Consider the following 115,343-nt stretch of genomic DNA (forward strand, 5'->3'; position numbering starts at 1 on the left):
TAATCCGAAAAGTTAGTGTTTATTTATACGCTACGTTTCATATACTAGACCGTTGGCAATAATTATGAATCATATCAAATACTTCATTTTTTTAGTTCTTATTTCAATTTCTTTTGAAGTGAGCTCTCAAGACACGTTGGACATGAAGGAAGTGTATATCGATAATGATTTGGTCTATAAAATGGATGGACAAAGATTTACTGGACTTGCTCAAGACAAACGGAAAAACGGAAAATTGAATTATGAAGAGCAATATAAGGACGGAGTTATTTTATGGAGCAACCTTTACTTCAACACCAAGGAAAAACTAGTATCAGATAAAACACTTTACCACAAATATAAATTAGGAGTAATTGAAAAAGTGATTAGGTTGAGGCTTTCTCAAGATACTTTAGAAGTTAAAACCTATGATGAAAAAGGAAAAAAAGTACTACTTGAACAGTACGAAGATGGTAAGGTTACTTATAGCTGTGAATATAATGGACGAAAAAAACACGGAAAAGAATTCTGTTATGACGATGATGGAAACGAATTGATTTTCGAATATAATAATGGCAAGAAAATAAAGGAATCGGACAAGTAGTACGCAAAATAACTATTGCCAACAATGGTAACCGTTGCACAAGCCTATGATCGGTCAAATTATATATGAATATTAGCCTCTCTACGGGGCTTTTTTCGCAACAACTCAGAAGTTGTAAGCTAATTTTAGCTGCTTTGTAGAAGCACCGAAGAGGTATTGAAAGGCACGTTTTATAAATGCGGCCAAAGCAAGTTTCCCCGCCCCACTTTTTACCGGTTTCTGTTCGAATTTCAGGTACTTCTTCAGGTTATAGGCGATTGCGGACAGGTGCATCACCTTGTTGGCCTGTGCCAGCCCTATCGTGTTTATCTTCCTCAGGCCCATGAACTGGGTCAGGGTGCCGAACACGGGTTCCACCGTGCTCTGCCGCTTGCCCTTCATGTAACGCCCATGTGGACTCTCCACCCTTGCGATGTTGCGTTCGTACTCTTCGCGATAGTACGTTACGCTGAACTTCTTCTCCTGTGCACTTTTGCCAAGACAGGCACTGCGTAAAGGACAATCGATACAGACATGCTTTCTTGCACGGTACTCCTTCTTCTTGGTACCCGTTCGGTAATCGTTGAAGATCTTGGTGAACGGGATCACCTTTCCTTGTGGACAAACGTAATGGTCCGCCGTTTCAATATACTCGAAGCCTGTTGGCCCGCCCTTGTAGGTACCATGGGGCGGTATGAAACTTTTAAGGTTCCGTTCTTCCAGAAAGGCATAGTTCTCACCGCTACTATAACCTGTATCGGCCACACAGTTTTCAAACACCAAACCCTGTTGCCATAATCTTCTTTGTAAGCGTTGTACGATATCCCGTAATTGCTGGTTGTCCTTGCCATCGGCATGGTACGACCTGATGTCGGTTATCACATGGTTCGCCGTGTCCACACTAAGCTGGCTCAGGTAGTTCAGTTTTCTCGCCTTACCGGGCTTTACACTTATCCTGGCATCAGGGTCGGTAGGGCTGTAATGGGTCTTGTTACTGGTATACTTTGCCCCTTTGTTACCTGCGCCCGGTCGCTGATCTTGGTCTTTTGCCCATTTCTTGTTACGGCCCTTTATCGCGTCAAGTTCCCTCTTGCTCGCAGTAATACCGCGTTGACCTTCATCTGATTTATCGTTCTTGGATTTACGGTGGGGTTCTTCTCTGTCCATTGAACTAATGGCTCGTATTCTTCGCAAATGTTCCGCTAGGTCTTCCTCGGGCACTTTCAGTTCCAAGGTATCCATACTTGCATTTGCCTTTACTGGCGCTGAATCTATCGCTTGGGTATGACCACTGACCATTCCCTTTTCAATACACAAACTCAAAACATTAGTAAATACTTCTTCAAATATAGATTCTGGAAACAGTTGACGTGTTCTACTTATAGTGCTATGCCAAGGAAGCTCTTCATCAATATCATAACCTAGGAAATATAGAATATCCAGTCGCATAGAACAATGAGCGATAAGTTGACGGTCACTAATAAGGTTCTCTAGATAACCCACTAAACACAACTTAAAGAATACAACAGGGTCAATACTCTTTTGACCACTTTCCCCATAATAAGACTTGGTCAAATTATAGAGAAAGTCCAAATCTAATACTCCTTTTAAACGCCTATAAAAATTGTTCTTGGGGATACGCTCACTTAACTGAAAATGTGCAAATAGCTTTTCTTGATAATCCTTTTTTCCCTGCATAACTAAAGTTAAGCAAAAACAGTATTTTTAACAAGGACTTGTGCAACAGGCACAATGCCTAAACGTAATGCGGACTTCAGGGCTAAATCGAAAGGTCTGTGTATATTTATGAAGTCGCTAAATCTTTGGGATTTAGCTTTGGACAAAAAAAGAAAAAGCAAAACCAAAAGCTTTAGCTTCGTGCACAGATGGAAACGAAAAGTTTCCATACTTCCGCACTACGCTTAGCCGAACCGTTAGCTGTCATTTATAAAAATGCTGAAAATAAATAAATCGAACTACGAATTCTACAAGCATATTTCCAAAGTGATTTGGGAATTTCAAGCTAAATGTGCCAATATTGACCCTAATCTTGAATATTCTCCGATAAACGTTTTAACAAAATGGGAGAAAGAAAGTGAATCCCTAGCGAGAAGAGGATTACGGGAAGGACTTCTGGATACGCTAACTGGAATTAAGGACTTACCTCCAATATACATGGATGAGTTAAATGAAAAGTTGATATCTAAAAATCTACCAACAATTGGAATTTTGACTTCTCAAATACGAAATTTACCTAAAAAGGTTATTGAAAAAGGTAAAATCAAAAATCTAAATGAATATTATGTAATTAAAGAGGTTCTGGACGATATGGAATACCAAATAAATGAATCGGAACGGATTGAATTAACTAAAATATTCGGAGATTTTGAGAAAAATTATAACGGGAAAAACGACAGCTAACAAAGAACTGAGCTAAAAAACAAATAAAATTTAGCTCAATCTACCCACAAAATTTCTATCATAATCCAAACCTGATTTTGATATTCCATAGGCCTGTTTTATAAGTTTATTACAGACAGCAATTAGCGCAAGTTTTTTGCTTTTACCCTTTCCAACAATCCGGTCATATAATGCCTTACATTGTGGGTTATGCACGCAGGCCGTAAAGCTGCATAGAAAAAGATGATTGCGTAGCAATGGATCTCCAATCTTACTGATTCTGGTTCTGCCTTTCACGCTGCTGCCCGAGCTCCTTTCATTGGGAGCCAATCCAAAAAAGGAAGTTACCTGGGATGCACTCTCGAAGTCACGAAAGCCATTGGTCGAAACTATCAAGATCATTGCCGTCTTCCTTCCTATTCCCGGTATGGTGTTCAACCTTGAATACAAGCCTTGTTCGTTCAATTTTATTAACTGCTCCATTTCAATTTCGAGCAGACCGATTTCCTTGTCCAAGTTTTTTATCTGTCTCTTTATAGATCTTACAAGTTTATCCTTTGCCCGACCACCTGTCAATAACGAATGTAACATGTTCTTAAGAGCCGTTCGCTGTTTGAAGTATAGTCTAATCGCGCTTTGATATCTTTTACATTCTACGACATAACCGGCCTCAGGAACCCATAAAGACAAGGGTTGTTCCGACGCATATCTGAATATCATCCTGGCATCGCTCTTATCCGTCTTTACATGGTTCAACTTCATCTGTATAAAACGTTTTATGACCAATGGGTTCAGGACACTTAAACGTATTCCATGTTCGAATAGGTAAATAGCCAATCGCTGATGGTAACAGCCCGTAGCTTCCATGGCACACCAATGGTCGGCAGAAAGTCTTTCCTTTAACAAGGAAAAGCCCTTTGGGGCATTTTCAAATTGAAAATGACCAGTATCAGAATCATAGACATCTATAGTGTCCTTAGAGATATCTATCCCTACAAAAATTGTAATTTTATCCATATCTTGAGTGTATTAAGAACAATACCATATGCATACAGCATCCTAAAAACAGGTTCAAAAGACCTAGAGAACTGAACGTATTGTATTGGTAAAAGAGCAGGGATTTTCATTGTTGACGGAATCGGAAGTTCCTACGGCTATAGTAACCTTACTCTGCTCTTTTGTTCTTTGGTTTTAACTAATATAAATTAATCAAAGACAAACTTAGGATGCCTATAATTAATACGGACTTATAACTTATTCGTAAGGTCTGTGTATATTTATAATGTCGCTAAATCTGTTGGATTTAGCTTTGGATAAAACAAAAAACAAATCAAAACCAAAAGCTTTAGCTTAGCGCGTAGCTGGAAATCCGTCGGATTTCTGCGCCGCACTAATCATAGCCCAGGCGTTAGGGCAAATTTAAAAATCAAAATTTCGAATGGGAGAAATCATTGCAGAACTTCTTTTACTCTGGGAGGACCTAAAATTCTGGAAAAAGAAAAAAGCAAGGCGGAAATTTGAAAAAGAGAATAATCTGCCAAAAAAGTTTCTAATTCGTCCATCTCTACTTGTTTTGCTAATTGCGGTCGGATTTATCATAGTTGCTCGAATTGCAATCGGAATTTTTTACGTTTCCGATAATGGAATGACAGAAACGACGGAACAATTAAATAAGATAGAATCGATACTGGAGCAAGAAAAAAGTGAATTGGGAATTTATCCGCAAGAGCTCAAAAATATAATTCGTAATAACCCATTGAGGCAAAATATAACGTCGGACTTATGGAACAATGAGTTTCATTATGAACAGTTGGAAAATGGACAAAGTTACGTACTTAAATCCAAAGGTCGGGACGGAATTTTAGGGACTGAAGACGATATTGACGGGAGAAAAAACTTGCCCTAACAGAGCCTATAATTAATGCGGACTTATTCTAATCCATAAGGTCTGTGTATATTTATAATGTCGCTAAATCTGTTGGATTTAGCTTTGGATAAAACAAAAAACAAATCAAAACCAAAAGCTTTAGCTTAGCGCGTAGCTGGAAATCCGTCGGATTTCTTCGCCGCACTAATCATAGCCCAGGCGTTGGCAGCAAGCAGAAAAATGAACATAATGGACTATTCGGCTGAAATAAAATCTATCCTAAAACAAAAAAATCAGAATGGCGGACTATTTTGGTCAAGAGAGGATGGTGATATCCATGCACCTCATGGGGCAAGCACAATGGATACTATTGAAGTACTTGGTGAACTTGGCGCAAACATTAAGGAATTTCCGATTCTATCGCAAGCAATTGAATTTCTATTTAAATACCAAACTTCTGACGGTTCTTTTAAGTATTCGAACACCAGCTCAAAGCTTCCATGCATGACTGCTAGAATTCTTGCTGCTTTGGGAAGAGTTGGAGGATTTCAGGATAGTAGAACGGAAAAGAGTTATCAGCAACTTTTGGAAACGCAAAGTCCAGATGGAGGTTGGCGATGTAACACGGTTAAACTAGGAAAGTCCCCTGAAACAGATGCTAGCAATCCAGGAACTACTTTGTACATACTAGATGCATTTCGATTTAGGGAAAATAGCAAAGAAGATATTGAAAAATTTGACAAAGGAATTGAATTTCTACTTAAGCATTGGATAACGAAAAAACCCTTGGGTCCTTGTACTTTTGGGATAGGAAATCGATTTTTGAAAGTTGAGTATCCTTTCTTGAGATATAATCTTTTCTATTACGTTTATACTCTCTCGTTTTATTCAAAAGCAAGACTTGACGATAGATTTCAAGATGCCCATCAGTCACTGCTAAAAAAAACCAAAAACGGAAAAATGATACTCGAAAATCCTCATCGTCATTGGCGAGAGTATGAATTTGCTAGAAAAGGAAGAATTAGTGAACTTGCGACATTAAGATGGGAAGAAATAGAGCGAAATTTAATTGGAAAATAAAAAATGCCAGCTGCCAACACCGTATAAAATTAATTGCTAGTGCTAGCTCACTTACGAAAATCCTCGCGGATTTTCTATTCGGTTTATATTTGCTGAATTACGTGCTTAAACCACGCAACTAATCTTATACAACAACGTTGGCAACAATTATAAAACAAGGAATTAGACAGTAATGTCGTAAAGTTGTCGGAAACGCACCGTTATCAATATGTATGTCTCTAAAATAACTTTGACCAAATAATTTAAACTACAAGAAATGGAGAATATTGGTCAAAAAATTGTTGAACTAAGAAAGTCAAAAGGCTATACCCAAGAAGACTTAGCAGAAAAAGCAAAAGTTAACCTAAGAACAATTCAAAGGATAGAAAATGATGAAAACAAACCGAGTGGAAACACTCTAAAACTTATCAGCGAAGCGTTAGATAGTTTGCCTGAGAAAATTATTGATTATGGAAAAAAAGAGGATTTGAAACTTTTAGTTTTAATGCATTTATCTGTAGTTACGTATTTAGTAATTCCTATTGGAAATATCTTAATTCCGTTAATTTTTTGGATTTCAAAAAAAGATAAAATCATCAAGTTAGATGAAAAAGGAACTAGCCTACTTAATTTTCAAATAATCTGGACCATTTTAACAACGATTACATTATCTGCCGCTTTATTAACTGCTACTCTAGAATTGACTAATCCAGAGAACGGGTATATTTCTTATGTTTTATTGTTTCTATTTGTGATTTTAAATATAATTAATGTGGCAATGGCTGTAATCATTGCCTACAGGATTAAACGAAAATCTAAATACGCATCATACCCGAATCTAATACGAATAATAAAATAACTGTTGCCAACACAACCTATAAACAATACGGGCTTCGGGCTTACCTGCCGGCAGGCAGGATCGCAAGGTTTGCGTATTTTTATAAAGTCCGCGAAATCTTTGGGATTTTGCTTTGGACAGGAAAAGAAAAAACAAAACCAAAAGATTTTGCTATGTGCATGGCGGAAAGCAAACGCTAGTATGCCCCCGTACTGTTCATAGCTCAAACCGTTGTAAACAATTATACAAATATTGAAACCAGAAATTCAAAATATATATACTCTTTTCTTAGATACAATTTCTTATAGTAGTAAAACTCGTTTACTCACAGTAAATGTGATTGAAGGATTTGTTTCATCTGAAACTGAATCAATAGAAATCTCTGAAGGAAACGTGATGGATAATGTTCGTTCAATTGATATTTTGGACAAAAGCAGAAAGTTTAAAGTGGAATTTGATTCTCCAATTGCATGGCAAAATGTTGATGAATCTTTTACGGCATTTGACAAAGCTGAAATTATAAATAACAAAGGAGTAATTCAGGAAATTAAAAACTCTGAATACTTAAAATATGTGCGTGAAAATCATGGATGGTTTGAGCCTCATCAGGGTACAGCAATTCAATACAGAATTTGGACGGAAAATGATGTTGTGGATATAGTTACAACTGAGGAACCACAAATAGTACAGGTAAAATAACTGTTTACAACATAACCTATAATCAATACGGGCTTTGGGCTTAATCGCAGGGTTTGCGTACTTTTATGAGGTCGCGAAATCTTTGGGATTTCGCTTTGACATAAAAAAGAAAAAACAAAACCAAAAGATTTCGCTATGTGTATGGCGGAAAGCAAACGCTAGTTTGTTCCCGTACTGTTCATAGGTACTGTGTCAAAAAACAAGTTTTTTCTTTAATAATTTAGGAAACAAGTTGAGCAATCAAGTTGTTATCCTGCGCAGTAAGGGCTTCATGCTTTTGCTGCTTTTTTATTTTAAATTCCGCATCGTAAACATTTTCATTTTTTTGCTGTTTAGGGTAGAAAGAGTTCGTTACTTTCTCCAAGGTTTATTTAAATCAATTAATTCCCCAAATCTTACCATAACATACCTGCGCATGGATCCTGTGGAATTTTTGTAGTGTTCCGGCAGATAAGCGTCAAGCAAAAATTCCATAGGGCGCATACTACTTTTGATTTAGAACACTATCCTTTTTCTGTATCCATTTCTGGTACGATTCGTAATGCTGCGGATATTGGTCAAAATATCCTTTTAAACTGGAGATTACTTCTTGCTCTCCCTCGGTAAATGCCTTTTCCTGTACTTCCCCGATTCGGGAGAACTGTAGCGATAGGTATCCTATAATGACCAAGGAAATAAACCAAATCGCGTAATGAATCCGTAATTGTATCCTTGGAACCAGTCTTGCTTTTGAAATCTGACTCCTGATATCCTGAACCGACTCCTGAAGCCTTTCGGTATTCACCTTCTCGAAATTCCGATACTCTTGGAGCAATCGTTCGATTTCTGAAGTATCGGGCATTACTTTGATGTTGTCCGTATTTTGGGTCAACTTTTCAAATCTATCGATGGACTTGTTGAACCCATCCAACTCGTCGGTGAGCAGTTCCATCACCTCGTCCAGTTTTTTATATCCCATAGCTTTTTGTTTTTAAAATCCAATTCCGGTATCGATGGCCCTTTTGATCGTTTTTTTGATGATGTTCTTGGCAATGCTTGTGGCTAAATTGGTACTCATTTCCAAGGTTTTCCCTAGTAGCTGGACTGACTTGTCCACCTTTATCGGTTTTGCTATACCTTTATTCTGTGAAAGTTGTGCCATGATCTTTCCTCCGGATATGGAGCGGTGTACCTCACTGGCTTTAAAGTTAAGACCGTGATATTGGAATCGGAAGCCCTGTAAATTATTGGCCCGGTTTATTGTCGGGATGACTTCCACATTCCTTTCTTTCATGGCCTTGATGTAGGAGTCTAATGTTTTTGGACTTTCGGTTTCCATTACCCTTTGATGTATGTTCTTTATTTCGAGACGTACCTGTATCGAATTCAGTTCCTTTTCCAATTGTACTTCCTTCACCGTGGTCAGTCCCATTTCCTTGGCAACATATTCGGCGGCCAATTGGCTTCGTTTTCCAATAAAACTGTCATTGTAGGCCTTGCCATCAAAACCGATACGGTTCACGTACAGATGCACATGGGTATGTGCCTTGTCCCTATGGACAAAGGCAATGGCCTGGCGTTCCTTCAATTGCATTTCCTTGATGAACTTTTGTGTCAATTCCCCTAACTGTTGCTTGGAAAGGTTACTACCATCCTCTTGGGTCGGACTGAGTATAAAGCTTAAGGTGTTCTTTTGGCAACGGGTATTCTCTTCTTGTATCAGTTTGAACTCCTCGGTGATCTCATGGGGATTGTTTCCCGCCAGATGTTGGCTAAAGACGATTTCCGCATCCTTCTCCTGGTTCCAGCCGTAATCGATACTTGTTCCGGTATGTGATATGGATGTTCCCTTGCCAATCATTATTTTGTTTTTTTGAAATTATAAAGATGTGTTCGTATTTCTTCCGCCAGTTGCTCCACCTCGCTGGCCAGTTTAGGGTTATGTTTCCTGAACATATTACTTCTTCGGGTAAAGTTCCCCTTGTACTTCACAAGCATTTTATAATGGGCCAATTGTTCCTCGGTCAACCGTTCGATGACGGTATTGCCAAAAGCGGAGCTGCGGCAATATTCGGAGAGGGAAATACCTGCACGTTCCGCCCTTTTCCTGAGCAGTTTTTTCTCGTAAATCGAGCACCGGAATTTGATACACGTCCTTTTCATTTTTTAGTTTCTTTGGGACCATCGGGAGTAAAGCGAGTTTGCCTTTGTGGCAACAAAGACACATCTCGCGCTTCCTGACCAAGTCCCTTTTTAGCACTTTTTACCAGCCATTCGTTCATATCCTTGAATCCTTCGTAAAGCATAGATTTGTCCAGACAGATATTGGAACGGGCCATCAACTTTTGCGTCGCTCCTTTTCCATTTTGGTCATTGTCCAAATACAGGTCGATTTGGCTATAACTATCGATAATCTTAATACCTTTCTTTAGAAAGGCAGTAGAGTTCAAGACCAGAAAATCATATTCCAAATTTGATTCTTCGATACCCTCTAAAATCGATAACAGGTCGAACATCCCTTCGGTAACGATGAGTTTTCCGTTTCCATTTTTGATATGGGTAATATCCTTGGGCGAACTACAGTTTTTATAATATTTGTTCCGTAGCTCCCATCCGCCCGAACCGTTCTTCAATCCTATGGCGAAGTAGCGTCTTCCCTTGTTCAGGTAATGAACTTCCATACAAATGGCCGCTGCTGTCGAAATGGAAATCCTTCGTTCAAATAGATATTGTAACAGACCATAGTGCCGGATAGGCCGTGCATGAAAAATTTGTATTCCATTATGGTTATCGTTGCTTAAAACTGGCCGCTGTTGAAAAGAGAAAGAGGCTCGGTCCTGTTCCAAAAACCTTAAAGTTTCCTTTACCGAGGATTTGGTGATTTTACACACCAGATCGATAACATTACCTCCCATTCCTTCCCCATGGTCGTACCATCTATTGAGTTTCTTGGACACCTTGAAAGAGGCATGCGTTTCTGAGCGAAGAGGGCTTAGGAACCAAGCTTCTTTATCGTTTGTCCTGGTCGGAAAGTGCCCGAGTTTTGCCAGCGCCCTTTCGATGGGAAAAGCTCGGGCTCTTTCACATGATAATCCTGTAGTTCTTTTTTCTTTCATAAGCCAAATGGTTTTACCTATTTTTTTGATGATATGATGACAACACCTCCCAAGGCCCCTATAGTATTAGGTTTCCCCTGTCATCGTTTTGTCATCACGTCATCGTTCTTCTTTTTTTACAAGCATTTCCGTCATCATTATTTTTTTTGATGACAAAATGATGACAGTTTGATGACGGCTTCGGCCCCTATAAACATTGACCCCGTCCTATTCCGTCATCGTATCATCGAAATTTATGTTCAAAAAGTCTTTTTCCACCGTAAAGTACCTTCCTTTGGCATCGATCATGTGGATATCCCCATCGCTCCAAATGGTCACTTTTTGGTATTTGTTGGAGTTGTCCTGGTTGACGAGTTTCCAATCGTTCTTCAGCAATTTCCGCAACTGGGTCAAGTCGGTCTTGACACGGGTTTTGTTCAGCAGGTGCAGCGCATCGATGGGACAGAGATGTATTTCCTCCAGTTCGAACTTTTCCATGACACTGAACAGGATACTGGCCAGTTCCTTCTCCACCCGGTTCCTATTGTTCTGTACCAACCTTTTTAACGCGGCTGTTCTAATCTGTTTTGGGGTGAACCACATTCTGGTGGTGTGCTCACTCGATAACTGTCGCTTTTGCATGTAATGCAGAAATGCGGGTATCTCAGATTTCAGTTGATTCAGGAAATCGGTCTCCTCTTTTTTGAGCACGGGTATTTTCAAGACCCAAAAACGGGTCTCGTTCCCGTCAATTTTTATGAAGTTGTCCTCGTTGTTGCTGCATAGGACGAACTTACCGAAGAACTCCACTTCCCTTTTATCCTTTCCCTTGGCCTCCAACTTGTTGATATTGGTGGTGCTCAGGTATTTGATACGTTCCGTCAATTCTTCTTTGTTGAACAGTACTTCGTCAATGCAGATGAGCAGCTTGTTCGCCCAATCCGAATTGAACTGGCTACTGAAACTATCATTGGTCAAGTAGGTCATGTTATTGTCGAAGATGGCCTTCAGCCATTTCAAAAAAGTACTCTTGCCTGTGGAACGTTCCATGGAAACTAAACAAAGAATAGGCAGTACCTGTACCGGTTTTGTATACAGTAATTGTAGGTAATCCAATCCTAGTTCATAGTGTTTCCCGAAAATATGTTTCACAAAATTCAATGAATGTTGGCATTCCCCTTCTTTTGGGATTGCCGGCAACGGGGAATAAGTATTGTAGAACCCTTTATATTCCTGTTTAAAATGGATATGATTGGGGATACAGGTAAAGCCATCGTATTTTGGAACCTTGCTCAGGTAATCCTTGCCATGGTCCTGGCGGATGGTCTCGATGTTCCAATGCACCAGGATCTCGTTGAAATGTCCAGCGATGGTAGGTGCCTGCACCAATTTATAGTACGATGTGCCCACCCGTAAGTAAGGTACTGTTTTCATAAAAAATGTTTTGAACTCCCAGGGGATTCCCAAGATGTACTGATGAATTTTGAAAAGTTTAGAGATGCAAATTCCTAACGAACGGGCTTAGCTATCGTTTCGATTTCATTTATGGGTCTTCGTTCGTTCTGGAGCAACCAATCCTCTATTTTCTTCCGTTCGAAAAAAATAAGTTTTCCGTTGGGTTTGGAGTGCGGAACGGTTCCCGCAGCGGTAAGTTTGTACAGGTAGCTTCTGGATATCCCAGTATAGTCACAGGTTTCCTCAAAGGTCAATACCTTTTTATTCGCTATCAAAAGTTTTTCTAAACGATCCAGCCGTTCAAGAATCAAAAAATTGTCCATTGTTTTCCTTTTTTAGGGTTACGAAATGAACAAAAGCGCTTTTGTTTTCTTTCAATATTATTGTTGAATAAAAGTATGAAAATAGGCGAATAAAGAAATAGACCGTTACAAATAGTTATTCACAAATAACTGATATACAACAAATTAAAACAAATTAAACCAAATCAGATAGTGCTAAAGGACTATTAATTTTATTTGGTTCCGTTTGATGCAAAACGATACCAATCTAAATAAGGGTCTAATCCGTAATTTGGCATAAAAATGTGGGTTATCAACAATTGAAATACCTCTACTAAAAAGTTTTAAGTCCATCAAGGGTCTTTTTTTAAGAATGAATTCTATAAAGTTCTCTATTTCTACTCCCATTTAGGTTTCAATCTAAAATTGATATTTTAATTTTATTGAACATTTGACCTAGTGAATTCTCTTTGTATTTTTACTTTTATATGATGCTCTATTTATTTCCAGTTTCTCACGAAGTATTTCCATATCGTCACATACTTTTTGCTCAATTACTTTAGCATAAATTTGGGTTGTGGTTAGCTTTCTGTGCCCTAACATTTTAGAAATAGTTTCTATGGGCACTCCGTTAGTCATCGTAACGGTTGTCGCAAAAGTATGTCTGGCCATATGAAAGGTGAGGTTTTTTTGAATGCCAGCTGCTATTGCAATTTCCTTTAAATAGGCATTCACTTTTTGATTTGATATTTTAGGAAACAAAGTCCCATAAACCTGACATCGTTTATCTTCTCTGAAATTCTTAATGATTTCAAAAGCTTTAGATAATAAGGGAATTTTCACAGGATTCCTGGTTTTTTGCCTTTTTGTTGCTATCCACCACCTTTCGTCCAGACCCGTAATTAAACTCTTTTCCGTGAGGAGCATCATATCTATATAGCTAATCCCTGTATAACAGCTGAATACAAATAAGTCTTTTACCGTTCTTAATCTCAAAGAGTTCAATGTCACCACCTCTAAAAGCTCCAACTCCTTGCCTGTTAAATGACCTCGGTGTGTGGGAATTAGTTTTTGTTTGAATTTACGGAAGGGGTCTTGACCAATCCATTCAATATCATAAGCTAACGTGACCATTCTCCTCAAACGCTGAATATGTTTCATTACTGCATTGTTCCCAATCTGCTTTTGATAATGCCTTGGTTTATGGCCACGGAGAAAATTTTCAAAACCGAGTATAAATTTATAGTCAAGAAGAGATAATTCTATGTCATCAAGTTTGTATTCCTTTTTTAAATAAAGTAGGATGTATTTTTGACTAATTAAATAGAGCCTTGAAGTATTTCTATGCAGTTTGTGAAACATTTTATCATTATGGTATGCAATTATATCTGTAATGGTAAATTCCTTTGGCTTATCGTCCCCTAGGAATTTGGATTTTATCGTTTGTGGAGTAATTCGCTTATCATCTGCCCTTAATTCCTGATAGCACTGAAACAACTTTGCATGTACTTCATTCAGGTATTGATTAATACTTTTGGCGTTTGCACTCAAACCCTTGACTCGCTGCTTTTCAGGACTCCATAGTTGCGTGTCAATTCTTCTTTTAAGGCTAATGTTGAGCTTTTTGCCGTCTATGGTTATCCTGGCATAAAGAGGAGCTTGATTGTTCTTAATTCTTTTAGCGTATAGCCAAAATAAGATTGAAAATGTGGAAGTAGTGCGCATAACAAACGTCTTTAAATTAAACTTAATTAAGGACGAAAGTCAAATCACCTACAAATTGTTTATTTAACAGATTTAAAATAAACAATTACAAAATACGAAAACATTTGAAAAAAATGTTGACGATTTGTGAACTCAAATAGATGGTTCTAAATGATATCATTTGAAACCAAAAAATATCAAAACATTGATAATCAATATATTACATACTATATTGAATTCGTTTGTAAGTCAAAAAGTGACCTCGGCAAGAATCGAACTTGCATCTAAAGTTTAGGAAACTTCTATTCTATCCATTGAACTACGAGGCCAAATTTTTTCAGAAAGCAAAAGTAGAATTATTAATTAATGTACGCTACAAAATTTATGATTAGACTATTCTTTATATGATAGTCTTTTGCATCACATTTCATATCTAGGTTTTTCTTTCTGATTTAGAACACTAGCTATAATTCATCTTCAACACCTTCTTCAGGTGTAATTGTTTTTTTAAGTGCATTCACAACTTCTTGCAAATCACGCTTAAACTGTTTTTTGAACTTATGCTCTTCTTCCTTTGCCTTTTCATTATATTCTAGCAAAGTTTCTTTAAAACTATGCTCTTTTTGAGCTAATTTGTCTTTGAGCTCTTTATTTTTTTTCTGTAATGAATCTAGTTCTTTCGTAAGTTTTTCTTGTTCTTTTTGATCGCCTTTGGCGATTACAGCTCTTATTTTTTTTATTTGTGCATCTGATTTTTCAATTATAGATTCTGATTCACTTTTGAATTTCTCCCAATTTTTTTTAACTGTAGCTTGAAGTTCTTCCTTCGATTGTTTTTCTGCTTGTTTCAAATCCTTACTAGTCTCATTAATGTTTTCTTTTCTTGAGGTCTCACCACAACTTGATAAAGAAATTGCGACCATAAGGATAATCATGGTAGTTGATAAAAATTTTATTTTCATGATTGAAGAATTTAATTTGTTTTCAATAAACGTATCAAATGGTTACCTCTCTTTAATTTTATGCGTTTATAGAATAGTATTTTTCTTTTGAAACCTTCAAATATTTCTGCACTAATATATTCCCATTTATGGCTTTTTAATGGAGGTGTGCTCATAATCAGGTTCAATTAATCACCAAATATAAATGAGAGGAAAACAACTTAAAATGATTTAAGTCATACCTGCTAGTTTGCATTAAAAAAAAGATGAATGAGAATTTTTTCACTTCATCACCTGAGAAATAAACTCTTAAAAAATCTGTTCAAACAGCATCTTTTACCTTATGAATTAAAAAATAGGATTTAGTTTTCCGCAATCTAATAGCTAATTCTCAAGTGTGATTTTATAAAAGGTAGTGTCTTTACTGATTTCAATAGTTTCTTTTACTCCAAATCTCATACATAGGTTCTCCTTTGCTGTTCTTGCCCGTATGATGCCAATCGTCGCCCTGTAATTCATAGTTGAATTCTAATTGAGCACCCACTCTTGAATTATCCTTAGAGAAAAACAATATTTCTTCTTTGTAGATTCCATCATTAGTACTGTAATTACCACCTCCTGTGCCAGAAAAACGAAAAGATTCCGTGTCGTAGGCAATCCATTGAAAAGTGCCATCTCTCAGAAATTTTAAGGTTTTTCTTGAGCTTTCTTCACCTCGTCTATCTTGACCTGTATCAGGACCTCTAGTTGCAAAAAGCCATTCGCCATCTAAATCTTGAGAATGACTCTTTGTGGGTTTAGGTGTAAGTTCTTGAAACCAGCTCATATGAAGTTTTTCTCCAATCATTTTTACAGGTATACTGAGTTTACTAATAGAATCTTTTTCGTAATCAGAATTAAATTCTAACAAAACGACCATGAGGTCAATTGAATCGGTTTTTTCTATTTGCGTAAAACCACCAAGTGTTTTTATGAAATTGGCAGGCTCAGTTTCATAAACTGTGTAAATGAAATAATTATCATTTATTTTGACTTGATGTACTCTTTTGGAGCCATTATTTATCAATGTATCAGCATATACACCTGATGAAATTTGTCCATTTGCCATTAAATGAAAAAAAAAGGACAATAAAATTATAATCGAATGTCTTGTCAAGCTATATTTTTTAATTTTTATCATGGCTTTATTATTTTTTAATATATTAATAATAAGTAAGTTATGAAATTAAATGACGTTTTAAGGTCAGTATAAAATTACAATAAAGTAGGTTATCGTAAAAAAAATGAAAACGCTTGTTTTTTCATTTTTTTTGATTTCATTTGTTATGTCCTAATACCCTATTATGGGTGCTAGAGATTTCAAGCTTTTAGCTGAACATTATGTATAATTTTTTTATGTTCGGATTTAAGGGAAGTTGTAAATATTTTCAACAGATAGCCTATAAAATTGGTTTTCGGTTAATAAGGTTAACTTCCCATCCTTTTTCAACGATCATGCAAAGTCAGCATGATTACTTCTTCATTCCTACTACGCAAGAACAAATTTTAGTGTGATTTTCTGTTGAGATGGTTACGTTTTCTTAACTTTCAAACTGTAGGCTAGTTATTATATTTATAGAATATCAAATTTCATTATAATTCAATTTCATGAATACCAAATACATTGATCTTATTGATCAAACTTATTATTTTCCCCAAGAAGAATTTAATTTAGACGGCGAACACTTACAATTTCATGGCATTCCGTTGCATGATTTAGTACAAGAATATGGTAGCCCTTTAAAATTTACTTATCTCCCCAAAATTTCTGAAAACATTTTAAGGGCCAAAAATTGGTTTGCAAATGCTATAGAAAAAAATGATTACAAAGGTAAATACCACTATTGTTATTGTACCAAAAGCTCTCATTTTCAACATGTAATGCATGAGGCTTTAAAGAACGATATTCATATGGAGACTTCTTCTGCCTTTGATATTAATATTGTTGAAAAACTCAAGGCAGACGGTAAATTAACTGATAAGAATTATATAATCTGTAATGGGTTTAAGCGTGAAAAATATATAGAGAACATTGCTAGATTAATTAATGGAGGGCACCAGAATTGTATACCGATTATTGATAATTATGAAGAAATAGATTTATTGGCCGACGCCATTAATGATACTTTTAAAATCGGTATTCGAATAGCTTCTGAAGAAGAGCCTAAATTTGAATTTTATACCTCTAGATTGGGTATAGGGTATAAAAACATTGTTCCGTTTTACGAAAATCAAATAAAAGACAATGATAAGGTTGAACTAAAAATGCTTCACTTTTTCATTAATACGGGTATACGCGACAATGCCTATTACTGGAATGAGCTCGTAAAGTGTTTAAAAGTATATGTTCGTTTAAAAAAGATATGTCCGTCATTAGATAGTTTGAATATTGGTGGAGGTTTCCCAATCAAGAATTCTTTGCAATTCCAATATGACTATCAATACATGATAGATGAAATCTTAAATCAGATTAGCATAACATGCTCAGAGGCAGATGTTCCAGTTCCTCATATTTTTACTGAATTTGGTAGTTTTACAGTAGGTGAGAGTGGTGGAGCTATTTATGAAATTTTGTATCAGAAGCAACAGAACGATCGTGAAAAATGGAACATGATAGATTCTTCTTTTATAACCACATTGCCAGATACTTGGGCTATTAATAAAAGATTTATCATGTTGCCTATTAATCGTTGGAATGATGAATACGAACGTGTACTTTTAGGTGGTCTAACTTGTGATAGTGATGATTATTATAATAGTGAGCAGAACATGAACGCTATTTATCTGCCAAAATATAAAAGAGAGAAACCATTGTATATAGGGTTTTTTAATACTGGAGCTTACCAAGAATCAATAGGTGGGTATGGAGGCTTACAACATTGCCTTATTCCTCAACCAAAACATATTTTGATAGATAAGGATGAAAACGGTAATTTCACTTATAAGCTTTTTAGAGGGCAACAAAAAGCAGAAGACCTTTTAGGTATATTAGGCTATGATGTTGATGCTACTAATGAGTAAAAATATTTTGGTTCAAAAGACCGACGAACATAGAATTACGTATATAAAATTGAAAAATTTTCTAAAAAACCACTTAACAATAGCTGAAATATCATGAGTACATCAAAGAATTATGCCGGTATTGCCGATGAATTCGCCCAACTAGAAAAATCCAAAATTATCTTGATTCCTGTTCCTTATGATGGAACCAGTACTTGGGGTAAAGGAGCGGACAAAGGTCCTGAAGCTTTTTTAGAAGCTTCAGAAAATATGGAATTGTATGATATTGAAACCGATTCTGAGGTTTATAAACAAGGCATTCATTTAACTGACCCTATAACTGAAAACAGTTCGCCAGAGGCAATGGTCAATGAAGTACATGCTATTACGAAAGACTTTATTAAGCGTAATAAGTTTGTTACATTGTTTGGCGGTGAACATTCAATTTCTATTGGGTCTATTCGTGCTTTCAATGAATGTTTTGATAACCTTACCGTGTTGCAAATTGATGCGCATGCAGATTTGAGAGAATCATATGAAGGTAGTAAGTATAATCATGCTTGTGCCGTGTATGAGGCTAACCAAACTACCAATTTAGTGCAGGTTGGTATTCGTTCTATGGATGTTATTGAAAAGACATTGATGGATGATGAAAAAACATTCTTTGCCCATGACATGGTAAATGATGAATATTGGACTGATAAGGTAATTGAGGCAATGACTGAAAATGTTTTTATAACATTAGATTTAGATGCATTAGACCCTTCTATTATGCCTTCTACTGGAACTCCTGAACCGGGCGGATTACTTTGGTACGAGACTTTAGAATTTTTAAAGCAAGTTTTCGAAGATAAGAATGTGGTAGGTTTTGACATTGTAGAACTTTGCCCGAACAAAAATGACAAATCATCAGATTTCTTAGCAGCTAAATTATATTACAAAATGCTTAGCTATAAATTTGCTGGTCAAGATATTGATCAAGAGTATGATAATACCTTCGATATAGATTATAAATCAAATACCAATTCAAAATTTGAAGATGACGAAGACTAAAGGTGCAATCACCAATTTTATAGAAAAATACTATTTACATTTTAATGCTGCGGCTTTGGTAGATGCTGCCAAAGGTTACGAAGAGCAACTGAATAACGGAGCCAAAATGTTGGTTTCATTAGCAGGTGCGATGTCGACTGCAGAGTTGGGTAAAATCTTTGCAGAGGTTATTCGCCAAGATAAGGTTCAGATAATATCTTGTACTGGGGCGAATCTTGAAGAAGATATTATGAACTTGGTGGCACACTCACATTACAAGCGTGTTCCAAATTATAGAGATTTAACACCGCAAGATGAATGGGATCTATTGGAAAAAGGGTTGAATAGAGTTACCGATACCTGTATTCCAGAAGAAGAGGCCTTTAGAAGATTACAAGAGCATATTTTCAAGATATGGAAAGATGCAGATAATAAGGGAGAACGTTTTTTACCTCATGAATTTATGTACAAAATGTTGCTTTCAGGAGTGTTAGAGGAGTATTATGAAATAGACCTTAAAGATTCTTGGATGTATGCTGCAGCAGAGAAAAATCTACCTATTATTTGCCCAGGTTGGGAAGATAGTACTATGGGTAATATTTTTGCTTCCTATGTTATGAAAGGTGAGTTAAGGGCAAGTACCATGAAATCGGGCATTGAGTACATGACTTTCTTGGCCGATTGGTATACCGATAATTCTAAGAACGGAATCGGATTCTTCCAAATTGGTGGTGGTATTGCTGGAGATTTTCCAATTTGTGTAGTACCAATGCTGTATCAAGATATGGAACGCACCGACACACCTTTTTGGAGTTATTTCTGTCAGATTAGTGATAGTACAACTAGTTACGGCTCATATTCTGGTGCTGTACCAAATGAAAAGATTACTTGGGGTAAATTAGATATTAATACGCCTAAATATATTATAGAAAGTGATGCTACAATTGTTGCACCTTTGATTTTTGCTTACCTTTTAGATATGTAATTATGGACAAGAACGCACATTTAAATAAAGTCATTGTAGACTTTAAAAAACTGACTCCAGAAGTTCTTAAACTTTTGGTAGAAAAATATCCTGACGGTTACGATGATCGCAATATTATCACTTTCAGAAATGGTCAAGGAGAGCGTGTTGAAGCGGTTGAGGTATTAACTGTTGATACAAAGTACTTGGTGAAAATCAGTGCTAAGCTTGAGTATACCATGGAAAATTATGATGTAGACGATTATGAGGATTTTGACGATGACGATCCAGATGCAGTAGTAGAGCCAGACCCAGAAGACATGGTCGATGGTCAAGATGAAGATTAGTATTATCTTCAGTAGAACGGTATAAACATTCAACTAAAATTTAAAATATCCTTTTCCGGTTTACTAAATGTAAACCGGGAAAAGGATTATATTCTGTACTAACTTTTAAACTAAACTCGGTTGTACTTACAACAGCTATATGAAAATTGATGAAATTGAAAATATTGAATTAAAGTTTTTAGACCTTGATGATTATCAAGAACTCAAAACTGCTATGATTTCTGCTTATGCGAGTATGCCCGGTTCGTATTGGAAAGAGGAACATATAAAATCTTTAATCGATAAATTTCCTGAAGGCCAAGTGGTCATTAAAATCAATGGTCAGTTGGCCGGCGTAGCTTTATCTATAATTGTTGATTATGACGCGTTCGACGATAGCCATACCTACGAACAGATAACAGGTAAATATACATTTGATACTCATGATAATGAAGGCGATGTACTTTATGGTATTGAAGTTTTTATAAAACCAAGTTTTAGAGGTTTACGTTTAGGCCGACGTTTGTATGATTATAGAAAAGAATTGTGCGAGAAGTTAAACCTAAAAAGTATTGTATTCGGTGGTCGCATGCCTAATTATCATGCACATGCTGCAGAACTTTCGCCAAAAGAATATATTGCTAAGGTTCGTCGTAAAGAAATTCATGATCCGGTTCTAAATTTTCAAATCAGTAATGACTTTCATCCTGCCAAAGTAATGAAAGGGTATTTAGATGGTGATAAAGCTTCTCAAGATTTTGCTATTCTTATGGAATGGGATAATATCTATTATCAAAAACCAAATAAAAAGGCGGCTACAAAAAAATCAATTGTTCGTTTGGGATTGATTCAATGGCAAATGCGCCCTTACAAAGACTTAGAGGAACTTTTACAACAAGCGGAATTTTTTATAGATTCTGTTTCTGGTTATAGGTCCGATTTTGCGCTATTTCCAGAATTTTTTAACGCACCCTTAATGGCAGGTAATAACCATATGTCTACGGCAGATGCTATTAGAGAGCTGGCTAAACATACCCAAGCCATAGTTCAGAAATTTTCTGAATTTTCCATTTCTTATAACATCAACATTATTTCTGGTAGTATGCCTGAAATGATAGATGGACGCCTTTATAATGTAGGTTATTTATGTAGACGGGATGGTAGTATGGAGCGTTATGAAAAGCTACACGTTACCCCAGATGAAGCAAAGATTTGGGGAATGCAAGGAGGTACGCAGTTAAAGACTTTTGATACGGATTGTGGAAAAATAGGGGTTTTGATTTGTTATGATTCTGAATTTCCTGAATTAAGTAGGTTACTAGCAGATGATGGCATGGATATTTTGTTTGTTCCGTTCCTGACCGATACCCAAAATGGATATTCTCGTGTACGCCATTGCGCTCAAGCACGAGCAATCGAAAATGAATGCTATGTAGCCATTGCTGGTAGTGTTGGTAACTTGCCAAATGTTGAGAATATGGATATACAGTTTGCTCAATCTATGGTGTTTACACCATGCGATTTCTCTTTTCCAACCAATGGTATTAAGGCGGAAGCTACCCCAAATACAGAAATGATTTTAATCGCTGATGTGGATATTGACCTATTGCGAGAGCTTAATCAATTTGGTGCGGTACGCAATTTAAAAGATAGAAGAACAGATTTATTTGAATTAAAAAAGAAATAATTATAACTCCGTTTGTTCGGAGTCAAAAAAAAACAATATTGGATAATTTACAAATAATAGGTAGTGAAGAGTGGTGTGTTTTTAATGACTTAGGCATCCCTGCCATAAAAGCAAGGGTAGATTCTGGGGCTAAAACATCTTCTATACAAGCTGCCAATTTAAAAATAGTAATAAAAGGTGGTCATGAATGGGTAAAATTTGAGGTGAGTCCATTACAAGAAAACCGCAGTATTGCCATCGAATGCCAAGCAAGATTGGTAGACCGTCGTATGGTAAAAAGTTCTTCAGGTATTTCTGAAGAGCGTTTGGTCATAAAAACGCCTGTAACTATTGGCAATACTACTTTTGAAATAGAGCTGACGCTGGCCAATAGAGATACGATGGAGTTTCGTATGCTCTTAGGTAGAGAGGCATTGAATGAACGTTTTATAGTAAACCCTGCTTTAAACTATCAATTGCAAGATTTTGAAGAGGCGGAGGTTAATAAAATGTACGCACCATACTTTAAAGAAAAAACCGGATTAAAAATTGCCTTATTAGCTAGCAACCCAAGCTTATACAGTAATAAAAGAATTATGGAAGCTGCTGAGGCTAGAGGTCATGAAATTGATTTCTTAAATGTAGAGCAGGCGTATATGAAACTTGATGCGCATTCTCCAGAAATTAGATATCGTGGTGGGATCATTTTAAAAGATTACGATGCTATAATACCACGTATTAAGCCGTCGGTAACTTTTTATGGTTGTGCATTAATACGCCAATTCAATAATTTGGGCGCGTATTGTCAAAATTCTGCAGAAGCCATTACACAATCTAGAGATAAGTTGTTTGCGTCGCAGTTATTTTCAAAGAACGATATTCATATTCCTATTACAGGCTTTGCAAAATCGCCTATGGATACCAAAGATTTGATTAAAATGGTCAACGGTGCTCCATTAATAATTAAACTATTGGAAAGCACCCAAGGTAAAGGTGTTGTCTTGGCAGAAACTAATAAGGCTGCAGAAAGTGTTATAAACGCTTTTAAAAGTGTTAACACCAACATCTTAGTACAAGAGTTCATTAAAGAGGCTAACGGACAAGATATTCGTTGTTTCGTCGTGAACGGTAGAGTTGTAGCTAGTATGCAGCGTCAAGCTCAAAAAGGAGAATTCAGAGCGAATATTCACCAAGGCGGTATTGCATCTATAATTAAGATTACCTCAGACGAAAAGAAACTTGCCTTAAAAGCAGCTAAAGTATTGAACTTGGCCGTTGCTGGTGTCGATATTATTCGTTCAAATAAAGGCCCGTTATTGTTAGAGGTAAACTCTTCTCCAGGACTAGAAGGTATCGAAAATGCTACGGGTAAAGATATCGCCAATGCAATGATTGTAGCGATTGAAAAACGACTGAAATTCAGTAATTAAGAATTTGAGAAATAGGCTAAACCCTATTTCTCAAATTTTCTAACATCACGTCAGTGGTTTTTTGAAGGTCGAATTCAGCCTTCCAATTCCAATCTTTTTGTGCATTTGTGTCATCTATGCTACTTGGCCATGAGTTAGCTATATCTTGTCTAAAATCTGGCTTATAGTTTATTTTAAACTCAGGTATTAACGCTTTGATATTCTCAGCCATTTCTTTGGGCGTAAAACTCATTGCTGCTAAGTTATAAGATGAGCGCTCCTTAATATTTTTCGCAGGTGCTTCCATAATCTGTAAGGTGGCGCGTATGGCATCATCCATATACATCATGGGCAATTTAGTATCCTTTTCTAGAAAGCAGGTATACGAGCCTTCAGACAAGGCTTTATGGTAGATTTCGATAGCGTAATCAGTTGTACCGCCACCTGGCATTGTTTTCCAGCTAATAAGGCCTGGGTAACGAATACTTCGTACATCAACATTAAATTTGTTGAAATAATATTCACACCAGCGTTCGCCAGATTGCTTACTGATGCCATACACCGTACTCGGTTCCATTATAGTGTTTTGAGGTGTGTTTTCTTTAGGGGTATTTGGCCCAAAAACGGCTATACTTGACGGCCAGAAAACCTTTTCTATTTTTTTATCTTTTGCTAAATTCAACACGTTGAACAGTGTATTCATATTCAAATTCCATGCGCGCATAGGGAATTTTTCTGCTGTTGCACTTAACATCGCCGCCATTAGATAAATTTCGCTTATATCATAGTAAGCAATGACTTCCTCTAGATTATCGTAGTTGGTGGCATCTAATATTTCAAATGGTCCAGACTGCATTAATTCGTCGTTACCTTCTCTAATGTCACTTGCAATGACTTGGTCGTTTCCGTATTTCTCCCGGAGAGCTAAAGTTAGCTCAGTTCCAATTTGACCACAAGCTCCAATTATCAATATGTATTTTGGCATTTAAAATAGCGTTAAATGAATATTCGATAAAGATACCTTTTCTTAAAATTTGTACATTCGCTTATGCCCAAAATTATCTTTTATTTTATAGTTATTCTTTTAGCTTCCTCATGTAAGGATGCTGTTTCAGAAACCGCTAGTGTTCAAGAACCTCAATGGGAGGTTGTAACCAATGGTCTTCCTAATAAAGTGCGAGTAGATTCAAAAGCTCAAACTATACTCAATGAATGGAAAGATTTTATCGGATTAGAAAGAAGTTTTGATAAGATATATAACACTGAGAACAGAGAGGATTTCGTCCTAATTATCGATGAATTAGTTGAAAATCAGAAAAAAATGGAGGCAGGTATTTATCCCGCCGCTTTTGATATCCCACAAATAAAAGGAAGACAGAAAATATTTAAAACCTATATTTTAAAAACTAAGGGTGATTTAGAATACCGTCAAGACCCAAAAGAATCTTTGGAACAAATGATTACAGCTTTCAACGACCTAAGAAATCAATTTAATGTGGTAGTGAATAATACGCTGCCAGACGAACTACGTGCAAATGAAGAAAATTAGTGTATTAATTCTATTTATGGGTTCTGTGCTGTTTGGGCAGAGTGATGAAAAAATTGCAATAGCGAACACTTTAGATGATTGGCATGTTGCTGCTGGCGCAGCAGATTTTGAGGAGTATTTTGGTCTTATGACCGATGATGCCGTATTTATTGGAACGGATGCAACTGAAAATTGGCAGCACGAGGAGTTTATAAATTATGCTAAGCCACATTTTGATAAAGGTAGAGCTTGGAATTTTACAGCCGTTGAACGAAATATTTATGTGCATGATGAAGCTGATTTTGCATGGTTCGATGAACTTTTAGATACGCAGATGAAAATCTGCAGAGGTTCGGGTGTTTTAAAGAAAGTTAATGGAAAATGGAAAATTGCCCACTATGTTCTTTCTATTGTAGTGCCTAATGAGCATGTAGATGAACTGGTAAAGATTAAAAATGAAAAGGATAACCTTTTACTGAAACAGTTAAAAATAAAATAAAAAAAAGCGGATCCATTGGGTCCGCTTTTTATATAACCTTAATTCAAATTATTATTTTTTCTCTTCCGGTACATCTTTTCTAGAAGTTAAAGCTTGCTTGCTTAAACTTGCTAAATTAAAGTTCGGGTCCATTTGTAAAGCCTCGTCAATAGTAGCAATAGCCTGGTCAATATTAGTTTTGTCCATATTGTACTGAATAAGACCTTTTACATGCATAAAAGCGGCTTTTATTGGCACTTCATAAGGTTGTTGGCGTTCATAAAAAGCATATTTCATATCGTCAGTAGCATTTGCGATACCATATTCCACATTTTTCATAGCACCTGCATTGTCACCTAACTGTACTTTTAAGTCTGCCAATTCGTAGGCTAGATAGGCATTAGGAGCTCTAGAATTCAATATTTCGAATTGCTCCAAAGCTCTTTTTGGTTGGTTCAAAGCTTTTAATGAAATAGCCTTTACCTGAACGGCAAGGTCAGAATCAGTATCTACTTTTTCAATACCAATAGTATTAAGTGCTTGTAAATGCTGATTGTCGTTGGCGTATATGTAGGCAAGTGTATCATTTCTTTCTTTCGAGGGTGATAATACATTCAAATGAGTTAATGCGTTGATAACACCATCGACATCACCTTGCAATCGCATTTGGTCATAAAATGCTTGATAATGTTTTTGTAATTCTGTTTTTGTCTGTGAATATCCATAACTGCCAGAAAATAATATGGCAATTAATACAATTAAAACTGTCTTTTTCATCTTTTTAGCTCTATTTAAGGTGCGCTAAACTATTAAAATATTCTGTATGATCTTGTTAAGGAAAGCCTTAAATGTTCAAAAAGGAAAAAGGCGCCTCTTAGGCGCCTTTTAAAATTCATTGTTTTTTTAAACTTTAAACCAGCTCTAAAGTCTTATTTCTCTTTCTAAAAGAGTTTAAGAGTTGGGTATAAAAGCCAATACTTTTATTGTCTTTTTCAACGCAAGAATTTAAAAACTTACTTAAACTATTAAAAAGTAGATTAGTGTATATTGTTGGTAGATAGGTATTCACCGTTTTCGGGTCATATAGACTATCATCTTGTATGACCTCCATCTTTATTCTATGACGGTGATAATCTATTGTTACATTAGTAGCATTATAATATTTTTTTAATAATGCGACATGTAATTGTTCGTACTTTTTAGAACCGTTCGGATTCTTACAACTTAGGGAGATGAGCTTCTCTAATTCAACTAAAACCCGCTCCCTTAATTTTGCTTTCTTCATAACGTTTTGGATTTATATTGTGATACAAAGGTATGTCATACATCGATAAGTACCTGAAAATCAATTGTATATTAACTATTTTATGTCCAATATGTTGTGAAAATGAATGTAAGTGTTGTAAAGAGTTAATTTACTGATGTAAGAAAATCATAATTATTAATAAGAAAAGGGCTACAAGTTTCTATTAATTTGTATGTTTTGTTGTTTTCCGATTTATATTTTGGTGGTGTTAACCCTCTTTTCAATGCTTCCTTAGTGTAATATTTTTCTTTGGTTGGGTGTTGTGGATTTACAGCATTAAGAATCGCATTCCAATGGTTATGATGAATAATGGACTTTATTATTCCTATACAATCATCTAAATGAATTAGGTTGACGGGTGCATTGCCTCCTTTAAGATTTTCCCTGCCTGATAGCATAGTAGTCGGATGCCTATTCGGTCCAATTAATCCTCCAAAACGAATAATGGTAGTTTGTACGTGTTCATCATTTCGAAATAGATTTTCACACTCCAATAATTGAACCCCAGATGCCGTATTAGGTGCTGGTTTGGTTTTTTCGGTAACTGTACCTTCAGCTTCCCCATAAACAGCTGTGCTACTTGCAAAAATAACCTGCTTTACACTAGATTTTTTTATGGCATCATACAACAGCTTTATTTTTTCGATATAACTTTCCTTTGGGCCCTTACCTCTTAAGCCAGGAGGAATATTAATAATAAGTATGGATGCCGTATTTAGAAACTCCGAGATAGGCCCTTTAATACCATCTTCTGAAATTGAAATTTTAAAAGGTTGAATCCCTTTTGTTTTCAATATTTTTAATTTTTCTTCTGAAGTGGTTGTTCCACTAATATGATTTCCATCTTTTAATAACGCTTCGGCAAGTGGAAGTCCTAACCATCCACAACCTATAATTCCTATGTTTTTAGTCAAATTGTACTTTTTGAATGGTTAAAATGGCATCGTTAAGTATAAAAGGCATGGGTATTTCATTCTCTTTTCTTTGAGGTATGGTGAATAAAGCATTGCTCAATAAATCATTCGACGCCTCATATACTGTTAATTCTAATTTTGCATCGAAAGGAATCTCTAGGTTTAGTTCTGTATAAACAATATCACTGATGTAATGGGTTATCAGTTTTCCGTTCCCTCTATTTTTTAAATAGTACTCAGATAGTTCAATGCCATTAACATCAGCTTTTAAAATTTCCACCTCATTAGTAAAAACTTCTAAACGATTAATAGCTCTATTAGGTGTAACACAAACCCTTAGATGTCTAATAGTACCCATAACCGTATCTAATTGTATATCGATGTTTGGCGTTGGTACTTCCTTTAAGGGCGCCATATTGATAAAGGTGAAATTAGAGCCATATTTACTGCTAATCGTGTTCTTGGTTAATGTACTATCTACATAATTTTCATCTGTAATATATTGATTTGTCCAATCAGATAGAACATTTTCATACGTTGCCCACATCGCTTTTTCTTCATCAACATTTAAGACATACAGTAAGCTGGTAGGTTTCGGATTTTCTTTTGTGAAATTAGATTGCATATGAGCAGACACCATAAAACCAGCGAACAGTAAAAAGCTAAAAAATGCTAAAGCTGCTTTCTGTCGGTATTTTGTAATAAGCGGTAATAATAAAAAGAAAATTAAAGTAGTTAGCAGCGTAGTGGCAACCATCATCTTTAGTCCTAGACCAACAGGAAACATTTTAACGAATGGTGATAAAATGAATAGGGCAGGTATTCCGAGAAAAACCAATAAAAACGGATTCGGATTCTTCTGATTGATGTGCACATAAAGAGCTACTAAAAAACTATACAGTGGAACAATAAAAAATGCTGCACCCTTAAGATAGACTGCTAATAAACCGCAAATTATGAGCCATAAAAAAAGAGGAGCCACTAATAAATTAGCTGTTTTTACCACTTTAAACCTATGGTATGCGTAGAAACAAACGCCAATTGAGAAAAGGGTAAATGCAATAATATAGGCATGACCATTATAGGTGAAACCATGTAATATATCTTTATAACTTGGATAAAGCCATTTAAGAATCGACCAACTATAAAAGCCGACGATACCATTGATGACAAGGGAGAATAATACAGGAATAAATCCTTTTAAAATATCCTTACCATTCAAAACTTTCTTTTTAAAGCCTGATATCAATAGAATAATAAAAAGGATAACTGCTAGAATTAGCATGGGCATAATCCATGTAAAAGGATAGGAGACCATTCTAAAAAATGGCACGTTAAAATATACATTGTCGTTCAAGCTTTTTAAATTACCTAAATCAATAGCACTAAAATGTGTCATTAAGGGCATTAGATAACTGCCTTGGTGTGCTAATGTATTTCTATCTAACCGTTCGTAATTATCATTTGCGGTATGATAATCGAAATGATCATCTATAAAAGCAAAATTGAATCCTTCAACATCACCATCTTCTCGAAATACAGTTAAATCGGTATCGTTCGGTAACATTTTATAGATGCTATAGGCCAACGAATTTGCTACCGGAAATTCGGGATTCGCAGTAATAAATTCTGAAATTAATCGACTATTACCCCTGTTGGTTTCCATGAGCATATAGCTAGGGCCACCACTACCTCGAGCCTCAAAATTTAAAACAAGGCCAACATCTTTTAACCACTCATGTTTATCAACAAACAAATCAGCACCGTTTAAACCTAGTTCTTCAGCATCGGAAATAAGAATTATAATATCGTTTTTAGGAGTTGGATTTGTTTTCAGAAAAGCTCTTACTCCTTCTAATATGGTAGCAACGCCACTACCTGCATCACTTGCTCCTAGTGACGAATGCGGATTACTATCGTAATGACTTAATAATAACAATGCCTTGCCAGATTCGCTTCCTTTAATACGTGCGAGTATGTTTTCCGCTTTGCTTAAATTTCCCCAATCGCCAGATGTATACCCTTCTTGTAACGATGTTTCAAGTCCTAATTTTTCAAGTTCTTTTGTTATATATGAACGTACTTTAGCGTGTGCAGGAAAGCCAACTCCATGTGGTTCTTTTGAAATTTCTTTTACATGCACTAAAGCTCTATCTGTAGAAAATTCAGTTTCTATAACGGCCGTATCTGAATTGTATTGAGGTAAAAGGGAACGAAAGCTCCAGTAAATTGAAAGAATTATTATGAGTAATGTTAGTATGGTTGGTGTTCTTTTCATCATTATGATATTCTTTTATAAAGTCATAAATTATTAAAAATAAGCTACCTACATCGACTTTTTGTAGCAAATGTGGTATTTTTTAGTATCTTTAGTAATCAACCTTTAAACAAACTAGTATGGGAATCAAAAGCTTTCAAGGTGTTCGAAAGATATTTAAAAAACAATTCGATGCCCCAATTTTGGTAGCCGATTACATGACGACTAAGTTAATCACTTTTTCGCCAGATGAGTCTATTTTGGCTGTAATGGAAAAATTTGCCAAACATCATATTTCTGGTGGACCCGTATTAGATAATAATGGCTTTTTAGTAGGCATCATTTCTGAGGCAGATTGTATGAAGCAAATTTCAGAAAGTCGCTATTTTAATCAGCCGATTCTAGATAAGAATGTTGAAAATTTCATGACCAAATCTGTTGAGACAATCCCACACGATATTTCGATTTTTGATGCTGCAGGTATATTTGCACAACATAATAGGAGAAGATTACCAGTAATGAAAAATGGAATTTTAGTAGGGCAAATTAGTAGAAAAGATATTGTTATCGCTGCGTTAAAATTAAGTGGGCATAACTGGAAATAGGCCTCTTAGCCCCCGAATGAGGAACTATAATATTAAAAATGCTTTCTATTTGGAAAGCATTTTTTTGTTTTAGCCATTAGGAGAATTATTCTCGTTTCACAATCATATAAAAATCATTGTCTAAAGGAAGATAACCAAGGTCATAAAGAAAGTAATAAGTAGTTCCTTTTTTTGTGGTGTAAAGATTGGTAACATAATCAAAATCGAAACCTTTATCTATCAAACGGGTTCTCGTTGTTTTAGTTTTACCATCCGTGAGTTTGTAACTATCTAAAACCCTATAATTTTTTCGAAGTCTATTGTTGATATTTCGAATGAGATTCTTACTATCAGGGTTCACTTTATTGTTATAGGCATTACGACAATAATCATTACAGAATTTTTTATCGATTCTACCTATAACTTCTTTTCCGCATTCTAAACATTGCTTTTTCATTTATTGCCTGTGATAATTAAACTTCACCTCATTTGAAGTGCCATTTTCTTCGCCTACCTCAACATACATGTTTATCTCTTTATCTGATATTCGTTCAATGGTAAAGTCATCGAAATAAAAACGGTCTTCTATTACCTTTACTAATTTGAAATCGATTGTTTCTTCTTTTTCTTCCCAACCACTTAAGTCGGCATTAAAGTGTTTTAGTTGAAGAATTAATGTGCTGTCTATTTCTAGAATATGCCCAAATTCATAAAAACTTATTGCACCATCTGCCACTAACCGAAATGAAAACATCATAACACCACCTAATGGCGGACTCCATATTTCTTCAGCAACACCACCAAAAGCTTCTCCTTTCCAATGCCCGGCTAACCACTCTATATTTTTGAGATTGGCGTCTGGGCTTGTCATTCCCTCTTCAAAAGGCAATGTATTTTGAGCGTGTAATAAGCAACTGGCGCTAATGAAGAATAGCAGTATTAGTTTCATATTGAGGTATTTCTACCAATATACAAATTAAACGTTTACAAACGGCTCTATCTACTTTTCGTAAAACTCTATAGGTAAGTCATCTGGGTGGGCAATAAATGTGAATCGCTTTTGAGTGAATTCGTCAACCCGTATTGGCTCAGCAATTACATTATATGATTTACAATGGGCAATGATGTTGTCTAAATCATCTACCTCAAAGGCTAAATGTCTCAGTCCGCACGATTCTGGTTTCGATGGTCGTTTTGGTGGATTAGGGAACGAAAACAATTCAATGATGTACTCACCATTTAGGGACAAATCAAGCTTGTGTGATTTGCGTTCTTCGCGGTATACTTCTCTAATAACTTCCAAGTTTAATACATCGATATAAAATCGTTTTGAGACTTCATAATTTGAACTTATGATGGCTATATGGTGTACTTTGTTCATTATTTGTTTGAAGATTAGAGAACTAGACGAAGGCTTTTTATAGTAGGTTTTGTTAGTGTTTGTTGTTTCCGCCCGAGTAAAAATTCCGTTAGAGTAGCCCATTTTTTTATTGAGATCGTTGGTGTAAATTCCATTCAATTGGTTGTCTTATTGTGCTACAATCTAAATCCGGTTTATGGAATGGATTGTTAAGAAAATTTTCGGCAATTTGAAGGAAACAGGGGTTAGCCAAATCATGACTTTCATCTGGAAAAACGACTCCATAACCATTTTTCAAATACCTTAAAGCTTCGATGGAATTACTAATGGGATTGACCGGGTCTAAACTGCCCGAAACCATCAACGTTGGAATATCTGAAATCACGGGTTGGTTTTCAAGAACCTCAGCCCTAAATGGATGCCAATCGGATAGAGAGTTAAACCCTTCAAAGGTCATAATGTCAAATCCTAGTTCAGATTTTCCCTGAGCATTAATTATTTCAAGACTATCGATAAAGGGCAGTTCTTCATAGGCCATGACCGAATTATTCATGGGCCAATTAACAATATTGTAATTGAATTCGATACGCTGCAAAACTTCGTTAATGGGTTTCGAATTACCTTTCTCCATAGCTTCAATAATTTCGGGTATACCTGCTATTGACTGGCGACTGTAAAGTGACTGGTGTAATATTAGTAAAGCATCTCGACGGTTCAGAACAAAAGGTTGTGAATCGTAGTCTAAGTGCAAAGGTTCTGACTTTAACTTTTTTAGGATATTTAATAAACGATTTTTAAGGTTGGGATAGCGGCTATTACATTTCTCACTTTGTTCACAACGCCTGAGAACTTCAAAAAGAGATTTTTCAAAATGAATAACCGTTTCTCCTAATAATTGAGATTCTGGAGCAAAAACGCCTACAAAGATTGAGCTACGAACACTGTTTGGAAAGTCGCGCATGATAGTCAACCCCAACCTTGAACCGTAGGAAGCTCCTAATAGATTCCATTGTGCATATCCCAAATCTTTACGTAAGGCCTCAAAATCCGCAGCATTTTCTTGGCTATTATAGCCTGCCAAATCGACCCCTTTTTTATTGAGTACTTTGCTACATTGATTAAAGATTGAGTCCAAGGCTTTCAATTCTTCTTTAGCACTTAAGTCTTGTCTTACGACAGCAATAATAGCTTTACCTATATTACTACAGTCTGCATCGGACGACGCACCTGTTCCACGTTGATCCATAAGTACAATATCCCTATTGTTCCTAAAAGGATGATTTTTCCAATTCTCTTCCATGATTAAGGTAGGAACACCTGGTCCACCCTGTAAATATAAAATAGGTGCTTTTAACGAATCGGCTTTTTTTGCCTTAAGAACTTTATATGCTAATTTAAGAGTTCGAGAATCAGGATTTAGTCGGTTTTCAGGAACTATTAGGATGCCATCTATAACTTCATTTGGAGAAGTTGTATTACATGAATGAAAGAAAATCGCCAAAATCAAAACAGTCCATAAACGTATACTCATATATTGATTTTAAAGTGACTATTAGAAATTCCGTTAAAACTCGACATATTGGATATTGTAATTTAATAAAATGCTTTTTACAATAAACGCTAACAAAGGGATATCATCATTGATGACATCCTGCTTATATGACTAAGTTATGAATTAGTAGAAAAATAATGCATTTACAGACTTTAAACAATCCTTTATTCTAACTTTTCAAATTACTACATACCGAACTAAAACATCCCGTAATAAAACGGGTATCACTTAACAATCTTAAGCTTATACTTTTGTAAAAGTCCCTCAAGATTATCTTTTGAGAAAACTGCTCCGGCCATTCTATTATTTTCAGGATCTATACTATAATTGAAAGCACTACTAAAATTTGCCCTTTCAAGATTTGTTCTCGAAAAAATAGTGCGATCTAAATCGCAAGAGTCAAAGTTTGCTTTACTAAGGTTACAATCTGAAAATTCTGCCTCGTTCAGTTTGCATGATGCAAAGAACTGCCCTACAAGTTTTAATTCATTAAAAAGCGCATAACTAAGGTTACAGTCAAAAAACGAGATGTCCATTAAAAAGGAATTACACGTATTAAAGGCCACTCCCATAAGTTTACAATGTGAAAACTTCACCTCTTTAAATGTTGTATTTACAATATTTGTATTGCTTAAATTACATTCTATAAATTCACATTCCATGAATATCTGGTTATCCAAATATCCTTCAGAAAAATCACAAGCTTCAAAAACACAGTTTTCATATTCCGCTCTTGGCAAACGAGTTTTTGTAAAATTTTCGCCTTTATAAGTAGTGTCAATAATTAGATTGTTCAATACGTCATATCTATTTTAATTATTTGGAAATATAATAGCCGGAATTTCTAAACTCCTAAACAAATTATTGTATTGTGCCATTTCAGTATTTATGATGGCATTATGCTCTGTTTTAAAAACGGTCCATTCTGATATTAAATCTTGTAATCTAGTTTTGGCACCAGAAGTAACTTTTGGTTCAGCTACATCAATGTAACCTCTTAAATTTAGCAATTGAGAATTTAACTTATTTTCAAAATTAATGACATCTTGAAAAGTTTTTTGATTGGGTTGAATCAGGTTTTCTTCCCAAGTAGTAATTCGTTTTACTAATGAATCTCCTTGTTTTAAAAGAACTTCTGCTTTTTCATTCTCTTTTAGAAGTTTGGCGTATTCTTTCAATTGTGCTTTTGCCGAACGCATTGAATTAACTGAATTATGAATATCTACAACCGTTGTTTCAATGGTTTTCATCATGCTTTGCTGCGCTGCATAATCTTCCGTACTACCCTTAACTTTCGGATTAGCTAAAATCGTTACCGAAGTTTCAGTAGTATTATTACCTAAAGTTAATTTTAGGGTATAATCTCCTGGAGCAACAGTTGAACCATCAAGACCGCCAAGGACAAAAACCTTATCAACTGCAGGGAGGTTGTCTCTTTTAAAATTCCATGTAAATCGGTTATATCCTTTTTTAGAGGGTAATACTTCTGGTTTTGAAGGTCCGCCAGGCCAAGATTTGAAACCTTTGTCTTTTTGGTTTGTAACTGTTCTTATTACTGCACCGTTTTCTAGAACTTCTAATTTCAGTTCGGTACTATCTTGTTTTTCACTTAAATAGTAATCGAACGTTACTCCGCTTTTAGGATTACTACCAAGTCCCGGTTTAGGTTTGTCACTAGAACCACCAATGAATAAATAGGTGTCCTTTGGTTTGAAAATAGCAATCTTTTCCTTAGTAGTTGAAATATTTTGTATCGCTGCAAGGTCATCCAAAATCCAAAAAGCTCTACCTGCGGTAGCTGCAACCAAATCATTATCTTGAATGGTTAAATCATTTATAGGTGTCAATGGTAGATTTAATTGTAAAGGCTGCCAATGTAGTCCGTCATCTAAAGAGATAAAAAGACCTGTTTCTGTACCTGCATAAAGTAATCCCTTTACTTTTCTGTCCTCACGAACAACACGGGTAAAGCTGTTGTCACCCGTTATTCCATTGGTAATCTTCGTCCAAGTGGTGCCATAGTCTGTCGTTTTAAAAATATAATTATCAAAATCCATCGACTTGTATCGCATCAGCACAATATAGGCCGTTGCTGGGTCATGAGGTGATACTTCAATACTATTAATAATGCCTTCATTAATACCAGTTGGTGTGACATTCTTCCAAGAATTTCCACCGTCTTTTGTCACATGCACCAAGCCATCATCGCTGCCTGACCAAAGAACACCTTCTTCATGTGGTGATTCGGTAAGGTAGGTAAGAGTGTTATATATTTCACCACCTGCAGCTTCGTTGGTAAATGGCCCACCACCCAGACCATGTTTATCCTTTTCGTTTCGTGTTAAATCTGGACTAATAGCTTTCCAGCTATGACCTTCATCCGTTGATTTGAAAACAACATTACCACCATGGTAGATTGTTTTTCTGTCATGTGGTGATGTAATAATCGGAGCATTCCAGTTGTATCGATATTTTGCATTTTCGGGCGAGATACTCAAACCAAGTTCTGGATATTCTTTAATAGGTTTAGATTCTTTTGTTCTAGCATCCCACTTATCAATATTACCTTGGTATGTGCCACCATAAATAAGTTGCGGATTATCTGGGTCAAAAGCTAAAAAAGCGCTTTCTCCACCAGCTACTGCATACCAATCTTTCCAATCGATACCTCCATCGTTAGTTCTTGAAGCTATGGCAACTGTAGAATTATCTTGCTGACCACCATAAACATTGTAAGGCACTAAATTATCTGTAATAACCCTGTAAAATTGTGCTGTGTTTTGATTTTCTTGGGTGCTCCAGCTTTTACCGCCATTGTTTGATACGTTAGACCCGCCATCATTAGAATTAATCATACGCTGGTTGTTCAAAGGGTCTATCCATAAATCGTGATTATCACCATGTGGAGTAGATAGTGGAGAAAAAGATTTACCACCATCAATAGATTTTGTTACAGGCGCATTGAGTACGTATACAATATTCTCATTTTGTGTATCCGCAAAAATCTCCATGTAATACCACGAACGGGTAATGTTGATGCGGTCTTTATTGATCAGCGTCCACTTCTTACCCGCGTCATCAGATCTATAAACACCTCCTTTTTCACCTTCAGCCTCAATTACAGCAAATACCCGCTCAGGATTTGCCCGTGACACTGAAACACCGATTTTTCCCATTTCTTTCGGAAGTCCTTCGGTTAATTGTTCCCAAGTATCTCCACCATCCGCTGATTTATAGATGCCAGAATTTTTACCACCAGATTCCATCGTCCAAGGAAAACGTCTATGTTGCCACATAGCAGCATATAGTATCGTAGGGTTAGTCATATCCATAGATAGGGCAGAGGCACCTGTGATATTGTCTATAAAAAGAACATTCTCCCACGTTTCGCCACCATCAATAGTTTTATAAATACCACGTTGAGATGAAGGGCCATATTGTGCTCCTTGGGCAGAAATAAGAATAATATTAGGATTGGTTGGGTGTATAATAACATCAGATATATGTCTGGTTTCACCTAACCCCATATGTTTCCAAGTTTTACCTGCATCGGTAGATTTGTATACACCATCACCCATTGAAGTCATTACTCCTCTTGCGGCATGCTCGCCCATACCTGCAATAACAATATTGGGATTGCTTTCAGATACTGAAATGGCGCCTACGGTCGCAGTTTTTAAAAATCCGTCAGAAATATTATTCCATGTAATTCCGTCATCCGTAGTTTTCCAAATTCCGCCACCTACGGTTCCCATGTAATAGGTCATTGGTTCACCTACTACACCGGTTGATGCAACACTTCTACCACCCCTAAACGGACCAATATTTCGCCATTTTAATCCTTGAAAAAGTGAATCCTCTAGTTTGATCGTTGGTTCTGTGACCTTATTTTTTCTACGTTGCGATTGTAGTGCTAAAGGAGAAATAAGGAGTAATAAAAGTAAAAGTTTGATGGTTCTCATAATGTGGTTGGTTTCTGGTCTTTTTATCTGGAAATTTTATTCTTGCCCTCCGTTGCGTTCTGGAGTTCTTGGTGTTGGCCATTCTCCTTTTTCGCCAGATCTAGGGTTAATGCCTAAAACAGCTTTTTCACGTGATGTTTTTTCAGGATCTTCACACGCCATATAGGTAAGAATTGCGGTAAGAATCGCATTGTTGCGAACATCATCAAAAACTATTTTATCATACGTATCCAAGTTGGTATGCCACGTATAGTTCCAGTAATCCCAACTTAAGGAACTTAATGAAAAGGCTGGTGCACCGGCTGCAACAAAGGACGCATAATCAGAACCGCCACGACCTGGTGCACTTGGGAACGTAGTTTCAATTTCATTTTTATACCCTTCAGGTACAGCCTCTAACCAACGACCTAAATAATCGTATGCATGAAGAAAGCCTTGACCTGAAAGATTAACTACACGGCCAGTACCATTATCTTGATTGAAAACAGCTTGTACACCTGCAATAATTTCCGGATGGTCTTGAACAAAAGAGCTAGAGCCGTTCAAACCCTGTTCTTCACTTCCCCAATGTCCAATTAATATGGTTCGTTTTGGGTTAGGATATACTTTTTTAAGAATACGGGCTGCTTCTAACATGGTGATAGTTCCTGTTCCATTATCGGTAGCACCTGTCGCTCCATCCCAAGAATCGATATGTGCTGAAAGAATTACATATTCATCTGGGAATTCTGTTCCTGGTATGGTTGCAATGGTATTGAAGGCCGGAACCCTACCTAAGTCTTTTGATTCCGCTACTATTTTTATCTGCGGATTAGCTCCATGCTCAACCATACGGTATAACATGCCGTAATCTTCTAAGGATATATCTACTGCCGGAATTTTTTCGGTACCTGCACTGAATATTTTATTTGCCCCAAAACCTTCTGACCATCTAGATTGTGCGATACCAACTGCACCTGCTTTTTCGAAAGCAGCATTGATATTTCTACTCGTATAGCCTGTGTTACTAATATTCTGTCTCCAAATTTTTTCTAATGAATCTCGTTCGGACTTCATTTTTTCAAAAGAAACTTTCGTAGCATATTCTTCCCAGTTTTCATCTGGTCGGCCAGTAGGCTGTAACATACTTACCATTACAATTTTACCTTTTACAGAAGGAAGCCATTTTACAAAGGCCAACGAATCAGCGAAGCTTGGTAACGTGATTAAAGAAGCCGTAACTCCTTTTTTATTGGTACTAGGGTTCCATGCTAATTGTGTGGCATGTAATGAAGCAATTCTAGGTGATACCATATCTACATGGGTGATGCCACGTTGCCAACCTTTCCAAGTTCCCCATTGTTGATTTTCTGCAGAAATGCCCCATTTTTTATAGGTATTTATGGCCCAATCATGAGCAGTTTTCATTTCAGGGGTTCCTACTAATCTTGGTCCGTTGAGGTCCATTAATTCGTAGGCGAGTTGTTCAAGCTGTGAATTTCCATTGCCTTCTTTTTCAATGGCCTCAATAATATCTCTTTGGGTTTGTGCGGTAACAATAGTGCTGCATAGTAATAGTGTAACAGCTAAAACAGATAGTAGATTTTTCATTAGAATATGTTCTTTAGTTTGATTTAACTAAAATAGTGATAATAACAGGTAAGTTGGTACTTAGAAATCCTTAGATTTTTGTAAAAATTCTACCAAATTCTTATTAATCAGATAATCCCATCCGGCTTCGCCACTTTCTCTTTTAAATTCAGGGATATCTTTAGGGTAAGGTTTTAGAACGTGGCTTTCTAGTTTTAAATGTGTGGTATTATTTTTATCAGTCAACTCAAAGATTGACAGGCCTTCGCCGTTATATTCTTCAAACTTCCACGTGTAAGAGATTTTTTTAAAGGGAATTACCTCGGTGATTTTCCAAATGTGTGTAAAAGTTCGCTCCCCACTTTGTACTTTAAATTTGGTTTCAAAGCCTTCTTCAGGTTTAAAATCTGGTATATTTTCAAAGTACCATTTACGCATTTGTGTAACGTTAGTCAATGACTCCCATACTTTATCCACTGTGGTGTCTAGACTTATTTCAATTCGTATGGGTCCTTGATTATCCATCTAGTCGAGTTCTTTATCCAACGCTAATATAGTTTTCAATAAGACATTAGCTCCGTTCGCCATATCGGAAGCGGAAGTAAATTCTTTCGGAGAATGACTAATGCCACCTTTGCTTGGAACGAATATCATTCCTGTAGGCGCAATTAATGCCATGTCTTGAGCATCATGACCGGCACCACTCGGCATAGACTTATAACTTAGCCCCAACGAATTGATGCTTTTTTCTATCTCTTGTTGAATTGTTGAATCCATTATGGCTGGATCAGCCGTTGTATCTAAAGCAGAAAAGGTAATTTCGACACCCGATGTTTTACTAATATTTAAAGCTCGTTTTTCAATTTCTTGATATACCTTTTCAATAACTTCGGATGAAAGGTCACGTATTTCCAAACTAGTAACCACCTTACCCGGAATCACATTTGGCGCACCCGGTTCAGCAGATATTCTACCTACCGTGGCAACTTGAGCGCCTTCAAAACTAGTAGCTACTTCGTTTACGGTGATGATAAATTTTGCTGCGGCCAATAAAGCATCTTGTCTGGCATTCATTGGTGTTGTACCTGCATGATTAGCAAAACCATTGAATTCAACATTCCACCATTTTAAACCTACGATACCTTCTACAATGCCAATGTCAAGATTCTCTTTTTCTAGTATGCCGCCTTGCTCAATATGCAGTTCTAAAAAAGCAGCTACCTCACCTTTTTTACGAGCGACTTCTGCAAGTCTAGTGGTGTCACCACCTAATCGCATCATACCTTCGCCAATGGTATACCCTGTGGAATTTTTAACGGAAAAGGCAGTTTTTTTCAAATGACCTGCAATTGCTCTGCTACCTACAACACCACCTTCTTCATTTGAAAAAATTATGATTTCTAATGGATGCTTTGTTTTAACGTTGTTTTCATCAAGAACTTTAAGAACTTCTAAGGAAGCCATGGAGCCTACGCAGCCATCATAGTTTCCGCCATGCGGAACGCGGTCTATATGTGACCCAAAAGAAATAGGCTTTTTTGTTTTGTTTGTTCCTTTTCTAATACCAATTACATTTCCGGCGAAATCGATATGGGTTTCTATACCCATTTCTTTTAATTGGGAAATAACCCATTGTTGCGCGGCAACATCCGCATCACTAAAAGCTACTCGCTCTGTTTCTCCATTTTCTTGAATACCGAATTGAGCAAGGTCCATGATTCGTTTTTCCAATCGGTCTTGGTTAACGGTTAGTTGCGCATGAAGAGCAAACATTGGACAAATGAGTAAAACTATAAGCAGTAGGCTTTTGTGATTTTTCATAGTATTCTAGTTGGTGCTCAATTCATTTCTATTGTATATAGATAATTCGATTTGTAAGTTTTGCTACTATACTTTTATCCGATAAAGTCTATTTTTCTATGTGAACCATCGCAAAAAGGTTTGTTTTCTGATACACCACAACGACAAAATCCGGTTGTGCCTTCTTTGGTGACAATCTCGCCTGATGCCAATTGTATTTCTAAGTTTCCTTTAATTTTTAAAGGTCCATTTTTTGCTACTATAATTTCAGTTGCACTAGATTCAGTTACTTCTCTTTCTTCCATTATTTCGTTTTTTATGTAATAGGTTAATGCCCCAGAAGGGCATTCATTAATTTGTGATTTTAAAGTTGATGTAGTTGTGGTCTCTGGAGTGATCCACGGTTTTCCGTTTGGATTGTAAACATCCGGAAGCATGTGAATACAAACTTTGGCATGGATACATTTTTTTGGTTTCCAAACAACGATTAATTCACCGTTCGAATATTCTTTAGTTATTTCTTTTTCCATGATTACTTATCCGATGTTAATACTTTTTATAACCAGTTTTTTTCCTATCAGGATGTCTTTTTAAATATAAAGCTAAAAAAGACACATCGGAATCTATGTTGAATCTTCTCGTTCGATATCTCTTAAATCTTTAACAACAAGTGCCGAACCAATTCCTATACTTTTCTTAAGTGTAAGTACTTCGTATGCATCAAATATATTTTATCCTTGGCCTTAATATAATCCATACGGACGGTAAATCGATCAATTAATACTTCATGTCTTTTTTCTGATTTGTTATCCATCAAATTCAAACCCCTCGTGGTTAAAATTTTAGAAGTTTTAAGGTAGTAAAAAAAATGTGTCTATAGATGAATTAGGTGTAAACGAATTTTTATACTAGGTTGTGTGGCCCATAGTTTGTTATCCATCTTTCAAATAATGATTTTTTAAAGAACTGAAAATCAGCATGTAAATTAGTAAGTTGCCAAAAAAAAGCAATTACTAAATAATCTTCTTATATAAGTTTTACGTTGAAATTTTTAATTCTTGACAAGAATTAAATCCTTTACTTAGTTTATTCTAACCAATCTAATGAAGCAATTTTTTGGCAGCCAACCAAAATCTTTTGGAAGTTGGGTTTGGTATAACTGACATATCTGGAATCTCCATAACTGGGTTGACCATAAGTTCAATATATTCATAAGCTTCATTAGGAATATTACCTTCGAGATAAGCCATACTCCAAGTATCAAATTCTCTTGTATAGATATTGCTACTCGAAAGAAGGTCAACTGCGGAATGTCGTTTGTCTACCTTAATTCTTTCAAATAACGCTAAGACGGCTTCAAGTTCACCTTCCAGATATTGCACAAAAATTCCTCGATGATATAAAAGACAGCCTGTTATATCATTGTTTTCATTGAAAACCCTTGCATGTTCAAGCATTTCATCAATCTGAGCCTGCAACAGAAGAGTATTGGCAATAGATTTATATACAAGATTGTACATTTGGTAATACTTTATAGAGCCGTATAATATATTTGCTTTAGTAATACTAAAAATTAGAACTTAGAATATATCAAATTTAGACGAGAAACTACACTTGAAAGGTCTTAAATTTCTTACATTTTATACAATAAAAATGACACTTCACACAATTGTATACTCCAGATCGATAGATAGTTTCTAGATTAAAACAAAAATCACTGATCATGCAATAAAAATCCTCCAAAAAGGAACTTTTTTTAATAAAAAACTCAAGAACTCATGAATTCACTTATATACTATATCGCAACTGCAGCCATAATATTTACCATAAGCGTTATTATTTTTATTCTAACTGGGATTATTAAAAATCGATATAATAATTAAATTCGATACAGGCTTTCTACAATTTGATGTCGACGTGATAATATCAAATAAAAAGTTTAAACAGGGGATAAGTATACCCTTACTTAATATAGGACTAATATTTTGTCATGTATATTTTAAGTAAAAAATTTAGTATATATAAATACGGAATCTTATAGCTTTCAAGTTGTTTTTACATTCTCTTAGTAATGTATATTCATTAAAATTAAACACTTAACCTCTTATTAAAGTATAATTTGAGGAATGATATTTGTACGGCAAACATTAAAGCAAAAATTACTACTGAATATATCATTCTTTTAGAGAAAATGAGATTGGAGAACTTGGCAACCATAGTGTTATAGGGAAGATCACTAATATTTATGTTAGGCAGCCAACTGGTTTCTGTCGTACCAAAAAATAAAGGATACGCCAAAGTTCCTATAATTAAAGCAAAAAGGCCTATCCACACTGGTTTAGAAATTAATGGTCTATAAGGTGTAACGTTGCTATTCGCTATCACTTCTACTTTAGACATAATATTGGACGTAAAATCTATCGAAGGGGTTTCAAGAGATGTCTCTTTCATTATTTTATCGATAAGATGTTCCAGTTTTTTATCTTCCGTTTCGTTCATAATTTTCTATTATTTCTGGTTCTAACTTATCTCTTAAAATACCTGTTAGCTTTTTTCGACTTCTAAATAATTTCACCTTAACATTGTTGGCTGTTAAATCAACAATTTTTGCAATTTCTTCCAACGATAAACCTTCAAAATAAAATAACGTCAATAATGCGATATCATTACTCGGAAGTAATTGTAAGCATTCTTGAATAGCTTGTTTACGCTCTTTTTTTTCCATCATATCCAAAGCGTTATCAATTGTTTCGACTTGATTATCGTTATATTCATCTAGGGCAAAGACATGTTGTTCACGCTTATTTTTTTTCAACCTATCCAAACATGTATGATAAGTTATTTTGTAAATCCATGTCGAAAATTTTGATTCGCCTTTGAATTTATTTAATGAACGGAACACCTTTATAAAAGTATCTTGCGACACCTCTTCGGCCTCTTCCCTATGTTTTAACATGCGTAACGCAAGAGTAAATACTAAATCTTTATAACGGTCCACCAAAAAGCTAAACGATTGTGGATCGCCTGCCAAAATAGCATCAATTAGTGGTTGGTCGTTTGTCTCCATTTGTATATAAGACGATACTTAATTAGTTCAGGTTACAACAATAGACGAAAATATTTTGGTCGAAAGTGTAACCTCGGTTTCGAAGATGTCGTCATAAGCTATGAACCTGATTAAATTAATCAATTAAAAAACAGCAATTATGGACCCAGAAATTATTATCCCAATAGTATTCTTCGGATCAATCTTCGGAATATTTTATTTGTATATCTCAAGTAGAAACCGAGAGCGCTTGGCTCTTATTGAAAAAGGGGCAGATGCCAGTATTTTTGCTAGAGGCGAAGGTAAATCACCTATCTGGAAAGTTATGATCCTCAACATTTCCTTGTTGCTTATGGGAATTGGTATTGGAATTTTCGTCGCAACGTTAATAGACCATTACTCCTCTCTTGAGGAAGAAGCAATTTATCCGGCAACAATTTTCTTAATGGCAGGTATAGGTTTATTCGTAGGTTTTAAGATGACCAGCGCTATGGATAAAGATCGGTAGAAAATAATAAGTAATTAATCATCAAACCACTTTTGTCGATTATGACAAGAGTGGTTTTTAATTTTTAAAACATGAAAAGAGTACCCTATTTGTAGTATGTGATATTCTATCGCTTAATTCTTAAACTCTTGCTTATAGACAAAACTTAGAATCTAATATTGACAGTTTATTGATAAAAAAATATCCTCCAAATGAACCTGGGCAGCTTTTCTGGTTTCTAAAAACGGGAATATCATTTATAATAAAGCATTTGGGCTTGCAAATCTGGAATTAAATTTTCCTATGCAAAAAGAAAATGTTTTTGAAATTGGTTCTATCACAAAACAGTTCACTGCAATTTCAATTTTATTGCTTATGGAAAGAGGTGGATATCAAATTATAATTATTCAAAAATTGATGAGAATAAAATTTTTGTAAGAAATTTATTATACTTGTGTAAGTAATAATTCTCAATGATAGCCGTTATGGTTTAGATTATTATCAATATAATATTTAAATTAATCTCTCATTTACATACAATGAATACAGCTATAAATACTAAAATCTCCCGTTTTCCAATTGTATCATACGAAGAAGCTACTCCTGAAGTGAAAGCTATTTACGATGACACCAAAAAAACACTTCAAATACCATTCGTTTTAAATTGGTTTAAATGTCAGGGAAACAATGCTACATTACTTGCAGGAAATTGGGGAAAACTTAAGTCTACATTGATGCTTGGGGATGTACCTAACGTGCTAAAGCAGCTCATCATTTATAATGTTTCAAAAAATCGAAACTGTGAATATTGTGCCCATGCCCACGGTATCTTTGCCGATAGTATGAGTAGTATGATTAGTAATAACGAAAATTTTAGAGTTACTGAAAATCTTGATTCACCCATTATACCTGAAAGCTATCGTAAAGCTATTAAAATTGTAACAAAGGCAGCACTTAATCACGCTCAGGTTTCTGACAAGGATTTTGAAGATCTGCAAGAGGCAGGATTTGATGACCTTGAAATTCAGGAATTAATGGCTCAAGCCGATTTAGTGAATATGCTCAATACGATTGCAGATGTATCTGGAATAAAAATTGATAATGAATTAATGGAGGCCAACGCCTAAATTCCGTCGTCAACATTATATGGATTTAAGGGCTAGTAAATACAGGATTACCTATGAGGCTTTTTCAAAATTTTCTGGACATATCAGTAAGTCTCGAAGTATTGAAGAGCTTGCGGGAATAGTCAATAGAAATATCAAATATCTTTTTGTTTCTAAATTATTGCGTATTACCATAATGGTTGATGAAAAGCCAAATATATTCTTATTTCAAAATAGGGGTTTCGTCATTTCCAAGTTTAAGAAGAATATTCTGGACTATGAACATCGTTTGTTAAAAAATCAAGTTCCTTTTTGTGAGGAAATTACAAGTGATTTCCTCATAAATACTGTAGAGCAAAATTTGGCTAAACCAAAATTATGGGGTTGGTATTTCAACTATAACAAAATAGAGGTCTGTGCTTCAGTAATTTCTGACGAAATAAAGACGTTTAACAATACTGATGTTGAAGTCCTTCATCTATTGATAGATAATTTTGTCACTAAATACCAGCAGTTATTACTTGAAAAAAAACTAAAGAAGAATAATAAAAGTTTAGTAAAAGCCGTAAAATTAATTGAGAGTAAAAATAAGCAAGTACGTATAATTGTAGAAAATCAGAAAAAAACTATTGACCAAAGAACGAGCGAGATTAGAAAAAAGAATAATAAATTGTTAGAAATCTCACGTTTAAATGCGCATAATGTTCGCGAACCGCTCAGTCGAATTTTAGGTTTAATAGATATCGCAGAGCATTTTGAAGCTCATGAATTAAAGGAGAATATTTTGAATCCGTTGATTATATCTGCTAATGAACTGGACGATACACTTAAGAATATAGTAGAAAAAAGTGCCGGCGAAATAAATGGGCTGGCCGTTGAATAACTTACGCTAACTATGATTGCAATTCCTAAAAATGAACTATGTATATTTCTGGTAGATGATCAGGAAATTACAAATTTTATCAATAAAAAATTAATTGACGTTACTGGTATGTGCAATAAAGTTTATGACTTTCTAGAACCAGCAAAAGCTTTAGATCATTTAGAGCAACATCAACCCAATTTGATTTTCTTAGATTTGAACATGCCCAAAATTAGCGGCTGGGATTTTCTTGAAAAAATGGAAAACTATAATACAAGCGCTGATGTGGTGATTGTCACATCTAGCACTAGTGTTTTGGATAAGGAGAAAGCGAAAACATTTAGTCGGGTCAAAGACTATTATATTAAACCACTTAAAATAGATGCAGTTCGAGAACTTATCTCAAAATATCAGTAAATTGCTTTAGGTTTTACATCCACATCCAAAATATGTAATGCTCAAACCTTATATTTTAGAACTAATACCGTTTACTTTTTCTGTAGTATTCCACGTATAACCAATTACAAATTTAGAAATGGTCTATTCATAATCGTTATTAGAATTGTATTTATTGGTGACAACTTTACCGACTTTTTAATCGAATAGTAACCACTTAGGTTTTACTTGTTTTTAAAAAATGGGCAATTCACGTCCAAAATCAAACTTTATTTATTGTTGTAAAAAGGTGAGTAGTTACCTTATTGTCAATATTTTAATTATTTACAAACGACTGTAAACGATTACAAACGATAGTAAGTGTTTAGAAACCGAATATAGTTTGGAAGCTGTTTTAAGTTTGCAGTGTCGAGTCAATAAGGCTTGGTATTATGAACTGTTTAACGATAAAAAATATTTAAGATGAACGCACTAAAAAACAAAGTACAATTGATTGGAAATTTGGGTCAAGACCCTGAAATCGTAAACTTAGAAGGTGGTACTAAATTGGCAAAGTTTTCAATAGCCACAACCGATAGTTTCAAAAATGCAAAAGGTGAAAAAGTAGATGATACCCAATGGCATAATATTGTTGCCTGGGGAAAAACGGCTGAGATTGTAGAGAATTATTTGACTAAAGGAAAGCAAGTCGCAATAGAAGGAAAACTAACGCATCGCTCTTATGAAACTAAAGAAGGTGAAAAAAGATATATTACAGAGATTAGGTGTAATGAACTTTTGATGCTGGGGAAGTAAATTAAACGTCTTCACGAGGAGGCACAAAGAAATGATCTGCTGTTTCGGGACACGAATGCAGCAGATTGCTTCGTGCTTCGCAATGACGTCATGACGAGGAGGTACTACAAAATGATTTTCTGATTTGGGTCATGAATATAACAGTTTGCTTTACATGCTCACAAAGACGCTTTCAAACACTATTTTTGCACAATATGACAATAACAGAACAGGACCTTCTACCATTATTAAAAAAACATTTCGGTTACGATACCTTTAAACCGAATCAATTGGCAATAATTGAAGATGCATTAAGTAAAAAAGATGTGTTGGCTATTATGCCAACAGGTGGTGGAAAATCACTCTGTTATCAATTAACGGCATTGGCTCTTGAAGGTACTGCAATCGTGATATCTCCGTTAATTGCATTAATGAAGGATCAGGTCGATGTGCTACAGGCCAATGGTATTGCTGCGGCTTATTTCAATAGTTCCCAATCGCAGGAAACTCAGCAAGAGATTCTGCAACAGTTAGAAAAAGGAGAATTGAAGCTTTTTTATGTAGCCCCAGAAAGCTTAGGTTTTTTTAATACTATTTTAGAGAATTTAAAGATTAGTTTATTTGCTGTGGATGAGGCGCATTGTATCTCTTCATGGGGTCACGATTTTAGACCAGCATATACCCAGTTGGGGAATTTGAAGAAACGATTTCCGAATATTCCGGTAATGGCACTCACGGCAACAGCAGATAAAACTACTCAAGATGATATTATAGACCAATTGAAAATTTCATCTGCAGAACGACATTTGGCTTCTTTCAACAGGCCTAATTTATACTTAGATGTTAAACCTGCTCAAGACCGAATCAAACACATTCTCGATTTTTTAGATGACCGCCCCAATGAAAGCGGTATTATCTATTGTTTAAGTCGAAAAAGTACAGAAGCTATAGCTCAAAAATTACAAAAGGCCGGTTACAAGGCTAAAGCATATCATGCGGGTATGTCGTCAGAAGAAAGGTCTACAGTACAAGAAGAATTTATTACTGATAAGGTTCCCATCATTGCAGCAACAATTGCCTTTGGTATGGGCATCGATAAAAGTAATGTGCGTTGGGTGATTCATTATAATCTTCCTAAAAACATTGAAGGTTATTATCAAGAGATTGGTCGTGGCGGTCGTGACGGACTCCCTGCTCATGCCTTATTGTTTTACAGCTTTGCCGATGTGGCTCTGCTACGTAGATTTATCACACAAAGTGAAAATGCAGATGTAGAATATGCCAAGTTAGAACGGATGCAGCAATTTGCAGAGGCGTTAAGCTGTCGCCGTATTGCATTGCTAAACTACTTTGGTGAACAAGTTACCAAGGGTTGTGGTAATTGCGATATTTGTGCGAGTCCGCCAGCATATTTTGATGCTACATTGTTAGCTCAAAAAGTATGCTCTGGTGTTGCCAGGTTAAAGGAAAGAGAACCTATGGGTATGGTTATCGATGTTTTAAGAGGAGCGCAGAATGCGCAAGTATTGGAGCGAGGATATCAAAATATTAAAACCTATGGGGCTGTTAAAGATGTTTCGTGGTTAGACTTGCAACAGTATGTCATTCAGTTATTGAATCAAGGAGTTTTAGATATCAATTTTAGGGAAGGAGCACGATTGGGGTTAACCGATTTGGCAAAAGAGGTACTTTTTTCTAATAAGAAAATTCAGTTAGCGGTATTACAAAAAGAGGCTGAGAAGAAAAAACCTACGGCTAAATCACGAATTAAGAAAACGGACCTATTTGAAAAGCTTCGCGTTTTAAGGCAACAAATAGCAGAAGAGCAAGGTGTACCAGCTTATGTTGTTTTTGGAGACGCAAGTTTAAAAGATATGGAAGCTAAAAAGCCTAAGAATCAGAAAGAATTCATGGAGGTATCTGGCGTAGGGCAAGCTAAATTAGAGAAATACGCTGATGTATTTATAAAGGAGATTGCTAAATTTTCTCCAGCTAAAAAATCAAAAAAGGCAACTCATGAGCAAACGTTCGATTTGTTTTCTGACGGATTATCGGTATCTGAAATAGCAACCTCAAGAAACCTTTCTGAGAATACTATTTACGGTCATTTAATGAAGAAACACGCTGAAGGTATAGAACTAGATTTGAATCAATTCGTTAGCGCTGATGAAATATCGAAAATAGAGAATGCAAAATCAGAATTGACAGATGCTAATGGTCTAAAAGACTATTTTGAATATTTTGAAGAACAAATGCCGTATTGGAAAATTAAATTAGGGTTGTACTTATTAGATTCTTAATTGCAATTCAATCAATCCGTCTTCATATTCAAAAGTCATTAATCATCTATTGACGAAAAAAGCATTTGTTTAAACTTCCAACCCGTAGTATCATCTACAGGGCCTTGAGTTTGTTTCATTAGAATACCTATTACTTTTTCTTTTGGGTCAGCAAAATACTGTGTATTAAAGTAACCTCCCCATTCAAAGGTGCCCTCACTACCAAGTCCGCCTGAGACTTCGCCTTTTTCATTGACTACAGAGAATGCGAGTCCGTGGTGTTTAGGGCCATCCCATATCTCGCCAATTTGATTTCCAAAAATACTTCTTACCGTTGTTCTGCTTAAAAGTCGCACTCCATTCAGCTCTCCTTCGTTCAAATACATTTGTAGAAAAGTGGCGTAATCTTTTGCTGTACTCGATAGACCTGCTCCACCTGAAAAGAATGATTTTGCTCCTTTTTTAGGATAATCTGTGTCGTAAAATGTAATTGGATAGTTTACCCATTTTCCATTCTCCTTTTTTTGAACAGTAACCAATCTATCATGTTTTTCTGATGGAAGGTAGAACCAAGTATCTTGCATATTCAGTGGCTCAAAGATTCTTGTTTTAAGAAATTCGTCAAACGGCATACCAGATACAAGCTCTATAAAATATCCTAGTACATCTAAGCCTTCGCTATAGGTAAATGCTTCACCAGGTTCATGATGCAAAGGTAGCGTTGCCAGTTTTTTCACACTTTCAGCAATGGTGATATTATTTGTTGTAAAAAGGTCAGTAATACCCGCTTTTGAATACATTTTCTTAAAACGTTCATCTCCATCAATTACTCCGTAACCAATACCAGAAGTATGTGTTATTAAATCTCTTATAGTAATTTGGTTTTCGGCTGGCTTTGTCGTGTATGTTGAGTCTGCTTCATTGAATGTATCTAGAATTTGTGCCTCACCAAATTCTGGTATATACTTAGAAATATTATCATCTAACTGAAATTTACCTTCTTCCCAAAGCATCATAACTGCTGTTGAGGTAATTGCCTTCGTTTGGGATGCAATTCTAAAAATAGCATCTTTTTGTAATTGTTTTTTCTTTTCCGTATTGGCCATTCCATAAGATTTATGAAATACAATTTTTCCATTTCGTGCTATTAGAGCAACTGCGCCAGGTAAATTTCCATTGTCAATTTCTTCCGCAATCATGGCGTCTATTTTTGAAAGACGGTCTGTTGAAATTCCAACATCTTTTGCGTTACCTTCTGTCAATATCAGAGATTTTTGAAGCGAGGGAGTTTGGGCAACAGAAATGAGGGTAAATAGTGCGAAATAAAATATAATCAACCTTTTCATTAGTTTGGTTTTCAGATGGAGGACTAATGTACTGAAAGTTTGGTCAAACTTCAATAGTAAATGCAATTGAGGGAGTGAATTAAGTATGGATACTATTAGCTTATTTAGAAATTAATAGTAACACCCATCTGACCTGGACCAAAATTAAGATTCCAACTTACCAATTTTTGTTGGCTATTGAATTTCTCATCATATTTCTTGTCTAAATATCGGTCTATTGATTCTACAGTAGCTATACTAATTGCAAAAGCAAAAACCATATCGCTTAACCAATGTTGACCATCCCAAACACGTGAAACACCAGGAATAGCACCCAAAGTGTAAATACCAGCTTTTAACCATGGGTTTTTGAATTGCTTGCCAATTGCGTAAGCATTTGTAAAGGCTAATATTGCGTGTCCTGAAGGAAAGGAATGAAAGTTTCTACTAGAATTAAAAGGGTCAAATGTATCCTTACCTAAATCAGCAATTGGTCTTGCTCTACCTACAAAAGATTTAAGCACTTGCTGTAAAAACCCGGCAGAGGTTGCTGAAGAAATCAATAGTACTCCTGTACGACGTAATTTTTCATTTTTAGTTACGAGTCCTGCAATGTAAACTCCCGAAGTAGCTAAGTAATTATTTTCAGGACTTCCATAGAATTCTCCATAATCTCGAATGAATTTGGGGACACCCTCTTTATTGTTTCTAATAAATCTTGAGGTGTTATCATCTGCCAGATATACCAAGCCTGTACCACCAACAACAGCCCCAAATTGAGCCAATTGCTTACCTTGCCAATGTAAAGGCCTCGTATAAGAATACCCTACTCCTTTAAACATATTACCTACATCATAAGTAAACATATTCCAACGTGTCTGAGTTGAATCTTTGCTTTTATCTTGCGCATGTAGCGTTGAGCAACAGATTAAACCTAAGAAGATTACTATCTTTTTCATGTTGTAAATTTAAACTTTGGTTATCTCAAAAAAGAGTCGTTATCGATTAATTTTAATTGTTATAGGATTTGAACTAGTCTAAAAATATAGTTTTTGGGCCAAACGAAATGTATTAGCATGAGCTTCTACAATAATTTTAATGTCTGGAGAATAACCACCGCCCATACTACATTGCAACGGAATTTTATATTTTTTACATAATTCAAGAACATATTCATCTCGAAGTTTACAGCCTGCCAGTGTCAGGCCGAGAGTACCTAACTTATCACTTTCTAGAACATCAACGCCACTTAAGTAAAAAATGAAATCTGGTTGAACTGTATCTATTATTATGGGTAAATTTTCCTTTAGAATTGAGAGATATGTTTCATCATTGGTTCCTTTAGGCAACGGAATGTCTAAGTCTGATTTTTCTTTTTTAAAGGGATAGTTTCCTTCGCCATGCATTGAAAAAGTAAAGACTGAATCATTATTCTGAAAGATTTCTGCTGTGCCATTTCCTTGGTGAACATCTAAATCTATAATGAGTACCTTTTTTGCTAAACCTTTGTCCAATACGTATTTTGCACCTATAGCTTGGTCATTCAGCATACAGAAAGCCTCCCCATGATTACTATAGGCATGGTGGGTTCCGCCAGCAATATTCATTGAAATTCCGTACTCCAAAGCAAAATCACATCCCTTTAACGTACCATCTACAATAATTCGTTCTCGTTCTACCAAATCTTCAGATATCGGAAAGCCAATTTTACGAGCCATTTTCGCTGAAATCATCATATTCAACAAATCGTAGAAATATTCAGGATCATGAACAGCGACAATATGTTTGTCATTCGGAATTTTAGGTTCAAAAAAATTAGCTTCTGTGCAAGTACCTTCATATATCAATTGCTGTGGCAGAAGCTCATATTTCATCATGGGAAAACGATGGCCTTCTGGCAATGGATGTTTGTATATGGGGTGATAGGCTATTTTAAGCATATTACAAATATAATCGCTCTACTTGTTACCTAAGGTTTAAAGAATACTATGTTTAAAATTTTTGTTGCCTATGAAATTACATTATTTACTTAGTCTCAGATAATTCTAACAATAACTCCTAGTCATATGATAGGATAAATAGGAATTTATTTATGCGGACTAGTATGATCTTTTATCTTTGCGACTTTTTAGGATAATTATATTGTTTAAATAACTATTTGCATTGAAAAGAAGAAGCGACCTAAATAAAAAAATTAATCGAAAAGCTCGTATTTCGAAGTATGTGATTTATAAGGAAACCCTTGTAGATTTCAGAGAGCAGTTTTGGTCGTTTCTTGGAGCTTTTATTGGTGTTCTGCTTATTGCATTATTACAATCATATTATCTACCGCAACTTGAGAATGTCCTTCTAATAGGGTCTTTCGGAGCTTCTAGTGTGCTTATTTATGGCGCTGTTGAAAGTCCGTTGGCACAACCTAGAAACTTTATAGGGGGGCAGTTAATCTCAGCTTTTATTGGTGTTTCAATTTACAAGTTAGTACCTGACCTTATTTGGGTTGCTGCTCCGTTGGCAGTTTCCATATCTATAGTTGTTATGCAAATGACGAAAACGTTGCATCCTCCCGGTGGCGCTACTGCGCTTATTGCGGTCATCGGCACAGAAAAAATTAAATCATTAGGCTATTTCTATGTTGTCTCACCAGTATTAATGGGTACTATAATACTTTTTGTTACGGCATTGATTTTCAACAATATATCTAAGCATAGAAAGTATCCTATTAATAGCAGATTAACAAGGAGTGTAAAACGCAAGGTACTGAAGTTAAATAGGGGTTAAAATACAAATTTGACTTTCAAGAATATATCAAATTATATTTGCTATTTGTGCAGCTTTAATTGAATTCGCTTTCTAGGTACATCAACATCTAAAACTTTCACTATTATTTGTTGATGTAAATGAACATGTTCGTTAACGTCTTTTACAAAAGCATCAGAAAGATTAGATACGTGAATAAGCCCGCTTTCTTTTATTCCAATATCTACAAAACACCCAAAGTTTGTGATGTTGTTTACAATACCGGGCAATAATTGACCGATATGTAAATCGGTTATTGATTTAATGTTTTGGTCAAAAGTAAACACCTTAGCTTTTTCTCGGCGGTCTAATCCTGGTTTCTCTAGTTCTGAACGTATATCTTCTAGCGTAGGTAAACCTACATTTTCGGTACAATATTTTTTTAATTCTATCTCTTTAAGTAACGACTTATTGCCAATTAAAGATATTATTTCGGTTCCCTTATCCTTAGCCATCTGCTTAACTATGGCATAACTTTCTGGGTGTACTGCGGAGTCATCAAGCGGGTTTTTAGCATCTTTAATGCGAAGGAACGCGGCTCCTTGTTCAAAAGCTTTACTTCCAAGGCGAGGAACAGCCATAATTTCTTTTCTACTTTTGAATGCTCCGTTTTCTTTTCTTTGGGTAACAATATTTTCTGCTAATTTTGGTCCAATACCCGAAACATAACTCAATAAAGGAACACTAGCAGTATTTATGTTTACACCGATAGAGTTTACACAGCTTTCTACCACAATGTCAAGTGAGTTTTTTAGTTTTGTCTGATCTACATCATGTTGATATTGGCCAACACCGATAGACTTAGGGTCTATTTTCACCAATTCTGCAAGTGGGTCGGCCAAGCGTCTACCAATAGATACTGCACCACGAACGGTAACATCGTAATTAGGAAATTCATCACGAGCAATTTTTGATGCGGAGTAAATTGAGGCACCAGCCTCACTAACAACAAATACTTCAACCGGATTATTGAATATCACTTTTTTGACAAGATGTTCGGTTTCTCTAGATGCCGTGCCATTACCGATAGCTATTGCTTCAATTTTATAGGCATTAACCAATGAACTCAATTTTTTAATAGCACCACTTACATCGTTTTGTGGTGCATGCGGATATATAGTTTCGTTATGCACTAAATTACCTTGGGCATCTAAACACACTATTTTACAGCCCGATTTAAAACCCGGGTCGATGGCTAGAATACGTTTTTCGCCTAAAGGGGCACCTAACAACAATTGCCTTAAATTATTAGAAAATACACCAATGGCGTCATCATCTGCCTTTTCCTTTGCTACTTTAAGCAATTCATTGGATAGAGACGGGAAAAGTAATCTTTTATAAGCATCTGCAATAGCTAGTTCTATTTGCTTGGCGGATGCATTGTTAGATGTGATGATTCTGTTTTCGATGCGATCTAATAAACGCTCATCATCTAGCTCAATTTTAACTCGAATAAATTTCTCTGACTCTGCTCTTAAGATAGCTAGTAATCGGTGCGATGGGCATTTATTAAGTGGTTCGCTCCAATCAAAATAATCACGAAATTTCTGCGCTTTCTCATTATCTTTCTTGGTAGACACTATTTTGGTCGATATGATGGCAAATCGGGCTAATTGAGACCTTATTTGACTTCTAATATCTGTTCGCTCATTAATCCATTCTGAGATAATATGGCGGGCGCCTTCTAAAGCATCATCTTCATTTTCAACTTCTTTATTCAAATATTTAGAAGCAATAAATTTAATATCATCATTACGTTGCGCCATAATGATTTTTGCCAAAGGTTCTAAACCGTTTTTACGGGCTACTTCTGCTTTTGTTTTTTTGCTTTTTTTAAATGGTAGATATAAATCTTCCAATTGCGTTAGATCTTCAGCCTGCTCAAATTTTTGTTTGAGTTCTGGAGTTAAAACATTCTGTTCATCAACAGCTTTAAGAATCGCTTTTTTACGCTTTTCTAATACTTCAAATTGTTCTTTGAATTGAACTATGGCTCCTACTTGTACTTCATCTAAATTGCCTGTTCGCTCTTTTCTATACCTTGAAATAAAAGGAATCGTACAATCTTGGTTAAGAAGTTCAATTGTATTTTGAATCCCTTTCTCTGGGAGTTGGGTATATTTTAAGATATAGCCAACTATTTGGCCTGAGTCCAATTTTGCCATGTGTGTTGTAATGTTTTTAGGAGTGGTAATTAGTTTATTCCTTCCCCATTTCCAACGCCATCCTCATCAGGATTAACGAATATTAATTTTCCGTCTGCATTTTCGGTCATCAAAATCATTCCTTCGCTATCTACACCACGTAACGCACGTGGAGCAAGGTTGATTAAAACAGTTACCTTTTTACCTATAATTTCTTCTGGTGAAAAGCTTTCTGCAATACCTGAAACTATAGTTCTTACATCTAAACCGGTATCAACTTTTAAAACTAATAATTTTTTGGCCTTAGCCATTTTTTCTGCTTCGATAATAGTACCTACGCGCATATCTAGTTTAGAAAAATCATCGAAAGTAATGGTATCTTTTTGGGGCATCAGTTTTTTATTTTCGTATTCGTTGGCTTTTTTTGTGGTTTCAAGCTTGTCTAACTGAGCTTGAATTTCACTATCCTCTATTTTTCTAAATAGTAATTCTGCTTGATTTATTTGATGGTCGGCCAAAAGAAGAGTTTCGTTGTTTGAAACAGATTCCCAACCAAGCTCTTCGACTGCGTCTAAATTAATATTGAGAATGTTTTTAAGCTTAGCTGATGTAAAAGGTAAGAAAGGCTCACTCAAAACAGCCAAGCCAGCAGAAATCTGTAAAGCAACATTCATAATTGTTTTTACACGCTCTTCATCAACCTTAATTACTTTCCAAGGTTCGGCATCTGCCAAATATTTGTTACCTAAACGAGCTAAATTCATTAATTCTTGCCCTGCTTCTCTAAAACGATAGCGCTCTATAGAACTAGAAATTATTTCTGGAAACTTGCGAAGTTGGTCAACCGTTTGTGTGTCGACATCATTGAGACTTCCTGCAGCGGGTACTTTTCCATCATAGTATTTGTTGGTCAAAACCACTACTCTGTTAATGAAATTACCCAAAATAGCCACCAATTCATTGTTGTTGCGTGCTTGAAAATCTTTCCAAGTAAAATCGTTATCCTTTGATTCTGGTGCATTCGCGGTTAACGTGTAGCGCAAAGAATCTTGCATTTCTGGGAAATCGACTAAATATTCATGTAACCAAACTGCCCAGTTTTTTGAGGTAGACAATTTGTTGCCTTCTAAATTTAAAAACTCGTTAGCAGGTACATTATCCGGTAGAATATAACTGCCTTCTGCCTTTAACATTGATGGGAAAATTATACAATGAAAAACGATATTATCCTTCCCGATAAAATGTACCAGTTTCGTATTTTCATCTTTCCAATAGGGTTCCCAATCCTTTCCTTCACGGGCTGCCCATTCTTTAGTAGATGAAATATATCCGATAGGTGCATCAAACCATACATACAATACTTTGCCTTCGCCACCTTCAACTGGTACGGGTATTCCCCAATCTAAATCTCTGGTTACCGCTCTTGGTTCCAATCCGCCATCAATCCATGATTTACATTGTCCGTATACATTCGGTTTCCAATCGTCTTTGTGACCTTTTAAAATCCATTCCCTAAGAAAATCTTCATATCGATCCAAAGGTAAAAACCAGTGTTTCGTTTCTTTAGTTGTAGGTATTGTTCCTGTTATGGTTGACTTCGGATTGATTAAATCAGTTGCATTTAAACTAGATCCACAATTTTCACATTGATCACCATAGGCTTCTTCATTTCCACATTTAGGACAGGTACCAATGACAAAACGATCTGCTAAAAATTGTTGTGCTTCTTCATCATACAATTGAGCGGTCGTCTCCTCAATAAAATCTCCTTTTTCATAAAGATTTATAAAGAATTCTGATGCTGTTTCATGATGTATAGGCGCAGAGGTTCTTGAATAGTTATCGAATGTAATTCCGAAATCTAAGAAAGACTGCTTTATTATAGCATGATATTTATCGATGATATCTTTTGGAGTAACACCTTCCTTTTTAGCTTTCATGGAAATAGCGACACCATGTTCATCGCTACCACAAACAAAGGCAACATCTTTTCCAGTTAATCGAAGGTAACGTGCGTAAATATCTGCGGGCACATAAACGCCTGCTAAATGACCAATATGTATAGGGCCATTTGTGTAAGGTAACGCTGCGGTAATCGTGTATCGTGAAGGTGTTTTAATATCAGACATCAAAATAAATTAGGCTGCAAAAATACAGAATTTGATGGGAGAATCACCAAATACTTGCCAATTGTAATTCGTATAAAAATGGCACACATAACGATTTTTTAAACGAAAGTGTTACCGAACTGTGTCTCTCATCGATAATTTATACGAAAGAGTCAAAAAAATAGTTTTATTGTAAGAAAATACTTATTTATTAATTAAAATCTTAAAGACATGAGTGTTGGTAACCCAAAAAAGCTAAGATTCGCTGAAGGCTTAGACAAGAAAGATGTAACCGTAAAAAGTGCAGAGGCCGGTTTAGAGGATGTTGCTCTAGTTCATAAGAATAAGAATCATAGAGTTATTAGAGAATTATCTTTTGAATCTAAAATGAACAATTCGAAATTAGTATAAATATAAAAGGCCTTATTCAGTTTCAATGAATAAGGCCTTTTTAAATAGTGGGAAACAGTTTAAGCTACCATCACGGATTTACTCATCTTTTGATTCTGTACACTGATACGATAAATGTACTTTCCGGTTGATAGTTGTTCGGGCATGCGCTCTCGTATATTTATTTCGGTAGAACCTTCGAACATCATTTCGTTAAAAACAGTGCCGACTCTCTGGCCGAGAATATTAAAAAGTTGAATATCTACATGTGCCGAGAATGGCATTTCTAAATAGATATGTGGGGTACTATCCGTTGGATAATAAGGTTTGTGAACAACGGCATTCAATAAATCAGGGTTAAAAGGTGTTTCTGCCTCTTCTTCTGGCGGTACGGGTGGTGTAACTTCACCATCACTATACGCTATGTCTGGGAATGCTTCACCACTACAGCTAAAGCCTAAATCTACTGGTACGTATGGTTTGTAATTCAATAAATGAGCCTCAACTAAAGGTACATCTACACAGAGCCACTCGGCAAGTACTGTTGCGTAAAGATCTCTAAAATCCATCGTGTACTCTAAATTTCCTCGACCATCTGGGTCATCTAATGTTGGGTGATCACCCACAAATGCACTACCATTTAAGCCAGAACCAAAGAATAGGGTTGGAGAGGCTTTACCATGATCGGTACCATTAGAACCATTTTCAAAAATACGTCTACCAAATTCAGAAAACGTCATGCTTAATACCTTTTCGTCTTGTTGTGTAAAGGCTAAATCTTCATAGAAATTATTGATAGCAACAGAAAGATTGGTCATTAAACGTGCATGAGCTTGAGGTTGATTACCATGTGTGTCAAAACCACCCATTGAAATCATGAATACTTTAGTGCCCAAATTTCCTTTTATTAAACGAGCTAATAATGCTAGTTGACGTGCAAAACCATTGTCTTGATATTCTACTTGATTTTGTCCTCTTTCATAGGCCTCATGAATAAGTCCTGAATATTCATACGTAGTATTGGCAACTCCTCTAAGAAACTTAAGTTGGTCACCGTACATACAGTTGTTGAAGAGTGTATCGTCTAAACCATAGACTACACCAGATTCAGCGATTTCTTCAAGCTGATCTATGTTTGATGTAACAAAAGCATAATTGGTTTCATCGCCTTGAAATACCAAACTACCAAATTGACCAATTTGTATGGCCGCAGGTGCTGCTGGCGGATTTATTAAGTAATCTGGATAAATATTCTCAAAATGTCTACCCATCCAACCTGTATTTAATCCACTAAATCCGGTTGTTTCTATATCTGTATTCGCAAAAATATCAGAGCCAGTAAAATGCGAAAGACTTTGACCTTCATAACCAACACCATGTACTGCCTTAAATTGGCCTTCTTGCCACATAGGAGCCAAAGCATTCATATAAGAAGGTACTCCGAATTCATCGGTAAGTTTTAACACCTTACTTTCTGGAACATAGATATTAGGCCGTGCATTTGCATAACTGTCATATTGTTCTAAAGGTATAACCGTACTTAAACCGTCATTACCGCCAGAAAGACGTATCAATATCAGAATATTGTCAGTTTCGGCTGCTGCGATACCTGCTGATAGGGGTGAAGGGGCAGAAGCTGTTAGCATATTCGAGCCTAACATCATAGATCCGGAACCTGCGATGCCCATTGCCTGTAAAAAGGAACGTCTGCTCCAAGTTTTGTGTTCGTCATCGTGACCTTCATGTTGAAGACCTTTATGTGGGGAGTGGTGTGTATTGCACATAGCTGTAGGTGTTATTTTAATTGATACTCAGGTTGTCTGGCTAAATATTGGAATAGAAGATAAACTTGAAATGGACCTTGTTGCCATGTACCCAGCGTCCATGATTCTTGATTTCCACCTTCATAATAAACCTCTTCAACATCACTTCTAAATATGGCGAATGCTTTATCATATTCAGGTTCGTCTAGAAGTCCTTTTGGGAGTAAAAAATCAATAATTAGTCTTGCAACTACATCAGGATTGGTACTTGTCAACCCTACATTACCAGTAATTTCTAAACCTAATGTTCTAAATTGTTCGTTATTGGCCATATAAAAGCTTTCTAAAATGCTTTCTATAGTAAGCCAACGTCCAATCATAAAATTAGTGTTGATCCAAGATCTGTCGCGTTGCCATCCGGCTACATCAAATGGGTCAAATATTTCTTGACTTAACAAGGTGCTATAATTAACCATTTCTGCGACATGTGTATCAGTGTAGGCGAAACCTGATTCTTTTAAAGTATTGAAATAGAAATCTATTGGACTTTTAATAATAACACCAATAGCTTCATCATCAAAAAAGTGCTGACTTTTAAATAATTGTCTTAATACAGGTGCAATTTCAAAATCATTTGAAACGAAAGTAGCAGCCATACCATCGATGATGGTTTGTGCGTTATTGGCTTCGTCCTTAGAATCTGGATGCACAAAAAACTCATATAGTTTGCGACAAATAAATTCAGCAATTTCCGTTGGTCTTTGGTCAAATAGAATATTAATGACATCGTCATAACCCCAATTACCGGTTTGACCTAGAATTGTTTTAGAGCCAGCATCGTGCTTAGTAGCATCAAAAGCAACTGGGGAACACCCAACTTCACCTCGCTCTACATAACCACTTAACGCTTTAGCGGTTTCAATAATATCTTCTTCTGTATAGCCATTGCCTTCACCTAAAGTGAAAAGCTCATAGAGCTCCCTGCCATAATTTTCGTTAGGATTGTTACCGTTATTGTAAACCCCATCTAAGTAATAGAGCATTGCATTGGTTAACCCAATTTCACTTGTGAAAGTTTTGAAATTGCCAATAGAATTACGTTGAAGGCATTCTATATATTGATATAAATAAGGATTACAATTATAGACATCTAACTCGGTTACAAAATGGTTGCTCCAGAAAAAACTTAACCGATCTCTTAGGTTGTTGTTCAGTAAACCGTTTGCATAATCTAATTGAAATTCAGATTTCTGCTGATTTTTCAATTGATTTCGGGCATCATCATCTTCAGGATAATTTGCATTGGTCCAATTGGCCCAAGTTGGCGCAGGTATCGGCGACATGTTTAGCGCTTGATCTACTAAATTATCTACTACTGCTCCTGCGGATTGTCCGGTTGCTTGATTTATAGTTGCGACCGAAGCACTGAATCCTAATCTTCTGTATAAGTGTGATGCTCTTAATTGGTCTAAATTAGCTGTATACGGAGCAAGAGTAGAAGTATTACAATTAATGAAATATTCCATATTCTTAAATAGGCATTTATATTACGTTCGTAGAGTTGGGGCTTCTATGATAAACGTTTCAAAATTTGGTATAGTATTTTAAACTATCTATTTTCGATATCCAATATCCAAATAACGATATTTATTAATAAAAAAGCGTCGAAACACCCTTATTTTCGATGAATTGCACAATTTACAGAGATTATTATGGGAAAACATAATGAATTTGGAAAGGAAGGCGAACAAATAGCGGTTGACTATCTGATAAAAAATGGATATATCATCAAATATAAAAATTATAGATATCTACAGGCAGAAGTGGATATAATTGCTCAAAAAGATGCGACGTTGGCCATTGTAGAGGTAAGGTCAAGAAGTTCTGATTTCATTGAGAATATCGCAGAAACGGTTACCCCAAAGAAAATTAAGTTATTGGTAATGGCTGCGAATCATTATGTTATAGATAACGAAATTGATGTTGAGGTACGTTTTGATATCATTACAATCCTAAAAAATAAAAAGCGTTTTGAGCTAGAACATTTGGAATCTGCATTCTATCATTTTTGAATTAACTACCGATTTAATAGATTTTATATTAAAACATTTTGTTTTATTTGTAACAAGTTGTTATATTTGCGTAACAACCAAGCAGTAAAATGAAAACAATATCATCAGTCGTAGAGGAGTACATTAAGAAAAAACCATTTTTACAAAGTGCTCTAGCTCAAGGAATCATCAACCTTACTTCATTGTCTAGAATAGTTAAGCCCGAGATTGAACATGAATTGGGAAAAGACATTCGTAATGGTGCAATTGTAATGGCCTTGAAACGATTATCTGACGATCTTGAATTTAGAGCAACCCACAAAATATTAAAAGTTCTAAAGAATATAGGAGAGATAACCGTGCGCTCTTCATTAACCGATTACACTTTTTTGGCTTCAGATAAAATATTGGTTCATCAGGCTAAATTATTGGAAGAGATTAATAACAATCAAGATGTTTTTTACACTTCTAGTCGTGGTGTTAATGAAATAAACATTGTTATTAGTAATGTTATGGACAAGACAGTGGAACGATTGTTCAAAGATGAAAAGTGTACTCAAAAAGCAGAGGAGCTCTCATCAATCACAGTTAAATTACCAGCAGAAAATGTTTCTGTTCCTGGCATTTACTACTTTATATTTCAACGTTTGGCTTGGGAAGGTATCGTTCTTTACGAAGTAATATCTACTACAAATGAATTTACCATTCTTGTTAATGATGAGCAGGTTGATATAGCTTTCAAAACTATTAAGGATTTAAAATCCCTTTAATTTTCTAAAAATTCAACGACTTCTTTGTCTGATTCCGGTTTGGCAATAAAGCGTTTTTCACTATCTAATATAAAGTAGGTGGGTGTACTTTGAATGCCAAAAGTTTTGGCATAATCACTTTCCCATCTTCCGAGTGCGATGGCATGACTGAAATTGGGTAGTGTAGCGGATACCTTTTTCCAATTTATCTCGTCATCTTCTAAACCGATTGCTAAAACCTTTAAAGATTCAAAACCCTTTAATTCTTTGTGTAATTCAGGCAGCTCTTTAAGACAATGTGAGCATGTACTACTCCAGAAGACAAGTAGGTAGTTTTCCGCTTTTTCCATGGTTGAAAGAGCGTGTTTTTTTTCATTCGTTTCCCAAGTAATTTCAGGAGATAATGTACCTATTCTAAGTCTTGATGCAGCTTCTATTTCATCCACCATTTTTTGATTACCATTGGCAGTAGCCAATTTTTTCAAATGGTTTGTAAAAATATAATCTTGTACAGAACCCATAGTATTTGCCTCGGCTATTTCCCATATTTGGTGTATGGCTTTTGTTTGAAAGCTAATAGGTGTACTCTTAATTATGTCTGCTACAGTTTTTACATTTTTGTTTACTTCCATCTCTAAAGCATCCTTGTTTACAATGTCTGGGGGCAGGGCAGAAAAGACATAACTAGCAATTTTATCAGTTAAAAAATTAGAACCTTGTAGAATAGGATCATTTAGGTTTAAATTATCAAAATGATGTTTCTTTTTCTGTTTTAGAAATGTTTCTAAATCTTCATAATCTACAGGAAGGTATGATTTATTTGCCTTTATAAATTTATGTGCTATAGTATTAGTAAGGTTTTCTTCATATGATTTTTGAATAGTTTTTAGGTTTTGTATAATATCGGAATATTCTTTTTTTGAATCATTTCCTTTTTCATAAAACTCCATTAACCGATCTTGAGCCGCTGTTATTTTAGAAAAATATTCAGTAAACCATTTATTCTCTTCCGAATTGGTAATTGTTAATCCGTTTTGTAGATTAAAATTGAATTTCACATGCTCTTTCTTGTTATAAATCACATCGATGTAAAATTCATTTTGAGGTACGGCATACACCAATCGATACATGCTGGGCTGTGCCTTAATAGGCATTTCTAAAGTAAAAGAACCATCTTTTACGGCGGTATCTACAACATACCTTTCGCCACCCGGAGTTAACTCATAAGCTATTAGCCATTTAAAATCTTTTGCGGGAGAGAAGTTACCAGATATAGAACCTTGGGCATGTAAGCCAATCGAAATAAATAGGATGCAGTAAGTAAAAAAAACTTTCATAGAAATAGGTAAAACAATTATCGAACCAGAATTGCTTAAAAAGAATGACATTTAATGTCTTTTGATTTGTTGAAGTCCGTGTTAATTAACTTTGAGTTGAATGTGGAAGTCAATAGCTGAAAAAGCTAAGTTATAGGTATGGTACTTATACTTTATTAGATAACTCTTTGCCTATTTCCATATGGCCTAAAGCTTCGGTTATTTTAATAATTTCTTTATCATGAACAAAACCATCAGATTTAGCAACTTCATCTAAAAGTTGGGCCAAGGTTTTCTTTTTGTTCAAAGACATAAGACTTAATGTTTTAAACGCTTTATCCTTATTTAAATTTCTCGCCTGACCTATAAAAAAGCTATCAAAATTAAAACGTTCCATTAATTGCGTAAGCAAATTCATTTCGGCAGGATCTACTTTGCTATCGGCTAATATAACGTAGTCTATCATTTTAACTACAGCTAATTTTTCCTCTCTTGTAAATTCCATACTATTATTCGGATTCTTCCCCTAAACCAATGTTAATATATGTGTTAATAATCAATGCCATTTCTTTCTTGTGAATAGAGCCATCAGACATGGCCACTTCATCTAAAATATCTACCAGGGCTTTCTTTTGATCATGAGGTATATTGTAAAGGGTCACTAGGGCATTGTCATAGTCTAACTCCTTAGTCCTTTCTATGAATGCGTCATCAAAATCAATGCGTTTTTTTAGCTTATTTAATAATTCTAACTCTCCGGGGTGCACTTTACCGTCTGCCTTTATCACCTCGTAAATCATCTTTACAAAGGCTGCTTTTACAAACTCTTCAAACTCCATGTATTCTGTTTAAGGTTAGAAAGATAAGCAAATCGGAAGGAATTTGAATTATACTTAGCAATGAGTTTTACAAGTTTGTCAAAAGTTATCTAACGAATGAAACTTGTATTATTTTTTAAATGGATATGGTCCATATACTGCATCTCTAAACTGTTTGTGAAGACCAATTTGATCATACGGAAATAGTTGTACAAAGAGTACGGCAGTTAGTTTATTAACCGGGTCTACCCAAAAAAGGGTAGATGCAGCGCCATCCCAATAAAACTCACCTACCATGCCATTGTTTTCTTCAGGAGTTTTAGGTGGTGATACGCGAACCGCAAAGTCGATTCCGAAGCCAACCTGACCTTTAGTTGGTAGCCAAGAACGTTCTGTAACGCTATCTGCCAATTGGTTGGTTGCCATTAATTTTACAGTCTCCGGGTTTAGAATTTGTACTGAATCTAAACTTCCATCATTAACAAGCATTTGAGCAAAACGCATATAATTATCTAAAGTTGAGGTAAGGCCTGATCCACCACGGGTAAGGGGCCAATGTTCAGTATAATTACTGTATGTTATAGAATCCTGTACCAATTTACCTTCACTTTCTCTAATGTATAATTTAGCAAATCGGTCTCTGTCTTCTTCTGGAATAAAATATCGAGTTTCAATCATTTTAAGTGGGTCTAAAACATGGGCACCAACATATTCACTGTAAGGAACACCAGAAATTCGTTCTACTAATAATGCTTGAACATCTACGCTTGGTCCATATTCCCACTGTGTACCAGGCTGAAACCATAACGGGACCTCTCCCATTTTCTCTCCCATTTGGGCTAAGGTATTTTCGCGATTCATGGCATCCGCTTCTATCATAAGCTTACTGAGGCCAGGAATGTCAGCTCTGTTAGGAAAACCAGCAGTATGTCTTGTAATGTCTCTTATGCTAATGTCTCTTTTCAGTGGTGCGGTCAACACATTTCCTTTAGAATCCACACCTGTATAAACAGTCATATTAGAAAACTCAGGTAGGTATTTTGAGATAGGATCGTCAAGTTTAAACAGACCTTCTTCGTAAAGGGTCATTAAGGCAGTACCTGTGATTGGTTTGGTCATGGAATAGATCTGAACAATGGTATTTCTATCCATTAATTTATTTGCATTTATATCTGCGTAGCCAAAAGCGTTATAGTACACTTCTTCACCTTGTTCGAAAATAAGTGCCGAAACACCAGCAATATTTTTAGCTTCAACAAAGTTTTTGAGTACAGAATCTATTCTTGCCTTAGCTGATGCCGTAACTACTAAGGGTTCTTTAATCACTTTCTTTTGTGGAGATTCTTTACAGGAAGAAGCGATTAGTAGTACTGCAAATAGATAAAATAAATTTTTCATGAGTGGTTGATTGAAAGTGTAGTTATTAAAAATACTGAAAATTAAAAGAAGTAAATCTTCAATTTAACTTGCGAGCATGATTATTTGCTTCCATATTTTAGGATTTACGGGGATGCCATATTTTAGGTTTTTCGTTCTTATTGCCAATGTTCGTTCACCAGGGTAAAAAGTCTTATTTCCCTCGTTCATCGGTGAAACGTCATGGGTGTATTGAATTATTTCGTTCAATAATTTTTCTTGTAATTGGCTATCTGAAAAAACATTCGGGTCAATACACAAGAATACTTGTGAAATAGCAGTTTCATGTCCTTTTTGTCCAATTTTATAAGTGGAGTTTCCAGCTGATAACAATGTTGCTAGCATATCCAATATCATGGATAGTGCAGAACCTTTCCAATAACCTGCTGGTAATGCACGACCGGAATCGATAATAGATTTAGGGTCTTTACTTAGTTGATTGTCTGAATCCCAACCACCATGAAAAGGTAGTTGTTCACCTTTTAAATGAAGGTTTTCCATTTTGCCAAATGAAAATTGAGAGAGTGCCATATCTAAAACCACATGACCACCTTTTCGTGGAATGGAAATTACCAAAGGATTATTTCCAATTCTATTTTCTTTTCCTCCCCAAGCCGGCATGTTGGGTATAGTATTGGTAAACATAATAGAAATACACCCTTGTTCAGCCGCTTGCCATCCGTAGGTGCCACCACGCATCCAATGATTCGTATTTCGTAATGCAACTAAACCCATTCCGTGAGTTTTGGCGAGATTTATAGCCTTATCAGTGCAAGTGATAGCGTTTAATATACCTGAGCCAAGGTTTCCGTCCCATCTTTCAATGCTACCCATAGAAGCCACTTGTGTTGGTGAAGAATTTATTTTTACGAGACCTTTATTTACATAGTCAATAAATGCAGGCACTCTGTTGATACCATGCGAGTTAATGCCGTCTAAGGTACTTTCAGTATGTATTTTGGCTAATATTTTGGCTTGATTACTAGAAAAAAATTGTTTTAGGAAAAGGGTATTCAGTACCTTTTTCATTTCACTAGCTAAAATTTTTATATCGCTCAAAGCCAAATTTTTATAAAATTAATTTCTTTGTTAATATACAAAAGTGGATGGCCTTAAATTAATGTAAAGTAAATTTTAAACATTCGATAGTGGATATTGAAGTGCGCGAAGATTTTTAATCAGGTGCATTCCCTATCTAATTTGTGCGACTTCTTTTGTAAACAAACTCTATAAAAAAGCAAGAGATTATGATGGATACGGAAACGACAACTCCAGTTCTGTTAGAAGAATATTGTTGAACAATGAGTATTATTGAGGCAATAAGACAAAGTGCAAAACCAATTAAAGTGATGATCTTCTTAGCGTTTATTTCTGTGGATAATTTAAAGGCGCTAAAATTTACCAAAGCGAATATTAGAAGAAAACCAACACTTCCCGAAGTTGAAATACTCTCTAAGTCTAATGTGTTCACCAACAATAATGTAAGCACTGCTGTTATGAATAAACCGATGGGCTGATTCCATAACTGGCTTGTTAATTCATGTGGTAGTTCATCATCTTCGGCAATTTCAAAACTAACCCTACTGCCGCCATAAAGTGAGGCGTTAATAGCAGAAAATGTAGAAATTAAGGCAGCTATAGTCATTATGGTAAAGCCTACTTTGCCTAGCATGGGTTTAGCTGCTTCTGCCAAAACATAGTCTTGGGCATCTGCAATTTTTTCAAAAGGTAATGAACCTATGGTGACCGCAGATATCACTATATACAGAATAATAACAAAGATTACAGACCAATAATATGCTCTTGGAATATTCTTTTTTGGGTCTTTAATATCAGCAGCAGAATTGGCAATAAGTTCAAAGCCTTCATAGGCGACAAAAATAACCATACCCCCAGTGAAAAGGTTCAATGGACTTTCCCAATTATTAAAGGCGAACTGCTCTAAATTAGGATTTCCTATAAGTCCGTAAATGCCTATTCCTATAAAACCAATAAGAATAATAAGTTTAATCATTACAGCATATGACTCAATCTTGCTTACCACGTTTATACTGTAATAATTAATACCCGTGGCAATTAATATGATTCCACTCGCATAGAGATGAGAATCCATGGTAGTGTTACCAGTAAAGGAGTAGAGATTTGGGGCGTAAGAGCCAAAAGCAGAGGCATAGAGGCCAAGCATTATAATATAGCTGATCCAAAGCAGATTGTTAAGACCTCCACTAAAAACATTTTTACCTAACCCTTGATTAATAAATTTAACAGTACCTCCACGATCAGGATATACTAAAGAAAGTTTCACATAGCTATATGAAGTAATTAGTGCTAAAATACCTGCAATTAAAAAAGCAACTGGTGTGGCACCTTGGGCTAGTGATACTGCCAGACCTAAAACTGCAAAAATGCCACCGCCGACCATACCGCCGATACCGATTGACATTGCTTCTTTAAGCCCTATTTTATCATTCATTTTTCATTAATCTTTTTCAATTTTCTCTATGCCGATAGCTGAAAAGATATGACTCATCACTTCATTTTCTTTTTCGTGTACGAAACCATCAGACATGGCAACATTTTCTAAAATTAGCGCTAGGTTATTTTTTTTGTCTTGAGACATGCCATTTAGAATTTGTACACTCTGCTCTATGTCAATAGTACGAGCTTGAACCAAGAAATTACTATCAAAATCTATAACATCCATCAACTTGGTTAATGCATTAATTTCACCTTTATGTACTTCGCCATCAGCTACAATTACAGAATCGATTACATTAACCATGGCTAATTTTTCAGATATATCAAATTTCATTTTAAACAATTTGTTTTTCTTTAATTTCGAATGGCTTTAATGCCAAATATGCCCTATCTACGGTTCTTATATTTTCAAAAACTAATAACAATCGTAATCCGTTTCGGGTCTGTTTCTCTTTTATTTTACATTGCTGCGCATGTGATTGTACATATTGTAATACCCGCGTAAAGGTAGTGGTCTGATAAAAGGCAGACTGTTGGTCACTAATGAAATACCCAATCATTTTACCTTGTTTCATCACTATTTTCTCCAAGCCAATGCTATTTGCAATCCACTTTATACGAACAGAATTTAATAAATCTGCAGCTTGATCTGGTAATTCTCCAAAACGGTCTACCAGTTGTGCTTCAAATTTTTGAAGTGCATCTTCATTCTTAACTTGATTAAGATCAGTGTATAAGGTAAGCCTTTCAGTTATATTGTTAATATAATCATCTGGGAAGAGCAATTCAAAATCTGAATCGATTTGTGTTTCCTTGACAAAAATCTTTTCATGAGGCCCTTCTACTTCGTCATATAAGTCTTTAAACTCATTTTCCTTAAGTTCATCAATAGCTTCCGCTAGTATTTTCTGATACGTTTCAAAACCTATTTCATTGATGAAACCGCTTTGTTCGCCACCTAATAAATCTCCGGCACCCCGTATTTCCAAATCTTTCATAGCAATATTAAAGCCACTACCTAATTCGGTAAATTGCTCTAGTGCTTCTATTCTTTTGCGGGCATCGTTTGTCATAACCTCGTAAGGTGGAGTTATAAAATAACAAAAGGCCTTTTTATTCCCTCGACCTACACGGCCACGCATTTGATGTAAATCGCTCAAACCAAAATTATTGGCATTGTTGATGAAAATAGTATTTGCATTGGTTACATCTAAACCACTTTCAACAATGGTAGTAGAAACTAGTACATCGAATTCACTGTTCATGAAACCTAGCATAAGGGCTTCTAATTTTTTTCCTTCCATTTGGCCATGTCCTACAGCTACTTTTGCATCAGGTACAAGGCGTTGAATCATACCCGCGACTTCCTTAATATTCTCAATTCGATTATGGATAAAGAAAATTTGACCTCCTCGTTCAATTTCATAACTAATGGCATCTCGAATTATTTCTTCATTGAACCGTACAACTTGACTTTCTATAGGATACCTATTGGGTGGCGCAGTGTTAATCGTAGAAAGGTCACGAGCCGCCATAAGACTAAATTGAAGTGTACGTGGTATAGGTGTTGCTGTCAATGTAAGTACATCGACGTTCTCTTTAATGGCTTTTAATTTATCTTTTACAGCCACGCCAAACTTTTGTTCCTCATCTACAATTAATAGACCAAGATCCTTGAACTGTACTTTCTTATTCACCAACTGGTGCGTACCAATTATAATATCAACCTTGCCAGCTGCCAGTCGTTCTATAGTGTCTTTTTTTTCTTTTGCCGTACGAAACCTGTTCAGGTAATCAACTGTCACCGGCATATCTTTTAAACGTTCTGTAAAAGTACGATGATGCTGAAACGCCAAAATGGTAGTCGGCACTAAAACCGCTACCTGTTTACCGTTATCCACAGCTTTAAATGCTGCACGTATAGCAACTTCAGTTTTACCAAACCCTACATCTCCACATATTAAACGATCCATAGGGCGTTCACTTTCCATATCTCTTTTTACATCTTCGGTAGCGGTACTTTGGTCGGGAGTATCTTCGTAAATAAAAGAAGCTTCCAACTCGTTTTGTAAGTAACTATCAGGATTATATTGAAAGCCCTTTTCAAGCCTTCGTTTTGCATATACCTTTATAAGATTGAATGCAATTTTTTTGACTCTGCTCTTTGTTTTATCCTTTATTTTTTTCCAAGCACCAGAGCCTAATTTGTATATTTTTGGTGGTGCACCGTCCTTACCGTTAAATTTTGAAATTTTATGTAATGAATGTATGCTGACGTATAAAATATCACGCTCGCCGTACATCAGCTTTATCGCTTCTTGCTTCTTGCCTTCTACATCTATTTTTTGAAGTCCGCCGAACTTGCCTATACCGTGGTCAATGTGAGTCACATAATCACCAATTTCAAGTTTGGTTAGTTCCTTTAAGGTAATAGCTTGTTTTTTGGCGTAACCATTTTTTACATGAAACTTATGGTAGCGTTCAAAAATTTGATGGTCGGTATAACATACTAGTTTTTGGTCGTCATCTACAAAACCTTGAAATAATGGAAAAACAATTATCTGATAGTGAACCTGCTCATTAACTTCTTCAAAAATATCATGAAAACGTTTAGCCTGTTGTTCGCTAGCACAAAAGATATAGTTTGTAAACCCTTGTTCGCGATAGTTGTTAAGATTTTCGATAAGCAAATCGAACTTCTTGTTAAAGGATGGTTGAGGTTTTGAATGGAATTCAACTACTTCTGCAGCTTCTCGCAGTGTACCTTGAGTTAGTAAGGTGAAATCAGATAGCTGCTTTTTGAATTCTGAGCCACCCATAAACAATTCTTCTGGCTCGGCATGCTTAATATCTTTAGAAAGTTTAGTGAAGGCCTCTTTTGCCTTATTATAGAAATCATCTAAACGATCATTGAGAAGGTCTGTGTTTTTTGCGAAAACCAATGTTTTCGCTGCTACGTAGGTTAAAAAGCTTTGTCTTTTTTCAGTTAAAAACTTATTGGCCATATTTGGCACAATAGTTATAGACTTTACTTTTTCTTTTGATAACTGTGTTTCAACATCGAAAGTTCGAATACTATCTATCTCATCGCCAAAAAATTCAATCCGATATGGTTCATCGTGCGAAAAAGAATAAACGTCGACAATACCACCACGAACCGAGAATTCACCAGGTTCGGTAACAAAATCTACTCGTTTAAATTTATATTCAAACAAGATTTCATTTAAAAAATCTAAGGAGAGCGTATCTCCTAATTTCATTTTCAAGGTATTTTTGTCCAGTTCCTTGCGTGTAACCACTTTTTCAAAAAGCGCATCGGGATAGGTGACGATAACCGCAGGTTTTTTCCTTGAATTTATTCTGTTCAGTACCTCGGCACGTAATAGTACATTGGCATTATCGGTTTCTTCAATTTGATAGGGTCTTCTATAACTGCCTGGGTAGAAGAGAACATCATCTTCTCCAATAAGGCGCTCCAGATCATTTAAGTAATAGGCAGCTTCCTCTTTATCATTAAATATAGCTAAAAAAGGACGGTCACTATTCTTAAAAACATTTGCTAATACAAACGATAAAGAAGAGCCTACGAGCCCTTTTAATTGAATGTTTTTAATTCCGGAATTTTCAGAATTGGCAATAGTATTTAGCAGTTTCCCTATCTGAGGAGACTGGCTGTACTGTTGTTGGATAGAAGAATGACTCAACAATTTTAAATTTGTGCAAATATAAGAATACCTAAGAAACGGATACGACTCATTTTTATCGAATATGCGTCACATAGTACTCCAAAAAAGTTGCAATTTAGAGTGTCGCTAAAAATTTGTCGCTACCGTCAAATAATAACTAAGAAATGATACACTCATCAAATCGGGTGATAGGGTCGTTAAAAATATATGAATATGGAAGAAAAGAAATTTGATGTTTTTGTTATAGGTAGTGGTATTGCTGGGCAAACTGTTGCTAAAGCATGTATTGAAGCAGGTAAAAAGGTTGCAATTGCTGACAATCGTGAGTTTGGTGGTACTTGTTCTAATAGAGGTTGTGACCCAAAAAAAATACTCCTTAGTGCTATAGAAGCTTTTGAGGCTACTCAAAACCTGACAGGTAAGGGCATCAGTAAACCTGCTAAAATAGACTGGAAGCAGCTGCAGAAATTTAAGAAGGGTTTTACTAGTACTATTCCCGCATCAACTGAGAAAAAATTAAAAGAAATAGGTGTCAAATTATTTCATCAATCACCTAAATTTTTAGACGAACAAACATTATTGGTTGAGGGTAAAAAAGTAATCGCTAGCCACATAGTAATTGCCACAGGCCAGGTGCCAAGAACTTTATCGATACCTGGCGCAAAGCATTTTGAAATCAGTGATGATTTTTTAAATTTAAAAAAATTGTCTAAACGAATTGTGTTTGTCGGAGCAGGATATATAGGGATGGAGTTTGCACATATGGCAGCAAGGGCAGGCGCAGAGGTAACGGTAATGGATTCAGGAAAAAGGCCTTTACATTCTTTTGATGCTGATTTGGTCAAAGAACTTAAAAAATATTCTGAATCATTGGGGATAAAATTCATATTCGGTGCTAAGCCTACCGCCTTGAAAAAGAAGAGAAAACGCTTTAAGTTATCGTATGAAGTTAAAGGTGATGAGAAAATTTTAGAAACTTATGCGGTGTTCAATACCACTGGTAGGGTGCCTGCATTAGAAAGTCTTGATTTAGAAAAAGGGAATGTAAATTTCAGCGACATAGGTGTGGAAACCAACAACTTTTTACAAAGTACCAGTAACTCAATAGTGTATGCCTGTGGAGATGTATCGGATAAAAATTTACCTCTAACCCCATTGTCAGGTAGACAAGGTTATGTAGTCGCTGAAAATATATTAAATGGAAATAGTAAAAATTTAGAGGTGCCTGTAATCCCTTCAGTGGTGTTTACCTTGCCTAATTTGGCTTCAGTAGGTTATTCTGAAGAAGAAGCAATTAGTAGGTACAAAAATACAAAGGTTAATTTTCAAGTTGCGACTGGGTGGTTTAATGCCAAGCGAATTAATGCTCCCTTATATGCTTATAAAATTATTATGAACAAAAGAACAGGTGAGATAGTCGGTGCGCATCTATTAGGGCCAGATGCAGGCGAAACCATCAATATTTTTGCCATGGCTATAAACAATAATATGACAGATAAAGATATTAAATCTACCATTTTCTCATACCCTTCATGGATAAATGATATAAAAAGTATGGTCTAAGGTTTTTGTTTTAGGCGCTCTTGTAATTTTTGAGCCGGACTCGTTTTTCTATTTTTAAATGCGTGTGCCGATATGGCAATGAAAAGAATAATGCATCCAATTAATGCTGTATATGCAATAGAATTATTTGAACCTTCATGTCTACTATAAATAGCAAATAAAGCCCAAATACCTACTAACGCGAATTCACGCATATTTCTTTTCCAAACCATCAACAGGTTTAAAACAATAGCCACCACAATCATATTAATTGTCCAAGCCTGTTCAGACAGTAAGCCTCCATTCCAATTAAGTTTACTTAAGTATGCTGAAATATTTGCAATCGTAGCCACAGAAATCCAACCACTATAAAAACAGATAGGCCACCAAACGAATGCTATTGTAGAAATGGGAGCATCCCAACGTTCCATATTAGTGTTTAGAATAATCTTAATAAGTGAAATTAAGATACCGAACATAATAAGTACCGAAAGCCCTGTATAGTTATAAACAAAAGCGAATACCCAACAGCAATTTAAAATATTAGCTAAGATGAACCAATAACCTGTCTGCTCAATAAATAGATTTTTCTTATTGGTAAAAAATGCTCTATACACTTGAAAGATACCATACCCTAATAATGCTAAAAATATGACTCCCCAAATGGCAAAGGCGTAACTAGCTGGGGTAAAAAGATTAACATACCTTGAGCTGATTTCACCAATAGTAGTGTCGTTGAAAGTAAACACCTGAGAAATATAATTTACGGCGATTACCAAAATAACAGAAGCTAAGTTGAGTATGGATAGTTTCTTATTCATAATCTGTAAAATTATTATGGTTACTTTATAAAGTTATGCTCTTTAGCACTTTAAATGAACTATTTTCGATAATAACGTTTCTTTTTTACTTCTTTAATGGGCACAGGTAATACTGCATCACCCAAAAGAGCAAAAACTTCACATCCTTCACATGGTTCTAATGTATGTGAACCTGTAAATTCTCCGAAAGCCGGTAGAATCATTTGGGCGTCAGTTTTATAAAAGCAAGGTAGTTTTACCGATTGCCTACCTAAACCGCTTAATTTAATTGCGGGATGTATATGTCCTGAAAAATTGAAAAATCCATTACGTTCTTCAGGGTGGTGGGTCAATAAAAAAGTGTCTAAAACCAACTCTGAAGTCACTTTTATATTTATATCCTCATATTTCAAAGGAGAGATAATATCATGATTTCCACTTACCAAAATAATTTTTGAGGTTATTGAGTGTACCCATTTCTCAAAAAGTAGCCATTCACTGTTAATTGAAGAATGAAATAAATCGCCCATAAAAGTGATTGTTCTTGGCTTAAAACAATCAACTACGGTACTTAAGGTGTCAAAGTTTTGCTGAACAGCATTTAGGGGTACAGCTGCGCCATATTTTCTAAAGTGCGACACTTTCCCTAGGTGAACATCACTAATTAAAAGCATCGATTTTTCTACCCAAAAAAGAGCTCCTGAAAAATGCATTTGAAAAGATTGGTCATGAAGATGAATGGGGTGGGTCATAAAACAAAATTACCTATTTCTTCATCAAAAGAGCTGCCATTTTTTTAATACGGTCTGCTAATTTTTCGCTCGATAATTTTTCGCGACTCATACGATCAGTAATTAAGGGAAATGAAAATGGAGTAGCTTTTTCACATTCTTTCCATATTATTTCTTGGGTCGCAATGCGTTCTAATGATAATCGTAATCGACCTTCTTCTAATTGATGCTCGAAGGTTTCGGTAAAGGCTTGTTGAAAAAGTAGATTGTCAGGTTCATAATCTCGAAATACATCGAACAGTAATTGAGAACTGCTTTGTAAATGTTTCATTTTAATGCCCTTCTTTGGATATCCTGTAAAGACCATTCCGCTAATAATGGCGACATCTCTAAATTTGCGTCGTGCCATTTCAGTTGAATTAAGGCTTTTCTGTAAATCCTCCAACATGTAATCCGTAGTAAATAAATCATTATCTAACACTTGTTGTATATCTATAGGTTGGTCAGAAAGTAGCTCAAAACCATAATCATTAAAGGCCAATGAGAATGTTATTGGCGAAAGCAGACTTATGCGATACCCTAAAAGGCTACCCATTGCCTCATGAACAAATCGACCTTCAAAAGGATAGAATAGATGATGATAGCCATCTCGTGTTTTAAAAGTTTCAATTAAAAATTCAGAAGGTTTCGGCACAATACTTTCTCTTCGCTGACGAGCAAAAAGTGGCGCTAAGGCACGTATCTCAACGGACTGATTTTCTAATGGTTCGCTAGAACTGTACAATTCGTTTCTTAGTAATTCTGACATTTGAGCAGAAAGTGTCAGCCGGCTACCCATCCAACTTGAAATTTTATTGGTTTTTTTAGTAGAGTTTTTAACCTGCACGGTCATTTCCTTAATTCTTATAAACTCTAGATTTCTACCAGCAAAGGTAAAAACATCCCCTCTGTTTAATTTGGAGATAAAGAACTCTTCAATAGAACCTATGTATCCTCCTTTTTGGTATTTAACGGCTAAATTTACATCGCCGACAATAGTACCGATTTGGAATCGATGTCGCATTGCAACCCCACGATTATTGACTTTAAATTTGCCATCATCTTCGATTTCAACTTTTTTATATTCATCATAAGACTGTAAACTCTGGCTTCCCATTACCAAAAAGTTCAATAGCCATTGCCATTGGTCTTTAGACAAGGCTTGATAACAAAAGGTCTGTTTAATTTCCTGATAAATTTCATTAGGGTAAAACCCATCAGAAATCGCCAATGTGGTCAAATATTGTAATAATACATCATAGCTGTTGAGGTAGGGTAGGCGGTCTTCAACAGTATTTTGCTTTACTGCTTTTTGTAATGCAGAAGCTTCAATTAGTTCAATGGCGTGTGTAGGTAAAAAGTATATGACACTTTCCTTTCCTGGTCTATGGCCACTTCGCCCGGCACGTTGCAGAAAACGAGCAACACCTTTGGGCCCGCCAATCTGAATAACGGTTTCTACCGGAGCAAAATCAACACCTAAATCTAAGCTTGAGGTGCAAACCACCGCTTTTAAACTTTCATTACGAATAGCATTCTCTACCCAAACTCTAGTCTCTTTATTAATGCTACCGTGATGCATAGCCATTTCTCCGGCGTATTCTGGATGTTTCTCCAAAATTTTCTGAAACCAGATTTCACACTGGCTACGTGTGTTAGTAAAGAGTAAAGTGGTTTTACTGTTATTAATGATAGGAATAACTTCTTCTAATAAATGCAGACCTAGATGACCACGCCATGGAAAAGTTTTCATTTTTTTCGGAATAATACTTCTTACCGTAATTTTCTTATTAATGTTCGCTTTAATCAATACCGAATTTTCAAGTGCTTTTGATTCTGGACCTAATAGTACATCTCGTGCTTGTTCTAAATTACCAATGGTTGCAGATATGCCCCAAATGCGTAATTCGTTTGAAATGGCTTTTATTCGAGATAATGCCAACTCCATTTGTACTCCGCGTTTAGTACCGAGAATTTCATGCCATTCATCAACGACAATAGCGGAACAATCCTTAAAGGTTTTATCATAACCTTTGGTGGCTAATAACAATTGTAAACTTTCTGGTGTGGTAATCAAAAGGTCGGGCATTTGTTTTTTCTGTTGCGCTCGTTCTTTTGTTGAGGTATCGCCAGAACGAATACCAACCGTCATTTGAGTGCCTAAATCTGAAGTTACACGTTCTGCAGACTGTTTTATTTCTTGAGATAAAGCCCTTAACGGAGTAATCCAAATAGCTTTTAACCCCTTTTTGTGTTTGGTCTTGTAATCTGGATTGTTTTTAATGTAATTTAAAACAATAGGAAACCAAAGAGCATAGGTTTTACCACTGCCGGTTGGTGCGTTTAAAAGTCCATTTTTACCCTGTAAAAAAGCTTTCCAAGTGTCTTTTTGGAATTTAAATGGTTTCCATTCTTGATCTTGAAACCAATTTTCTGCGATATTGAAAAGCTCTTCTCTGTTCATTATGGAATCAATGCCTTTAAATCATCGAGAGAATTAGCTTCTTGAATATTCTTGTCTTTACGCCACCGAAGCATTCTAGGGAATCGTGTAGCTATACCACTTTTATGACGTTTCGATAAAGCGATACCTTCAAAAGCAATTTCAAAAACATGGTGTGGCGTAACACTACGCACAGGTCCGAAACGCTCTAAAGTGTTTTTCTTTATCCAAGCATCTAACTTTCTAAATTCAGCATCGGTTAAACCAGAATAGGCTTTTGCAAAAGTGACCAATTCTTTTTCGCCATTATCATCTTCTCTCCATAGAGCGAAAGTATAATCAGTAAAAAGATTACTTCGTCTACCATGACCTCGCATGGCATAGGTGAGCACTGCATCAATAGTTAATGGGTCTACCTTCCATTTCCACCAATCTCCTTTTTTACGGCCTACCAAATACGGAGAGTCTTTTCGTTTTAGCATTAAACCTTCGCTATGTTTTTCACGTGAACGTTCTCGTTCCTCGGCAATCTCTTGCCAATTAGAAAATTGCATGGTTTCCGAAAGGTGAAGAGGGATATCACTAAACGGAGCCGAATTCATAACTGTATTTTCCAGTACATTTGAAGTGACAGTATGAATCATTTTTTCGAGTAAATGTCTGCGTTCAATAAATGCTAGCTTACGAATATCGTTCCCTTCCAATTCTAAAAGGTCATATGCTTTTAAGATTACCGGGACTTTCTTCAGCAATGAGGTTGAAACAGTTTTTCTGCCTATTCTAGTCTGTAAGTCATTAAAAGTGCCAATACTACCTTTTGGAAATGGTAATATTTCACCATCGATTACTGTTCCATTAGGAATCACACCTATAAATTTTTCGAATTCTGGATATTTATCTGTTACTAATTCTTCGCCACGGCTCCATACAAACAATTCATCATTTCTTAGAATAACTTGAGAGCGTATACCATCCCATTTGTGTTCTGCAGACCAATCTGAAACACTTCCTAAATCTTGAGGTTCGCCCTCTATGGCGTAGGCTAAATAGAATGGATAGGGCTTTGAGAGATAATCACTTTCATTTTCTTCAAGCACCAGTTGTTGAAAGGAGATGGTATTGGGATCCCAGTTTCCCATAAGCTTATAGGCTAAAATATCTTCATCAATTTCTGTAGCTTTAGCTAAAGCCCTTGTCATTAGTTTTTGACTGACGCCAATTCTAAAACCACCGGTTATTAGTTTTGTAAAAACAAAGCGCTCATAGTAATTGAGTACTTTCCAGTTTTTATATAGATAAGCCTTTTTGTCTTCATCAGATTTTTTCTTTAAAGAAATCATTTCCTGTAGAAATACTGTTAAGCTTTTCTCTGATGATTGTTGTGCTGTAGGTATTACCAGCGCAATTGTTTCTGCCAAATCACCAACGATATGATAACTTTCTTCAAAAAGCCAAAGAGGGATATTAGCAAGGTCAGATGCCCATTCTCTCAATAAGGTGGTGTTAACAGGCCTAGGTGGTCTACGATGCGAAAGAATAGCAATCGTCCACACTTTATCAGTATCACTTGCATTTAGAAAATAATCAGTCAATGCTTGTACCTTAATTGTGGTTTTATTGGTGCTATCTAGCGCTTTTATGAGGAGGGCAAATTTTCTCATGCTATTGCTGTAGACTTTGAAGCTAATTCAGCTTCTGTTTCTTCTTCTTCTTCTCCATATTGGGTTGCTTCTGTACGTGCATCGTACCCTTCTTCTCTTAAATAGCGAGAAAATATATCGGTATAGCCATGGGTACATATCACTTTTTCTGCACCAGTTTCTTTGATGCTTGCAAGTAATCCTGTCCAATCACAGTGATCACTAAGCACAAAACCCTTATCTATCGCTCGTCGTCGTCGGGCACCTCTAAAGGTCATCCATCCACTGGCAGATGCAGTAACATAAGGCACCATTTTTCTAATCCAAGTGCTACCATGTGCACTTGGTGGTGCCAAGACTATATTTCCTAATAGCTGTTCTTTTTTTGTGTCTTTGGTGATGAGTGTCGTTTTAGGAAAATCTACTAAAGGCCGCAAAACTTCAGTCATATTTTCAATGGCACCATGCGTATAAATTTCTCCAATATCCGTATTTAGATATTTAAGTAAACGTTGCGCTTTTCCTAAGCTATAGCCAAATAGTATTGAAGTCTTGCCTTCAGCTTTATTTTCTGCCCACCAATTATTTATATTCTCAAATACTTCTACTTGTGGTGTCCATTTAAAAGCAGGTAACCCAAATGTACATTCTGTAATAAGCGTATCGCATTTAATGGGTTCATAAGGAGTTGATATACCATCATTTTCGGTTTTATAATCTCCAGTAAATACCCAAACTTCACCCTTATGTTCCACTCTAATTTGTGAAGAGCCAATAATATGCCCGGCAGGGTGAAGACTAAACTTTACATTGTTAATGACAAAGGTTTCTCCCCATTCTTTGCCAATAACATTAATTTCTCCTAATCGATGAGAAATAATGGGAACATTTCTGTGATGGGTAATGTATTTTTTATGCCCATGTCGACTGTGATCGGCATGACCGTGCGATATAATGGCTTTATCAACAGGTTTCCAAGGGTCAAGATAAACCTTAGCCTTTTCGCAATAGATACCATTGTTTGTGAATTGTAAAAGGGGTGATTTCATAGCTACGGAAAGTTACAATATTTTGTAAAGAACAAAATTGTACTAGATGTAAACTATGACCTCTAAAAAATTTATATTTGCTCAATAATTAAAAACTAGAATATGTCTTTTGCAGATTTATATACAAGTGGTGAACATAGTAGAAATTTAGCCCATTTTGCCGCTTTAGCAACTTTAGCGTCAATTGATGGTGAAATTAGTGCTGAAGAAAAAGTTTTATTAGATCGGTTCGCGAGTAAATTAGATATAACGAAGGCTGAGTACGAGGAGGTCTTTAAAAAGGAAAATAAATATCCGATTGATTCAACTCCTGATTCTGAGAAAAGATTGGAGCGTTTATATGATCTTTTTAGAATCATTTATTCTGATCATGAAATTGATGATCAAGAAAGAATATTGATAAAAAAATATGCGATAGGCTTAGGCTTTACAGGAGAAAAAGCTGATAAAATTATTGAACGTTCGGTTGCCATTTTTGGAGGCAGAATAGATTTTGAGGATTATCTATACTTGGTTAAACAATAAAAGGAATAAAAGGAATAAAAGGAAAAAGGAATAAAATGAAAAAGGGAGCATTTTGCTCCCTTTTTTTATTGATACTTATTTAAAAATTCTTGAAGCTTATCTACCATATTACGGCTTCCGCAGAAAAACGGAACGCGCTGGTGTAATTCTGTTGGTTCAATGTCCATAATTCGTGTTTTGCCACCAATTGCAAGTCCATTAGCTTGTTCTGCTATAAAAGCCATTGGGTTGCATTCATAAAGCAATCTAAGTTTACCACTCTGGGTTACGCTGCTTTTTGGGTACATATAAATACCACCTTTAATCATATTTCTGTGAAAATCTGAAACTAACGAACCAATATATCTAGAGGTATAAGGTCTGTCGCCTTCTTCCATCTGACAGTATTTGATATAATCTTTTACCCCTTGATGAAAATGAACATAATTACCTTCATTTACAGAATAGATAGTACCATCATCTGGAAATTTCATGTTAGGGTGTGATAGGTAAAAAGTACCAAGGGCAGGGTTCAAAGTAAAACCATTTACTCCGTCACCAGTCGTATATACCAACATTGTTGAGGTGCCATAAACAACATAGCCGGCAGCAACTTGTTTATTGCCGGGTTGTAAAAAATCTTCTATAGTAACGGGAGTTCCTACTGGTGTTATTCTTCTATAAATAGAGAATATAGTACCTACTGAAACATTAACATCAATGTTTGAAGAACCATCTAATGGATCAATAAGTACAATGTATTTATTCTGATTGTTCTCATCGTTACTATTGATGCTGATAAAGCTATCTTCTTCTTCAGATGCAATACCACAAACAATTTCCCTATTTTTTAAGGTTTGAATAAATTTTTCATTTGCAAATAAATCTAGTTTTTGCTGATCTTCGCCTTGTATATTGGTTTCGCCAACACCACCCAAAATGTCTATTAAGCCAGCTTTGCTTACTTCGTGATTAACAACTTTCGCTGCTAATCTAATGGCATTTATAAGTTTTGATAGCTCTCCTGAAGAATATTTAAATGAATCTTGATTGTCAATAATAAACTCCCCAAGGGTTTGATTTTTTTTAGGTGACATGTTTTAGTTTATAGTTATATACAAATATCCGATATTTTGTTAAACGGTCAATTTTGGTTTTAATTTCATTTTTTATATTTATAACTTTGTGTTTTATTTGTAACAATTATGAAATACACAATCAGAACCGCCCAGAAAGAAGACATGAAACAAGTACTTCAATTAATTCATGAATTAGCCACTTTTGAGAAAGAAGAAAATGCCGTTGAAGTGAGTGTGCAAAATCTTGAAGAAGATGGGTTTGGTAAACATAAGTTGTTTCATTGCTTTGTTGCTGAAAAGGAAGATAAAGTTGTAGGAATGGCCTTGGTTTATCCAAGATATTCTACATGGAAAGGAACGGTTATTCATTTAGAAGACCTGATTGTTACCAAGGAAATGCGTGGTACTGGTTTAGGTACAGCACTTTTAGATGAAGTTGTAAAATACGGTAATGATTTAGGCGTGAAAAGAATTAGTTGGGAAGTTATTGATTGGAACGACCCCGCAATCGGCTTTTACGAAAGCAAAGGCGCTAATGTAATGCGTGATTGGGATGTTGTACAATTAGACGAAGTAGGTATAAAAAATTATTTAAACGCGATAGCGTAATCATATATTTATTGATTTACGATTTTAGATAAAAAAGATTATGAGGGTTTTTAAATTTGGAGGCGCATCGGTAAAAGATGCAGATGCGGTCAAAAATGTTGTTAAGGTTTTAAAAGAAGTAGGGTATGAAAATACGTTATTGGTAATTTCTGCAATGGGGAAGACTACCAATGCTATGGAAGCTATTATTAATGCATATTTTAATGACAAACGAGAAATAGCATCTAAAGTGGCCGAAATGGTAGATTACCATCTTGGTATTGTTTCTGAATTATTTCCTAACGCCCAACACTCTATTTATAAGGATATTAAAATTCTTGTTGATGAAATAAATGGCTTTCTAGTTTGGAACAAATCGCCTAATTATAACTTTGTATATGATCAAGTAGTAGGGTACGGTGAATTGATTTCAACTACAATTATTAGCGCATATTTCAAAGAAATCGGTATTCAAAATAATTGGTTAGATGTACGAAATTTCATTAAAACAGATAGTAATTATAGAGATACAACTGTAAATTGGGAACGAACTCAAGAAAATGTTGCCAAAATCGATCAAAAGGTTTTGAATATTACACAGGGTTTTTTAGGTAGTGATGATAATAATTTTAGCACAACATTGGGTCGAGAAGGGTCAGATTATACGGCGGCGATTTTAGCATATTGTTTAAATGCAGATTCTGTAACCATTTGGAAAGATGTACCAGGTGTATTAAATGCAGATCCAAGGTATTTTAAAGAAACGCAACTACTCAACAATATATCATACAGAGAAGCAATTGAATTGGCTTTTTATGGCGCATCTGTAATTCACCCAAAGACATTACAGCCATTACAGAGAAAAGAAATTCCGTTGCATGTTAAATCGTTTATCAACCCTACGAACAAAGGAACAACAGTCGGTAAAGGTGTTGGTATCGAGCCTAAGGTTCCCTGTTTTATTGTAAAAAAGAATCAGGTTTTAATGAAATTGTCTTCGCTCGATTTTTCATTTATCGTAGAAGATAGTATTAGCGAACTTTTTAAGTTATTCCATCAACATAAAATTAAGGTAGACCTTATTCAAAATTCTGCCATTAGTTTTTCGGTTTGTATAGATAATAAGTTTGGTGGTTTAGAGGCAATGCTTGAGCAGTTAAAAAGCAAGTTTAAGGTTGCTTATCACGAAAATGTATCTTTATATACTATTCGTCATTTTGATACAAAATCATTAGAATCTTTACAGAATGGTTATGAGTTACTTTTAGAACAAAGAGGAACAGAGACTGTGCAACTTGTTGTAAAGTAATCTCCTTTTTATTTCAGGCTATTTAATAACGAAGCTACTACTGCTATTTTCCTATATTTACAGTCTAATTGAGGATGATATATGGGTTTAGTTACCGCCAAAGAAATTGCAAAGGCCATCAATCTCTCTAAATATGGAGTATTTGGTACTTTTGTTGGCTGGGTTTTATTAAAGTTAACCCGATTATCTAGTATCAACCGCTATTATGATTCTATTGCGCATTTAGAGGGAGAGGCTTATGCTGATGCTATTTTAAAGCATTATGAAATCGATTACGAAATACCCGAAGAAGATTATAGAAGACTACCAAAAGAAGGTCCGTATATAACCATTAGCAACCATCCTTTAGGTGCTATTGATGGTATTTTACTTTTTAAGTTAATGGTAAAGCAACGGCCTGATTATAAGATAATGGCTAATTTTTTGCTACAGCGTATGGAGCCGATTAAGCCGTACATTATTCCCGTAAATCCATTTTCAGAACATAAGGACGTTAAGAGTAGTATAGCAGGTTTTAAGAATACGCTGCAACATTTACAAAACGGTCATGTATTGGGAGTTTTCCCTGCCGGTGAGGTTTCTACTCAGAAAGAAGGTAAAATGATGGTAGATAAACCATGGGAAGAAGCTGCTATAAAATTGATTAGAAAAGCAGATGTACCAGTAGTTCCTATATACTTTCATGCAAAGAATAGTTCGTTGTTTTATCGTATCGCCAAATTGGGTGATTCTTTACGAACAGCGATGATACCTTCACAGGTTTCTACCCAAAGAAATAGACCTATTAAAGTAAGAATTGGACAACCAATTTCAGTCGCTACCCAAAAAGAACAAGAAAGTTTAGAAGAGTATACCGCTTTGCTACGTCGCAAGACCTACATTTTGTCTAATGCATATGAAAAAGAGCGTTTAATAGATCAAATACCAACTTCTTTAAAACTACCAAAGCAACCTAAGAAAATTGCTACAGCAGTTCGAAAAGAGGTAATGGAGGGTGAAATCGAAAAGCTTAGGGAAAAAGATTGTCGTTTGTTGCAAAGCAAGAACTACGAAGTGTTTTTGGCGAAGGAAAAGGACATGCCTTTTATATTAAAGGAAATCGGGAGACAACGAGAGGTGACTTTTAGAGCTATTGGAGAAGGTACCAATAAGGCCATTGATTTAGATAGTTTCGATTCGTATTACCACCATTTATTTTTATGGGATAACGAGGCAAAATGTATTGTTGGAGCCTACAGAATGGGTATGGGTTCTGAGATATTTCCGCAACATGGTATTGACGGGTTTTATGTTCAAGACCTGTTCAGGGTAGAGCCAGAGTTATATGATATGATGGAGCATTCCATTGAAATGGGTCGTGCTTATATTACTAAAGAGTATCAACAAAAACCAATGCCTCTCTTTTTGCTTTGGAAAGGTATTGTACATACAACATTAAGATTTCCAGAACATAAGTACTTGATAGGCGGAGTAAGCATTAGTAACCAGTTTTCAAATTTCTCAAAATCATTGATGATTGAGTTTATGAAATCAAATTACTGGGATCCTTATGTGGCACAATATATTAGGCCTAAAAAGGAGTTTAAGGTGAAGCTTAATGATGCAGATAAAGAATTTGTTTTTGATGAAACACAGGCCGATTTAAATAAATTCGACCGACTTATAGATGAGGTTGAACCTGGGAATTTGAGATTGCCAGTGTTGATCAAAAAATACATCAAACAGAATGCAAGGGTCGTTGCTTTTAATGTAGATCCACTATTTAACAATTCTGTTGATGGCTTAATGTACATCAAGATTGCAGATTTACCAGAAAGTACTGTAAAGCCGGTTATGGAAGAATTTCAGGCTGAATTGGAACGTAGACTGCTTGAAGCCCAGAACCCAGAGAAGGAATAGTTTAATCTACGCCTACGATGGTACTTCTGCGTTCAAAAAGTATATTGTCGATCCATTGGCCATCTAGCTTACCTACGCGTTCTCGTTTTCCTATGAACCGAAAACCTGCAGCCTCATGTACCTTAATACTGCCGTGGTTGCTTGGGAAAACTCCAGATTGTAATGTCCATATGCCTTCTTGCTCACTGGCGATAATTAAATACTTCAATAATAATTTTCCAATTCCTCTGCCTCTACTAATTTTTGAAATATAAACACTGACTTCGGCGACACCACCATAAACACATCTACTTGAAACAGGCGATAGTGCTACCCATCCTAAAATGGTACCATTGAGTTCTGCAACAAATCGACAGGTTTTTATGTGTGTTCTGTCCCAAGATTCAAAAGAGGGAACATTGGTTTCAAAGGTTGCAACTCCCGTCTCAATACCTTCTTTATAAATGTTAGCAACAGACTCCCAGTCTGTTGCTAACATTGGTCTTATTGTTATATCACTCATTTCTGAATGTTTTAGCAGCAACCACTACCAGGTGCACAAGACGATTCCATAACTTCTGCTGGTTCTGTTACACCACACGTTTCTTTTGCTTTACAATCTGTTTTCTCAACGCCTAAGTGAAAAAGTAGATTATTGTCCTTAATTTGATGAGATAAGACAAATAACTGAGCAGTATGAAACAACGAATTGCTGTATTCAAATTTTACTTCAACGTCTTTTTCCATTGGCTTTATTTGGTCTACCCTGTTTAAGATATCTAAGGCCTTCTGTGAAGCCATGTAATCTCTTTTATCAAGTTCTTCGGGACTTTCCCAAAGTTGAATTATAGTTTCTTTCCAGAAATCGGTTCCTGCGCCACAATCAACAGAATCAATAGTAATATTTTTTACTTCTGTGATATGGTAGTTTGCACCTACCAATAAACCAGGTGCATATTCAAATACTAAACTCTTATCTGAGTTTTCCTTTAATAAGGATAGAAATTCATTTGTTTTCATGTTTTAGAATTTTAATTAACAACAATTGCTTTTTGTGGTATTAAAAAATGAATTTAGAACGGCTTGTATTTCTGTCCATCTCGGTAGATTGATGCAATAGCAGACCTTCTTTCCTTCAATTTCCCCTTTTATGAGGTCAATACTTTTTAGTTCTTTTAAATGTTGTGAAATTGTTGGTTGTGCCAATCCTATTTCATCAACGATATCATTACAAATACATGAGTCTTGTTGACTTATATATTGTAAGATGGCAATACGAGCAGGATTAGATAATACCTTAAAGATAACAGCCAATTCGTTTTGCTCTAGATTAAAAATTTGTGTTTTGGTAACGCCCATTTCATATTTATATATTGCAATATTACGATAATAAATTAAATAAAAAAAGCCGGATAGTATTTTACCCGACTTTAATTTTTTAGAACCAAGGTTTTCTACCTACCTGATAGGTATTGTAAAACTCTTCATCTGATTTTGTTAAATAGATGATTCCCTCGATAACGCCTACTAAACCCATAGCAGAAGCTCCAATTCCACAAGTGAAAAATCCTACTACCAGTGTTATCGCTAACATTATAATTCCTTCTTTTTGATATCCCAAAATAAATTTGTGAATACCTAAACTACCTAATATAATAGCTAATATACCTGCTAGCATTTTTTTATTCTCGCCTCCAGCACCGCTAAATGCTTCTTTTGCTCCTGCTGTAAACTCATTAGCTGTTTTTTTAGCACCATCGCTAAATTCTTTCGCAGATTCTTTAGTGTCTTCTGAAAATTCTTTCGCAGATTCTTTTGCGTTGTCGTATGCTTTTTCAGATTTATCTTTGGCATTATCAAAGGCATCTTCCGCCTTGTCCCCTAAGTCCTTTGCAGATTCTTTAGCTTTGTCAAAAGCATCTTCTGCTTTATCTCCTAAATCTTTATTCTCGTCTGACATTTTCGTTATTATTTGGTGGTTATTATGAATGTTAAATGTAACAAATATTTGAACATCATAAAAATGCTTTATCAATAGGTTCCCAAAGTTCTATTTTATTACCATCGGGATCAAGGATCCAACCAAATTTTCCGTATTCAAATTCTTCAATATCACCGACCACTGTAACTCCTTCCTCTTTTAAAATCTGTAATAATTCCACTAAATTTTCTACCCTAAAATTCATCATAAAAGGCGATGTACTAGGCTTAAAATATGTTGTATCATCTTTCATAGGGCTCCATTGTGTTGAGCAATCATTTCCCTCTTTGTCTTTCCACCAAAAAGTACTTCCATATTGGTCTGTATCAAGACCTAAATGCTTATTGTACCAGTCTTTTACCTTGTTAGGGTCTTTCGTTTTAAAAAAGAAACCGCCTAATCCTGTGACTCTTTTTTTCATGATTCCGTTTTTTTAGATGTATTTTATTTTTTTAGATTTTTCTCATATAAATCAATCCATTCTCGGACCGTCATTTTAGTACACAGCTCTGCAATCAATTTATAAGGAATATCATCTAGGTTCTTGAATCGAATACAACTTTTACCCATATCTAGTTTACGTTTACAGTATTTCGGATATTCTGTGACAAACCATGTCATTAAATCAGTATTTGTATATATACCAGAATGATACAGTGCAATAAAATTCTTTTGAGATGCTAAATTTATAAAAGGCAAAGGAAGTCCTGAGTTTACATGATAACCGGCCGGATATAATGCATGTGGTACAACATATCCCAACATCCCATAGCTAAGTTGTTCTTCAAAGCCTACCGGTAGCTTTTGTGAAATAATAATGCGTAATTTATCAATTACCTCTCGCCGTTCTTGGGGTAGCTGGTTAACATAATCCTCAGGTGAATTGGCTGAATATTTCATTTTAAGCTAAAAATTTCGCTTTTATTTTATCAACTATGGTCTGCGCTAATTTTATTTTGCTTTCAACTGTCCAACCTGCTACGTGTGGTGAAAGTATGACTTGGTCTGAGTTTATTAAATATTGAAAAGCGTCAGGTAAGTTTCCTTCCGAAAACATATTTTCGAAAGAAGCCTTTTCATACTCTAAAACATCTAATCCTGCACCTAGAACCTTGCCCGATTTTAATGCTTCAACCAAATCAGCTGTTTTAATACATTTTCCTCTTGCAGTATTTATAATCCAAATAGGATTTTCAAATTTATTTAGAAATTCGGAATCTATCATACCGACTGTCAATTCTGTTTGAGGCACATGCAGACTCACTACATCAACGCGGTTTTGAAATTCCATAATTCCTACCTGTCTGGCATTTTCATCTTCTACACCGCCTTGTATGTCATAACAAACTACTTCCTCTACATCAAAGCCTTTTAGTTTTTTCGCAAACGCTTTGCCCATATTACCATAACCGATAATACCAACGACCTTGCCTTCTAATTCTATACCTCTATTGCCTTCGCGATCCCATTTTCCACTTCTAACTTCTCGGTCAGCCTCGTTTAATTTGTTGAATAGCGACAACAGCATACCCATGGCATGCTCACCTACTGCATTTCGATTACCTTCAGGCGCTGCGGCAAGAAATATACCTAACGATTTGGCGTGTTTTATGTCAATATTTTCAAGTCCGGCACCTAATCGACCAATAAATTTAAGGTTCTTCGCTTTATCTAAAAATTCAGCGTCAATAGTAAATCTACTGCGAATGATTAATCCGTCGTACTTATCAATTTTGTTTTCAATTTCTTTTTTAGATGAGGTGTAATCTTCATCGTTCTGAAAACCTAATTCAGAAAATTGTTCAATAATTAGTGGGTGGTTAACATCTACGTGTAATACTTTCATTTACTAGAAATTATATTTTTGGATAATTGGTTTGGGTTAATTCAGTTTCAACCTTTCCCGTATGGTTTGTAATTAATTTTTCAAATAATAATACCTGAACCTCTTCATTGTTTTTTGTGATTGGGCAATGCTCAACCCCTTTCGGAACAATAATTATTTCACCTTCGTTCACGACTTCGGTTCGATCTCTAAATTGCATATGAAGTGTTCCTTTTATAACTTGAAATAGTTCATCTTCATTTTCATGGGCATGCCATACAAATTCACCTTTTAACTTTGCCAGCAATACTTGCATATTATCTACAGTGCCGATTTGGTGTGGATGCCAATACGCATCAACCAACTCAAATTTGTCTTTTAGATTTATGCTCTTCATTGGTGCTGTTAATTTTTAAATGATGAATTATGCATGCTATCTTACATAGCGCGCACAATTAGACTTAAATAAAGTTGTATAAAGTAAGATACATAAAGGAATGGTAATCTAATAAGAAGAAAAAGTATTTTATTATATGCCTAAAATAAGCTTAGCGATAGAAAAGTAGATTAAAATACCGAAAATGTCATTTCCTGTTGTAATAAAAGGACCAGTGGCTACTGCTGGGTCAACGCCTCTTTTGTCTAAAAATACAGGTATAAAAGTACCTATCAATGCCGCTATTATAATGACTGCAACGAGGGCTACACAGAGTGTTATTGAAATCAGATAACTGGTGTGAAAGAAGAAATGACTTATTAGTAATACTATAGCAGCAATGGCAACTCCATTGATTAGGCCCAAGGTGAATTCTTTTATTAAACGATTTAAAATTTCGCCTTTTACCGTATTGTTTGCAAGACCTTGTACCATTATGGCCGATGATTGTACACCAACATTACCAGCAGTAGCTTGTATTAGGGGTACGAATATTAGAAGAATGGGAAATGTACTCATTACTTCTTGAAAACTGCTAATGATACTCGCTGCGCCAATACCACCAAACATACCAATAATTAACCATGGTAAACGAGCCTTGGTCAATTCCCAAATACTATCATCTGCCTCTACGCCTCTAGAAATACCTGCAGCCATTTGGTAATCGCGCTCTGCTTCTTCTTTAATAACATCAATAATATCATCAATAGTAATACGACCTACCAGTCTGCCTATTTCATCAACTACAGGTATGGCTTCCAAGTCATATTTACTCATAATCCTTGCCACTTCCTCAGGATCCTCATTTACATTTACATAATCTACTTTAGATATAAATACATCTTTTATATGTGTTTTGGTCGATGTAGTCAATAAATCCTTTAATGATAATCGACCTTTGAGTTTATCTTCATCATCTACCACGTATATAGAATGTACTCGAGTAACATTTTCAGCTTGTGCGCGCATTTCCTTAACACAAGTCAATACATTCCAATTTTCGTTAACCTTTACAAGCTCTTTAGCCATAAGACCACCGGCAGAATTTTCTGCATAACGTAAAAGGTCAACAATATCTTTAGCATGTTCGCGATCCTCTATTTTTGAGATAACATCTTGAACCTGCTCTTTAGGAAGTTCATTAATAATATCTGCCGCGTCATCAGTGTCCAATTCTTCAAGTTCACTGGCAATTTCTTTAGAGGATAGATTTCCTAGGATAGCTTCTCGAATATCCTCATCTAACTCCGTAAGAATATCAGAAGTTTTATCACTATCTAATAATTTAATCAGATAGGTAGCTTCATCATCATCAAGTTCATTGATAATTTCAGCAATATCAGCATAATGAACATCATGGAACAATGTAGTTAGTTCAGCATCATTTTGATTTTCAATGTGCTGTTCTATATCGTTTACAAGTTCTTCTGTAAGTTTAAAGGGTGTCATCTGCTATTTTCTTCGTCAATGCTATAAAATCTTCTACTGACAGTTGTTCCGGTCGTTGGTCAAATATAGTATCTTCTTTGAGATTATCTGAAAGAGCAAAGGTTTTTAAGCTATTCCTTAATGTTTTTCTACGTTGGTTAAAAGCAGTCTTAACTACTCTACGAAATAACTGCTCGTCACAAGGAAGTTGAAAGTTTGCTTTACGGGTAAGTCTTAATACACCCGATTGTACTTTTGGCGGTGGATCGAATACTTCTGGTTGTACCGTAAAAAGATATTCAGCATCATAGAAAGCCTGAGCTAAAACAGATAAAATTCCATATGCTTTACTGCCTTCTTTAGAGCATATCCGTTCGGCTACTTCTTTTTGAAACATACCAGAAAATTCTGGAACCTGATCCCTCAATTCGAGCATTTTAAAAACAATTTGGGTAGAAATATTATAGGGAAAGTTGCCCGTAATGCCAAATTGCTCTGTGCCGAATATTGTTTGAATATCAAAATTCAAGAAATCAGCTTCAATGACTTTAAAAGAACCATCACCTTCAAATGCTTTTGGATGCTCTAAAGGAAAGGTTTCATTTAGATATTTTATAGACTCCGTATCTAAATCCATCGCCACTAAATTACTGTTTCGTAGTAGTAGATATTTTGTTAAAACGCCTGTGCCAGGTCCGATTTCTATAACATTATGATATTCTTTTTGTAAAAGTGTATCAGCAATTTGTTTGGCAATATCTTCATCTTTCAAAAAATGCTGACCTAAGTGCTTCTTGGCTTTAACGGGACCTTTTTCCTGATGCTTTTTATGTGCATACTTATCACCTTTATTCTTTTTCCTTTTCGTTCCCATAATGTGTTCTTAAACCAAGCTTATTTAGCAATATATGCCCATGCTTTTTTTCCCGATGCTAATTGAATTTGAATGCGCTCATAAGCTTCACCTTCATAAATGTCGGCTTTTTGCAATTCTTGATGTGATAATGTGTAGACCCGCCCTTTAATGATATCTTCTTTTTGTCCTGTATGATGTAACGTCGGATAAAGGTCCGCGACCATGGTATCTGAAATAATATACAACGGTAAATCATCTTCAAAGCCAGTTAGGGGTCTAGAGAAAACACCTAATTGCACATCTCTTTCTTGTAAGGTGCCATAGGTAAACAAGTAATGTGTGGCGGTTGCTCGTTGAACAAAGTATTCATCTACAACTTCTAATTCTGTTTTAAAGGAAACCAATTTGCCTGCAAAATTACGTTGAATACTCTCTATTAATTTAGGAGCATCTTCTTCATAATATCGATCTAAAGTGGCTTTGTCTTGCACGGTATATTGAACAGAATAGGTGAAGCCACCCATATCTTCTTCGATCAATACTTTCGTAAATTTCGCACTTAAAAACTTACCTGTTGATAATACTTCTGGTATATGAATTTCTTTCATCCATTTTACCCAAGCATCATGGCTAGTTTCTTCAATATTGGTGGTTATATTATATATATACATGTGTTTTATTCAGATTCTATTTTAAACTCAAATGTTAGGTACAAAGTTAATTCAACCAGATCTTAAATTTAATTTTGCGAATAGAGTTTTTAATTAATTGAGTCGCCTCTTAATATTCTAAAGTTTTTTCTCGCTTGCGGAAAATAATAACTGTCTTGATAGTTGTAGATTATTTTTTCATAATGCTCTTTAGCTTTTGTAGTGTCTTTGTAGACTTTTCTGTAAAGCTCGCCCAAGGCATAATAGGCATCATCTGCTAAAATACCATTTCCATAAAAAGTGATTATTTTTTGATAGTTCAGCTGGGCTTCATCATATTTTTTTAGTGATTCAAATAACTGGGCCTGTTTAAGCAAAGCTTCATCCTCAATTTTTTCACCTTTATGATTTTCTAGAATATCGTTAAAAGCAGTTATAGCATCCTCGGTTTTATTCTGATAGGCTAAAAAATCTGCTCGGGCATATTTTTTTAAAGCTGTTTGGGTAGAATCTTCCAATGAATTATCAGAAATCAATAAGCTCAATTGCATTGCGTCATTGGCAATTAACTGTGATGTTGAGCTTCTTAAAACCTTCAACTGGGTCAACGCCCAATCAAAATCGCCTTTATAAAAGCTGGTTTGGGCAACTTTAAAGCGAGCATCTTGGCCAAGCACATCATTTTTTAATTTCTGTTGTATCTGCGAGAAATAGATTAGTGCTTCGTTGAATTTTTTATGATAGACCAAAATATCACCCAAAGCTAATTTTAGATAGGCAGTGCCGCGGTCACTTAATGGAAGCTCAAGACTATTTTTTAAAAGCTTTTCTGCTTGTTGTGGTTCATTTTTTTTAAACGTGAGAAAATTTGCGTAGGCTACTTGAAGCTGCAATGTCTGTGTCTTATATCCATACGCATCTAAAAGTGCGTCATACTTCTTTTGAATGGCATCTAATTGACCTTTAGAGGCGGTTATTAATTCAATATCGATTAGGTTTAACTCTGCATCTAGTTTGGTTATCTCGTTGTTCGTATTATCAATGATGTAGCTGTAAATCTCTTTAGCTACCTCATGTTCTTTATCTTCTAGGGCATTATCACCTAAATTCTCTAAACGTATGGTAGAACTGCCATTGATGCGTTTAAAAATTGCTTTTTCTTGTCTGAAGGCACTACTGTACTGATTTTGTTGCACAAATAGCCAACTAAGTAATTCGTTCCAAACGATATCAGGATTTTTCTGAGCGCGTTCAAGAAGAACTTTCTTTAAAACAATATTATTTTTATCCTCCGAATTTTCCGAAATAAAATCATCGATACTTCTTAGAATATTCGATTTTGAAGTTTTACCATCAATAACCAGATTTAGATAAGCATTGTACATGGCTTCAACATTACCCTGTTCACCATAAATACGTGCTAATTGAAAATTGAAATCTAATGCAGGGTTGAGACGCATCGATTTTTCAAAAGCCTTAACGGCCATATCTAATAAAGTGTACTTTTGAAATTGAAGACCAATAGCATATCCGTAATTGGGATTTTTAGGAATGATATCTAAAGCTTTATCATAATAGGCTTGTGCCATTTCTGCCTGTTCTTGTAGGGCGTAATTGTATCCTAAATCAACCAATAAAGTAGGGTAGGGGTTTCGGTCATTTAAACGTTCCTTTAGAAATTCACTAGCATCTTCATAACGTTCTAGTTGTTGGTAACATGCAACTAAATCTTGTACATATTGTGTACGTCTAGGATTTTTCTCTATTAATTTCTCGTAGAAAACTACAGCCTTTTCAAAATCGCCGTCAGCATAATATTGCTTGGCCAAGAAATCATCTTGTGCCCAAGCAAAAGTTGCCAATGTTAAATAAGTTAAGAGGAAGATTAAAAAACGCATATTCAAAGATACGTAGAATGCTATAAGATGTTGTTAAGGAGATGGTAACAACATAGGTGCAATATTTTTATATAGTGGAGAGTTATTGCGAGAACGATAGCAGTTTAGCGTTCGTTTAGAAAGTTCGCAAATACAATTATTTAATCTCTTGCCATCAAAAATTCGTTTCGGATTTTTTTCAATTCTTGATAGCTGTGTTGTAGGCTGTTTTGCTTGTGAGAAATGTAATAAACACCTTTTTTGACGAACAAGAGGGCGCTATATTTTTCAAAACCATGCAGAGTACAATATTTTACCCTTATTGGTATATCAAGAATATTTCCATTCGAAATTTTCTACCAAGTCACAATCAAGAATTATCTCTCGAATCCAAGTAAGCTCATCTTTATATTAGGGAAGTACATTAAGATATTCTGTAACTTTTTTATTCATGATAATCAGATTTTCAATTTATAACCTTAATAAAATTAAATCGTAAATCTATTTATTAGTTACTGAATTTCTAATTGGTATAAATTTAATGAGATACTACCTTTAAACCAATAATTGAGCCAATGAGAGTGGTGATGAAGAGCAGTCTAAGAAAAGTGGCAGGTTCTTTGAATACCACAATTCCCAGTAACACTGTGCCAACAGCGCCAATACCTGTCCATACTGCGTAAGCTGTTCCTATGGGCAGGGTTTGTGTAGCCTTTATTAAAAGGACCATGCTAATACATAGTGCAATAAAAAAACCTGTATACCATACGTACATTTCGTTACCTGTGGTTTCTTTGGCCTTTCCTAAACAGAATGCAAAGACTACTTCGAATACCCCTGCAATAATTAAAATAATCCAATTCATATTCTGATATTTATTTATCGTAAAGGTGGTATTTCTCTTTTGCTTATTCGTTATAGCAAATATCCATTTTCAAGTTGGTTTGTTAGCAGAATATATGAGGCTAATTTTGCTGTAAAAATAGAGGATAAAATATTCGTTTTTTCTACTCTGAAATTTTTTCAATTGTGCCATTTATGGTACAAGACAACTTTACCGTATTATAAATTGTTCCGAACTTTTCAATGTTTTTTTTAAGTAATTCGATATTCAGATTCTTGTCTTTACTATGTACTTTTAAAACATAGTTTATCTCGTCCATTCTTGGTGGTTTTTCTAAACGTGTGGCCTTCACTGAAATTTCAGCTGTGGTATATTCAAAATGCATAAGAACAGAAAAGCGCTCAACATTTTTAAGTATACAAGACGAAAATGAACCTAAAAATAACTCTGCTGGGTTTGGTAAGCTATCTGCTGTTTCTGGGGTAATTCCAAAATCAATGCTTGATTGCTTTATTTCTATAAGGGCATTGGTCTTAGAAAACGAATGTGCTTTTACTGTATATTCCATGTGCGAATTATGTTTTAAACCAATCTTTAAATTTAAGGAATTTCTTAAAAAGGAAACGCCGTGTAAATTAAATTTACACGGCGTTTCCTTTTTAATTACTCTTACAACTGCCAATTCACATTTGCAGTACTAAAAGTTAAAATTTATCAAGATTAATTAATTATATCAAAGCCACAATAAGGCACTAATACATCTGGTATTCTAATGCCTTCTGGCGTTTGATAATTTTCTAAAATTCCCGCTAATACACGAGGCAAGGCTAATGAGCTACCATTTAAGGTATGTGCTAATTGATTTTTTCCATTTTCATCCTTGAACCGTAATTTTAACCTATTCGCCTGGTAGGTTTCAAAATTAGAAACAGAACTTATTTCTAGCCAACGGTCTTGTGCGGTTGAGAATACTTCAAAGTCAAAAGTAAGTGCAGCCGTAAATCCTAAATCACCACCACAAAGGCGCAAAACACGGTACGGTAGTTTTAATTCTCTTAAAATATTCTTTACATGTTCTACCATTCCGTCTAAAGCATCATAAGATTTCGTTGGATGTTCTACCCGAACAATTTCAACCTTATCAAATTGGTGTAAACGGTTTAGTCCCCGAACATGTGCACCATAACTACCAGCTTCTCTTCTAAAACATGGTGTGTAGCCTGTATAAGTAATAGGGAAATCGCTTTCGTTTACAATTACATCTCTGAAAATATTGGTAATTGGTACTTCTGCGGTTGGTATTAAGTAAAGATCGTCTGCCGTTACATGATACATCTGACCTTCTTTATCAGGCAACTGTCCAGTACCATAGCCAGATAGTTCATTTACTAAATGAGGCACTTGAATCTCTGTGTACCCTGCTTCTGTGTTTTTATCTAAGAAGTATGCGATTAAAGCACGTTGTAAACGGGCGCCTTTACCTTTGTAAACAGGAAAACCTGCTCCTGCTATTTTTACTCCTAATTCAAAATCGATGATATCATACTTTTTTGCTAGTTCCCAATGTGGTAGTGCAGCAGCATCTAAAACAGGAATATCACCTTCTCTGAAAATTTCTTCATTATCCTCTTCAGAAGACCCTTTACGAACAGAAGAATGTGGAGCATTTGGTATCTGGTATAACAATGCTTGTAGCTTTTCTTCGATAGTATTTAAATCTTCGCCCAGTTGTTTAGATTCTTCCTTTAAGTTGACCGTTTGTTCTTTAAGCGAATCAGCTTCTTGAGCCTTTCCTGTTTTGTACAATACACCTATTTCTTTCGAAAGCTTATTAGCTTCTGCCAAAATGTTATCTAAACGTGTTTGTGTAGTACGTCTATTTTCGTCTAATTGAATGATATTTTCCAATAGTGGCTTGGCATCAATATTTCTCTTTGCAAGGGCAAGGATAAGTTCTTCTTTATTATCTCTTATGGTATGTATTTGTAACATTACTGGTCGTATTTGGCTGCAAATTTACACTAATCTTAGATTTAAACTGGCTACCTCTAAGGTCTAAACATCGATTAAATTGGTTTTTGAACATTTTATATTAGATATCATCAATATTGACGAGTTAGGCGACGAGTTTTTAGAGCAAATCGAATAAACTATGTCAGCATTAAATCAATTTAAAAAGTTACTTGTTTGCCTGTAAGTTTGACGGCAAAATCCAAGTGTGGTGTTTTAATGGTTTCCATGGTTCTGCAGCCAAGTCAATTGTTGAATTTAAAAATGGTACAAATGACTTTCCGTTGATGCTGATTTGGGAATTCTCTAAATGGACAGCAACATCCATATTCTTTTTTTCGAATTCTATCTTTAAATATTGGGCGAACTGCCATGCAAAATCCGGATAGGCAAATACTTTTCGTTGTTGACCAGGGGTAAGATAGTTTTTGGGTATTATCTCGAAAACTTCCTGAGTGTTTTTGTCGATGACCTTAAAATCTCCTTTGCCACTTCGACTTCTCAACATCATTCGCCAGCTCATTCGATGACCTTCCTCCGTCCATAAAACATCATCGTCAATAGTATAATGCCTAATTGGCAATAATAATTGGACAATAAAATAAATGACAGCTACCAAGATTAGGCTGCTTTTGTGATTGGGAATTACAATTTCGTTTGATTTAGTATAGGGTTGTTTTGACTTGAAAAATATACTTCGTATAGTTTTTGGCTCAAAAAAGAATACGGAAAAGGCTATCGATAAATATGGAAAAATACCTATTTGAAAAATAATGGAATTAAACAAATGAAAGAAAACAGATAGAAAAAATGCTATTTTCCGGGTCCGCTTCCAAAGTAAAGCTGGTACAATAAGCAAGTCGAATAACACCCCTACTATTCCTATAATAGTATGTACCCATGGTTGTTGTAAAAATTCACCTATCACCCAATAATTTTTTTTAGGTCGCATCAAAACTTCAATCATACTGAAATCTAGCCAGTCTCCGTACATTTTAGCAATAGATGCGTATACGTAAACAATAAATAGTTGAAGCACAATAGTCCATTTAACATAACTGTACATTGAATTGGTTTCTAACTTCGGATTTAATTTGACATCAATTGATTTTGCTCTTCCTGCAGGAAAAAAGCACATCAAAAAAGAAATTAAAATAAGTAAATAGTAGTGGTTATTATAAGCGGTTTTTTGCATTAAATAGGTAGCCGTCCATAATAGGGTGAAGGTTATCATGCTCGCCCGGTATTTAAAACCAAAAGCTATAAATAGACCCAAAAGGCCCATAAGACTAAAGTAGAAATACATGCCTAAACCAGGTAAAGGTTGTAGCCAATCAAAATCAATAAATGGAAAATTGTATTTAGGGTCTATTAGGTTCCGCTTTACCCAGCCCGTAGCGATTGCGCCAAAACATTCAAGGGATATTAAAATACCAAAGAATATGCGAAAAATGATTAAAGAGCTATTATCTATACGTTGAAATAATAACCTGTTTAACATACTATCGCTGAATATATTGGAGTGATTTTTCTTTGTCTTTTACTAATTGCGCTTTTAAAGCATCTATCGATTCAAACTTATGTTCATCTCTTAAGCGTGCTAAAATATCGACTTGTATCTTTTTATCATAAAGATCAGCATCAAAGTCGAAGAAGTTAATTTCAATTGATTTCGCCGTGCCATTGACAGTTGGGTTAAAGCCAATATTCATCATGCCATAAACTATTTTACCATCCAAAGTGCTTTTAACGATATACGCACCATTTTTAGGTATTAGCTTATAATTTTCAGCAATTGAAAGGTTTGCGGTAGGGTAACCTAGTTGTTTGCCAATTCCTTTTCCTCTTACAATAGTACCTGTAAGCATGTATTCATATCCTAAATAACTATTTGCCGTATCTATATCACCATCTTCTAAGGCCTTTCTGATTTTTGTAGAACTTACAGAAACATCATCGATTTCTTGTGCAGGAATCTCATCGACAGTAAAGTCTAACGCATTGCCAAAAGCAATTAAATCCGTTATGTTGGCATTTCTATTACGACCAAATCTATGGTCATAACCAATAATTACCTTTTTAATATTTAAGGTGTTGACAAGAATATCACGAACGAATTCAGTAGCCGTTAGTCTTGAAAATTCTTTTGTAAACGGATGAATTATTAAAACATCTAAACCAAGTCGTTCTAAGATACTGACTTTTTCATCTATTGTATTCAATAGTTTAATGTCGGTATCTTTTTGCAAAACCATTCGCGGATGAGGAAAAAAAGTCAGTACCGACGATTTAAGCTCTGTGCTCTTGGCATGGTTTATGATTTTGTTAAGTATTTTAAGGTGACCTATATGCACCCCATCAAAGGTGCCAATAGTAATGACTGTGGGATATTCTTCTTTATATTTGGAAATGTTGCGGACTGTAATCACCTATGATAGAAAATAAAAAGACTTATATTTGATTTGAGATAAAAGCCTCTTAATGATTGCAAAATTACGCCTAGTTTTTTCAATTACCATAGTATTTCTTTCCTTTTACGGGGTAGCTCAATCTACATATTGGAAAAATACGGAATTAACGGGACTTGCTAAACAGTTTTCTAAGCAACGTATTCAAGTTGATAAAGGGAAAGGCTTTGTTTTAAATCAAGAACAATTTTTTAATGCCCTTTCTCTAAAGACAAGTTCTAAAATAATTTATTTCCCTGATGAACAGGGTAAATTAATTCCATTTCAAGTAGAGGAGGCAAATGTGTTTTCTGCCAAACTTGCTGAAAGGTATCCTTCCATAAAATCATATAAAGGAATCGCTTTGCATGATGCGGCTATGCAGGTTCGTTTTAGTATTTCTCCAAAAGGTATACAAAGTATGATAAGTACACCCGGGGACAGTGGAGCACTTTTTATGCAAAAATCTGCCACCGATACCTATGTTTTATATCGAAGAACAGATCAAAAAGAAAGCGACCTAAATTTTATCTGTCGTACAATGCCTAAGGTAATGGAGTTTTCTCAAAATACAACCGCTAAATTGGTAGATGATCAGACTCTTAGAACTTTTAGGGTTGCTATTTCAGCTTCTGGTGAATATACTCAATTTCATGGCGGTACTAAGGCAGATGCACTTGCAGCAATCAATGCGACCTTGACAAGAATAAATGCGATTTTTGAGCGTGATTTAGCAATAAGTCTTGAGTTAATCGATAATACCGATTTGGTGATTTTTACAGACCCTGAGACGGATCCCTATACAGGTAGTTTAAGTGCTCAAGTTCAAAATACCCTTACCAATATTATCGGTGAAGCTAATTATGACATTGGACATTTGTTTAACCAACAAGATAATACCTTAGATGGTAATTCTGGTTTTATTGGGGCCGTTTGTACAGACAATAGAAAAGGTAGTGGTTATACAACTTTGTCTTCTCCTACAGGTGATGCTTTTGATATTGATTTAGTCGCCCACGAAATGGGGCATCAATTTGGTGCAAACCATTCTTTCTCACATATTTCTGAAGGTACCATAGTACAGGTTGAGCCAGCAAGTGGTACAACCATAATGGGTTATGCAGGTATAACAGGGAGCAACAACGTTGCAGCGAACAGCGATGATTATTTTCATTATGTAAGTATTGTTCAAATAAGGGATTATTTACAAACTGTTTCTTGTGGTGAAACTCAAGTTATAATTAATACACCACCAACATTACTTCCTTTGTCTAACTATAGTATTCCTAAAGGAACGCCGTTCGTTTTAACTGGTGAGGCAAATGATGTTGATGCATTGAATGTTCTTAGTTATACTTGGGAACAGATAGATAATGGTGTGGTTACGCAAGCCACTTTCGGGCCTAATAACCCTGCAGGGGCTAATTTTAGGTCTTTACCTCCAAGCCTTTTACCAGAACGTTATTTTCCTAAATTAAATCGAGTTTTAAGTGATGAGTTGACACAAATATCGCCTACAGTAGGCGATGCTTGGGAAACAATTTCGAATATTGGACGTGAAATGAAATTTTCATTGACCGTACGTGATAATGCTTTAAACGGTGGCCAATCAATTTCAGATGAATTGCAGGTATCTATATTAAACGAAGCTGGGCCATTTGTAGTTACCTCGCAAGATACCGAACTATCTTTTCAGGCAGGGTCGGTACAGACTATAACATGGGATGTTGCCAATACCGATATTGCGCCAATTAGCGCAGAAACCGTATCAATATTTTTGTCTACAGATCGTGGTATTACTTATCCTATAGTGTTGGTTGAAAATACTATTAATGATGGAAGTCAAAGTGTAATTATTCCAAATGTATCGACCACCTCCGGTCGTATTATGGTGAAAGCCGATAATAATATTTTCTTTTCGGTTAATTCCGCTGGTTTTTCTATTACACCGTCTGAGATAGTACTTAGTTTTGAGGACGTTGTCTTCGATGTATGTAAGCCTAATGATATAACAATACCTTTTATTTATGAAACTAATTTGGGTTTTAACGAGGTAAGTACATTCAGTGCGGCAGATATGCCTATTGGCTTAACAGCACAATTTACGCCAGTATCTGCAGATACTGATAATACCTCTGTTATTATTGACTTTGAAGGTGTTTCAGGTATAGCTGTCGGTACGTATCCTATTCGAATTTTGGCTACTTCTGCGACTGTTACTAAGGAAGTTACCCTTCAGTTAAGGGTTTATGATGATAATTTTGAAGTAGTACCATTACTGGCTCCTGTTGATAATATGGTAGATGTATCTAAAGACATTGTTTTACTATGGGAATCTGCTGTAGGTAACACACTATACGATGTTGAAATTGCTGCCGATGTCAATTTTTTAAATATTATAGAATCTGCAACCGTAGGTACAGATTCATACTCGCCTACACTTTTAGATAATAACAGTGAATATTTTTGGAGAGTAAAACCAAAAAATGATTGTGGCGAAGGTGTTTTTGGTACTCCATTTAGTTTTTCAACTATACAGTTTAATTGTGCCACAAAAGATGCAACGGCATTACCTATTGCTATATCAAGTAGTGGAACCCCTGTTGTTAGTTCTAAAATTGTATTCTATGAAGATTTGCCTGTGGCCGATATGAATGTTACCATAGAACTTAATCATACTTTTTTAGCAGATTTGGTTATTAGTCTAACATCACCCGCTGGTACTATGGTTACTTTAGTTTCTAGCTCATGTGGTGAAGCAAGAAATATTAATGCCACTTTTGATGATGACAGTCCTGCTTTTAATTGTTCTATTGACCCAGGTATTAGTGGTATTGTGAAACCATTGGGAAGTTTAAGTGCGTTTAATGGTGAGTCGATACTTGGGGAATGGACTTTAGAAATAAGAGATAACGCGCCTTCTGACGGAGGTAGTTTGAAGGCTTTTTCTCTTGAAGTTTGTGTAGAAGGAGATTTTAGACCAGATGCGGATAACGATGGAGTTTTTGACGATGGGGATGATCTCTGCCTTGGTACACCAGAAGGATTGGAAGTTGATGCTTCTGGATGTCCAGTTTATCGTTTTCCTGCTGAAAACTTTACGGTAAGTTTAGTAAGTGAAACGTGTAGCGATAATAATGATGGATCATTAACTGTAATTCCGAAACTTGCTCTTGATTATCAAATAACGGTTTTGGGGAATGGAATAAACTTAACTCAAAATTTTTCTAATTCCTTTAATTTGGCGAATTTGAGTTCTGGTACTTATTCACTTTGTATTACTGGAACTGACGGTAGTATTTCTTATATTGAATACTGTGTAGCAGTTCAAATAACAGAACCATCACCGTTAAGTGTTACATCTAAAATTGCATTGGATGGCTCACAAATTACCCTTGAGATGGAAGGGTCTACTTTCTTTACGATAGAGTTAAATGGAATTTCGATACAGACTGAAGAATCCATTTTGGTTTTAGATTTAGAGAAAGGATTGAACACACTTAAAGTGACTACCGATATTCCGTGTCAAGGAATTTATGAAGAACAAGTTGGCTTTTTTGAAAAACCAATTGTTTTTCCAAATCCTGTAATTGATATTCTTCAAGTTTATTTAGGTGCTATTGATGAAGAAGTAAATGTGGGTATTTTTGGAGCTGATGGAAGATTGATTTTAAGTTCTAGCGTGTCTACGCAACAAGGAATAATAGAGTTAGATTTGAGTTCATTGTCTAGTGGTATTTATTATATTAAATACGAAGGAAAGACGATAAAAGGAACCTCTAAAGTAATTAAAGAATGATGCGCTTTTTGTTTTTAGGTATATGTTTAATGATGGTTTTTACAAGCTGTAAAAAGAAAAGTACGCCAGTGCCTCCAGAAGCTGCGCAGCTAGTTTATCCAGAACAAAATTCTGAATGTACTACTGGTCAAAGTTTAGGCAAGGAGACTAGTCAGGTAGAATTTCGTTGGTCTGCAGCCGATAATACCGAAACCTATGAATTAAGGGTGACGAATACTGCTAACGGTACAGTACAGACTATTGCGTCATCTAGCACTTCTGCAAAATTGCCATTAGAAAAAGGAGAGCAATTTTCTTGGATTGTACGTTCTAAAAATAGTCGAGTGGAGCAATCGGTATTGAGTGAGGTATGGAATTTTTATAATTCAGGTTCAAGAACAACATTTGCACCTTTTCCGGCAACAATTGTGAGTCCGGCATCTTCAGAAAATGTCTTTAAGGATATCAATAACGAGGTTGTCATATCATGGACAGCGTCAGATTTAGACGATGATATCGTGAATTATGAAGTTTATTTTTCCGTTGAAACACCTCCTATAGATTTGCTTCAAACACTGCAGCCAGAAGTAAATAGTATTAAAGCGTCTGTTACGGCAGATACCGTTTATTATTGGAGTGTTGTCGTAATTGATGCTGAAGGTAATAAATCAAATTCTGGTATTTATAATTTTAAAGTGCTGTAATCTAGGTGTTATTATATTGATTCATGGTGCGAGCAATACCAGCGAGTACAAATGAACTAATTACCTCTGTAGAACGCTGTAAACGCTCCGCAATCGTTTCTTTTTCTTCATCGTTCCATTGGCCTAAAACATAATCAACTTGTTTGCCATTGCCAAAATCTGCACCTACTCCAAACCTGAATCTATTATACGAGATTGTAGCGAGAAATAGCTGAATATCCTTTAATCCATTATGTCCGCCATTGCTTCCTTTTGTCTTTATGCGTATGGTGCCAAATGGTAGATTAATATCATCAGTAATTACTAAAATATTGCCTAGTGGAATCTTCTCTTTATCCATCCAATATTTTAAAGCCTTACCACTACGGTTCATATAGGTTGAGGGTTTTAAGCAAATTACAGTTCTGCCTTTAATCTTAAATGAGCCTATATCGCCTAGTTTAGCGGTTTCGAAATTAAAATCGTGTGCCTTAGCCACTTCATCTAAAACTTTAAACCCGATATTATGACGGGTTTCTGCATATTCGTCTCCTATATTGCCTAAACCGACAATCAAATATTTTTTCATAGGGTCTTTTTCTTCACTAATTAAATTCGTTTTTGTGAAAATTGATTTAAAAAAACGAAACATAATCTATTTGAATTAAGGGATAAAAATACAAAAGCATCCCAATACATGTATCGGGATGCTTATTAGTAAATCTTATAATAAGATGTCTATTCTTGAGCAGCTTCTTCTGAAGCACCTTCGGCACCTTCAGCTCCTTCTTCTCCTTCTTCATCTTCGTCAACAGCAATTGCAGTACGAGCAGTTTTAACTTGTACAACGACAGTAGTATCTGGGTGTAAAATGGTGAAATCATCATTCAACAAAGAACCTACAGCTATGTTTTGACCGATTTTCAATTTAGAAATATCGATATCAAAGAAATCTGGTAATTTGTCTGGTAATGCTTTAATAGCAAGTTTACGTTTTCTAAACAATAAACGTCCACCATTACGTTCACCTGGAGAGTTTCCTTCTAAACGTACAGGAATATCCATAGTAACCATTTTGTCATCGAACAATTGATAAAAATCAATGTGTATGATGCTGTCGGTTACAGGGTGAAACTGAATATCTTGCATTACTGCTTTAAGAGAAGCTCCACCATCTAATTCAATTGCAACTGTATGTGCATTTGGAGTGTAAACCAAGTCTCTGAACGCTAGTTCATTTGCTGAAAAGTGTAATGGTTTATCCCCTCCGTATACTACGCAAGGAACCTTTCCAGCATTACGTAGGGCTTTTGTTGCCTTTTTGCCCACGCTTTCTCTTTCTGATCCTTTAATTGTAATTGACTTCATTATATGTATTAAAAATTAATATTCTATTTTTTGGTTTTCTTCCTAATTACATTAAAAAATTAGAAGAAATAGAGGTGTTGTTGTGTACTTTTTCCATTACGTCTGCAAACAGATTAGCACAGCTTAATACTCTTACTTTATCACTCTTTATTTCTATTGGAATAGAGTCAGTGATAATCAATTCCGTTAATTTCGAATTCTCGATTTTTTCGTACGCATCACCTGATAATAATCCGTGTGTTGTTATTGCTCTTACACTAAGAGCACCACGCTCCATCATTAAATCTGCTGCCTTTGTCAAAGTTCCGGCGGTGTCAACCATATCATCAACAAGAACCACATTTTTTCCCTGAACGTCACCAATAAGTTCCATATGTGAAATAACATTCGCTTTAGCTCTTTGTTTGTAACATACAACCACATCACAATCCAAGGCTTTTGAATATGCGTATGCTCTTTTAGAACCACCCATATCTGGTGAAGCAATGGTTAAGTCTTTTAGCCCAAGATTTTTTAAGTAAGGCAAAAATAGGGTTGATGCAAAAAGATGATCAACCGGCTTTTCGAAAAAGCCCTGTATTTGATCGGCATGCAAATCCATTGTAATAATTCTAGTAGCGCCTGCTGTTTCGAGCATTTTGGCAACAAGTTTCGCTGCAATAGGAACTCTAGGTTTGTCTTTTCTGTCTTGTCTTGCCCAGCCAAAATAAGGTATAACGGCTGTTATATGACGGGCCGATGCTCTTTTTGCAGCATCTATCATCAATAACATTTCCATTAAATTTTCAGGACCAGGGTGTGTCGAACCAATTAAGAAAATTCTTGTACCTCGGATAGATTCTTCAAATGAAGGCTGAAACTCACCATCACTATAACGGGAAAATATTACATTTCCCAATTCCATTCCGTATGCCTTAGCGATTTTTTCGCCTAAGATTTTACTTTGGGTACAAGCAAATATTTTCGGTTGTGGAACTTGGTATGACATGTCTTTCTTGTTGTTTTCCAAACAGTTGCTTCAATTACTTGCTGAAGTTCTTGTTTTTAAGGAGGTGCAAATTTAAAAATTAAATTTGGTTGCTAATGCATAAATCTTGTTATTTTTGGTGATAGAAAGAAAATAATTATTTAGTTTTGCAGTCCTATTTTTACAGGAGGTCGTTTTTAAATGGCAATTATGCTCGAGTGGCGGAACTGGTAGACGCGCTGGATTCAAAATCCAGTTCTTCGGAGTGCGGGTTCGATTCCCGCCTCGAGTACAGCAAGGGAAAGCCGAGATTTTTGTCTCGGCTTTTTTATTTTAGGTACAACATAGGTACAACATTGTTCTTTTTTCTTAAGCAACATTTGTTTTAGTTCTGAATCTATTCATTTGTTATCAATCTTTATAAATTCTAAGTCAGAATAATAAATTTTACTAAGCTGTAACCTGGGTTCTTCGTAAGGAAAGTTTATTATCATACAATATAACCGCAATTTAAACTCGTAAAATACTTCCATCAAAAGACTACGGCATAAAGCCAACGCTTTTCCCTTGCTTATTTATTCCGTTTCCTTTTGAGCCAAGATTTTATCTTCCGTTTGGTTCCTGCTTAAATATTGTTGAATCTAAAATTTAAGTATTATGACAACAAAAGCAGTTAAAACGAGAAGGAACGGTAAAGCCAATGCAACCGTTAAAAATGAAGTCAAAGAAAAATTGACTCGAAAAGCTATTGGACTGGAAATTCAAAATTTGAATATCGAAAAGGTTATTCCAGACCCGATGCAGCCTAGGAAAACTTTCAATGAATTATTATTAAAAGAGCTTTCAGAAAGCATCGAAAAACACGGGGTACTTCAACCGATTACAGTTCGAAAATCAGAAAAAGAATACATCATCGTGATGGGCGAACGACGTTATCGTGCCAGTAAGTTAGCAGGTAAAGAGACTGTGCCTTGTATCGTGAGAGATTACGAAAGCAATGCAATCTTGGAAATTCAAATTATCGAAAATTTACAACGGCAAGATGTAGAACCTACAGAGGAAGCAGATGCCATTGCCTATCTAAGTGAAAAATATGCGCCGACCGAGATTGCGAAGCGATTGGGCAGAAGCGATAATTTCATCAGACAGCGACTAAAATTAGCTGGACTTATCGAAGGTTTCAAAATATTCGTTCGTAGTGGCGAAATGACCATTTCATTAGGTGTCGGTGTCGCACTTTTTGAGCCAGAAGAACAACAAATGATGTTGGAAACTATGGGAGAAGAATTTAGTGCGCATCAAATCAATAGAATGATAAAAAATCAGACCTATGATTTAGAGAAAGCACCGTTTGATGTGGAAGATTCAGCATTGGTTGCAAAAGCTGGGGCTTGTAATGTGTGCCCGTTCAATGCCGCAAATCAGGGAAACCTATTTGGGGATGGAAAGATGGTCTGCACAAAATCATCCTGTTACGAATCCAAGAAAAACAAATCGTTCTTGAACTTGATTGAGAAATCGACGAAAGAGAATGTGCTATTGATTCCTGAAATACGCAAGTATTGGGCAGATGATGAACGTAATCAGTTGGTCATCTCACAGCTAGAAAAAAATGGTTTGAAGGTCTATCTGCTGGACGATGTTGAAATCATTGAAAAACCAATTGACCCAACATTGGAAGCCATAAAAGAGGAATATCGAAATTACGACTACAATGAAGACGAGCTAAAAGAAGATTTTGACGAGGCTATCAAGACCTACAACGAGGAATTGGAAAAATACAATTCAGCTACAGCCAATGGATTTAGAAATGGCATCGTTTTTCATCCTGAATCGTATCTACACAAAGAAGTTTTCGTGAAGCTTATTGAAAAATCCAAAGAGGAAAGCGAAGTGCATTCTGTTCCATTATCGAACAGAAAAATGGATGATTGTACACCAGATGAACAAATTATCAAAATTAATGAAAGGGAAATCCGGAAGAAACAAATCGAGAATAACCGACAGTTTGAAGAAGTAGTAACAATGATTCGAGAGACCAACTACATCGAGACCAAGAAAACGCTTTCGGTGGATGAAATGGTAGCCTTTTCAATTTCGCTCTACGAAAACAATGTGGACTACTTTAGTCAGCAAAAGTACTTTTCAGGATTATTGGGCGATACATCAAAGCTATCCAAAGTTGAAATCGTTGAGAATTTCAAGAAGAAGTTCAAAAAAGAAATTTTTCATAAGCTGATACGGTATATGCTTACCAAGCAAGTGCATTTTGGGGAAAGTAATCACGTGAACAATCTGACTAACATTTCATTCTACAATGCCATGCAAGGATATCATAAAACTAAGATTACCGATATCGAAAAGCAATACATTGAAAAAAGGGATATACGTGAAGAACGTTTAAAGGCAAGAATAGCCATACTTGAAAAAGAAATTGAGGATTTCAAAGAGTAGCTTTTGTTGGAAGGAAGAGTCGGCATTCGTGCTGGCTCTTCTTTTTTTTAGATAAGTTTTTGTGGGAATGAAGTACTACAAAAGGAAGAAATAATTAATCAATAGTAGCGCAAAGGTAAACTCGTAAAATACACCCATCAAAAGACTACGGCATAAAGCCGTTCGCACACTCACTTTTTATTCCGTTTCCTTTTGAGCTGAGATTTTAGCTTCCGTTTGGGTTTTGCTCAAATATTGTTTAATCTAAATTCAAAAGCTATGTATTTACACAAATTACAACAAGATGAAATTTTCGTTTCCAATGAAATGAAATCTTTAGAAAGTATTACTGGAATGCCATCCAGAAAAGGACTGGAAAATGCCATAATATCCAATGGCAAAATTGTCAACGTCGTGTCTAGCAGTTATGGACACATACCAAATGAACTCTTCTTCAAGAAAGCTGAACAGCTCTTGATAGATGCCCACTTGAAATACCATAAACGAACTATCAATAGAAATGATAGTCTTTTATAACCGACTTTATCATAGAGGATGACAACCAGTTTTCCCTGAAAAATGAAGAGGGTAAAATATTACCGATGCTGCGCTTCAAAAATTCCTATGATGGTCGAGAAAAAACTTCAGGACATTTTGGGTTTTACAGAGAAGTGTGTACAAATGGTTTACACGTCTCAAATGCACAGATTGACTTTTCGATAAAGCACACGAAAAACAACACCGAGTTGATACTACCGAAACTGAACGGACTTTTCGAGCGGTTTTTGGATAACGAGTACTACGAAATCACTCAAAAATTCAAAGAAATGGAAGAAATAACACTTATCGACACTAGAGCTTTCGTGAAAGACATACTGGAAAAAACGAAACTGTTCCGATATGAATGTAGCGATACCAACGATATCCCTTCCAAGAAATCTAGGGAACTACTAGACTTGATAGCAGTAGAAGGAAATGATTGGTACGAGACACCAACGTTGTGGGATGGATACAATGCCTTCAATTGGATGCTTCATAACACTTTAAAGAAAACTTTTTCCCAACAGGAAAAGTTGGATAAGTTGATATTCGATGAAGTTTACGCGATGGTGTAAGTTTCAAAAATAGGTTCATCCAGTACCTTAAACTGGATTTTAATTTGAAGCTAAGACTAGGAATAAAAGCGTTACACAACAAACCGTTCAGCACATACCCCAACATTCCGCAAAAAGCTACATTCCGGGAAAAGAGCTTCACTACAAAGTTCTTGGACACAACTACAAAGCTTCCATTTTCCATTTCACTTGCCCGCTCAATTCCGGGAAAAACGAAATGCGGTCAAACTACATTCCAATCTACAGCTTTGAAGTCAAGTCCGCCTTAAAGTTTACTAAAGAGGATAATTCGTTTTCATAATCCGTTCAGCACATTCCCCTGCATTACGTGCCTGCCTGCCGAAAAAGGCAAGAAAGCACTTCATTCCGTGAAAAGAGCTTCCCTACATAAGTCTTGGACACACCTATTGTTTTGCTTCCTTCATTCCGTTAACCCGAACCGCTGCGCTGGTTCGGGACACTTTATTCCGTTACAAAAAATAGGTAAGTCCGCCAAAAAGAGCGGAAAGCCATCGGCTAGATTTTCTTAACAGGATTTTCGGCGAAGTCTTCTTGAGCCTTCACTCGAAAATCCTTAAAAACCGAACCGCTGTCTTGCAGATTTTAAGGGGTTTATAATGGATAAAGCCTTTGTTGTTTTTCGGGTCGTCGAAAAACAGGCAGAACATAACCAATTCTAGATTAAACACAGCCACTTATTTCGCTTAACTATCGGTACGCTCAAACGTAACTGCGTTTAAAAGAATTGCTAATGCCCTTATGGAACTTGTCAAGACTATACAAAGTTTTAGTGAAAAATAAGGTTTCTACTTCCTTGAAATTCCAAGGAATTTACTACGTCGCAAACACACCTGATTTATTCCCGAAAAGTCTTGACAAAACCCACTCTATCCATTGTGTTACACACAGAAGAAAAGAATAAACACCCCTTAAAATTTAATCTGTTTTAAATCAATAGGGGAAATAAAAATCACTTAAATATTTTATTATGAAAAGTATCAAAAATCACGTACAGTTAATTGGAAACGTTGGACAAGAACCAACCATTACGAACCTTGAAAGCGGAAAGAAAGTAGCCCGTTTTTCAATCGCAACAAACGAGTATTACAAGGATGCAAAGGGCGAAAAGCAAACGGACACCAATTGGCACACGGTAGTTGCTTGGGGCAAGACTGCCGAAATTGTAGAAAAATTTGTAGGTAAAGGCAAAGAAGTAGGAATAACAGGGAAACTAAAGACCCGAACCTATACCACCGATGATGGAAACCAACGCTATGTAACGGAAGTTGTAGCCGATGAAATCCTTTTACTAGGAAGTAAAAACGACAAGTAGTCTTAAAAACTAAAGAGGGCGTTCCTCTCGAAAGTTGCGCCCTCTTTTTCATTATTCACTAATTTAAAAAAGCAAAACAATGAAAGCACAAGTTAATGAAATCAAAGAAAATTTACAGACATTTAGTGGTACTAATTTCTTCTACCAAATCCCATTATTAAGAACACGTTTTACCGACGGACTGAAATATTTATCCGAAGTAGCTGAATGTTTTTGGCTCATTACCGACACGTCCGTAATTGCAAAAAGTCTGATGAACCGAAGCGAATTTATCACAATCGATTTTAAAAGATTGTCCAAAGAAAAACAGGATTATTCGGGTTATGAAGCCGAGATAATTTACAGCGATGGCAACGATAATATTTTGGAAAAGCAAGGCTACAGAGCCACGGATTTTCCGCTTGATGAACTTCGGTTATTTTTTGTAAATGACACGCTGATGTTACCTAGCGAATACTAAATTTTGAAGCTATGATTTACATTAAATTTCAAGATTTGAGCGAGGAAAAGCAAGAGGAACTTTTACAAGTTTCTAGGTAACACGTTACACATCTTTTTGGGGAATCCATAAAAAAGTATGTAGAAGAAACTGGGGCAGATTATGAAAAATTGATAGATGAAGAAATGATTAAAAACCTATACTCATACAGTTATGTTTTCAATATCTGAAACTTTAAAGTTTTATTTAAAACACCTCTGAATTTTCAGGGGTGTTTTTATATGTAATCAATACCAAGTCAATAAAAATACGTATCTTTATTTCGCTGAAATTCAGCATACAAATTTAAGTAAGGTTATCCACTTTTCGACTTTCGCCGATAACCGTACACATCGAAAAATAACATATCGGAAAATTATTTTCCTAAAATGGCAATCGGTTTTTTTAACCGGATTGTATGGATTTTTGTCACGCTTGCGCGTGACGAAAAGGAATAGCAAGAGGGTAACACGCTGCGCGATGTTTCGGATTCCTTTTCGTTTTCAAATAGCTGATTATCAGCGATTTGAATATATTTTAATTTCCTGACAATCAGAGATTTGCGACAAACGGGCTGTAAATGCCCATTTTTAGGGAAGATTTTGCGACAAATCGGCGAAATATGGACTCATTTATTGGAATTAGATTTAAAAAGGAAACTGCAAAACGTTTCCAGACTTTCTCACGCACTTACTTCAAATCGCACACCGAGGCAATGTCCACGATGCTTGATTTTTTCTTCTACAACGAGATATCGCCAAAGGAAAAATTGGGTCCGACGGGGCGAACCATCGAAGCCAAATTACTTAAAAGAATCAATGCTGTAATTGCCATAATGAGGGATGTGGAAAAGACACAAACCAAACCTACGGTAGCGATGATTCAATCTCTTTTTCAGACAGAAGGACCAAATGAAAAGCCTCTGATTGTGGAAAAGAAATATGCCAAAGAGAAAAAGGAAGTACGCTTTCGCGAAAAGCAAAACCCAAATAATCAACTTTAAATTTTTGAGCTATGTACATCACAATAACACCTCAAAAATTAGGCGGCACTTATAGTCAAGGTTCAGCGGATTTTGTAGGCTATTTAGAGAAAGAAAATCAAGGTTTGGAACAACAAGATGTAGAACACTTTTTTAACCAATATGGCGATGAAATTTCCGCTGAAGAAGTGGTCAAAGAAATTGATGGAAACACCGCAAAATTGAAAAAGAAAGAACCCAAGTTTTATTCGATTACGGTCAGTCCTTCAAAGTATGAATTACGAAAACTTCAGAACAATAGCCAAGATTTAAAAACCTACACGCGTGAGCTGATGAAGGATTATGTCGCCAGCTTCAATCGGGAAATTAATGGCCGACCTATTACAATCAACGATATAAAATACTACGCCAAAATTGAACATCAAAGAACTTTCAAGGGGACGGACTTTCAGATAAAAGAGAACCAACCTTACGCGACAAAAATACTTCAGCTGAAAACTGAAATTCGAAACATCCAAGAAGGACGAACTGAAGGGGATATAAAAAAGATAAAAAAAGAAATTGCCAAATTAGAAGGGCAAGCACCACATCAACAAAATGGAAAACGTATTGTCCAGGGAATGCAAAAAGACGGAAACCAAAGTCATATCCATATTATAGTGAGCCGAAAAGATGCCTCAAATTCTGTAAGTCTTTCCCCAGGAAGTAAGCATAAAGCTTCGGAAGTTGAGATGCACGGTAAAAAGGTAAAGCGAGGTTTTGATAGAGATACCTTTTTCGCGAAAGCGGAAAAAACCTTCGACAAGACTTTTGGATATAACCGCAATTTTGCCGAGACCTATAAGGAACGAAAAGATTTTGTAAAAAATCCTAATCTCTATTTTGCCGCCTTGATGAAACTACCGGCAAACGAAAAGGCATTGGCGTTTAAAATGATGGCGAAAACGGGATTGCCTGTAGTACCCAGTATTCCTGTAAGTCAGGCACAAATCGCGCTTCGGGTTTTCAAACGCTTAAGACGTGGTGCGGAAATAGCAATTAAATCAAGTTCCATCGGAATATAAGTAGTATGCAGATAGATAATATTTTAACGACACTTTTAATTATTGGTTTTACCAGTACTGTTTTCTATGCGATGTTTCGGGTAAGCAAGTATGCGTTTCTTCTGAATTTTATTTTGCTTTCGACCCTCATATTCTATGTTGCTGATAGAAATGAACTAACAATAATTTTGTTGTATCTAGTCTGTCCGCTAGTATTAGTTAATACAGGACTATACGTTTTTCTGCATAAAACTGAAAACTCGCAAAATGGCGATAGTAAATACCAAGTCAATTTTGCTACTACCAAAGGAAATTTCAAACTAGATAATATTAAACGTGGCGCATCCGTCATCGGATCCGCCGGAAGCGGAAAAACCGAAAGTGTCGTTTACGGATTTCTAAAACACTTCCAGAAAGAAGGCTTTTGCGGTATCATTCACGACTACAAAGATTTTGAACTCACCGAAATGGCATTTCCCCTTTTTAAGGATAGTGATATTCCGTTTAAGGTCATTTCCTTTGATAAAATCATCCATAGGGTAAATCCCATTGCGCCACGCTATTTAGAGAACGAGGAAAGCGTAAACGAGG

The 115,343-nt window shown here is 35.6% G+C and carries 110 protein-coding genes and 2 tRNA genes (1 of these 112 running past the window's edge); 41 read left to right on the forward strand and 71 right to left on the reverse strand.

The window, feature by feature from the left end:
* Nucleotides 1-64 precede the first annotated feature (64 nt).
* Entirely contained in the window at nt 65-583 is a 519-nt protein-coding gene (locus tag AAC084_RS16780) for a hypothetical protein (protein WP_339841382.1), read from the forward strand.
* Between the two features lie 105 nt (nt 584-688).
* On the opposite strand, the gene AAC084_RS16785 is transcribed toward AAC084_RS16780, so the two are convergent.
* On the reverse strand, nt 689-2,260 hold the full coding sequence (locus AAC084_RS16785; RefSeq protein WP_339841383.1) for an IS1182 family transposase: 1,572 nt from the start codon (nt 2,258-2,260) through the stop codon (nt 689-691).
* 255 nt (nt 2,261-2,515) lie between these two features.
* On the opposite strand from AAC084_RS16785, the gene AAC084_RS16790 reads away from it, so the two are divergent.
* Complete coding sequence (locus AAC084_RS16790; protein ID WP_339841384.1) at nt 2,516-2,983, forward strand: hypothetical protein; 468 nt, start codon at nt 2,516-2,518, stop codon at nt 2,981-2,983.
* A 30-nt stretch (nt 2,984-3,013) separates the two neighbouring features.
* Here AAC084_RS16790 and AAC084_RS16795 read toward each other — a convergent pair whose 3' ends face one another.
* The gene (locus tag AAC084_RS16795; RefSeq protein WP_339841386.1) at nt 3,014-3,979 is read right to left on the reverse strand and encodes an IS110 family transposase; all 966 of its coding nucleotides are present in this window, start codon (nt 3,977-3,979) and stop codon (nt 3,014-3,016) included.
* Nucleotides 3,980-4,400: 421 nt separating this feature from the next.
* On the opposite strand from AAC084_RS16795, the gene AAC084_RS16800 reads away from it, so the two are divergent.
* The 4 genes from AAC084_RS16800 (at nt 4,401) to AAC084_RS16815 (ending at nt 7,425) form a co-directional block, all read left to right on the forward strand.
* Complete coding sequence (locus tag AAC084_RS16800) at nt 4,401-4,868, forward strand: type II secretion system protein GspG (protein WP_339841387.1); 468 nt, start codon at nt 4,401-4,403, stop codon at nt 4,866-4,868.
* 201 nt (nt 4,869-5,069) lie between these two features.
* Nucleotides 5,070-5,909, forward strand: coding sequence for a prenyltransferase/squalene oxidase repeat-containing protein (locus AAC084_RS16805; RefSeq protein ID WP_339841388.1), 840 nt, complete (start codon nt 5,070-5,072; stop codon nt 5,907-5,909).
* Between the two features lie 256 nt (nt 5,910-6,165).
* Nucleotides 6,166-6,747 (forward strand): helix-turn-helix domain-containing protein, encoded by a 582-nt coding sequence (locus tag AAC084_RS16810; RefSeq protein WP_339841389.1) that lies wholly within the window; start codon nt 6,166-6,168, stop codon nt 6,745-6,747.
* Nucleotides 6,748-6,978: 231 nt separating this feature from the next.
* Entirely contained in the window at nt 6,979-7,425 is a 447-nt protein-coding gene (locus AAC084_RS16815) for a hypothetical protein (RefSeq protein ID WP_339841390.1), read from the forward strand.
* A gap of 484 nt (nt 7,426-7,909) precedes the next feature.
* Here AAC084_RS16815 and AAC084_RS16820 read toward each other — a convergent pair whose 3' ends face one another.
* From AAC084_RS16820 to AAC084_RS16865, 10 genes are all read right to left on the reverse strand, one after another.
* Complete coding sequence (locus AAC084_RS16820) at nt 7,910-8,383, reverse strand: DUF6730 family protein (protein ID WP_339841391.1); 474 nt, start codon at nt 8,381-8,383, stop codon at nt 7,910-7,912.
* A 12-nt stretch (nt 8,384-8,395) separates the two neighbouring features.
* On the reverse strand, nt 8,396-9,265 hold the full coding sequence (locus AAC084_RS16825; RefSeq protein ID WP_339841392.1) for a relaxase/mobilization nuclease domain-containing protein: 870 nt from the start codon (nt 9,263-9,265) through the stop codon (nt 8,396-8,398).
* The gene (gene mbpA / locus AAC084_RS16830; protein ID WP_339841394.1) at nt 9,265-9,567 is read right to left on the reverse strand and encodes a mobilization protein MbpA; all 303 of its coding nucleotides are present in this window, start codon (nt 9,565-9,567) and stop codon (nt 9,265-9,267) included. The genes AAC084_RS16825 and mbpA overlap by 1 nt, the downstream gene beginning before the upstream one ends.
* Nucleotides 9,564-10,361, reverse strand: a complete 798-nt coding sequence (locus AAC084_RS16835; RefSeq protein ID WP_339841395.1) for a toprim domain-containing protein — start codon at nt 10,359-10,361, stop codon at nt 9,564-9,566. The genes mbpA and AAC084_RS16835 overlap by 4 nt, the downstream gene beginning before the upstream one ends.
* A gap of 366 nt (nt 10,362-10,727) precedes the next feature.
* Nucleotides 10,728-11,933, reverse strand: a complete 1,206-nt coding sequence (locus AAC084_RS16840; protein ID WP_339841396.1) for a primase-helicase family protein — start codon at nt 11,931-11,933, stop codon at nt 10,728-10,730.
* A gap of 74 nt (nt 11,934-12,007) precedes the next feature.
* On the reverse strand, nt 12,008-12,277 hold the full coding sequence (locus tag AAC084_RS16845; RefSeq protein WP_339841397.1) for a helix-turn-helix domain-containing protein: 270 nt from the start codon (nt 12,275-12,277) through the stop codon (nt 12,008-12,010).
* A gap of 414 nt (nt 12,278-12,691) precedes the next feature.
* Nucleotides 12,692-13,960 (reverse strand): site-specific integrase, encoded by a 1,269-nt coding sequence (locus AAC084_RS16850; RefSeq protein ID WP_339841398.1) that lies wholly within the window; start codon nt 13,958-13,960, stop codon nt 12,692-12,694.
* 236 nt (nt 13,961-14,196) lie between these two features.
* Nucleotides 14,197-14,268: transfer RNA gene (locus AAC084_RS16855), tRNA-Arg, on the reverse strand.
* Nucleotides 14,269-14,403: 135 nt separating this feature from the next.
* Complete coding sequence (locus AAC084_RS16860) at nt 14,404-14,901, reverse strand: hypothetical protein (protein WP_339841399.1); 498 nt, start codon at nt 14,899-14,901, stop codon at nt 14,404-14,406.
* 409 nt (nt 14,902-15,310) lie between these two features.
* On the reverse strand, nt 15,311-16,060 hold the full coding sequence (locus AAC084_RS16865; protein ID WP_339841400.1) for a hypothetical protein: 750 nt from the start codon (nt 16,058-16,060) through the stop codon (nt 15,311-15,313).
* Between the two features lie 467 nt (nt 16,061-16,527).
* Between AAC084_RS16865 and AAC084_RS16870 the strand changes: the two genes are divergently transcribed.
* The 6 genes from AAC084_RS16870 (at nt 16,528) to rimK (ending at nt 23,337) form a co-directional block, all read left to right on the forward strand.
* Nucleotides 16,528-17,940 (forward strand): arginine decarboxylase, encoded by a 1,413-nt coding sequence (locus AAC084_RS16870; protein WP_339841401.1) that lies wholly within the window; start codon nt 16,528-16,530, stop codon nt 17,938-17,940.
* 93 nt (nt 17,941-18,033) lie between these two features.
* Nucleotides 18,034-18,972: an agmatinase gene (gene speB, locus AAC084_RS16875; protein ID WP_339841402.1), complete on the forward strand. Its 939-nt coding sequence runs from the start codon at nt 18,034-18,036 to the stop codon at nt 18,970-18,972.
* Nucleotides 18,959-19,936 (forward strand): deoxyhypusine synthase family protein, encoded by a 978-nt coding sequence (locus AAC084_RS16880; RefSeq protein ID WP_339841403.1) that lies wholly within the window; start codon nt 18,959-18,961, stop codon nt 19,934-19,936. Before speB ends, AAC084_RS16880 begins: the two co-directional genes overlap by 14 nt.
* A 2-nt stretch (nt 19,937-19,938) precedes the next feature.
* Complete coding sequence (locus tag AAC084_RS16885; protein ID WP_339841404.1) at nt 19,939-20,262, forward strand: hypothetical protein; 324 nt, start codon at nt 19,939-19,941, stop codon at nt 20,260-20,262.
* A gap of 139 nt (nt 20,263-20,401) precedes the next feature.
* Entirely contained in the window at nt 20,402-21,928 is a 1,527-nt protein-coding gene (locus AAC084_RS16890) for a bifunctional GNAT family N-acetyltransferase/carbon-nitrogen hydrolase family protein (protein ID WP_339841405.1), read from the forward strand.
* A 38-nt stretch (nt 21,929-21,966) separates the two neighbouring features.
* Entirely contained in the window at nt 21,967-23,337 is a 1,371-nt protein-coding gene (gene rimK / locus AAC084_RS16895; RefSeq protein WP_339841406.1) for a 30S ribosomal protein S6--L-glutamate ligase, read from the forward strand.
* Between the two features lie 16 nt (nt 23,338-23,353).
* Here rimK and AAC084_RS16900 read toward each other — a convergent pair whose 3' ends face one another.
* Nucleotides 23,354-24,301 (reverse strand): NAD-dependent epimerase/dehydratase family protein, encoded by a 948-nt coding sequence (locus AAC084_RS16900; protein ID WP_339841407.1) that lies wholly within the window; start codon nt 24,299-24,301, stop codon nt 23,354-23,356.
* Between the two features lie 63 nt (nt 24,302-24,364).
* Here AAC084_RS16900 and AAC084_RS16905 point away from each other — a divergent pair, with 63 nt between their 5' ends.
* Complete coding sequence (locus AAC084_RS16905) at nt 24,365-24,865, forward strand: hypothetical protein (protein WP_339841408.1); 501 nt, start codon at nt 24,365-24,367, stop codon at nt 24,863-24,865.
* A complete protein-coding gene (locus tag AAC084_RS16910; RefSeq protein ID WP_339841409.1) occupies nt 24,852-25,343 on the forward strand; it encodes a nuclear transport factor 2 family protein in 492 nt (163 codons plus the stop codon). Before AAC084_RS16905 ends, AAC084_RS16910 begins: the two co-directional genes overlap by 14 nt.
* 51 nt (nt 25,344-25,394) lie before the next feature.
* Here AAC084_RS16910 and AAC084_RS16915 read toward each other — a convergent pair whose 3' ends face one another.
* The 4 genes from AAC084_RS16915 to AAC084_RS16930 form a co-directional block, all read right to left on the reverse strand.
* A complete protein-coding gene (locus tag AAC084_RS16915) occupies nt 25,395-26,099 on the reverse strand; it encodes a hypothetical protein (protein WP_339841410.1) in 705 nt (234 codons plus the stop codon).
* A 133-nt stretch (nt 26,100-26,232) separates the two neighbouring features.
* Complete coding sequence (locus tag AAC084_RS16920) at nt 26,233-26,607, reverse strand: hypothetical protein (protein WP_339841411.1); 375 nt, start codon at nt 26,605-26,607, stop codon at nt 26,233-26,235.
* Nucleotides 26,608-26,732: 125 nt separating this feature from the next.
* Nucleotides 26,733-27,542 carry an NAD-dependent epimerase/dehydratase family protein gene (locus tag AAC084_RS16925; protein WP_339841413.1) on the reverse strand — a complete coding sequence of 270 codons (810 nt, stop codon included), beginning with the start codon at nt 27,540-27,542 and terminating at the stop codon, nt 26,733-26,735.
* Entirely contained in the window at nt 27,535-29,820 is a 2,286-nt protein-coding gene (locus AAC084_RS16930; protein ID WP_339841518.1) for a M28 family peptidase, read from the reverse strand. The genes AAC084_RS16925 and AAC084_RS16930 overlap by 8 nt, the downstream gene beginning before the upstream one ends.
* A gap of 119 nt (nt 29,821-29,939) precedes the next feature.
* Here AAC084_RS16930 and AAC084_RS16935 point away from each other — a divergent pair, with 119 nt between their 5' ends.
* The gene (locus AAC084_RS16935) at nt 29,940-30,404 is read left to right on the forward strand and encodes a CBS domain-containing protein (RefSeq protein ID WP_339841415.1); all 465 of its coding nucleotides are present in this window, start codon (nt 29,940-29,942) and stop codon (nt 30,402-30,404) included.
* 85 nt (nt 30,405-30,489) lie between these two features.
* Here AAC084_RS16935 and AAC084_RS16940 read toward each other — a convergent pair whose 3' ends face one another.
* The 13 genes from AAC084_RS16940 to AAC084_RS17000 all read right to left on the reverse strand — a co-directional run bounded on the left by AAC084_RS16940 (nt 30,490) and on the right by AAC084_RS17000 (nt 43,693).
* Nucleotides 30,490-30,840, reverse strand: a complete 351-nt coding sequence (locus tag AAC084_RS16940) for a hypothetical protein (RefSeq protein ID WP_339841416.1) — start codon at nt 30,838-30,840, stop codon at nt 30,490-30,492.
* A complete protein-coding gene (locus tag AAC084_RS16945; RefSeq protein WP_339841417.1) occupies nt 30,841-31,332 on the reverse strand; it encodes a DUF6265 family protein in 492 nt (163 codons plus the stop codon). It abuts the gene before it with no gap.
* Nucleotides 31,333-31,383: 51 nt separating this feature from the next.
* Entirely contained in the window at nt 31,384-31,764 is a 381-nt protein-coding gene (locus AAC084_RS16950) for a VOC family protein (RefSeq protein ID WP_339841418.1), read from the reverse strand.
* Nucleotides 31,765-31,870: 106 nt separating this feature from the next.
* Nucleotides 31,871-33,274, reverse strand: a complete 1,404-nt coding sequence (locus AAC084_RS16955) for an alpha/beta fold hydrolase (protein WP_339841419.1) — start codon at nt 33,272-33,274, stop codon at nt 31,871-31,873.
* Between the two features lie 245 nt (nt 33,275-33,519).
* On the reverse strand, nt 33,520-34,092 hold the full coding sequence (locus AAC084_RS16960; RefSeq protein WP_339841420.1) for a pentapeptide repeat-containing protein: 573 nt from the start codon (nt 34,090-34,092) through the stop codon (nt 33,520-33,522).
* A gap of 15 nt (nt 34,093-34,107) precedes the next feature.
* On the reverse strand, nt 34,108-37,257 hold the full coding sequence (locus tag AAC084_RS16965) for a glycosyl hydrolase (protein WP_339841421.1): 3,150 nt from the start codon (nt 37,255-37,257) through the stop codon (nt 34,108-34,110).
* A gap of 36 nt (nt 37,258-37,293) precedes the next feature.
* A complete protein-coding gene (locus tag AAC084_RS16970; RefSeq protein WP_339841422.1) occupies nt 37,294-38,847 on the reverse strand; it encodes a M20/M25/M40 family metallo-hydrolase in 1,554 nt (517 codons plus the stop codon).
* 60 nt (nt 38,848-38,907) lie between these two features.
* Nucleotides 38,908-39,351 carry an SRPBCC domain-containing protein gene (locus AAC084_RS16975; RefSeq protein WP_339841423.1) on the reverse strand — a complete coding sequence of 148 codons (444 nt, stop codon included), beginning with the start codon at nt 39,349-39,351 and terminating at the stop codon, nt 38,908-38,910.
* Nucleotides 39,352-40,647, reverse strand: coding sequence for a Zn-dependent hydrolase (locus tag AAC084_RS16980; protein ID WP_339841424.1), 1,296 nt, complete (start codon nt 40,645-40,647; stop codon nt 39,352-39,354).
* 74 nt (nt 40,648-40,721) lie between these two features.
* Nucleotides 40,722-41,156, reverse strand: a complete 435-nt coding sequence (locus tag AAC084_RS16985; RefSeq protein WP_339841425.1) for a (4Fe-4S)-binding protein — start codon at nt 41,154-41,156, stop codon at nt 40,722-40,724.
* A gap of 570 nt (nt 41,157-41,726) precedes the next feature.
* Nucleotides 41,727-42,146, reverse strand: a complete 420-nt coding sequence (locus tag AAC084_RS16990) for a BLUF domain-containing protein (protein ID WP_339841426.1) — start codon at nt 42,144-42,146, stop codon at nt 41,727-41,729.
* 568 nt (nt 42,147-42,714) lie between these two features.
* On the reverse strand, nt 42,715-43,125 hold the full coding sequence (locus tag AAC084_RS16995; protein ID WP_339841427.1) for a hypothetical protein: 411 nt from the start codon (nt 43,123-43,125) through the stop codon (nt 42,715-42,717).
* Nucleotides 43,106-43,693 (reverse strand): RNA polymerase sigma factor, encoded by a 588-nt coding sequence (locus tag AAC084_RS17000; RefSeq protein WP_339841428.1) that lies wholly within the window; start codon nt 43,691-43,693, stop codon nt 43,106-43,108. Before AAC084_RS17000 ends, AAC084_RS16995 begins: the two co-directional genes overlap by 20 nt.
* 139 nt (nt 43,694-43,832) lie before the next feature.
* Between AAC084_RS17000 and AAC084_RS17005 the strand changes: the two genes are divergently transcribed.
* The 6 genes from AAC084_RS17005 to recQ all read left to right on the forward strand — a co-directional run bounded on the left by AAC084_RS17005 (nt 43,833) and on the right by recQ (nt 49,597).
* The gene (locus AAC084_RS17005) at nt 43,833-44,180 is read left to right on the forward strand and encodes a DUF6249 domain-containing protein (protein WP_339841429.1); all 348 of its coding nucleotides are present in this window, start codon (nt 43,833-43,835) and stop codon (nt 44,178-44,180) included.
* 518 nt (nt 44,181-44,698) lie between these two features.
* A complete protein-coding gene (locus tag AAC084_RS17010; RefSeq protein WP_339841430.1) occupies nt 44,699-45,286 on the forward strand; it encodes a carboxymuconolactone decarboxylase family protein in 588 nt (195 codons plus the stop codon).
* Nucleotides 45,287-45,305: 19 nt separating this feature from the next.
* Nucleotides 45,306-46,148 carry a histidine kinase gene (locus AAC084_RS17015; RefSeq protein WP_339841431.1) on the forward strand — a complete coding sequence of 281 codons (843 nt, stop codon included), beginning with the start codon at nt 45,306-45,308 and terminating at the stop codon, nt 46,146-46,148.
* Between the two features lie 12 nt (nt 46,149-46,160).
* Nucleotides 46,161-46,544, forward strand: a complete 384-nt coding sequence (locus AAC084_RS17020) for a response regulator (protein ID WP_339841433.1) — start codon at nt 46,161-46,163, stop codon at nt 46,542-46,544.
* 441 nt (nt 46,545-46,985) lie between these two features.
* Nucleotides 46,986-47,318 carry a single-stranded DNA-binding protein gene (gene ssb / locus AAC084_RS17025; RefSeq protein ID WP_091624045.1) on the forward strand — a complete coding sequence of 111 codons (333 nt, stop codon included), beginning with the start codon at nt 46,986-46,988 and terminating at the stop codon, nt 47,316-47,318.
* A gap of 194 nt (nt 47,319-47,512) precedes the next feature.
* Complete coding sequence (gene recQ / locus AAC084_RS17030; protein ID WP_339841434.1) at nt 47,513-49,597, forward strand: DNA helicase RecQ; 2,085 nt, start codon at nt 47,513-47,515, stop codon at nt 49,595-49,597.
* 38 nt (nt 49,598-49,635) lie between these two features.
* Here recQ and AAC084_RS17035 read toward each other — a convergent pair whose 3' ends face one another.
* The 3 genes from AAC084_RS17035 to AAC084_RS17045 all read right to left on the reverse strand — a co-directional run bounded on the left by AAC084_RS17035 (nt 49,636) and on the right by AAC084_RS17045 (nt 52,841).
* Complete coding sequence (locus AAC084_RS17035) at nt 49,636-50,922, reverse strand: serine hydrolase domain-containing protein (RefSeq protein ID WP_339841435.1); 1,287 nt, start codon at nt 50,920-50,922, stop codon at nt 49,636-49,638.
* 104 nt (nt 50,923-51,026) lie between these two features.
* Nucleotides 51,027-51,860, reverse strand: a complete 834-nt coding sequence (locus tag AAC084_RS17040; protein ID WP_339841436.1) for a phosphatase PAP2 family protein — start codon at nt 51,858-51,860, stop codon at nt 51,027-51,029.
* Nucleotides 51,861-51,938: 78 nt separating this feature from the next.
* Nucleotides 51,939-52,841 (reverse strand): histone deacetylase, encoded by a 903-nt coding sequence (locus AAC084_RS17045; RefSeq protein WP_339841438.1) that lies wholly within the window; start codon nt 52,839-52,841, stop codon nt 51,939-51,941.
* A 223-nt stretch (nt 52,842-53,064) separates the two neighbouring features.
* Between AAC084_RS17045 and AAC084_RS17050 the strand changes: the two genes are divergently transcribed.
* Nucleotides 53,065-53,679 carry an HPP family protein gene (locus tag AAC084_RS17050; RefSeq protein ID WP_339841439.1) on the forward strand — a complete coding sequence of 205 codons (615 nt, stop codon included), beginning with the start codon at nt 53,065-53,067 and terminating at the stop codon, nt 53,677-53,679.
* A 41-nt stretch (nt 53,680-53,720) separates the two neighbouring features.
* Here AAC084_RS17050 and AAC084_RS17055 read toward each other — a convergent pair whose 3' ends face one another.
* Together AAC084_RS17055 and metG are read right to left on the reverse strand one after the other, a co-directional pair.
* Nucleotides 53,721-55,862, reverse strand: a complete 2,142-nt coding sequence (locus AAC084_RS17055) for a Tex family protein (protein WP_339841440.1) — start codon at nt 55,860-55,862, stop codon at nt 53,721-53,723.
* Between the two features lie 29 nt (nt 55,863-55,891).
* The gene (metG, locus tag AAC084_RS17060) at nt 55,892-57,970 is read right to left on the reverse strand and encodes a methionine--tRNA ligase (protein ID WP_339841442.1); all 2,079 of its coding nucleotides are present in this window, start codon (nt 57,968-57,970) and stop codon (nt 55,892-55,894) included.
* 210 nt (nt 57,971-58,180) lie between these two features.
* On the opposite strand from metG, the gene AAC084_RS17065 reads away from it, so the two are divergent.
* Nucleotides 58,181-58,360: a hypothetical protein gene (locus AAC084_RS17065; protein ID WP_339841444.1), complete on the forward strand. Its 180-nt coding sequence runs from the start codon at nt 58,181-58,183 to the stop codon at nt 58,358-58,360.
* A 59-nt stretch (nt 58,361-58,419) separates the two neighbouring features.
* On the opposite strand, the gene AAC084_RS17070 is transcribed toward AAC084_RS17065, so the two are convergent.
* Entirely contained in the window at nt 58,420-60,123 is a 1,704-nt protein-coding gene (locus AAC084_RS17070; RefSeq protein ID WP_339841445.1) for a DUF1501 domain-containing protein, read from the reverse strand.
* 11 nt (nt 60,124-60,134) lie between these two features.
* Nucleotides 60,135-61,628 (reverse strand): DUF1800 domain-containing protein, encoded by a 1,494-nt coding sequence (locus AAC084_RS17075; protein WP_339841446.1) that lies wholly within the window; start codon nt 61,626-61,628, stop codon nt 60,135-60,137.
* Nucleotides 61,629-61,814: 186 nt separating this feature from the next.
* On the opposite strand from AAC084_RS17075, the gene AAC084_RS17080 reads away from it, so the two are divergent.
* Together AAC084_RS17080 and AAC084_RS17085 are read left to right on the forward strand one after the other, a co-directional pair.
* The gene (locus tag AAC084_RS17080) at nt 61,815-62,174 is read left to right on the forward strand and encodes a YraN family protein (protein WP_339841447.1); all 360 of its coding nucleotides are present in this window, start codon (nt 61,815-61,817) and stop codon (nt 62,172-62,174) included.
* A gap of 89 nt (nt 62,175-62,263) precedes the next feature.
* Nucleotides 62,264-62,923 (forward strand): aspartate kinase, encoded by a 660-nt coding sequence (locus AAC084_RS17085; protein ID WP_091624014.1) that lies wholly within the window; start codon nt 62,264-62,266, stop codon nt 62,921-62,923.
* Here the strand turns inward: AAC084_RS17085 and AAC084_RS17090 are convergent.
* The 8 genes from AAC084_RS17090 to mfd all read right to left on the reverse strand — a co-directional run bounded on the left by AAC084_RS17090 (nt 62,920) and on the right by mfd (nt 72,634).
* Nucleotides 62,920-64,290, reverse strand: a complete 1,371-nt coding sequence (locus AAC084_RS17090; protein WP_339841448.1) for a TlpA disulfide reductase family protein — start codon at nt 64,288-64,290, stop codon at nt 62,920-62,922. The two genes, AAC084_RS17085 and AAC084_RS17090, sit on opposite strands and share 4 nt — an antisense overlap.
* Before the next feature lie 94 nt (nt 64,291-64,384).
* On the reverse strand, nt 64,385-64,723 hold the full coding sequence (locus AAC084_RS17095) for a hypothetical protein (protein ID WP_339841449.1): 339 nt from the start codon (nt 64,721-64,723) through the stop codon (nt 64,385-64,387).
* Between the two features lie 4 nt (nt 64,724-64,727).
* On the reverse strand, nt 64,728-65,057 hold the full coding sequence (locus AAC084_RS17100; protein WP_339841450.1) for a hypothetical protein: 330 nt from the start codon (nt 65,055-65,057) through the stop codon (nt 64,728-64,730).
* 108 nt (nt 65,058-65,165) lie between these two features.
* The gene (locus tag AAC084_RS17105; RefSeq protein WP_339841452.1) at nt 65,166-66,434 is read right to left on the reverse strand and encodes a serine hydrolase domain-containing protein; all 1,269 of its coding nucleotides are present in this window, start codon (nt 66,432-66,434) and stop codon (nt 65,166-65,168) included.
* Nucleotides 66,435-66,497: 63 nt separating this feature from the next.
* A complete protein-coding gene (yiaK, locus tag AAC084_RS17110; protein ID WP_339841453.1) occupies nt 66,498-67,511 on the reverse strand; it encodes a 3-dehydro-L-gulonate 2-dehydrogenase in 1,014 nt (337 codons plus the stop codon).
* Between the two features lie 136 nt (nt 67,512-67,647).
* Nucleotides 67,648-68,925 (reverse strand): APC family permease, encoded by a 1,278-nt coding sequence (locus AAC084_RS17115; protein ID WP_339841454.1) that lies wholly within the window; start codon nt 68,923-68,925, stop codon nt 67,648-67,650.
* A gap of 6 nt (nt 68,926-68,931) precedes the next feature.
* On the reverse strand, nt 68,932-69,264 hold the full coding sequence (locus tag AAC084_RS17120) for a TerB family tellurite resistance protein (RefSeq protein WP_339841455.1): 333 nt from the start codon (nt 69,262-69,264) through the stop codon (nt 68,932-68,934).
* A 1-nt stretch (nt 69,265) separates the two neighbouring features.
* A complete protein-coding gene (gene mfd / locus AAC084_RS17125; RefSeq protein WP_339841456.1) occupies nt 69,266-72,634 on the reverse strand; it encodes a transcription-repair coupling factor in 3,369 nt (1,122 codons plus the stop codon).
* A gap of 195 nt (nt 72,635-72,829) precedes the next feature.
* On the opposite strand from mfd, the gene AAC084_RS17130 reads away from it, so the two are divergent.
* On the forward strand, nt 72,830-74,179 hold the full coding sequence (locus AAC084_RS17130; RefSeq protein ID WP_339841457.1) for an NAD(P)/FAD-dependent oxidoreductase: 1,350 nt from the start codon (nt 72,830-72,832) through the stop codon (nt 74,177-74,179).
* Here AAC084_RS17130 and AAC084_RS17135 read toward each other — a convergent pair.
* The 5 genes from AAC084_RS17135 to AAC084_RS17155 are packed head-to-tail and all read right to left on the reverse strand — an operon-like array spanning nt 74,176 to nt 80,860.
* On the reverse strand, nt 74,176-74,979 hold the full coding sequence (locus AAC084_RS17135; protein ID WP_339841458.1) for a tryptophan-rich sensory protein: 804 nt from the start codon (nt 74,977-74,979) through the stop codon (nt 74,176-74,178). The two genes, AAC084_RS17130 and AAC084_RS17135, sit on opposite strands and share 4 nt — an antisense overlap.
* Before the next feature lie 59 nt (nt 74,980-75,038).
* Nucleotides 75,039-75,710 (reverse strand): ligase-associated DNA damage response endonuclease PdeM, encoded by a 672-nt coding sequence (pdeM, locus tag AAC084_RS17140; RefSeq protein ID WP_339841459.1) that lies wholly within the window; start codon nt 75,708-75,710, stop codon nt 75,039-75,041.
* Nucleotides 75,711-75,723: 13 nt separating this feature from the next.
* Nucleotides 75,724-78,192 carry a ligase-associated DNA damage response DEXH box helicase gene (locus AAC084_RS17145; protein ID WP_339841460.1) on the reverse strand — a complete coding sequence of 823 codons (2,469 nt, stop codon included), beginning with the start codon at nt 78,190-78,192 and terminating at the stop codon, nt 75,724-75,726.
* Nucleotides 78,192-79,832, reverse strand: coding sequence for an ATP-dependent DNA ligase (locus AAC084_RS17150; protein ID WP_339841461.1), 1,641 nt, complete (start codon nt 79,830-79,832; stop codon nt 78,192-78,194). Before AAC084_RS17150 ends, AAC084_RS17145 begins: the two co-directional genes overlap by 1 nt.
* Nucleotides 79,829-80,860: a ligase-associated DNA damage response exonuclease gene (locus AAC084_RS17155; protein WP_339841462.1), complete on the reverse strand. Its 1,032-nt coding sequence runs from the start codon at nt 80,858-80,860 to the stop codon at nt 79,829-79,831. Before AAC084_RS17155 ends, AAC084_RS17150 begins: the two co-directional genes overlap by 4 nt.
* 102 nt (nt 80,861-80,962) lie before the next feature.
* Here AAC084_RS17155 and AAC084_RS17160 point away from each other — a divergent pair, with 102 nt between their 5' ends.
* On the forward strand, nt 80,963-81,385 hold the full coding sequence (locus AAC084_RS17160) for a TerB family tellurite resistance protein (protein WP_339841463.1): 423 nt from the start codon (nt 80,963-80,965) through the stop codon (nt 81,383-81,385).
* Between the two features lie 65 nt (nt 81,386-81,450).
* Here AAC084_RS17160 and fbp read toward each other — a convergent pair whose 3' ends face one another.
* Entirely contained in the window at nt 81,451-82,461 is a 1,011-nt protein-coding gene (gene fbp / locus AAC084_RS17165; RefSeq protein ID WP_339841464.1) for a class 1 fructose-bisphosphatase, read from the reverse strand.
* Between the two features lie 108 nt (nt 82,462-82,569).
* On the opposite strand from fbp, the gene AAC084_RS17170 reads away from it, so the two are divergent.
* The 3 genes from AAC084_RS17170 to AAC084_RS17180 all read left to right on the forward strand — a co-directional run bounded on the left by AAC084_RS17170 (nt 82,570) and on the right by AAC084_RS17180 (nt 86,239).
* Entirely contained in the window at nt 82,570-83,052 is a 483-nt protein-coding gene (locus AAC084_RS17170; protein WP_339841465.1) for a GNAT family N-acetyltransferase, read from the forward strand.
* Between the two features lie 40 nt (nt 83,053-83,092).
* A complete protein-coding gene (locus tag AAC084_RS17175) occupies nt 83,093-84,340 on the forward strand; it encodes an aspartate kinase (protein WP_339841466.1) in 1,248 nt (415 codons plus the stop codon).
* A gap of 81 nt (nt 84,341-84,421) precedes the next feature.
* A complete protein-coding gene (locus AAC084_RS17180; protein WP_339841467.1) occupies nt 84,422-86,239 on the forward strand; it encodes a lysophospholipid acyltransferase family protein in 1,818 nt (605 codons plus the stop codon).
* A 1-nt stretch (nt 86,240) separates the two neighbouring features.
* On the opposite strand, the gene AAC084_RS17185 is transcribed toward AAC084_RS17180, so the two are convergent.
* The 17 genes from AAC084_RS17185 to AAC084_RS17265 form a co-directional block, all read right to left on the reverse strand.
* Nucleotides 86,241-86,741 carry an N-acetyltransferase family protein gene (locus AAC084_RS17185; protein ID WP_339841468.1) on the reverse strand — a complete coding sequence of 167 codons (501 nt, stop codon included), beginning with the start codon at nt 86,739-86,741 and terminating at the stop codon, nt 86,241-86,243.
* 11 nt (nt 86,742-86,752) lie between these two features.
* Nucleotides 86,753-87,238, reverse strand: a complete 486-nt coding sequence (locus tag AAC084_RS17190; protein ID WP_339841469.1) for a DUF6428 family protein — start codon at nt 87,236-87,238, stop codon at nt 86,753-86,755.
* A 15-nt stretch (nt 87,239-87,253) separates the two neighbouring features.
* A complete protein-coding gene (locus tag AAC084_RS17195) occupies nt 87,254-87,577 on the reverse strand; it encodes a metalloregulator ArsR/SmtB family transcription factor (protein WP_339841470.1) in 324 nt (107 codons plus the stop codon).
* 79 nt (nt 87,578-87,656) lie between these two features.
* On the reverse strand, nt 87,657-88,178 hold the full coding sequence (locus AAC084_RS17200; protein WP_339841471.1) for an NINE protein: 522 nt from the start codon (nt 88,176-88,178) through the stop codon (nt 87,657-87,659).
* A gap of 55 nt (nt 88,179-88,233) precedes the next feature.
* Nucleotides 88,234-88,620 carry a VOC family protein gene (locus AAC084_RS17205; RefSeq protein ID WP_339841472.1) on the reverse strand — a complete coding sequence of 129 codons (387 nt, stop codon included), beginning with the start codon at nt 88,618-88,620 and terminating at the stop codon, nt 88,234-88,236.
* Nucleotides 88,621-88,643: 23 nt separating this feature from the next.
* Nucleotides 88,644-89,099, reverse strand: coding sequence for a DUF1801 domain-containing protein (locus AAC084_RS17210; RefSeq protein WP_339841473.1), 456 nt, complete (start codon nt 89,097-89,099; stop codon nt 88,644-88,646).
* A gap of 1 nt (nt 89,100) precedes the next feature.
* A complete protein-coding gene (locus tag AAC084_RS17215) occupies nt 89,101-90,045 on the reverse strand; it encodes a 2-hydroxyacid dehydrogenase (RefSeq protein WP_339841474.1) in 945 nt (314 codons plus the stop codon).
* Between the two features lie 10 nt (nt 90,046-90,055).
* A complete protein-coding gene (locus AAC084_RS17220) occupies nt 90,056-90,421 on the reverse strand; it encodes a cupin domain-containing protein (RefSeq protein ID WP_339841475.1) in 366 nt (121 codons plus the stop codon).
* A 132-nt stretch (nt 90,422-90,553) separates the two neighbouring features.
* Nucleotides 90,554-91,909: a magnesium transporter gene (gene mgtE, locus AAC084_RS17225; protein ID WP_339841476.1), complete on the reverse strand. Its 1,356-nt coding sequence runs from the start codon at nt 91,907-91,909 to the stop codon at nt 90,554-90,556.
* Nucleotides 91,896-92,762 carry a 16S rRNA (adenine(1518)-N(6)/adenine(1519)-N(6))-dimethyltransferase RsmA gene (gene rsmA, locus AAC084_RS17230; protein WP_339841477.1) on the reverse strand — a complete coding sequence of 289 codons (867 nt, stop codon included), beginning with the start codon at nt 92,760-92,762 and terminating at the stop codon, nt 91,896-91,898. Before rsmA ends, mgtE begins: the two co-directional genes overlap by 14 nt.
* Nucleotides 92,763-92,782: 20 nt before the next feature.
* Entirely contained in the window at nt 92,783-93,415 is a 633-nt protein-coding gene (locus tag AAC084_RS17235) for a DUF4286 family protein (protein WP_339841478.1), read from the reverse strand.
* A gap of 89 nt (nt 93,416-93,504) precedes the next feature.
* Nucleotides 93,505-95,256 carry a tetratricopeptide repeat protein gene (locus AAC084_RS17240; RefSeq protein ID WP_339841479.1) on the reverse strand — a complete coding sequence of 584 codons (1,752 nt, stop codon included), beginning with the start codon at nt 95,254-95,256 and terminating at the stop codon, nt 93,505-93,507.
* A gap of 553 nt (nt 95,257-95,809) precedes the next feature.
* Entirely contained in the window at nt 95,810-96,136 is a 327-nt protein-coding gene (locus AAC084_RS17245; RefSeq protein WP_339841480.1) for a multidrug efflux SMR transporter, read from the reverse strand.
* 142 nt (nt 96,137-96,278) lie between these two features.
* The gene (locus tag AAC084_RS17250; protein ID WP_339841481.1) at nt 96,279-96,683 is read right to left on the reverse strand and encodes an OsmC family protein; all 405 of its coding nucleotides are present in this window, start codon (nt 96,681-96,683) and stop codon (nt 96,279-96,281) included.
* A gap of 152 nt (nt 96,684-96,835) precedes the next feature.
* Entirely contained in the window at nt 96,836-98,107 is a 1,272-nt protein-coding gene (gene serS, locus AAC084_RS17255) for a serine--tRNA ligase (RefSeq protein ID WP_339841482.1), read from the reverse strand.
* Between the two features lie 187 nt (nt 98,108-98,294).
* The gene (locus tag AAC084_RS17260) at nt 98,295-99,626 is read right to left on the reverse strand and encodes an HTTM domain-containing protein (RefSeq protein ID WP_339841483.1); all 1,332 of its coding nucleotides are present in this window, start codon (nt 99,624-99,626) and stop codon (nt 98,295-98,297) included.
* A 1-nt stretch (nt 99,627) separates the two neighbouring features.
* The gene (locus AAC084_RS17265; RefSeq protein WP_339841484.1) at nt 99,628-100,554 is read right to left on the reverse strand and encodes a bifunctional riboflavin kinase/FAD synthetase; all 927 of its coding nucleotides are present in this window, start codon (nt 100,552-100,554) and stop codon (nt 99,628-99,630) included.
* A 52-nt stretch (nt 100,555-100,606) separates the two neighbouring features.
* Here AAC084_RS17265 and AAC084_RS17270 point away from each other — a divergent pair, with 52 nt between their 5' ends.
* Nucleotides 100,607-104,371: a reprolysin-like metallopeptidase gene (locus AAC084_RS17270; protein WP_339841485.1), complete on the forward strand. Its 3,765-nt coding sequence runs from the start codon at nt 100,607-100,609 to the stop codon at nt 104,369-104,371.
* A complete protein-coding gene (locus AAC084_RS17275; RefSeq protein ID WP_339841486.1) occupies nt 104,368-105,054 on the forward strand; it encodes a hypothetical protein in 687 nt (228 codons plus the stop codon). Before AAC084_RS17270 ends, AAC084_RS17275 begins: the two co-directional genes overlap by 4 nt.
* A gap of 1 nt (nt 105,055) precedes the next feature.
* On the opposite strand, the gene pth is transcribed toward AAC084_RS17275, so the two are convergent.
* The 3 genes from pth to AAC084_RS17290 form a co-directional block, all read right to left on the reverse strand.
* The gene (gene pth, locus AAC084_RS17280; protein WP_339841487.1) at nt 105,056-105,685 is read right to left on the reverse strand and encodes an aminoacyl-tRNA hydrolase; all 630 of its coding nucleotides are present in this window, start codon (nt 105,683-105,685) and stop codon (nt 105,056-105,058) included.
* An 86-nt stretch (nt 105,686-105,771) separates the two neighbouring features.
* Nucleotides 105,772-106,401 (reverse strand): 50S ribosomal protein L25/general stress protein Ctc, encoded by a 630-nt coding sequence (locus AAC084_RS17285; RefSeq protein ID WP_339841488.1) that lies wholly within the window; start codon nt 106,399-106,401, stop codon nt 105,772-105,774.
* A 46-nt stretch (nt 106,402-106,447) separates the two neighbouring features.
* A complete protein-coding gene (locus tag AAC084_RS17290; RefSeq protein ID WP_339841489.1) occupies nt 106,448-107,389 on the reverse strand; it encodes a ribose-phosphate pyrophosphokinase in 942 nt (313 codons plus the stop codon).
* Between the two features lie 191 nt (nt 107,390-107,580).
* Here AAC084_RS17290 and AAC084_RS17295 point away from each other — a divergent pair.
* The 9 genes from AAC084_RS17295 to AAC084_RS17335 form a co-directional block, all read left to right on the forward strand.
* Nucleotides 107,581-107,660: transfer RNA gene (locus AAC084_RS17295), tRNA-Leu, on the forward strand.
* Between the two features lie 365 nt (nt 107,661-108,025).
* Complete coding sequence (locus AAC084_RS17300; protein WP_339841491.1) at nt 108,026-109,822, forward strand: ParB/RepB/Spo0J family partition protein; 1,797 nt, start codon at nt 108,026-108,028, stop codon at nt 109,820-109,822.
* Nucleotides 109,823-110,080: 258 nt separating this feature from the next.
* Nucleotides 110,081-110,338 carry a hypothetical protein gene (locus AAC084_RS17305; RefSeq protein WP_339841492.1) on the forward strand — a complete coding sequence of 86 codons (258 nt, stop codon included), beginning with the start codon at nt 110,081-110,083 and terminating at the stop codon, nt 110,336-110,338.
* 65 nt (nt 110,339-110,403) lie between these two features.
* Nucleotides 110,404-110,916: a DUF932 domain-containing protein gene (locus AAC084_RS17310; protein ID WP_339841493.1), complete on the forward strand. Its 513-nt coding sequence runs from the start codon at nt 110,404-110,406 to the stop codon at nt 110,914-110,916.
* 988 nt (nt 110,917-111,904) lie between these two features.
* Nucleotides 111,905-112,249: a single-stranded DNA-binding protein gene (gene ssb / locus AAC084_RS17315; protein ID WP_339841494.1), complete on the forward strand. Its 345-nt coding sequence runs from the start codon at nt 111,905-111,907 to the stop codon at nt 112,247-112,249.
* 79 nt (nt 112,250-112,328) lie between these two features.
* Complete coding sequence (locus tag AAC084_RS17320; RefSeq protein WP_339841495.1) at nt 112,329-112,709, forward strand: DUF6876 family protein; 381 nt, start codon at nt 112,329-112,331, stop codon at nt 112,707-112,709.
* 640 nt (nt 112,710-113,349) lie between these two features.
* Nucleotides 113,350-113,730, forward strand: coding sequence for a BfmA/BtgA family mobilization protein (locus AAC084_RS17325; protein ID WP_339841496.1), 381 nt, complete (start codon nt 113,350-113,352; stop codon nt 113,728-113,730).
* 11 nt (nt 113,731-113,741) lie between these two features.
* Complete coding sequence (gene mobB, locus AAC084_RS17330; RefSeq protein ID WP_339841497.1) at nt 113,742-114,773, forward strand: MobB family relaxase; 1,032 nt, start codon at nt 113,742-113,744, stop codon at nt 114,771-114,773.
* 5 nt (nt 114,774-114,778) lie between these two features.
* Nucleotides 114,779-115,343: the start of a type IV secretion system DNA-binding domain-containing protein gene (locus tag AAC084_RS17335; protein ID WP_339841499.1), read on the forward strand. It continues 1,016 nt past the right edge of the window; the window shows 565 of its 1,581 coding nt (coding positions 1-565); its start codon is at nt 114,779-114,781; its stop codon lies off the right edge, out of view.

The sequence above is a fragment of the uncultured Maribacter sp. genome (assembly GCF_963977385.1).
Classification (GTDB): Bacteria; Bacteroidota; Bacteroidia; order Flavobacteriales; family Flavobacteriaceae; genus Maribacter.

Bases quoted from the DNA above. Each gene is read 5' to 3' on its own strand.
- AAC084_RS16955 (WP_339841419.1), bottom strand. From the start codon at position 33,274: ATGAGTATACGTTTATGGACTGTTTTGATTTTGGCGATTTTCTTTCAT.
- AAC084_RS17180 (WP_339841467.1), top strand. From the start codon at position 84,422: ATGGGTTTAGTTACCGCCAAAGAAATTGCAAAGGCCATCAATCTCTCT.
- AAC084_RS16790 (WP_339841384.1), top strand. From the start codon at position 2,516: ATGCTGAAAATAAATAAATCGAACTACGAATTCTACAAGCATATTTCC.
- AAC084_RS17285 (WP_339841488.1), bottom strand. From the start codon at position 106,401: ATGAAGTCAATTACAATTAAAGGATCAGAAAGAGAAAGCGTGGGCAAA.
- AAC084_RS17035 (WP_339841435.1), bottom strand. From the start codon at position 50,922: ATGAAAAGGTTGATTATATTTTATTTCGCACTATTTACCCTCATTTCT.
- AAC084_RS17005 (WP_339841429.1), top strand. From the start codon at position 43,833: ATGGACCCAGAAATTATTATCCCAATAGTATTCTTCGGATCAATCTTC.
- AAC084_RS17040 (WP_339841436.1), bottom strand. From the start codon at position 51,860: ATGAAAAAGATAGTAATCTTCTTAGGTTTAATCTGTTGCTCAACGCTA.
- AAC084_RS17100 (WP_339841450.1), bottom strand. From the start codon at position 65,057: ATGGAGTTTGAAGAGTTTGTAAAAGCAGCCTTTGTAAAGATGATTTAC.
- AAC084_RS17115 (WP_339841454.1), bottom strand. From the start codon at position 68,925: ATGAATGATAAAATAGGGCTTAAAGAAGCAATGTCAATCGGTATCGGC.
- AAC084_RS17220 (WP_339841475.1), bottom strand. From the start codon at position 90,421: ATGAAGAGCATAAATCTAAAAGACAAATTTGAGTTGGTTGATGCGTAT.
- AAC084_RS17185 (WP_339841468.1), bottom strand. From the start codon at position 86,741: ATGAGTGATATAACAATAAGACCAATGTTAGCAACAGACTGGGAGTCT.
- AAC084_RS17200 (WP_339841471.1), bottom strand. From the start codon at position 88,178: ATGTCAGACGAGAATAAAGATTTAGGAGATAAAGCAGAAGATGCTTTT.
- AAC084_RS17095 (WP_339841449.1), bottom strand. From the start codon at position 64,723: ATGGAATTTACAAGAGAGGAAAAATTAGCTGTAGTTAAAATGATAGAC.
- AAC084_RS16840 (WP_339841396.1), bottom strand. From the start codon at position 11,933: ATGAAAACAGTACCTTACTTACGGGTGGGCACATCGTACTATAAATTG.
- AAC084_RS17085 (WP_091624014.1), top strand. From the start codon at position 62,264: ATGAAAACAATATCATCAGTCGTAGAGGAGTACATTAAGAAAAAACCA.
- ssb (WP_091624045.1), top strand. From the start codon at position 46,986: ATGAACGCACTAAAAAACAAAGTACAATTGATTGGAAATTTGGGTCAA.
- AAC084_RS17190 (WP_339841469.1), bottom strand. From the start codon at position 87,238: ATGAAAACAAATGAATTTCTATCCTTATTAAAGGAAAACTCAGATAAG.
- serS (WP_339841482.1), bottom strand. From the start codon at position 98,107: ATGTTACAAATACATACCATAAGAGATAATAAAGAAGAACTTATCCTT.
- AAC084_RS16870 (WP_339841401.1), top strand. From the start codon at position 16,528: ATGAATACCAAATACATTGATCTTATTGATCAAACTTATTATTTTCCC.
- AAC084_RS16825 (WP_339841392.1), bottom strand. From the start codon at position 9,265: ATGATTGGCAAGGGAACATCCATATCACATACCGGAACAAGTATCGAT.
- AAC084_RS17070 (WP_339841445.1), bottom strand. From the start codon at position 60,123: ATGTGCAATACACACCACTCCCCACATAAAGGTCTTCAACATGAAGGT.
- AAC084_RS17045 (WP_339841438.1), bottom strand. From the start codon at position 52,841: ATGCTTAAAATAGCCTATCACCCCATATACAAACATCCATTGCCAGAA.
- AAC084_RS17310 (WP_339841493.1), top strand. From the start codon at position 110,404: ATGCTGCGCTTCAAAAATTCCTATGATGGTCGAGAAAAAACTTCAGGA.
- AAC084_RS17145 (WP_339841460.1), bottom strand. From the start codon at position 78,192: ATGAACAGAGAAGAGCTTTTCAATATCGCAGAAAATTGGTTTCAAGAT.
- AAC084_RS17135 (WP_339841458.1), bottom strand. From the start codon at position 74,979: ATGAATAAGAAACTATCCATACTCAACTTAGCTTCTGTTATTTTGGTA.
- AAC084_RS16950 (WP_339841418.1), bottom strand. From the start codon at position 31,764: ATGAACAAAGTACACCATATAGCCATCATAAGTTCAAATTATGAAGTC.
- AAC084_RS16965 (WP_339841421.1), bottom strand. From the start codon at position 37,257: ATGAGAACCATCAAACTTTTACTTTTATTACTCCTTATTTCTCCTTTA.
- AAC084_RS17080 (WP_339841447.1), top strand. From the start codon at position 61,815: ATGGGAAAACATAATGAATTTGGAAAGGAAGGCGAACAAATAGCGGTT.
- metG (WP_339841442.1), bottom strand. From the start codon at position 57,970: ATGTCTGATATTAAAACACCTTCACGATACACGATTACCGCAGCGTTA.
- AAC084_RS17120 (WP_339841455.1), bottom strand. From the start codon at position 69,264: ATGAAATTTGATATATCTGAAAAATTAGCCATGGTTAATGTAATCGAT.
- AAC084_RS16940 (WP_339841416.1), bottom strand. From the start codon at position 30,840: ATGAAAAAGCAATGTTTAGAATGCGGAAAAGAAGTTATAGGTAGAATC.
- AAC084_RS17170 (WP_339841465.1), top strand. From the start codon at position 82,570: ATGAAATACACAATCAGAACCGCCCAGAAAGAAGACATGAAACAAGTA.
- AAC084_RS17270 (WP_339841485.1), top strand. From the start codon at position 100,607: ATGATTGCAAAATTACGCCTAGTTTTTTCAATTACCATAGTATTTCTT.
- AAC084_RS17325 (WP_339841496.1), top strand. From the start codon at position 113,350: ATGGACTCATTTATTGGAATTAGATTTAAAAAGGAAACTGCAAAACGT.
- AAC084_RS16850 (WP_339841398.1), bottom strand. From the start codon at position 13,960: ATGCGCACTACTTCCACATTTTCAATCTTATTTTGGCTATACGCTAAA.
- AAC084_RS17235 (WP_339841478.1), bottom strand. From the start codon at position 93,415: ATGTATATATATAATATAACCACCAATATTGAAGAAACTAGCCATGAT.
- AAC084_RS16930 (WP_339841518.1), bottom strand. From the start codon at position 29,820: ATGAAAAGAACACCAACCATACTAACATTACTCATAATAATTCTTTCA.
- AAC084_RS16845 (WP_339841397.1), bottom strand. From the start codon at position 12,277: ATGGACAATTTTTTGATTCTTGAACGGCTGGATCGTTTAGAAAAACTT.
- AAC084_RS16980 (WP_339841424.1), bottom strand. From the start codon at position 40,647: ATGAAAAATCACAAAAGCCTACTGCTTATAGTTTTACTCATTTGTCCA.
- AAC084_RS16820 (WP_339841391.1), bottom strand. From the start codon at position 8,383: ATGGGATATAAAAAACTGGACGAGGTGATGGAACTGCTCACCGACGAG.
- mbpA (WP_339841394.1), bottom strand. From the start codon at position 9,567: ATGAAAAGGACGTGTATCAAATTCCGGTGCTCGATTTACGAGAAAAAA.
- AAC084_RS17300 (WP_339841491.1), top strand. From the start codon at position 108,026: ATGACAACAAAAGCAGTTAAAACGAGAAGGAACGGTAAAGCCAATGCA.
- AAC084_RS16985 (WP_339841425.1), bottom strand. From the start codon at position 41,156: ATGGAAAAAGAAATAACTAAAGAATATTCGAACGGTGAATTAATCGTT.
- AAC084_RS17205 (WP_339841472.1), bottom strand. From the start codon at position 88,620: ATGAAAAAAAGAGTCACAGGATTAGGCGGTTTCTTTTTTAAAACGAAA.
- AAC084_RS17000 (WP_339841428.1), bottom strand. From the start codon at position 43,693: ATGGAGACAAACGACCAACCACTAATTGATGCTATTTTGGCAGGCGAT.
- AAC084_RS17055 (WP_339841440.1), bottom strand. From the start codon at position 55,862: ATGGCAAAATTGGACTCAGGCCAAATAGTTGGCTATATCTTAAAATAT.
- AAC084_RS16865 (WP_339841400.1), bottom strand. From the start codon at position 16,060: ATGATAAAAATTAAAAAATATAGCTTGACAAGACATTCGATTATAATT.
- AAC084_RS17090 (WP_339841448.1), bottom strand. From the start codon at position 64,290: ATGTCATTCTTTTTAAGCAATTCTGGTTCGATAATTGTTTTACCTATT.
- AAC084_RS16945 (WP_339841417.1), bottom strand. From the start codon at position 31,332: ATGAAACTAATACTGCTATTCTTCATTAGCGCCAGTTGCTTATTACAC.
- pdeM (WP_339841459.1), bottom strand. From the start codon at position 75,710: ATGACCCACCCCATTCATCTTCATGACCAATCTTTTCAAATGCATTTT.
- AAC084_RS17130 (WP_339841457.1), top strand. From the start codon at position 72,830: ATGGAAGAAAAGAAATTTGATGTTTTTGTTATAGGTAGTGGTATTGCT.
- AAC084_RS17075 (WP_339841446.1), bottom strand. From the start codon at position 61,628: ATGGAATATTTCATTAATTGTAATACTTCTACTCTTGCTCCGTATACA.
- AAC084_RS17195 (WP_339841470.1), bottom strand. From the start codon at position 87,577: ATGGGCGTTACCAAAACACAAATTTTTAATCTAGAGCAAAACGAATTG.
- AAC084_RS17275 (WP_339841486.1), top strand. From the start codon at position 104,368: ATGATGCGCTTTTTGTTTTTAGGTATATGTTTAATGATGGTTTTTACA.
- AAC084_RS16805 (WP_339841388.1), top strand. From the start codon at position 5,070: ATGAACATAATGGACTATTCGGCTGAAATAAAATCTATCCTAAAACAA.
- speB (WP_339841402.1), top strand. From the start codon at position 18,034: ATGAGTACATCAAAGAATTATGCCGGTATTGCCGATGAATTCGCCCAA.
- mobB (WP_339841497.1), top strand. From the start codon at position 113,742: ATGTACATCACAATAACACCTCAAAAATTAGGCGGCACTTATAGTCAA.
- AAC084_RS16935 (WP_339841415.1), top strand. From the start codon at position 29,940: ATGGGAATCAAAAGCTTTCAAGGTGTTCGAAAGATATTTAAAAAACAA.
- recQ (WP_339841434.1), top strand. From the start codon at position 47,513: ATGACAATAACAGAACAGGACCTTCTACCATTATTAAAAAAACATTTC.
- AAC084_RS17215 (WP_339841474.1), bottom strand. From the start codon at position 90,045: ATGAAAGTATTACACGTAGATGTTAACCACCCACTAATTATTGAACAA.
- AAC084_RS16860 (WP_339841399.1), bottom strand. From the start codon at position 14,901: ATGAAAATAAAATTTTTATCAACTACCATGATTATCCTTATGGTCGCA.
- AAC084_RS16900 (WP_339841407.1), bottom strand. From the start codon at position 24,301: ATGCCAAAATACATATTGATAATTGGAGCTTGTGGTCAAATTGGAACT.
- AAC084_RS16810 (WP_339841389.1), top strand. From the start codon at position 6,166: ATGGAGAATATTGGTCAAAAAATTGTTGAACTAAGAAAGTCAAAAGGC.
- AAC084_RS16975 (WP_339841423.1), bottom strand. From the start codon at position 39,351: ATGGATAATCAAGGACCCATACGAATTGAAATAAGTCTAGACACCACA.
- AAC084_RS17155 (WP_339841462.1), bottom strand. From the start codon at position 80,860: ATGAAATCACCCCTTTTACAATTCACAAACAATGGTATCTATTGCGAA.
- pth (WP_339841487.1), bottom strand. From the start codon at position 105,685: ATGTTTCGTTTTTTTAAATCAATTTTCACAAAAACGAATTTAATTAGT.
- AAC084_RS16990 (WP_339841426.1), bottom strand. From the start codon at position 42,146: ATGTACAATCTTGTATATAAATCTATTGCCAATACTCTTCTGTTGCAG.
- AAC084_RS17210 (WP_339841473.1), bottom strand. From the start codon at position 89,099: ATGAAATATTCAGCCAATTCACCTGAGGATTATGTTAACCAGCTACCC.
- AAC084_RS17320 (WP_339841495.1), top strand. From the start codon at position 112,329: ATGAAAGCACAAGTTAATGAAATCAAAGAAAATTTACAGACATTTAGT.
- AAC084_RS16995 (WP_339841427.1), bottom strand. From the start codon at position 43,125: ATGAACGAAACGGAAGATAAAAAACTGGAACATCTTATCGATAAAATA.
- AAC084_RS17020 (WP_339841433.1), top strand. From the start codon at position 46,161: ATGATTGCAATTCCTAAAAATGAACTATGTATATTTCTGGTAGATGAT.
- AAC084_RS16795 (WP_339841386.1), bottom strand. From the start codon at position 3,979: ATGGATAAAATTACAATTTTTGTAGGGATAGATATCTCTAAGGACACT.
- AAC084_RS17015 (WP_339841431.1), top strand. From the start codon at position 45,306: ATGGATTTAAGGGCTAGTAAATACAGGATTACCTATGAGGCTTTTTCA.
- AAC084_RS17250 (WP_339841481.1), bottom strand. From the start codon at position 96,683: ATGGAATATACAGTAAAAGCACATTCGTTTTCTAAGACCAATGCCCTT.
- AAC084_RS16920 (WP_339841411.1), bottom strand. From the start codon at position 26,607: ATGAAGAAAGCAAAATTAAGGGAGCGGGTTTTAGTTGAATTAGAGAAG.
- AAC084_RS16880 (WP_339841403.1), top strand. From the start codon at position 18,959: ATGACGAAGACTAAAGGTGCAATCACCAATTTTATAGAAAAATACTAT.
- AAC084_RS17260 (WP_339841483.1), bottom strand. From the start codon at position 99,626: ATGTTAAACAGGTTATTATTTCAACGTATAGATAATAGCTCTTTAATC.
- rsmA (WP_339841477.1), bottom strand. From the start codon at position 92,762: ATGGGAACGAAAAGGAAAAAGAATAAAGGTGATAAGTATGCACATAAA.
- AAC084_RS16970 (WP_339841422.1), bottom strand. From the start codon at position 38,847: ATGAAAAATCTACTATCTGTTTTAGCTGTTACACTATTACTATGCAGC.
- fbp (WP_339841464.1), bottom strand. From the start codon at position 82,461: ATGTCACCTAAAAAAAATCAAACCCTTGGGGAGTTTATTATTGACAAT.
- AAC084_RS17105 (WP_339841452.1), bottom strand. From the start codon at position 66,434: ATGAAAAATTTATTTTATCTATTTGCAGTACTACTAATCGCTTCTTCC.
- AAC084_RS16910 (WP_339841409.1), top strand. From the start codon at position 24,852: ATGAAGAAAATTAGTGTATTAATTCTATTTATGGGTTCTGTGCTGTTT.
- AAC084_RS16905 (WP_339841408.1), top strand. From the start codon at position 24,365: ATGCCCAAAATTATCTTTTATTTTATAGTTATTCTTTTAGCTTCCTCA.
- AAC084_RS16885 (WP_339841404.1), top strand. From the start codon at position 19,939: ATGGACAAGAACGCACATTTAAATAAAGTCATTGTAGACTTTAAAAAA.
- AAC084_RS16890 (WP_339841405.1), top strand. From the start codon at position 20,402: ATGAAAATTGATGAAATTGAAAATATTGAATTAAAGTTTTTAGACCTT.
- AAC084_RS17150 (WP_339841461.1), bottom strand. From the start codon at position 79,832: ATGAGAAAATTTGCCCTCCTCATAAAAGCGCTAGATAGCACCAATAAA.
- AAC084_RS17245 (WP_339841480.1), bottom strand. From the start codon at position 96,136: ATGAATTGGATTATTTTAATTATTGCAGGGGTATTCGAAGTAGTCTTT.
- AAC084_RS17175 (WP_339841466.1), top strand. From the start codon at position 83,093: ATGAGGGTTTTTAAATTTGGAGGCGCATCGGTAAAAGATGCAGATGCG.
- AAC084_RS17290 (WP_339841489.1), bottom strand. From the start codon at position 107,389: ATGTCATACCAAGTTCCACAACCGAAAATATTTGCTTGTACCCAAAGT.
- AAC084_RS17010 (WP_339841430.1), top strand. From the start codon at position 44,699: ATGAATACAGCTATAAATACTAAAATCTCCCGTTTTCCAATTGTATCA.
- AAC084_RS17065 (WP_339841444.1), top strand. From the start codon at position 58,181: ATGAGTGTTGGTAACCCAAAAAAGCTAAGATTCGCTGAAGGCTTAGAC.
- AAC084_RS16915 (WP_339841410.1), bottom strand. From the start codon at position 26,099: ATGAAAAAGACAGTTTTAATTGTATTAATTGCCATATTATTTTCTGGC.
- AAC084_RS16785 (WP_339841383.1), bottom strand. From the start codon at position 2,260: ATGCAGGGAAAAAAGGATTATCAAGAAAAGCTATTTGCACATTTTCAG.
- AAC084_RS17160 (WP_339841463.1), top strand. From the start codon at position 80,963: ATGTCTTTTGCAGATTTATATACAAGTGGTGAACATAGTAGAAATTTA.
- AAC084_RS16800 (WP_339841387.1), top strand. From the start codon at position 4,401: ATGGGAGAAATCATTGCAGAACTTCTTTTACTCTGGGAGGACCTAAAA.
- ssb (WP_339841494.1), top strand. From the start codon at position 111,905: ATGAAAAGTATCAAAAATCACGTACAGTTAATTGGAAACGTTGGACAA.
- AAC084_RS17305 (WP_339841492.1), top strand. From the start codon at position 110,081: ATGTATTTACACAAATTACAACAAGATGAAATTTTCGTTTCCAATGAA.
- AAC084_RS16780 (WP_339841382.1), top strand. From the start codon at position 65: ATGAATCATATCAAATACTTCATTTTTTTAGTTCTTATTTCAATTTCT.
- mgtE (WP_339841476.1), bottom strand. From the start codon at position 91,909: ATGACACCCTTTAAACTTACAGAAGAACTTGTAAACGATATAGAACAG.